This window comes from Pseudomonas sp. 18058 (genome assembly GCF_902706155.1).
GTDB lineage: Bacteria > Pseudomonadota > Gammaproteobacteria > Pseudomonadales > Pseudomonadaceae > Aquipseudomonas > Aquipseudomonas rustica.
This window is the reverse complement of sequence record NZ_CACSJY010000005.1, coordinates 1-113445: the sequence shown is the minus strand read 5'-3', so window position 1 is coordinate 113445 and position 113445 is coordinate 1. Positions and strand designations below refer to the sequence as shown.

104 protein-coding genes, 1 pseudogene and 1 riboswitch (1 of these 106 only partly in view) are annotated in these 113445 nt (G+C 60.1%); of the genes and pseudogenes, 56 read left to right on the top strand and 49 right to left on the bottom strand.

Features of this window, described 5'->3' with window-relative positions; translation table 11 throughout:
- The 6 genes from GVL50_RS04470 to GVL50_RS04445 all read left to right on the top strand — a co-directional run.
- Positions 1-344, top strand: the 3' portion of a protein-coding gene (locus GVL50_RS04470) for a LysR family transcriptional regulator (RefSeq protein WP_008088437.1). 520 nt of this gene lie to the left of the window's left edge; the window shows 344 of its 864 coding nt (coding positions 521-864); its start codon lies off the left edge, out of view; its stop codon occupies positions 342-344.
- 221 nt (positions 345-565) lie between these two features.
- Complete coding sequence (locus GVL50_RS04465) at positions 566-1642, top strand: putative 2-aminoethylphosphonate ABC transporter ATP-binding protein (RefSeq protein ID WP_158833592.1); 1077 nt, start codon at positions 566-568, stop codon at positions 1640-1642.
- Complete coding sequence (locus tag GVL50_RS04460; RefSeq protein WP_159811905.1) at positions 1642-3366, top strand: putative 2-aminoethylphosphonate ABC transporter permease subunit; 1725 nt, start codon at positions 1642-1644, stop codon at positions 3364-3366. Before GVL50_RS04465 ends, GVL50_RS04460 begins: the two co-directional genes overlap by 1 nt.
- Before the next feature lie 35 nt (positions 3367-3401).
- Entirely contained in the window at positions 3402-4427 is a 1026-nt protein-coding gene (locus tag GVL50_RS04455) for a putative 2-aminoethylphosphonate ABC transporter substrate-binding protein (protein ID WP_053124777.1), read from the top strand.
- A 169-nt stretch (positions 4428-4596) separates the two neighbouring features.
- Positions 4597-5730 (top strand): TIGR03364 family FAD-dependent oxidoreductase, encoded by a 1134-nt coding sequence (locus GVL50_RS04450; RefSeq protein WP_159811904.1) that lies wholly within the window; start codon positions 4597-4599, stop codon positions 5728-5730.
- Entirely contained in the window at positions 5730-6290 is a 561-nt protein-coding gene (locus GVL50_RS04445) for a phosphonate degradation HD-domain oxygenase (protein WP_159811903.1), read from the top strand. Before GVL50_RS04450 ends, GVL50_RS04445 begins: the two co-directional genes overlap by 1 nt.
- Before the next feature lie 66 nt (positions 6291-6356).
- On the opposite strand, the gene GVL50_RS04440 is transcribed toward GVL50_RS04445, so the two are convergent.
- The 3 genes and pseudogenes from GVL50_RS04440 to GVL50_RS04430 form a co-directional block, all read right to left on the bottom strand.
- Positions 6357-7502: an integrase core domain-containing protein gene (locus GVL50_RS04440; protein ID WP_159811932.1), complete on the bottom strand. Its 1146-nt coding sequence runs from the start codon at positions 7500-7502 to the stop codon at positions 6357-6359.
- A gap of 232 nt (positions 7503-7734) precedes the next feature.
- A pseudogene (locus tag GVL50_RS04435) lies at positions 7735-9031 on the bottom strand (GTPase/DUF3482 domain-containing protein).
- The gene (locus GVL50_RS04430) at positions 9024-10397 is read right to left on the bottom strand and encodes a DUF2868 domain-containing protein (RefSeq protein ID WP_159811902.1); all 1374 of its coding nucleotides are present in this window, start codon (positions 10395-10397) and stop codon (positions 9024-9026) included. Before GVL50_RS04430 ends, GVL50_RS04435 begins: the two are co-directional and overlap by 8 nt.
- Before the next feature lie 85 nt (positions 10398-10482).
- Here GVL50_RS04430 and GVL50_RS04425 point away from each other — a divergent pair, with 85 nt between their 5' ends.
- On the top strand, positions 10483-10995 hold the full coding sequence (locus tag GVL50_RS04425) for a dihydrofolate reductase (RefSeq protein ID WP_159811901.1): 513 nt from the start codon (positions 10483-10485) through the stop codon (positions 10993-10995).
- A 110-nt stretch (positions 10996-11105) separates the two neighbouring features.
- On the opposite strand, the gene GVL50_RS04420 is transcribed toward GVL50_RS04425, so the two are convergent.
- Positions 11106-12497 (bottom strand): L-cystine transporter, encoded by a 1392-nt coding sequence (locus tag GVL50_RS04420; RefSeq protein ID WP_053124765.1) that lies wholly within the window; start codon positions 12495-12497, stop codon positions 11106-11108.
- Positions 12498-12738: 241 nt separating this feature from the next.
- Between GVL50_RS04420 and GVL50_RS04415 the strand changes: the two genes are divergently transcribed.
- On the top strand, positions 12739-13800 hold the full coding sequence (locus GVL50_RS04415; protein ID WP_159811900.1) for a haloacid dehalogenase-like hydrolase: 1062 nt from the start codon (positions 12739-12741) through the stop codon (positions 13798-13800).
- A gap of 141 nt (positions 13801-13941) precedes the next feature.
- Here the strand turns inward: GVL50_RS04415 and ilvD are convergent, their stop codons facing one another.
- From ilvD to GVL50_RS04385, 6 genes are all read right to left on the bottom strand, one after another.
- Positions 13942-15783 carry a dihydroxy-acid dehydratase gene (gene ilvD, locus GVL50_RS04410; RefSeq protein ID WP_159811899.1) on the bottom strand — a complete coding sequence of 614 codons (1842 nt, stop codon included), beginning with the start codon at positions 15781-15783 and terminating at the stop codon, positions 13942-13944.
- Positions 15784-16038: 255 nt separating this feature from the next.
- Positions 16039-17271 carry an MFS transporter gene (locus GVL50_RS04405; RefSeq protein ID WP_159811898.1) on the bottom strand — a complete coding sequence of 411 codons (1233 nt, stop codon included), beginning with the start codon at positions 17269-17271 and terminating at the stop codon, positions 16039-16041.
- On the bottom strand, positions 17264-18241 hold the full coding sequence (locus tag GVL50_RS04400; RefSeq protein WP_159811897.1) for a diiron oxygenase: 978 nt from the start codon (positions 18239-18241) through the stop codon (positions 17264-17266). The genes GVL50_RS04405 and GVL50_RS04400 overlap by 8 nt, the downstream gene beginning before the upstream one ends.
- Positions 18238-19311, bottom strand: a complete 1074-nt coding sequence (locus GVL50_RS04395; protein ID WP_159811896.1) for a SagB family peptide dehydrogenase — start codon at positions 19309-19311, stop codon at positions 18238-18240. The genes GVL50_RS04400 and GVL50_RS04395 overlap by 4 nt, the downstream gene beginning before the upstream one ends.
- Positions 19312-19756: 445 nt before the next feature.
- Positions 19757-20953, bottom strand: a complete 1197-nt coding sequence (locus tag GVL50_RS04390) for a class I SAM-dependent rRNA methyltransferase (protein ID WP_159811895.1) — start codon at positions 20951-20953, stop codon at positions 19757-19759.
- A 304-nt stretch (positions 20954-21257) separates the two neighbouring features.
- Positions 21258-21797, bottom strand: a complete 540-nt coding sequence (locus tag GVL50_RS04385) for a type 1 glutamine amidotransferase domain-containing protein (protein WP_159811894.1) — start codon at positions 21795-21797, stop codon at positions 21258-21260.
- Positions 21798-22024: 227 nt separating this feature from the next.
- Here GVL50_RS04385 and GVL50_RS04380 point away from each other — a divergent pair, with 227 nt between their 5' ends.
- The 3 genes from GVL50_RS04380 to GVL50_RS04370 are packed head-to-tail and all read left to right on the top strand — an operon-like array spanning position 22025 to position 24042.
- Complete coding sequence (locus GVL50_RS04380) at positions 22025-22837, top strand: HDOD domain-containing protein (RefSeq protein ID WP_172680168.1); 813 nt, start codon at positions 22025-22027, stop codon at positions 22835-22837.
- Positions 22838-22849: 12 nt separating this feature from the next.
- Positions 22850-23662: a bifunctional DNA-formamidopyrimidine glycosylase/DNA-(apurinic or apyrimidinic site) lyase gene (gene mutM / locus GVL50_RS04375; RefSeq protein WP_053124742.1), complete on the top strand. Its 813-nt coding sequence runs from the start codon at positions 22850-22852 to the stop codon at positions 23660-23662.
- A gap of 56 nt (positions 23663-23718) precedes the next feature.
- On the top strand, positions 23719-24042 hold the full coding sequence (locus GVL50_RS04370) for a multidrug transporter (RefSeq protein WP_159811893.1): 324 nt from the start codon (positions 23719-23721) through the stop codon (positions 24040-24042).
- 93 nt (positions 24043-24135) lie between these two features.
- Here GVL50_RS04370 and GVL50_RS04365 read toward each other — a convergent pair whose 3' ends face one another.
- The 5 genes from GVL50_RS04365 to GVL50_RS04345 form a co-directional block, all read right to left on the bottom strand.
- Positions 24136-24387, bottom strand: a complete 252-nt coding sequence (locus GVL50_RS04365) for a YfhL family 4Fe-4S dicluster ferredoxin (RefSeq protein WP_038358877.1) — start codon at positions 24385-24387, stop codon at positions 24136-24138.
- 146 nt (positions 24388-24533) lie between these two features.
- Positions 24534-25013 carry a pantetheine-phosphate adenylyltransferase gene (coaD, locus tag GVL50_RS04360; RefSeq protein ID WP_003176711.1) on the bottom strand — a complete coding sequence of 160 codons (480 nt, stop codon included), beginning with the start codon at positions 25011-25013 and terminating at the stop codon, positions 24534-24536.
- A gap of 115 nt (positions 25014-25128) precedes the next feature.
- Complete coding sequence (locus GVL50_RS04355; RefSeq protein ID WP_053124738.1) at positions 25129-26724, bottom strand: GMC family oxidoreductase N-terminal domain-containing protein; 1596 nt, start codon at positions 26722-26724, stop codon at positions 25129-25131.
- A 119-nt stretch (positions 26725-26843) separates the two neighbouring features.
- Positions 26844-27389, bottom strand: a complete 546-nt coding sequence (locus GVL50_RS04350; protein WP_159811892.1) for a twin-arginine translocation pathway signal protein — start codon at positions 27387-27389, stop codon at positions 26844-26846.
- 29 nt (positions 27390-27418) lie between these two features.
- On the bottom strand, positions 27419-28867 hold the full coding sequence (locus GVL50_RS04345; RefSeq protein WP_305728908.1) for a coniferyl aldehyde dehydrogenase: 1449 nt from the start codon (positions 28865-28867) through the stop codon (positions 27419-27421).
- Between the two features lie 128 nt (positions 28868-28995).
- Here GVL50_RS04345 and GVL50_RS04340 point away from each other — a divergent pair, with 128 nt between their 5' ends.
- Entirely contained in the window at positions 28996-29667 is a 672-nt protein-coding gene (locus tag GVL50_RS04340; protein WP_053124733.1) for a TetR/AcrR family transcriptional regulator, read from the top strand.
- Between the two features lie 31 nt (positions 29668-29698).
- Positions 29699-30553, top strand: a complete 855-nt coding sequence (locus GVL50_RS04335; RefSeq protein ID WP_159811891.1) for a sulfurtransferase — start codon at positions 29699-29701, stop codon at positions 30551-30553.
- A 78-nt stretch (positions 30554-30631) separates the two neighbouring features.
- On the opposite strand, the gene GVL50_RS04330 is transcribed toward GVL50_RS04335, so the two are convergent.
- From GVL50_RS04330 to GVL50_RS04305, 6 genes are all read right to left on the bottom strand, one after another.
- Positions 30632-31462 (bottom strand): AraC family transcriptional regulator, encoded by an 831-nt coding sequence (locus GVL50_RS04330; protein WP_159811931.1) that lies wholly within the window; start codon positions 31460-31462, stop codon positions 30632-30634.
- The gene (locus GVL50_RS04325) at positions 31459-32454 is read right to left on the bottom strand and encodes a hydrolase (RefSeq protein ID WP_159811890.1); all 996 of its coding nucleotides are present in this window, start codon (positions 32452-32454) and stop codon (positions 31459-31461) included. The genes GVL50_RS04330 and GVL50_RS04325 overlap by 4 nt, the downstream gene beginning before the upstream one ends.
- Before the next feature lie 181 nt (positions 32455-32635).
- Positions 32636-33250, bottom strand: coding sequence for a 16S rRNA (guanine(966)-N(2))-methyltransferase RsmD (rsmD, locus tag GVL50_RS04320; protein WP_159811889.1), 615 nt, complete (start codon positions 33248-33250; stop codon positions 32636-32638).
- Positions 33250-34740 carry a pitrilysin family protein gene (locus GVL50_RS04315; protein WP_159811888.1) on the bottom strand — a complete coding sequence of 497 codons (1491 nt, stop codon included), beginning with the start codon at positions 34738-34740 and terminating at the stop codon, positions 33250-33252. The genes rsmD and GVL50_RS04315 overlap by 1 nt, the downstream gene beginning before the upstream one ends.
- The gene (locus GVL50_RS04310) at positions 34733-36088 is read right to left on the bottom strand and encodes a pitrilysin family protein (RefSeq protein ID WP_159811887.1); all 1356 of its coding nucleotides are present in this window, start codon (positions 36086-36088) and stop codon (positions 34733-34735) included. Before GVL50_RS04310 ends, GVL50_RS04315 begins: the two co-directional genes overlap by 8 nt.
- Positions 36089-36240: 152 nt before the next feature.
- Positions 36241-36435 (bottom strand): hypothetical protein, encoded by a 195-nt coding sequence (locus GVL50_RS04305; RefSeq protein ID WP_095121529.1) that lies wholly within the window; start codon positions 36433-36435, stop codon positions 36241-36243.
- Here GVL50_RS04305 and ftsY point away from each other — a divergent pair.
- The 4 genes from ftsY to rpoH all read left to right on the top strand — a co-directional run bounded on the left by ftsY (position 36434) and on the right by rpoH (position 40593).
- Positions 36434-37933: a signal recognition particle-docking protein FtsY gene (gene ftsY / locus GVL50_RS04300; RefSeq protein WP_159811886.1), complete on the top strand. Its 1500-nt coding sequence runs from the start codon at positions 36434-36436 to the stop codon at positions 37931-37933. The genes GVL50_RS04305 and ftsY overlap by 2 nt on opposite strands.
- On the top strand, positions 37930-38601 hold the full coding sequence (ftsE, locus tag GVL50_RS04295; RefSeq protein WP_003229148.1) for a cell division ATP-binding protein FtsE: 672 nt from the start codon (positions 37930-37932) through the stop codon (positions 38599-38601). The genes ftsY and ftsE overlap by 4 nt, the downstream gene beginning before the upstream one ends.
- Entirely contained in the window at positions 38598-39623 is a 1026-nt protein-coding gene (gene ftsX / locus GVL50_RS04290) for a permease-like cell division protein FtsX (RefSeq protein WP_159811885.1), read from the top strand. The genes ftsE and ftsX overlap by 4 nt, the downstream gene beginning before the upstream one ends.
- A gap of 115 nt (positions 39624-39738) precedes the next feature.
- Positions 39739-40593 carry an RNA polymerase sigma factor RpoH gene (rpoH, locus tag GVL50_RS04285; RefSeq protein ID WP_042561557.1) on the top strand — a complete coding sequence of 285 codons (855 nt, stop codon included), beginning with the start codon at positions 39739-39741 and terminating at the stop codon, positions 40591-40593.
- 80 nt (positions 40594-40673) lie between these two features.
- Here rpoH and GVL50_RS04280 read toward each other — a convergent pair whose 3' ends face one another.
- Entirely contained in the window at positions 40674-41297 is a 624-nt protein-coding gene (locus GVL50_RS04280) for a C40 family peptidase (protein ID WP_159811884.1), read from the bottom strand.
- A gap of 250 nt (positions 41298-41547) precedes the next feature.
- On the opposite strand from GVL50_RS04280, the gene GVL50_RS04275 reads away from it, so the two are divergent.
- Positions 41548-41979, top strand: a complete 432-nt coding sequence (locus GVL50_RS04275) for a TM2 domain-containing protein (RefSeq protein WP_053124713.1) — start codon at positions 41548-41550, stop codon at positions 41977-41979.
- A gap of 93 nt (positions 41980-42072) precedes the next feature.
- Here GVL50_RS04275 and GVL50_RS04270 read toward each other — a convergent pair whose 3' ends face one another.
- From GVL50_RS04270 to gshB, 7 genes are all read right to left on the bottom strand, one after another.
- Positions 42073-43344, bottom strand: coding sequence for a dihydroorotase (locus GVL50_RS04270; RefSeq protein ID WP_159811883.1), 1272 nt, complete (start codon positions 43342-43344; stop codon positions 42073-42075).
- Positions 43341-44345 (bottom strand): aspartate carbamoyltransferase catalytic subunit, encoded by a 1005-nt coding sequence (locus GVL50_RS04265; RefSeq protein WP_007913665.1) that lies wholly within the window; start codon positions 44343-44345, stop codon positions 43341-43343. Before GVL50_RS04265 ends, GVL50_RS04270 begins: the two co-directional genes overlap by 4 nt.
- 27 nt (positions 44346-44372) lie before the next feature.
- Positions 44373-44879, bottom strand: a complete 507-nt coding sequence (gene pyrR, locus GVL50_RS04260; RefSeq protein WP_053124709.1) for a bifunctional pyr operon transcriptional regulator/uracil phosphoribosyltransferase PyrR — start codon at positions 44877-44879, stop codon at positions 44373-44375.
- 80 nt (positions 44880-44959) lie between these two features.
- Positions 44960-45397, bottom strand: a complete 438-nt coding sequence (gene ruvX / locus GVL50_RS04255) for a Holliday junction resolvase RuvX (RefSeq protein WP_007913667.1) — start codon at positions 45395-45397, stop codon at positions 44960-44962.
- Complete coding sequence (locus GVL50_RS04250; protein WP_159811882.1) at positions 45397-45969, bottom strand: YqgE/AlgH family protein; 573 nt, start codon at positions 45967-45969, stop codon at positions 45397-45399. Before GVL50_RS04250 ends, ruvX begins: the two co-directional genes overlap by 1 nt.
- A 136-nt stretch (positions 45970-46105) precedes the next feature.
- Positions 46106-47005 carry an energy transducer TonB gene (locus tag GVL50_RS04245; protein WP_053124705.1) on the bottom strand — a complete coding sequence of 300 codons (900 nt, stop codon included), beginning with the start codon at positions 47003-47005 and terminating at the stop codon, positions 46106-46108.
- Between the two features lie 166 nt (positions 47006-47171).
- Positions 47172-48143 carry a glutathione synthase gene (gshB, locus tag GVL50_RS04240; RefSeq protein WP_159811881.1) on the bottom strand — a complete coding sequence of 324 codons (972 nt, stop codon included), beginning with the start codon at positions 48141-48143 and terminating at the stop codon, positions 47172-47174.
- Between the two features lie 225 nt (positions 48144-48368).
- Here gshB and pilG point away from each other — a divergent pair, with 225 nt between their 5' ends.
- The 15 genes from pilG to madM all read left to right on the top strand — a co-directional run bounded on the left by pilG (position 48369) and on the right by madM (position 65833).
- Positions 48369-48773, top strand: coding sequence for a twitching motility response regulator PilG (pilG, locus tag GVL50_RS04235; protein ID WP_007913673.1), 405 nt, complete (start codon positions 48369-48371; stop codon positions 48771-48773).
- Between the two features lie 60 nt (positions 48774-48833).
- Complete coding sequence (pilH, locus tag GVL50_RS04230; RefSeq protein WP_053124759.1) at positions 48834-49199, top strand: twitching motility response regulator PilH; 366 nt, start codon at positions 48834-48836, stop codon at positions 49197-49199.
- A 10-nt stretch (positions 49200-49209) separates the two neighbouring features.
- The gene (locus tag GVL50_RS04225; RefSeq protein ID WP_007913675.1) at positions 49210-49749 is read left to right on the top strand and encodes a chemotaxis protein CheW; all 540 of its coding nucleotides are present in this window, start codon (positions 49210-49212) and stop codon (positions 49747-49749) included.
- A gap of 143 nt (positions 49750-49892) precedes the next feature.
- The gene (locus tag GVL50_RS04220) at positions 49893-51941 is read left to right on the top strand and encodes a methyl-accepting chemotaxis protein (protein WP_053124698.1); all 2049 of its coding nucleotides are present in this window, start codon (positions 49893-49895) and stop codon (positions 51939-51941) included.
- 11 nt (positions 51942-51952) lie between these two features.
- On the top strand, positions 51953-57853 hold the full coding sequence (locus tag GVL50_RS04215) for an Hpt domain-containing protein (protein ID WP_159811880.1): 5901 nt from the start codon (positions 51953-51955) through the stop codon (positions 57851-57853).
- Positions 57846-58313 (top strand): chemotaxis protein CheW, encoded by a 468-nt coding sequence (locus GVL50_RS04210; RefSeq protein ID WP_159811879.1) that lies wholly within the window; start codon positions 57846-57848, stop codon positions 58311-58313. The genes GVL50_RS04215 and GVL50_RS04210 overlap by 8 nt, the downstream gene beginning before the upstream one ends.
- Before the next feature lie 272 nt (positions 58314-58585).
- Positions 58586-60256 (top strand): malonate decarboxylase subunit alpha, encoded by a 1671-nt coding sequence (mdcA, locus tag GVL50_RS04205; RefSeq protein ID WP_093429846.1) that lies wholly within the window; start codon positions 58586-58588, stop codon positions 60254-60256.
- A complete protein-coding gene (locus GVL50_RS04200; protein WP_159811878.1) occupies positions 60256-61128 on the top strand; it encodes a triphosphoribosyl-dephospho-CoA synthase in 873 nt (290 codons plus the stop codon). Before mdcA ends, GVL50_RS04200 begins: the two co-directional genes overlap by 1 nt.
- The gene (locus tag GVL50_RS04195; RefSeq protein WP_007913697.1) at positions 61128-61427 is read left to right on the top strand and encodes a malonate decarboxylase subunit delta; all 300 of its coding nucleotides are present in this window, start codon (positions 61128-61130) and stop codon (positions 61425-61427) included. The genes GVL50_RS04200 and GVL50_RS04195 overlap by 1 nt, the downstream gene beginning before the upstream one ends.
- Positions 61420-62271: a biotin-independent malonate decarboxylase subunit beta gene (locus GVL50_RS04190; RefSeq protein WP_159811877.1), complete on the top strand. Its 852-nt coding sequence runs from the start codon at positions 61420-61422 to the stop codon at positions 62269-62271. Before GVL50_RS04195 ends, GVL50_RS04190 begins: the two co-directional genes overlap by 8 nt.
- Complete coding sequence (gene mdcE, locus GVL50_RS04185; RefSeq protein WP_159811876.1) at positions 62268-63053, top strand: biotin-independent malonate decarboxylase subunit gamma; 786 nt, start codon at positions 62268-62270, stop codon at positions 63051-63053. Before GVL50_RS04190 ends, mdcE begins: the two co-directional genes overlap by 4 nt.
- Positions 63047-63667 (top strand): malonate decarboxylase holo-ACP synthase, encoded by a 621-nt coding sequence (locus tag GVL50_RS04180; protein WP_159811875.1) that lies wholly within the window; start codon positions 63047-63049, stop codon positions 63665-63667. The genes mdcE and GVL50_RS04180 overlap by 7 nt, the downstream gene beginning before the upstream one ends.
- On the top strand, positions 63664-64584 hold the full coding sequence (gene mdcH, locus GVL50_RS04175) for a malonate decarboxylase subunit epsilon (RefSeq protein ID WP_159811874.1): 921 nt from the start codon (positions 63664-63666) through the stop codon (positions 64582-64584). Before GVL50_RS04180 ends, mdcH begins: the two co-directional genes overlap by 4 nt.
- A gap of 66 nt (positions 64585-64650) precedes the next feature.
- Positions 64651-65067, top strand: a complete 417-nt coding sequence (gene madL, locus GVL50_RS04170; RefSeq protein ID WP_053124679.1) for a malonate transporter subunit MadL — start codon at positions 64651-64653, stop codon at positions 65065-65067.
- A gap of 1 nt (position 65068) precedes the next feature.
- Positions 65069-65833 (top strand): malonate transporter subunit MadM, encoded by a 765-nt coding sequence (gene madM, locus GVL50_RS04165; protein WP_053124677.1) that lies wholly within the window; start codon positions 65069-65071, stop codon positions 65831-65833.
- Positions 65834-66023: 190 nt separating this feature from the next.
- On the opposite strand, the gene GVL50_RS04160 is transcribed toward madM, so the two are convergent.
- Positions 66024-66944, bottom strand: coding sequence for a LysR substrate-binding domain-containing protein (locus GVL50_RS04160; protein ID WP_064388098.1), 921 nt, complete (start codon positions 66942-66944; stop codon positions 66024-66026).
- Positions 66945-67152: 208 nt separating this feature from the next.
- Here GVL50_RS04160 and GVL50_RS04155 point away from each other — a divergent pair, with 208 nt between their 5' ends.
- Positions 67153-67770 (top strand): hemolysin III family protein, encoded by a 618-nt coding sequence (locus GVL50_RS04155; RefSeq protein ID WP_159811873.1) that lies wholly within the window; start codon positions 67153-67155, stop codon positions 67768-67770.
- Between the two features lie 102 nt (positions 67771-67872).
- On the opposite strand, the gene GVL50_RS04150 is transcribed toward GVL50_RS04155, so the two are convergent.
- Positions 67873-68784, bottom strand: coding sequence for a LysR family transcriptional regulator (locus tag GVL50_RS04150; protein ID WP_053124671.1), 912 nt, complete (start codon positions 68782-68784; stop codon positions 67873-67875).
- A 108-nt stretch (positions 68785-68892) separates the two neighbouring features.
- Between GVL50_RS04150 and GVL50_RS04145 the strand changes: the two genes are divergently transcribed.
- Together GVL50_RS04145 and GVL50_RS04140 are read left to right on the top strand one after the other, a co-directional pair.
- Positions 68893-70134, top strand: coding sequence for a D-amino acid dehydrogenase (locus GVL50_RS04145; protein ID WP_159811872.1), 1242 nt, complete (start codon positions 68893-68895; stop codon positions 70132-70134).
- A 51-nt stretch (positions 70135-70185) separates the two neighbouring features.
- Positions 70186-71088, top strand: coding sequence for a transporter substrate-binding domain-containing protein (locus tag GVL50_RS04140; RefSeq protein WP_159811871.1), 903 nt, complete (start codon positions 70186-70188; stop codon positions 71086-71088).
- A gap of 81 nt (positions 71089-71169) precedes the next feature.
- On the opposite strand, the gene GVL50_RS04135 is transcribed toward GVL50_RS04140, so the two are convergent.
- Positions 71170-71889: a 16S rRNA (uracil(1498)-N(3))-methyltransferase gene (locus GVL50_RS04135; protein WP_159811870.1), complete on the bottom strand. Its 720-nt coding sequence runs from the start codon at positions 71887-71889 to the stop codon at positions 71170-71172.
- 136 nt (positions 71890-72025) lie between these two features.
- Positions 72026-73432, bottom strand: a complete 1407-nt coding sequence (locus GVL50_RS04130; RefSeq protein ID WP_159811869.1) for an adenosylmethionine--8-amino-7-oxononanoate transaminase — start codon at positions 73430-73432, stop codon at positions 72026-72028.
- Between the two features lie 222 nt (positions 73433-73654).
- On the opposite strand from GVL50_RS04130, the gene GVL50_RS04125 reads away from it, so the two are divergent.
- The 3 genes from GVL50_RS04125 to GVL50_RS04115 all read left to right on the top strand — a co-directional run bounded on the left by GVL50_RS04125 (position 73655) and on the right by GVL50_RS04115 (position 76916).
- A complete protein-coding gene (locus GVL50_RS04125) occupies positions 73655-75418 on the top strand; it encodes a flavin monoamine oxidase family protein (RefSeq protein WP_159811868.1) in 1764 nt (587 codons plus the stop codon).
- 339 nt (positions 75419-75757) lie between these two features.
- Entirely contained in the window at positions 75758-76309 is a 552-nt protein-coding gene (locus GVL50_RS04120; RefSeq protein ID WP_053124660.1) for a cytochrome b, read from the top strand.
- Positions 76310-76340: 31 nt separating this feature from the next.
- Positions 76341-76916 carry a YceI family protein gene (locus tag GVL50_RS04115; protein WP_159811867.1) on the top strand — a complete coding sequence of 192 codons (576 nt, stop codon included), beginning with the start codon at positions 76341-76343 and terminating at the stop codon, positions 76914-76916.
- Positions 76917-77158: 242 nt separating this feature from the next.
- Here the strand turns inward: GVL50_RS04115 and GVL50_RS04110 are convergent, their stop codons facing one another.
- The 4 genes from GVL50_RS04110 to ahcY form a co-directional block, all read right to left on the bottom strand.
- Complete coding sequence (locus tag GVL50_RS04110) at positions 77159-79039, bottom strand: DEAD/DEAH box helicase (protein ID WP_053124657.1); 1881 nt, start codon at positions 79037-79039, stop codon at positions 77159-77161.
- 222 nt (positions 79040-79261) lie between these two features.
- Entirely contained in the window at positions 79262-80074 is an 813-nt protein-coding gene (locus GVL50_RS04105) for an ABC transporter substrate-binding protein (protein WP_159811866.1), read from the bottom strand.
- A gap of 169 nt (positions 80075-80243) precedes the next feature.
- Entirely contained in the window at positions 80244-81089 is an 846-nt protein-coding gene (gene metF, locus GVL50_RS04100) for a methylenetetrahydrofolate reductase [NAD(P)H] (protein WP_053124662.1), read from the bottom strand.
- A 173-nt stretch (positions 81090-81262) separates the two neighbouring features.
- Entirely contained in the window at positions 81263-82672 is a 1410-nt protein-coding gene (ahcY, locus tag GVL50_RS04095) for an adenosylhomocysteinase (RefSeq protein WP_159811865.1), read from the bottom strand.
- Between the two features lie 23 nt (positions 82673-82695).
- Positions 82696-82795, bottom strand: a riboswitch (S-adenosyl-L-homocysteine riboswitch).
- 198 nt (positions 82796-82993) lie between these two features.
- Between ahcY and GVL50_RS04090 the strand changes: the two genes are divergently transcribed.
- Positions 82994-83401, top strand: coding sequence for an acyl-CoA thioesterase (locus GVL50_RS04090; protein WP_007913723.1), 408 nt, complete (start codon positions 82994-82996; stop codon positions 83399-83401).
- Between the two features lie 184 nt (positions 83402-83585).
- Positions 83586-84476, top strand: coding sequence for a formate/nitrite transporter family protein (locus GVL50_RS04085; RefSeq protein ID WP_159811864.1), 891 nt, complete (start codon positions 83586-83588; stop codon positions 84474-84476).
- Here GVL50_RS04085 and GVL50_RS04080 read toward each other — a convergent pair.
- Positions 84443-85339 (bottom strand): LysR substrate-binding domain-containing protein, encoded by an 897-nt coding sequence (locus GVL50_RS04080; RefSeq protein WP_159811863.1) that lies wholly within the window; start codon positions 85337-85339, stop codon positions 84443-84445. The genes GVL50_RS04085 and GVL50_RS04080 overlap by 34 nt on opposite strands.
- A gap of 112 nt (positions 85340-85451) precedes the next feature.
- On the opposite strand from GVL50_RS04080, the gene GVL50_RS04075 reads away from it, so the two are divergent.
- Together GVL50_RS04075 and GVL50_RS04070 are read left to right on the top strand one after the other, a co-directional pair.
- Positions 85452-85868 (top strand): VOC family protein, encoded by a 417-nt coding sequence (locus GVL50_RS04075; protein WP_159811862.1) that lies wholly within the window; start codon positions 85452-85454, stop codon positions 85866-85868.
- A complete protein-coding gene (locus GVL50_RS04070) occupies positions 85855-87153 on the top strand; it encodes an amidase (RefSeq protein ID WP_159811861.1) in 1299 nt (432 codons plus the stop codon). Before GVL50_RS04075 ends, GVL50_RS04070 begins: the two co-directional genes overlap by 14 nt.
- Before the next feature lie 4 nt (positions 87154-87157).
- On the opposite strand, the gene GVL50_RS04065 is transcribed toward GVL50_RS04070, so the two are convergent.
- Both GVL50_RS04065 and GVL50_RS04060 read right to left on the bottom strand, forming a co-directional pair.
- Positions 87158-88420 carry a sodium:proton antiporter gene (locus GVL50_RS04065; RefSeq protein WP_159811860.1) on the bottom strand — a complete coding sequence of 421 codons (1263 nt, stop codon included), beginning with the start codon at positions 88418-88420 and terminating at the stop codon, positions 87158-87160.
- A gap of 239 nt (positions 88421-88659) precedes the next feature.
- Positions 88660-89829, bottom strand: coding sequence for an MFS transporter (locus GVL50_RS04060; RefSeq protein ID WP_159811859.1), 1170 nt, complete (start codon positions 89827-89829; stop codon positions 88660-88662).
- A gap of 313 nt (positions 89830-90142) precedes the next feature.
- Between GVL50_RS04060 and GVL50_RS04055 the strand changes: the two genes are divergently transcribed.
- Together GVL50_RS04055 and GVL50_RS04050 are read left to right on the top strand one after the other, a co-directional pair.
- Complete coding sequence (locus GVL50_RS04055; RefSeq protein WP_159811858.1) at positions 90143-90976, top strand: EamA family transporter; 834 nt, start codon at positions 90143-90145, stop codon at positions 90974-90976.
- A gap of 39 nt (positions 90977-91015) precedes the next feature.
- Entirely contained in the window at positions 91016-91399 is a 384-nt protein-coding gene (locus tag GVL50_RS04050) for an MAPEG family protein (RefSeq protein ID WP_053124636.1), read from the top strand.
- Between the two features lie 121 nt (positions 91400-91520).
- Here GVL50_RS04050 and GVL50_RS04045 read toward each other — a convergent pair whose 3' ends face one another.
- On the bottom strand, positions 91521-92699 hold the full coding sequence (locus tag GVL50_RS04045) for a murein transglycosylase A (RefSeq protein WP_159811857.1): 1179 nt from the start codon (positions 92697-92699) through the stop codon (positions 91521-91523).
- A 127-nt stretch (positions 92700-92826) separates the two neighbouring features.
- On the opposite strand from GVL50_RS04045, the gene GVL50_RS04040 reads away from it, so the two are divergent.
- Complete coding sequence (locus tag GVL50_RS04040) at positions 92827-93276, top strand: cytochrome c (protein WP_159811856.1); 450 nt, start codon at positions 92827-92829, stop codon at positions 93274-93276.
- A gap of 167 nt (positions 93277-93443) precedes the next feature.
- Here the strand turns inward: GVL50_RS04040 and GVL50_RS04035 are convergent, their stop codons facing one another.
- The 4 genes from GVL50_RS04035 to GVL50_RS04020 form a co-directional block, all read right to left on the bottom strand.
- Positions 93444-93839, bottom strand: coding sequence for a DUF1090 domain-containing protein (locus GVL50_RS04035; RefSeq protein ID WP_159811855.1), 396 nt, complete (start codon positions 93837-93839; stop codon positions 93444-93446).
- A 97-nt stretch (positions 93840-93936) separates the two neighbouring features.
- Entirely contained in the window at positions 93937-95613 is a 1677-nt protein-coding gene (gene ligB / locus GVL50_RS04030) for an NAD-dependent DNA ligase LigB (RefSeq protein ID WP_159811854.1), read from the bottom strand.
- Positions 95614-95850: 237 nt separating this feature from the next.
- On the bottom strand, positions 95851-97041 hold the full coding sequence (metK, locus tag GVL50_RS04025; protein ID WP_159811853.1) for a methionine adenosyltransferase: 1191 nt from the start codon (positions 97039-97041) through the stop codon (positions 95851-95853).
- Positions 97042-97059: 18 nt separating this feature from the next.
- A complete protein-coding gene (locus tag GVL50_RS04020; RefSeq protein ID WP_159811852.1) occupies positions 97060-98055 on the bottom strand; it encodes a metalloregulator ArsR/SmtB family transcription factor in 996 nt (331 codons plus the stop codon).
- A gap of 283 nt (positions 98056-98338) precedes the next feature.
- On the opposite strand from GVL50_RS04020, the gene tkt reads away from it, so the two are divergent.
- The 6 genes from tkt to fba all read left to right on the top strand — a co-directional run bounded on the left by tkt (position 98339) and on the right by fba (position 104680).
- Positions 98339-100336, top strand: coding sequence for a transketolase (tkt, locus tag GVL50_RS04015; RefSeq protein WP_053124625.1), 1998 nt, complete (start codon positions 98339-98341; stop codon positions 100334-100336).
- Positions 100337-100495: 159 nt separating this feature from the next.
- The gene (gene epd, locus GVL50_RS04010; RefSeq protein ID WP_159811851.1) at positions 100496-101548 is read left to right on the top strand and encodes an erythrose-4-phosphate dehydrogenase; all 1053 of its coding nucleotides are present in this window, start codon (positions 100496-100498) and stop codon (positions 101546-101548) included.
- Positions 101549-101560: 12 nt separating this feature from the next.
- A complete protein-coding gene (locus GVL50_RS04005) occupies positions 101561-102724 on the top strand; it encodes a phosphoglycerate kinase (protein WP_008081033.1) in 1164 nt (387 codons plus the stop codon).
- A 34-nt stretch (positions 102725-102758) separates the two neighbouring features.
- Positions 102759-102980, top strand: coding sequence for a hypothetical protein (locus tag GVL50_RS04000; protein ID WP_007913756.1), 222 nt, complete (start codon positions 102759-102761; stop codon positions 102978-102980).
- 57 nt (positions 102981-103037) lie between these two features.
- The gene (locus tag GVL50_RS03995) at positions 103038-103370 is read left to right on the top strand and encodes an MliC family protein (protein WP_159811850.1); all 333 of its coding nucleotides are present in this window, start codon (positions 103038-103040) and stop codon (positions 103368-103370) included.
- A gap of 245 nt (positions 103371-103615) precedes the next feature.
- On the top strand, positions 103616-104680 hold the full coding sequence (fba, locus tag GVL50_RS03990) for a class II fructose-bisphosphate aldolase (protein ID WP_007913760.1): 1065 nt from the start codon (positions 103616-103618) through the stop codon (positions 104678-104680).
- Positions 104681-104776: 96 nt separating this feature from the next.
- Here fba and GVL50_RS03985 read toward each other — a convergent pair whose 3' ends face one another.
- Positions 104777-105088: a hypothetical protein gene (locus GVL50_RS03985; RefSeq protein WP_159811849.1), complete on the bottom strand. Its 312-nt coding sequence runs from the start codon at positions 105086-105088 to the stop codon at positions 104777-104779.
- Between the two features lie 345 nt (positions 105089-105433).
- Positions 105434-106102: a polysaccharide lyase family 7 protein gene (locus GVL50_RS03980; protein WP_159811848.1), complete on the bottom strand. Its 669-nt coding sequence runs from the start codon at positions 106100-106102 to the stop codon at positions 105434-105436.
- Positions 106103-106423: 321 nt separating this feature from the next.
- Here GVL50_RS03980 and GVL50_RS03975 point away from each other — a divergent pair, with 321 nt between their 5' ends.
- The 3 genes from GVL50_RS03975 to GVL50_RS03965 are packed head-to-tail and all read left to right on the top strand — an operon-like array spanning position 106424 to position 109429.
- Entirely contained in the window at positions 106424-108547 is a 2124-nt protein-coding gene (locus GVL50_RS03975; protein WP_159811847.1) for a bifunctional diguanylate cyclase/phosphodiesterase, read from the top strand.
- Between the two features lie 46 nt (positions 108548-108593).
- Positions 108594-109082, top strand: a complete 489-nt coding sequence (locus GVL50_RS03970; RefSeq protein WP_159811846.1) for a YgjP-like metallopeptidase domain-containing protein — start codon at positions 108594-108596, stop codon at positions 109080-109082.
- A gap of 50 nt (positions 109083-109132) precedes the next feature.
- Positions 109133-109429: a helix-turn-helix domain-containing protein gene (locus GVL50_RS03965; protein ID WP_016772794.1), complete on the top strand. Its 297-nt coding sequence runs from the start codon at positions 109133-109135 to the stop codon at positions 109427-109429.
- 97 nt (positions 109430-109526) lie between these two features.
- Here the strand turns inward: GVL50_RS03965 and GVL50_RS03960 are convergent, their stop codons facing one another.
- A complete protein-coding gene (locus tag GVL50_RS03960) occupies positions 109527-109979 on the bottom strand; it encodes a GNAT family N-acetyltransferase (RefSeq protein WP_053124612.1) in 453 nt (150 codons plus the stop codon).
- 255 nt (positions 109980-110234) lie between these two features.
- On the opposite strand from GVL50_RS03960, the gene GVL50_RS03955 reads away from it, so the two are divergent.
- Positions 110235-110972 carry an ABC transporter substrate-binding protein gene (locus tag GVL50_RS03955; RefSeq protein WP_053124610.1) on the top strand — a complete coding sequence of 246 codons (738 nt, stop codon included), beginning with the start codon at positions 110235-110237 and terminating at the stop codon, positions 110970-110972.
- A gap of 113 nt (positions 110973-111085) precedes the next feature.
- On the opposite strand, the gene yccS is transcribed toward GVL50_RS03955, so the two are convergent.
- On the bottom strand, positions 111086-113278 hold the full coding sequence (gene yccS / locus GVL50_RS03950; RefSeq protein ID WP_159811845.1) for a YccS family putative transporter: 2193 nt from the start codon (positions 113276-113278) through the stop codon (positions 111086-111088).
- Positions 113279-113445 lie beyond the last annotated feature (167 nt).

Here is a 113445-nt window from a genome sequence, read left to right as displayed (position 1 = left end):
AGGAGCATGTGACGTTGAGTGCGCTGGCCGGGCATACGTTGTTGATGCGTGAGTCGGGGTCGACCACGCGGCGGTTGACCGAAGAATTGCTGGCGAGTGCCGGGGTGAGTTTCGGTCCGTTGCTGGAGATTGGCAGCCGTGAGTCGATTCGGGAGGCGGTGTTGCGCAATATCGGCATCAGCATCATTGCCCGGCAGGAAGTGCCGCATGATCCGCAGTTGCGCGTGCTGACGATCGAGAATGCGCCGCAGATTCCTGAGTATCTGTATTGCCTGAAAGAGCGCAAGGGCGCGCGGTTGCCTGCGGCGTTCCTAGGCCTGGCCCAAGAAATGTCCCCCGCGTAATGATCGTTCCCACGCTCCGCGTGGGAATGCAGCCCGGGACGCTCTGCGTCCCAAGAGCCGAACGCGGAGCGTCCGATGAGGCGTTCCCACGCAGAGCGTGGGAACGATCTCTGGTGAACCAAAATCCCTGAATACCACTATCAGCAGTTTTTGCCTCGTTGCCACATGACGGACGCATTACAACTCTAGGATTGGCCCCATCTGCTTGATGAGGTCTGTCCATGAATCCTGCCATCGCAACTGCCCTGACCAACCCCGGTGCGCCGATGAAAGTGCGCGGCGTGCAGAAACGCTTCGGCGCGTTCACCGCGCTGGATAACGTCTCCCTCGACGTCGCTGCCGGTGAACTGGTGTGCCTGCTCGGCCCGTCGGGCTGTGGCAAAACCACGTTGCTGCGCTGCATCGCCGGTCTGGAGAAACAGGACAGCGGCGAGCTGTACCTCGGCGATCGCGACGTTTCGCACCTCGCCCCGCAGGCTCGCGACTACGGGATTCTGTTCCAGTCCTACGCGCTGTTCCCCAATCTGACCGTCGAAGCGAACATTGCCTACGGCCTCGCCGGCAGCGGTCGCGACGAAGTGCGCCGTCGCGTCGGCCAGATGCTGGAACTGGTCGGCCTCATCGGCAGCGAGAAAAAATACCCCGGCCAATTGTCCGGCGGCCAACAGCAGCGTGTCGCACTGGCCCGTGCTCTGGCACCAGCTCCCTCGCTGCTGTTGCTCGATGAACCGATGTCCGCCCTCGACGCCCGCGTCCGCGAGCATCTGTGCACCGAACTGCGCCAGTTGCAACGCAACCTCGGCATCACCACGCTGATGGTCACGCACAATCAGGACGAAGCCATGCTGATGGCCGACCGTATCGCGGTGATGAACAACGGCCGCGTCGAGCAGTACGCCACCCCGCAGGAAATCTACAACCGCCCGGCCACGCCGTTCGTGGCCGAGTTTGTCGGGCAGGGCAACTGGCTGCCATTCCAGCGCAGCAGCGACAGTCACGCGCAGGTCGGCGGGATGAACCTGCGCCTCAGCGACGGCAGCGTCCAGCGCGCTTCGGGCCGTTTGTTCTGCCGCCCGGAAGCGATCAACGTCAACCCGCCGGTGCACGAAGAGAACCTGTTCCCGGCCAAAGTCCGCGAGATCACCTTCCTCGGCAACCGCTGTCGCATGAGCTTCGAACTCGATCAATTGCCTGGCCACGCCTTGCTCGCCGAACTCGCCCCGGAAGCCATGCCGCGCCTCGGCGCCCAGCAAATCATGGTCGCCTTGCCGCCGCGCAGCCTGCAGGTGTTTGCCTGATGAACAGCAACCTCGCGCTGCCGCTACCGCACAAGCAGGTGCGACAGTCCTCGAAAGCCGAGATCGGCGACCGAATTTTTGTCGTCGGCGGCAAAGTCCTCCTGCTGGTGTTGCTCGGCGTCGCGGTGTTGCTGCCGTTGCTGGCGATCTTCTGGCGTGGCTTCAGCAACGAGGCCGGGCAGGGCGGTGGCTGGATCGCGGCGAAGGAGATGGTCACCAGCGCGAATTTCCACTGGCTGCTCGGCAACAGTCTGAAAGTGTCCCTCAGCGTTGCGGCCATCGTCGTACCGCTGGCTTACCTGTTTGCCTACGCGCTGCAACGCACAATGATTCCGGCGAAGGGCATCTGGCGCGGGATTTCCTTGCTGCCGCTGATGGCGCCGTCAATGCTGCCGGGGATTGCACTGGTTTATCTGTTCGGCAACCAGGGCATGTTGCGCGGACTGCTCTCGGACAACATCTACGGGTTTTGGGGGATTGTGCTGGGCGAGGTGATTTACACCTTCCCGCATGCGCTGATGATTCTGCTCTCGGCATTGTCGCTGGCCGATGCGCGATTGTTCGATGCGGCGTCGAGCATGGGCGCCAGTCCGGCCAAAGCCTTTCGCAGCATCACTTGGCCGGCGACGCGGCAGGCTGTGTTCGCTGCGTTCTGTCTTGTATTCACCCTGACCATCACCGATTTCGGTGTGCCAGTGGTCGTCGGTGGCGACTATCAAGTGCTGGCGCTGGAAGCCTACAAAGCCGTGGTCGGCCAACAACAATTCGGTCGCGGCGCGTTGATTGGCATGGTGCTGTTGCTGCCGGCGCTGTTCAGCTTCGGTGTCGATGCCTGGCTGCGTCGGCGTCACGGTGACTCCATGAGCGGTCGGGCGCAGGTGTTCAAACCGGCGCCGTCGAAGCTGCGTGATGGCTGCTATCTGGCGATTGTTTTGCTGATCAGCGCGGCGTTGATTCTGGTGTTCGGCATGGCGGTGTTTTCGTCGCTGGTGAAGTTTTGGCCGTACAACCTGTCGCTGTCGCTCAATCATTACCAGTTCAACGAAACCGCTGGCGGTGGCTGGCTGGCTTACAGCAACAGTTTGAAAATGGCGCTGGGCACGGCGTTGATCGGCAGCGTGCTGATCTTCACCGGCGCTTATCTGATGGAGAAAACCCGCGATCAGCGCGGCCTCAACCTGGCGTTGCGCATGCTCAGTTTTGTGCCGATGGCGGTGCCGGGGCTGGTGCTCGGTCTGGGTTACGTCTTCTTCTTCAACCTTACGGGTAATCCGCTGCACGTGCTGTACGGGACGATGACGCTGCTGATCGTCTGCACCATTGCGCACTACCTGACCACCGCCCAAATGACCGCGACCACTGCATTGCGCCAACTCGACGCCGAGTTCGAAGCCGCCGCGCTGTCGCTGAAGGCGCCGCTGTATCGGCATTACCTGCGCGTCACCGTGCCGATCTGCCTGCCGGCGCTGCTGGACATTGTGCGCTACCTGTTCGTCTCGGCGATGACCACGGTTTCTGCCGCGATCTTCCTCTACAGCCCCGACACCATCCTCGCGGCGGTCGCAGTGCTGAACATGGATGACGCCGGCAACGTTGGCGGCGCGGCGGCGATGTCGACCCTGATTCTGTTCACCTCGGCGGGCGTGTCCTTGCTGCTGGCGTGGGCTTCGCGCGGCTTGCTGCGCCGTTCTCAAGCCTGGCGGCAAACCGCGCCCGGTCACTGATTCACACCCTCAACTCAAAAGACAGGATACCGATCATGTTCAAGCCTTTGGCCCTGGCCGCTGCTGTGCTCGCTACTTTCAGCCTGAATGCCTTCGCGGCAAAAACCGAGTTGACGGTGTACACCGCCCTCGAAGCCGAGCAACTGAAGTCCTACAAAGAAGCCTTCGAAAAAGCCAACCCGGACGTCGAGATCAAATGGGTGCGCGATTCCACCGGGATCATCACCGCCAAACTGCTCGCCGAAAAGGCTCGCCCGCAGGCTGACGCGGTGTGGGGCCTGGCGGCTTCGAGCCTGGCGATCCTCGACCAGCAAGGCATGCTGCAAAGCTACGCGCCGAAGGATCTCGGCAAGATCGGCGCGAACTACCGCGACGCCGCCAACCCGCCAGCCTGGGTCGGCATGGACGTCTGGGCCGCGACCATCTGCTTCAACACTGTCGAAGCCGAGAAGCAGGGTTTGACCAAGCCAGTGAGCTGGCAGGATCTGACCAAGCCTGAGTACAAGGGCAAGATTGTTATGCCGAACCCGGCGTCGTCCGGCACCGGTTTCCTCGACGTCAGCGCCTGGCTGCAAACCTTCGGCGAGAAGCAGGGCTGGGCGTACATGGATGGCCTGCACCAGAACATTGGTCAGTACGTTCACTCCGGTTCCAAGCCTTGCAAGTTAGCGGCGGCGGGCGAGTTTCCGATCGGGATTTCCTTTGAATACCCGGCGGTACAGCTGAAGCGTCAGGGCGCGCCGCTGGACATTATTCTGCCGAAGGAAGGTCTGGGCTGGGAGATCGAAGCGACTGCCGTGATCAAAGGCACGCCGCACGAAGAAGCGGCGAAGAAACTGGCTGACTTCTCGGCGAGTGCTGAGGCGATGGATTTGTACAAAGAGAACTTCGCTGTTCTTGCACAGCCGGGGATCGCCAAGCCGCAGACCGAATTGCCGGCGGATTATGAGCAGCGTTTGATCAAGAACGACTTTGCCTGGGCCTCGAAGAATCGCGACGAGATCCTGACTGAGTGGCGCAAGCGTTATGACGGCAAGTCCGAGAAAGTGGCTGCCAAGTAAGATCTTTATCGACTGACAGGGCCCCTTCGCAAGCAAGCTCGCTCCCACACTGATCGTTCCCACGCTCCGCGTGGGAATGAATCCCGTGACGCTCCGCGTCACTATGGACGCAGAGCGTCCTTGGCTGCATTCCCACGCGGAGCGTGGGAACGATCATTGAGGTAGCTTCATGACACACCACAAAGACCTGCTCATCGTCGGCGCCGGCATTCTGGGCCTGTCCCACGCCTACGCCGCCGCCAAACGCGGCCTCAAGGTCGCCGTTTTCGAACGCACCGCCACCCCCCTCGGCGCTTCGGTGCGCAACTTCGGCCAGGCCCTGGTCACCGGCCAGCCCCCCGGCCCGATGCTTGAACTGGCCAAGGCCAGCCGCGAGATCTGGGGCGACTGGGCGCAACTCGCCGGGCTGCAAATCAAGCGCAACGGCTCGTATCTATTCGCCAGAACCGAAGTCGAAGAACACCTGCTCGAAACCTTCTGCGCCACTCGCGCGATTGAACACGGCTACAACGTCGACCTGCTGCGCGGTGCCGCCCTGCGCGATCTCTACAACGGCCAGTTCCGCCATCACCGCGCCGCGCTTCATGGCATCGACGATCAACAGCTGTATTCGCGCGAAGCGATCCCGGCGCTGATTGATTACCTGCGTCGCGACCTCGGCGTCGAGTTTCACTTCTCCACGCTGGTGCGCGACGTAGAACCCGGTCACCTGCACAGCACCGCCGGCAGCTTTACCGCCAAGCAGATCATCGTCTGCTCCGGTCATGATTATCAGACGTTGCTGGCCGAGCCAATCGCCGCCCTCGACCCGCAAATCTGCCGTCTGCAAATGCTCCGCGCCAAACCGCAGATCGATCTGAATCTGCAACATGCCTTGCTCACCGGCCTCAGTTGCGTGCACTACGGCGCCTTCGCTGATCTGCCGGAAGCGGCGGCGGTGCAGGCGCAAATCCTCCGCGAACAACCGCATCTGCACGACAACGGCATCCACCTGCTGATCAGCCCGACGCCGTACGGCGAACTGATCATCGGCGACTCGCACCATTACGGCAGCGACGCTTCACCGTTCAATGCCGAGCAAGTGGACAACTGGATGATCGAGCTGGCCGAGCAAACACTGAGCTGCAAGGTGCAAGTGGTCGAGCGCTGGCAGGGCGTCTATGGTTCTCGGGGGCCGGGGCCGTTTTCGTTGCTGCGCCCGGCAGCGGGGCTGAGTGTGGCGCTGATGCACACCGGCGTCGGCATGAGCGTCGGCCCGGCGATGGCCGAACGCAACGTCGCACAGTTGTTGGAGGAAATTTGATGACAGGTCACGAGCAAACCGTCGCCAAGGTATTCGCGCTGTACGAGCGCTTCGGCACCAGCGATTACATCGGCGAGCCGGTGTCGCAGATCGAGCACATGTCCCAGGCCGCTGAACTGGCGATCGCCGAGGGTTTTGATGATGAAGTGGTGCTCGCGGCGTTCTTCCATGACATCGGCCATTTGTGTGGCGAAGGCGCGGAGAACATGGGCGGCTATGGCGTGGTCAGTCATGAACGGCTGGGCGCGGATTATTTGCGTGAGGCCGGTTTCAGCGAGCGTATGGCGCGGCTGGTGGAATATCACGTGCAGGCCAAGCGGTACCTGACATTGCGTGAGCCGGGGTATTTTGATCGGCTGAGTGAGGCGAGTCGGCGGACGCTGGAGTATCAGGGCGGGGTGATGACGGAGGCTGAGGCGGAGGTGTTTGAGCGGGATCCGTTGTGTGCGGTCAGTTTGCGGATGCGGCAGTGGGATGAGTTGGCCAAGGAGATGGCGGTGCCGGTGATTGATTTGGCGGTTCTCAAGCGCAAGGCTGAGGTTTTGTTGTCGGCAGGGTGATTGTCGCCCTCACTGTAGAGACCGGTACATCCTTTACAAATTAGACCGGGGACATCGTTTACACCTTTACAGGCTTGAAACGCGTTTGGCGCCCCTTTCAAGCCTGCCTAAACAGTGGCTGCAAAGGTACAGTTCCCAAGCATCATCAGCCACCTCCTTCAGCGCGATGTCCTCTCCAATCAGAGCCTCTCCTAGAAAAATCAGCTGTCCTTTCCATTTAATTTCCCCATTTGACCGAACCTTGCGCACTTCAACATCGGAACCATATTCAAGCGCAGGCAAGTAACCGGGATAAGCGCGTATCGACGGGCTATAGACAGATGCCGGTGGTTTCATGCCCAGCGCGGTATGCGGTCGGTGGTGGTTGAAGTCTTGGATGAAATCCTGAAAAGCCAGTTGCTGGCGCACCAGGTTTTCCGCCGGTGGCACTGCTGCCTTTAACGTTCGATGCATTCGTTCATGTCGACCATTTTGGTCGGGACGGCCAGGCGTAATCGTTTCGACATGGATTCCAAGCCTGATGAACCAAACCGATAACTTCGAAAGTCGCGCCAGACCTGTCGACGCGAAAGGAGCGCCATTGTCAGTGCGGATCACATCCGGCAGCCCATATTCTCGAAAAGCCCACTCGAAGCCTTCCCGCGTCGGCGCTCCGTGCGTACTGGGCAAAGCGCGACAGACGAATAAAAAGCGGCTCATCTGATCGGTTATGGTCAGCGGATAGCACCAATTACCGTCCTGCATTTTGAACTGCCCTTTGTAATCAGCACACCAAGTCTGGTTGGGCGCGTCGACCGGACGCAAATGTGTCGGAGCACGGGGACGCGGGGGATAGGGCCGTCGCGCCACCACCAAACCAGCTTTCTTCAGCCACTCCCCGGCGGTACTCGCCGCCGGCCATTGGATATGCGAATCGGAAACGCGCAGGCGATCAATGATCTGTTTGGATCCCCGATCGGGATGTTCGTTTTTCTTGGCCAGCAACTTGGCGATGATTTCGTCGGGCGTTTGATGAGGACAGTTCAACGGCTTGCGCGATTGCTCTTTCAAGCCATCTACGCCCAACGCTGCGTATCGTTCCAGCCACTTGTCGATGGTCGGACGGCTGACGCCATAGCGCCGGCTTAATTGGCTCTTGGTGTAACTGCCGCCAAGCCAGTCGCTGACTAACTTCACTCGTTGATCCATTGGGGACTCTTGATTCCAGGGCATGGTCAGCACCTCCTGACCATAATTGATACCTGTAAACCATGTCCCCGGTCTCAAACGTAAAGGATGTACCCGGTCTTTACCCACCCCAGCCCTCTCCCGGAGGGAGAGGGAGCCGATCTTCATGCCTTTCAAAACCTGAGTTCGACTGGATATCTCAGGTCGATCTATGACGGAAGAACAACACGGTCAGCTCCCTCTCCCTCCGGGAGAGGGCTGGGGTGAGGGTCGGCGTTTACAGCTCAAGCACTTTCTCCACCAACGCCTCAATCTGCTCCTGCCTTTCCGCCTGATTCAACTTCGCCTGCGGATTCAACGACGACCACTGCGGATGCGCCCGCGCCTTGTTCAGCGCCTCCGGCAACTTGCCCTCACGCCAGGTCTTATCCTGCGGAGTAGCCACCTGAACCGCATCCATCGCCGCATGCCCACGCTGATCCAGCGCCAACACCAACTGCCGCTGACGCAGCGCCAACAGCCGCAATACCCCGTCATCCACCGTCAGTTCACGCTGCCCTTTGATCTTGCCGAGCAAGCGACTGCCATAACTACGCGCCGTCTGCAGCGCACCCCCGGCAATCGCCCCCGCCAACGCCGCTGCGCCAAGGGTAATCCCGCCAACCAGCAAATCCACCCCAACGCCCATCGAGCAACGGCAAATCACTCGCCGCGGCATCCTGCGGACGAAACGCATACAGCTTGAGCAGCGCCTCAACACACTTCTGCTCGCGCTGACGGACAGCCTTGCGCAGTTCGCTGATGGCTTGCTGTTCCTGCGCAGCTTCGCTGACCACACTGCGCCGGCACGCCGCACAGTCGATCAACAATTCAGCAATCAACCGCGCCGCACTTTGCTGACGCGCCAGGCGCTGAGCCTGTTGATCAGCAATCAACCGTTCCAGTTGCGGACGATCATTTTCCAGCAGCAGCGCAAGGCTTTCATAGAGCCGCCGCTCGCCATCTTCAGGCGGCGCCACGCTGTCGAAACGCACCAACGCATGCAGCCCCAGCCGCGCCAGCGCCTCGCGCCAATCCGGCTCGCGATGGTTGGCGCTGCTGACAAAATTCAGCACCGGCAGCAGCGGTTTACCGCAACTGGCGAGCACTTCCAGTTCATCACGGTACTTGGCCAGCACCGGTTCGCGCGCGTCGATCACATACAAACCGGCGTCGGAGGCGAGCAGTTGCCGCAGCACTTTCGCCTCCTGCTCGAAACGCTGACGTGCCTCGCTGCCGTCGAGAAACCGCGCCAGCCGCGCCGGGCCATCGAGGCGTTCGCCGGGGCGTTCCAGGCGCTCGAGAAAATCCAGCAGGGCGATGGCATCTTCCAGCCCCGGCGTGTCGTAGAGGTCGAGCAATGGCTCGCCATCCACTGACAACCGCGCGCCTTCGACATGCCGTGTGGTGCTTGGGCGATGAGACACTTCGCCGAAGCCGACATCGCGGGTCAACGTGCGCAGCAGCGAGGTTTTACCGACGTTGGTGTGGCCGACCACCGCGAGTTTCAGCGGCGCTTTCCAGGCATCAGTCATGACCCGTCTCCAGCCAGTTCAACGGCGCGCAATCGGCGAACGGCAACTCCAGTTGTTGCAGCGCTATGTGCCAGTCGCCGAGGCGTTCACCATCCAGCGCTTCACCGGGCGGTGCTTGCAGCAGCCAGACGCGAGTCTCGCCCGCACTGCGCGCCAGTTCGGCGATCAAGGCGAGGCTGCCGCGATCCGGCGAGCGCCGTGGGTCGCAGGCAATCGCCAGACGTGCCGGCGGGAAGCGACTGAGTTGTTCGAGAAGTTTATGGCGTGATTCGCGGCTGTCGAGGATGCCAGCATTGCTGACATTTTTCGGCAGCGCGGGCGGCCATGGACGTTGTTCATCGAGTTCGATGGCGACCAGCAATGCGCCTTCGCTGGCGAATTCGCCAACACTGCTTTCGACGCGATGCAGTTGCGCAGGCTCCGGATCGTTGACGCCGAGGCGTTCGCTGGTCGGCATCAGGCGTTCACGCAATTGCGCATAGCCGGGCAGATTCAGGTCCAGACGCAGCGCGGTTTTGCCGCTGTTCCAGCGCCAGAAACACAACAGCGTCAGCAGCAGACGCGGCAGCACGCCGTACACCACCAAAACGCCAACCAGCCAGGTCGCCCAGGCCTGACGGGCGCTTTCGATGTCGAGCGCACCGTCGCCGCTGGCGCGGATCATCTCCACCGTCGGCACGTTGAAGCCGAGCAGCGACGGTAGATACCCCAGCGCGTGAGTGACATGGATAAAGGTGTCGGCGCTGAGAATCGTGGTTTCCCAGACGAAGCCGTAGCGCCGGGTCGCCATCAGCGTCAGCAGCAGAATCAGCGCGTTGAGCATCGCCAGCAACCACAAACCGTTGACCAGCGTACCGAGCGCCCAGCGATTGAGTTTCTTGCGTTGCAGCATCAGCAGCAGGGCGGGCGCCAGTTGCGCGGCTTTGGCGTCGCGGGCCAGTTTTTCGCTGAGCCACAGCCACAATCGTCCGAGCGTGGCGCCGTGTTCGCCGGCAAAGATCAAGCCCAGCAACCAGCTCAGCAGCAGAATCAGGTTCAGCCCGAGCAGACTGCCCAAGGCCCAGAACACATTGACCGGCGTCTGGCCGAGTGCGGCGAAGGCCAGACCGGCGCCGCTCAATACCGCGAAGATCATCAGCAACATCAGCGCCAGACGCGCGCCTTGCAGCCAGTGTTTGAGTGCGGCCGTCAGCCCGTCACGTTCGGCCAGCCATAACGCGCGGCGTTGAATGCGGCTCGGCAGATCGCCGCCGGCCGCGCGCGCCAGTCGATTGGCTTCCAGATCTTCCAGCGGGCCTGCGTGTTCTTCGCGCAGGCGCACGGTTTCGGTGAGCCAGAGGTTTTGCAGTGGAGTCAGTTCAGTCACGCGGCATCCCGTCGCTTAATCCAGCGCTGAGCATAACCGCTGTGGCGCTTATCGGGGTAAGCGCGGCTCTGGTATCCTCGCCGGCATGACTAAATCACTCCCCCTCAGCCTGATCGCAGCCCTCGGTGAAAACCGCGTGATCGGCGTCGACAACAGCATGCCCTGGCACCTGCCGGGGGACTTCAAATACTTCAAGGCCACGACCTTGGGCAAGCCGATCATCATGGGTCGCAAGACCTGGGATTCGCTCGGCCGACCGTTGCCGGGGCGCTTGAACATCGTGGTCAGCCGTCAGGCCGATCTGGTGCTCGAAGGTGCGGAAGTGTATCCGTCGCTGGAAGCCGCAGTGGTTCGCGCCGAGGAATGGGCGAAAGAGCAGGGCGTTGATGAGTTGATGCTGATTGGTGGCGCGCAGTTGTACGCGCAAGGGCTGGCGCAGGCGGATCGTCTGTATCTGACGCGCGTGGCGTTGAGCCCGGAAGGGGATGCGTGGTTTCCGGAGTTTGATTTGAACGACTGGAAACTGGTGTCGAACGTTGAAAACCCGGCGGTTGAAGATAAGCCGGCGTACAACTTCGAAGTCTGGGAAAAAGCCTAAATTGTGGCGAGGGGATTTATCCCCGTTGGGTTGCGCAGCAGCCCCAAAATAATGGGGTCGCTACGCAACCCAACGGGGATAAATCCCCTCGCCACAAGTATGTGTTGCAGTTAAGCCTGAGCAAGCTCCGCATGCTCATCGGCATCCAGCAACTCTTTATCGGTCTGTTGCATCACCTGACTGGTAATCGCACCCGCCGTGATCGAACCACTCACGTTCAACGCCGTGCGCCCCATATCAATCAGCGGTTCAACCGAAATCAGCAATGCCACCAATGACACCGGCAAACCCATCGCCGGCAGCACGATCAGCGCCGCGAACGTCGCGCCGCCACCGACACCGGCCACACCGGCCGAACTCAGCGTCACAATCGCCACCAACGTCGCGATCCACAGCGGATCCAGCGGGTTGATGCCCACGGTCGGCGCAACCATCACCGCCAACATCGCCGGGTACAGCCCCGCGCAACCGTTCTGGCCAATCGTCGCACCGAACGATGCGGCAAAACTCGCCACCGACTGCGGAATCCCCAGACGACGCGTCTGCGCTTCAATGCTCAGTGGAATGCTTGCCGCGCTCGAACGGCTGGTGAACGCGAACGTCAGCACCGGCCAGATCTTGCGGAAGAATCGCAGCGGATTGATCCCGGCCGCTGACACCAGCAAACCGTGTACGACAAACATCAGGCCCAGACCCAGATACGACACCACGACAAAACTGCCGAGTTTGATGATGTCCTGCAGGTTGGAACCGGCGACCACTTTGGTCATCAGCGCCAGCACACCGTACGGGGTCAGCTTCATCACCAGACGCACCAGACGCATCACCCAGGCTTGCAGGGTGTCGATGGCGTTGATCACTTTCTGACCTTTCTCGACGTCATCCTTGAGCAGTTGCAGCGCGGCGACCCCTAGGAATGCGGCGAAAATCACCACGCTGATGATCGACGTCGGCTTGGCCCGCGCCAGGTCGGCGAACGGGTTTTGCGGGATGAACGACAGCAGCAGTTGCGGCACATTCAGGTCGGCGACCTTGCCGGCGTAGTCGGTCTGAATGGTTTGTAGACGAGCCATTTCCTGGGTGCCGGCGACCAGACCTTCGGCGGTGAGGCCGAACAGGTTGGTCAGGCCGATGCCAATCAGCGCGGCAATCGCGGTGGTGAACAGCAACGTGCCGATGGTCAGGAAGCTGATTTTGCCCAACGACGATGCGTTGTGTAGACGCGCCACGGCGCTGAGGATCGAGGCGAACACCAGCGGGATTACGATCATTTGCAGCAACTGCACGTAGCCGTTGCCGACCAGATCGAACCAGCCGATCGAGGTTTTCAGAATCGGGTTGCCGGCACCGTAAACGGTGTGCAGCGCCACGCCGAAAGCCACGCCCAGAGCGAGTGCGAGCAGGACTTTTTTCGCCAGGCTCCACGTGGTGTGGCGGGTTTGCGCCAGACCGAAGAGCAGGGCGAGGAACACCAGCAGGTTGAGAATCAACGGTAGGTTCATGAGAACTCCAGAAAGACTTTGCCAACAGCCTTCCGGGGCTGCTGCGAACCGGCAAGCCTAACAGCTTGATTTGCAATGATTTAATACCGAAATCTTAGGGCGTCCGTCGTTTTTGGAATAAGCGCTTGTCGCTCTCGGCAATGCATCTGGCGCAAATAGCGGCGTGGGCGGTCGCTGACAGACGAGGACTGTCATACACATTTGTTAGCGTCGATGCTTTTACATCAGGGAGAAAGCGTCGATGAAATTCGCACCGAAATTTCTGGCTGTCGCACTGGCTGTGGGCATGGGCCTGGCTTCTCAGGCTTTCGCCACCGACCTGAAACACTGGCCGGCGGATCAGGCGAAAGCGCTGGACGCGATGATCGCGGCCAACGCCAACAAAGGTAACTACGCGGTGTTCGACATGGACAACACCAGTTACCGCTACGACCTCGAAGAGTCGTTGCTGCCGTTCATGGAAAACAAGGGCCTGATCACCCGCGACAAACTCGACCCCTCCCTGAAACTGATGCCGTTCAAGGACACCGCCGACCACAAGGAAAGCCTGTTCAGTTACTACTACCGACTCTGCGAAGTCGACGACATGGTCTGCTACCCGTGGGTGGCGCAGGTGTTTTCCGGTTTTACGCTCAAGGAACTCAAAGGCTACGTCGATGAGCTGATGGCCTCGGGCAAACCGGTGCCGGCGACTTATTACGAAGGCGATGTGGTCAAGAAGCTCGACGTCAATCCGCCGAAAATTTTTACCGGCCAGCAAGAGCTGTACAACAAGCTGATGGAGAACGGCATCGAGGTTTACGTGATGACCGCGGCTTCCGAGGAGCTGGTGCGCATGGTCGCGGCGGATCCGAAGTACGGCTACAACGTCAAACCGCAAAACGTTATCGGCGTGACCACGCTGCTGAAGAACCGCGAGACTAACGAACTGACCACCGCGCGCAAACAGATCACCGCCGGCAAATATGACGAGAAGGCCAATCTGGGGCTGGAGCTGACGCCATACCTGTGGACGCCGGCGACGTGGATGGCCGGCAAACATGCGGCGATCCTCACTTACATCGACGAGTGGAAAAAACCGGTATTGGTCGGTGGCGATACGCCGACCAGCGACGGTTACATGCTGTTCCACGATGTTGATGTGGCCAAGGGCGGGATTCACCTGTGGATCAACCGCAAGGACAAGTACATGACGCAGTTGAACGGCATGATGGCCAAACACGCAGCGGCGCAGGCGAAGGAAGGGTTGCCGGTGACGGCGGACAAGAACTGGGTGATCGTCAAGCCTGAAGAAATCCAGTAACCCCCTGTAGGAGCTGCCGAAGGCTGCGATCTTTTGATCTTGTTTTAAGGGCAAGATCAAAAGATCGCAGCCTTCGGCAGCTCCTACAGGGAACGATCAGCCCCGCACTCAGGCGGGGCATTTTTTTTCGACGTTTAAGGCTTACAGCCCGTCAAGCATCGCTTTGTTACGTACCGCACCTTTGTCGGCGCTGGTCGCCAGCAGGGCGTAGGCCTTGAGGGCGGTGGTCACTTTGCGTGGACGAATCTCGACCGGTTTCCAGCCTTTCTTGTCCTGTTCGGCGCGGCGTGCCGCCAGTTCTTCGTCGCTGACCATCAGATTGATCGAGCGGTTCGGGATGTCGATCAGCACTTTGTCGCCGTCCTGCACCAGACCGATCGCGCCGCCGGCCGCTGCTTCTGGCGAAGCGTGACCGATGGACAGGCCGGACGTACCGCCGGAGAAACGACCGTCGGTGAGCAATGCGCAGGCTTTGCCCAGGCCTTTGGATTTCAGGTACGAAGTCGGGTAGAGCATTTCCTGCATGCCCGGGCCGCCTTTCGGGCCTTCGTAGCGAATGATGACGATGTCGCCAGCCTTCACTTCGTCAGCGAGGATGCCGCGTACGGCGCTGTCCTGGCTTTCGAAGATCTTCGCGTTGCCTTCGAAGACGTGGATCGACTCGTCGACACCAGCGGTTTTCACCACGCAGCCATCGAGAGCAATGTTGCCGTACAGCACGGCCAAACCACCTTCTTGCGAATAGGCGTGTTCGACGCTGCGGATGCAGCCGTTTTCACGGTCGTCATCGAGGGTTTCCCAACGGGTCGACTGGCTGAATGCCGTCTGCGTCGGAATACCGGCAGGGCCGGCCTTGAAGAAGTGGTGCACGGCTTCATCGTCAGTCTGGGTGATGTCCCACTTAGCGATGCCTTCTTCCATGCTGCGGCTGTGCACGGTCGGCAGGTCGGTGTGCAGCAGACCGCCACGGGCCAGCGAACCGAGGATGCTGAAGATGCCGCCAGCACGGTGCACGTCTTCCATGTGGTACTTCTGGATGTTCGGCGCCACTTTGCACAGCTGCGGAACAGTGCGCGAAAGACGGTCGATGTCGCGCAGGTCGAAATCGATCTCGGCTTCCTGGGCGGCAGCGAGCAAGTGCAGGATGGTGTTGGTCGAACCGCCCATGGCGATGTCGAGCGTCATCGCGTTCTCGAACGCCTTGAAGTTGGCAATGTTACGCGGCAGTACCGATTCGTCGTTCTCGCCGTAGTAGCGCTTGCACAGCTCGACGATGGTGCGGCCAGCCTGCAGGAACAACTGTTCGCGGTCGCTGTGGGTGGCGAGAGTCGAACCGTTGCCCGGCAATGCCAGACCCAGTGCTTCAGTCAGGCAGTTCATCGAGTTGGCGGTGAACATGCCGGAGCACGAACCGCACGTCGGGCAGGCGCTGCGCTCGTACTCAGCGACTTTCTCGTCAGAAGCGCTTTCGTCGGCAGCGATCACCATGGCATCGACAAGGTCGAGGCCGTGGGAGGCGAGTTTGGTCTTGCCGGCTTCCATCGGGCCGCCGGAAACGAAGATCACCGGAATGTTCAGGCGCAAGGCAGCCATCAACATGCCCGGGGTGATCTTGTCGCAATTGGAGATGCACACGATGGCGTCGGCGCAGTGGGCGTTGACCATGTACTCGACAGAGTCGGCGATGATCTCGCGGCTCGGCAGCGAATAGAGCATGCCGTCGTGACCCATGGCGATGCCGTCATCCACGGCGATGGTGTTGAATTCTTTCGCTACACCGCCAGCGCGTTCGATTTCGCGGGCGACCAGTTGGCCCAGATCCTTCAGGTGCACGTGGCCCGGTACGAACTGGGTGAACGAGTTGGCAATGGCGATGATCGGCTTTTTGAAGTCGTCATCTTTCATCCCCGTGGCGCGCCACAGTGCGCGGGCGCCGGCCATGTTGCGGCCGTGGGTGGATGTTTTCGAGCGATAATCTGGCATGGAGCACTCCGGGCGGCTAATCAGGTACTAAATGGGAGTGAGCTTCTATTGACCTCTGGAACACTCAGAAATGGCCGTGTGTCCGGAAGTTGCCGATGACGTTGCGGGATCGCCGCTGGTCTCAGCCTGAGCTCATAAACCCGCCGGGGATGAATGGCGATGAATCTGCCGATTCTACACCGCTGGCGTCTGGAGGGAATGGCGCAAAGTGTTGTTCCAGTGCCGACGGCGTGTGTGGCATGACGACCGGCAGCTTTAATCACCGCCCGGCTGCGTCATGGCATGGCTTTCATGGATTCTGGCGCGACGGCTGATCCGACTGTTCAATGCTAATGCCACGCCACTGAGCAGGACAAAGCTGTAACCCAGCGTGGCTTGCAGGTTGGCCGGGCTCAGGCTGATCAATGCGCTGATAAGGCCGCCGCAGATAAAAGTGAGGGTGCTGCCCGCCGCCGCCGAGGTACCGGCAAGCTCGGGGAACAGGCCCATGGCTTTCGACGTGGCGGCCGGGCGCGCGATGGTGGTGCCGGCGGTGCAGATCAGCATCGGAATCAGCACGGTCGCTGACGTCAACGCGAAGTTCGACGACAGGTACAGCATCGCCAGCCCCGACAGCAGGATCAGGCCAAGCCCGACGAGCATTTGTTGGCCGGGTTTGATTCGTCGGCTGAGGACTGTGGCGACGAGCCCTCCGACAATGTAGGCCGCGCCGTAGATCAACAGAATCAGTGAAAAGTCATAAGGCGCCATTTGCAGTTGATCCATGAAGATCAACGGTGAAATCACGATGAAGGAAAAGTGGCAGGCGAAGGCGAACGCGGATATCAGCCAGTAGCTGACGAATTCGAAGTCGCCCAGCACTCGCCGATAAGAGCGAATGAAGCCGGGGCGAGCGCCGCTGTGAGACGGCCGGCTGTTGTCCAGAAACAGCCACGCCTTGATCAGCACCACGGCGGCCAACCCGATAAACACCCAGAAGCTGCCGCGCCAGCCAAGTGTGGCCTGCAGGAAGGTGCCGGCCAGCGGCGATACCGAGATGAAAATCCCAGAGGCGGTGACCATCAGGATTCGCAGGCGATCCCTTTGCTCGCCTTCGAACAGATCCTGCACCAAGGCTTGCGACAACACGAAACAGCCACAGCCCAGGGCCTGCATCACGCGGAATATCAGGAACAGCGTGTAATCGCTGGTGCTTACGCAACCGAGGGCGCCGAGCATCGAAACGCTCATGCCCACAAGCAGCAAACCCTTGCGCCCGATGGCATCCGACAGCGGCCCGATCAGCAGTTGCGCAAAAGCGATGCCCACCGCAAACAGGCTGATCGACAGCGCAATATTGGCCGGAGTGGTGCGAAAGTGCTCGGCCAGTGCCGGAAACGATGGCAGCAGCACATCCAGCGGAAACACTCCCAGCAGCACCATCGCCATCAACAGACTGACCGCGCCGCGGCGTTGCCCGGCGGTCACTGCGGCTTTTCCTCTATTCATCGACCAGGCCTGCTTTGGCGAACAGTTTGCGGTTATTGATGAGGGCAAAAAATCCTGCTTTTGTCATCGCCTCCAGCGTTGCCTTCGCCCCGGCCCTGGTGCGCTGACGACTGGCTCTGGGGCTGATCAATCCGTCGAGGATTTTGCGAATGACGTCGTCGGCAATCCCGACACTGCGCAGGCTCTGTTTCAGCCAGCGCTCGTCGACTTCGAAAAAGATTCGCAGGAACTCCAGGAGCATTCTGGCGCTGAAGGTGCGTTGGCGGCTGTTCAGGGTCAGCCACAGGTAATGGAACACTTCTGAAAAATAGCGGCTGTGACGGGCCTCGTCGGCGAGGTGATCGCGCAGCATGTCGCTGACGCTGGAGACCAGCGTGTCACGGCAAACCTCGAGCAACTCCCGGGCAATGATCGTCTCCGAGACGAAGCCGAGCAGAAACCACGCGAGTGGGCGATCCGTCTCGGGCACTCGGGTAATCGCGGTGTTCAGCTGGGTAATGCGCATGGGCATCACCGGGCGCTCGGTAATGCCGTACTGGCTGGCGATCTGCTCGGCCAGTTGACTGGAGAACAGCGCGTGATAGCCCTCGTCGGTGTACAGCTGCAGCGCCGCATTTTTCATGCGCGAGGGCACGAAAGCGGGCAGCTCGCCGTGGACGATGGTTTCCACGGCGCGGTTGACAATGCGGTGTTCGAGCAGCGTGGTGTAGTCGAGGAAATGCACCAGATGATTGGCCGTCAGTCGTTGCATGACGTCGCTGCCAGCAGCGCGAATGGCCGGGTGTGAGAGGTACGGCAAAAAGGCCGGGGGAAACCAGTGGCGGGTTTTCAGCTGTTCTTGCAGGTCATCCGGCAATTGATAGGTGTGTTGAGAGGTGCGCACCGAAGCGCGGCTGTTCCAGTCATCGAGGGTGAACTTGTGCGCCCATGACACTGACGCTTCCAGTTGGTCGGAGGTGATTGCGTTCATGCTTGCACCTCCAGCAACAGCGCCTGCATTTCCTGACACATCGCTTGACCGTCGCTGGCGCCGCAACCGACGAAGAACAACGGTTGTTCCGCGCTGCCGGTAATTTTCAGCAGGGCTTCAACCTGATCATCAGAAAACGCGCCGGTCAGCCAGGTGCCGAGACCGAGGGCCGTGGCAACCAACTGAAAGGATTGCGACAAGTGCCCAGCCTCCACGAACGCCATGCGATAGGCGCGTGAGTGTTCATATTTCCACCAGAGCTTGTCGAAACGCGCGGTAATGAACAGGCCCAGCGGCAAGTTATTGATGAAGTGTTGTCCACCGAGCAGTTGACCCAGCGCCGAGTCGGGCAGGGGATTTATCAGGCTCAAGGCGTGCTCTACCGGGTGATAGGCGTAGATGCCGGGTTTCAGGCCGCTGACGTTCTGCAACAGCGCAAAACCTTCGCACGCATTCAAACCGCCGCCGGAAGGACTGCTGCGACGGGCATCAAGCCCGAGGGCGATACTGCTGTCACGATCCTGCTGGCGTTCGTGCAGATAACCGAGGGAAAGATAGAGCAGGGTGGAAACGTCATTCAGCGTGACCGCTTCACCGGTAAAGGAACGACTGGTTTTGCGCTGGCGCAGGACGTTTCCCAAGCGGTCGTTGCTTAGCACGGCAGGCGCCGGCAGCGCGATGCGTCGCGCGCCTTCCAGTGTGGGGCGTTCTTTATCGGGCGGTGGTTTGCTCAGTACGTCATTGCAATGATCCAGATATTGTCTGGACCATTCATTAATATTCTTGGGTGTCGCTTCGCAGGGAATGTTCTGCGTACCTATATGAAATATCTTGGATAATTCATCCCAGCCCCAAGGCGGGTTGTCTATTTTTGCAATGGTTAAAATTCCCACGCTTAATAGTTGTATGTCTATTATGTTGCGACTGTCGAATGCGTTCGGGTTGTTGATAAGTTTCGCCAGTCTTGAAGCGTAATCAAGATCAAGTTCATGTTGAGTGTGTTCTTTATAGTTCCAGACGATTTGTCCGGGCGTGCGCGGCAATATGAATAAGTACGGATTGATGTGCATGTTCAATGCTTCACTCTGGAAAGGGCTGATGGACGCTGGGGTGCCGGCACTCCCCAGCGTCCTGACTTACTTAGCGGGCTTTAGGCGCAACCAGAAAAGCGAGGTTTGCGATTTTGTTGGTTTCCAGAGTAATTGCTTTCATAGTATGAACTCCTTGTTCATTAAGATTGAATGCCACCTCGTGGTGACAACTCAATAATAGTTTGTAATCGATTAATGGCAAGTGGAGATTAAGTAGGAAAAATCCAGTAATTTTGTCGGAGCGATCTCGCCCCTTGTCCAAACTTGTCAGTTGTTTTTCGCTAATTAACGGGTGCGCGGAAAATTCCTGCAAGATTGTAGGAAGTTAATTGTAGGAGTCGGCTGAATTTGAAGTGAAATAGACGGCCTTGCACCGCCCAAAAACAAACGGGGAGCCCTTGGGCCCCCCGTTTTTACTGACCAATCAGCTGTTTGGCAGCAGACGGCAGGTGATGCTTTTGATGTAGCGGGTTTCGGCGATGGCTGGGTGCACCGGGTGATCCGGGCCCTGACCGCCGCGCTCGAGCATCTGGATGTTGCGATCCAGGTGACGGGCGCTGGTCAGCAGAATGTTCTGCAGATCGTCTTCCGGCAGGTGCATCGAGCACGACGCGCTGATCAGGATGCCGTCCTTGTTGAGCAGGCGCATGGCTTGCTCGTTCAGACGACGGTAGGCGCCTTCGCCGTTCTTCATGTCTTTCTTGCGTTTGATGAACGCCGGCGGATCGGCAACGATCACGTCGAAACGCTCTTCGCTGGCCTTCAGCTCTTTCAGCGCTTCGAAGACGTCGCCTTCGATGCAGGTCATCTTGTCGGCAAAGCCGTTCAGTGCGGCGTTGCGCTCAACGCCGTCGAGGGCGAAGGCCGAGGCATCGACGCAGAACACTTCGCTGGCGCCGAAGGCAGCAGCTTGCACGCCCCAGCCACCGATGTAGCTATAAAGGTCGAGAACCCGTTTGCCTTTGGCGTAAGGCGCCATGCGTGCGCGGTTCATGCGGTGGTCGTAGAACCAGCCGGTTTTCTGACCCTGAATGACCGGGGCTTCGAATTTCACGCCGTTCTCTTCCAGCGCCACCCACTCCGGCACCAGGCCGAACACGGTTTCGACGTAACGATTGAGGCCTTCAGCGTCACGCGCGGCGGAGTCGTTCTTGAAGAGGATGCCGCTTGGCTTGAGCACTTGGGTCAGTGCTGCGATCACGTCATCTTTGTGCGCTTCCATGGTCACCGAGGCGATCTGGACTACGAGGATGTCGCCGAAACGGTCAACCACCAGACCCGGCAGCAGGTCGGAATCGCCGTAGACCAGGCGGTAGAACGGCTTGTCGAACAGGCGATCGCGCAGCGACAGGGCCACGTTCAGGCGGTGCACCAGCAGCGACTTGTCCAGTTGCACCTTGATGTCGCGGGACACCAGACGGGCGCAGATCAGGTTGTTCGGGCTCATCGCAACGATGCCCAAAGTCTTGCCGCCGGCGGCTTCGAGGATCGCCTGATCGCCGGCCTTGAAGCCGTGCAACGGGGTGGCGGCCACATCGATTTCGTTGCTGTAGACCCACAAGTGGCCGTTGCGCAGGCGACGGTCGGCGTTGGCTTTGAGGCGCAGGCTAGGCAGGGACATGACGTCGCTCCGGAAAAAAGAGCGGGAGTATAGCGCGTCAGGCCGGCTGATTGGCCGGCAAATGGACATGTGGTGCGTTCCCAATGTGGGAGGATTTACCTGTGGTGAGGGGATTTATCCCCGTTGGACGGCGCAGCCGTCCCAAATCCATCTGACACGGTATGTCTGATACACCGCGCTGTCAGGTTTTGCGACTGCTGCGCAGCCGAACGGGGATAAATCCCCTCGCCACAATAGATCAGCGTGAAAGGAGAAATGCATTCACATGTGGGAGCGGGCTTGCTCGCGAAGACTGCCTTGAACGCTAGGCAGACAATGTATCGATCAGCTCTTTGCTGAACGCCGGAATATCATCCGGCTGGCGGCTGCTGATCAGGTTGCCGTCCTTGACCACTTCTTTATCCACCCAATGCGCGCCGGCGTTGACCAGATCATCCTTGACGGTTTTATAGCTGGTCATGGTTTTGCCATTCACCAGCCCCGCCGAAATCAGCAGCCAGCTGCCATGGCAGATCACCGCAATCGGTTTGCCGGCCGAGGCGCCGGTTTTGACCAGATGCTGCGCGTCCTGATCGATGCGAATGGTGTCGGAGTTTTGCACGCCGCCCGGCAATACCACCGCGTCGTACTGCTCAATGCTGGCAGCCTGGAAGGTCTGATCGACCTTGAAGTCATCCGCCGGTTTGTCGTGGTTCCAGCCTTTGACCGTGCCGGCCTCGGCCGAGAGGATGTCGACCTGCGCGCCAGCCTGTTCCAGCGCTTGCTTGGGGCCGGTCAATTCGACCTGTTCGAAACCGTCGGTTACCAAAAAAGCGACGCGCTTGCCGTTGAGGGAAGTGGCCATCGATAAGCTCCTGAGTCAGTGGGAATTTGTTGGCGCAGCGGCCAGAAAATTTTCGCCGCGCCTTACCAAATCCGAAGCCTGAGCTTGAATGAAAGTTCCTCCGATGTGCCCGTCGGTGTGTCGCCCTGCGGTCTCAGCGGTTAGAATCGCCGCCTGTCCCTGAGTGTGTACATATGTCCCAAGAGCTGACCACCGAACAGATTCAACAATCGCTGCAAGGCATCAGTGTGCCGGCGCAACCGCAGATCATGGTGGATCTGCAAATGGAGCAGTACATGCCCGACCCGGATCTGGAGGTGATCGCCAAGCTGATCGCCCAGGATCCCGGCCTGTCCGGTTCGTTGCTGAAAATCGTCAACTCGCCGTATTACGGCTTGAGCAACAAGATCACTTCGATCCAGCGCGCGGTTAATCTGCTGGGCAGCCGTTCGATCATCAATCTGATCAACGCGCAGTCGATCAAGGGTGAGATGAATGACGACACCATCGTCACGCTCAACCGTTTCTGGGACACCGCCCAAGACGTGGCGATGACCTGCCTGACGCTGGCCAAACGCATCGGCACTCAGGCCGGCGATGAAGCCTACGCGCTGGGCCTGTTCCACGATTGCGGCGTGCCGTTGATGCTGCAGCGTTTCCCCAATTACATGTCGGTGCTGGAAGAGGCGTACGCCAACGCCAGCCCGACCTGCCGCGTGGTCGATACCGAAAACCGTACGTTCAACACCAACCATGCGGTGGTCGGCTATTACACAGCGAAGTCGTGGCGTTTGCCGGAGCATGTCAGCGCCGCGATCGCCAATCACCACAACGCCTTGGCGATCTTCAGCGACGAGTCGTCGCGCAACAGCCAGTTGAAGAATCTGTTGGCGCTGCTGAAGATGGCCGAACACATTTGTGCGTCGTATCGCGTGCTGGGCAACCAGACCGAAGACCACGAGTGGAACAGCATCGGCCCGCTGATTCTCGATTACGTCGGTCTGTCGGACTACGATTTCGAAACCCTCAAACAAACGATTCGCGACCTCGGCGCGCATTGATTCGAGGACACCATGCCTGAACTGCCGGAAGTCGAAACCACCCGTCGCGGGATTGCCCCGCATCTGGAAGGCCAGCGTGTCAGCCGGGTGATCGTGCGTGACCGGCGGTTGCGCTGGCCGATCCCCGAAGACCTCGATGTGCGCCTGTCCGGCCAGCGCATCGTGTTGGTCGAACGACGGGCCAAGTATTTGCTGATCAACGCTGAAGTCGGCACGTTGATCAGCCATTTGGGCATGTCGGGCAATTTGCGTCTGGTCGAAGCAGGGCTGCCGGCGCTCAAGCATGAGCACGTCGATATCGAACTGGAGTCGGGGTTGGCGCTGCGCTACACCGACCCGCGCCGGTTCGGAGCGATGCTGTGGAGCACCGATCCGCTCAACCATGAATTGCTGATTCGCCTCGGCCCGGAGCCGTTGACCGATCTGTTCGACGGCGAGCGCTTGTTCCAGCTGTCACGCGGGCGGTCGATGGCGGTCAAGCCGTTCATCATGGACAACGCAATCGTGGTCGGCGTCGGCAATATTTATGCGACGGAAGCGCTGTTCGCCGCCGGCATCGATCCGCGCCGCGAGGCCGGTGGCATTTCCCGTGGACGCTATCTGAAGCTGGCGATCGAGATCAAACGCATCCTCGCCGCCGCCATCGAACGTGGCGGCACGACGTTGCGCGATTTTATTGGTGGCGACGGTCAGCCGGGGTATTTCCAGCAGGAACTGTTTGTCTATGGCCGCGGTGGTGAGCACTGCAAGGTCTGCGGCACCGGGCTGCGCGAAGTGAAGCTCGGCCAGCGCGCCAGTGTGTTTTGCCCACGCTGCCAGAGCTGAAAAAGTCCTGGGGTCTATAGTGAGGTGACTCACTGTTCAGCCCGAAGGATCGTGCCATGAAATCCCTGCAAGTCCTCTTTGTCATGTTGCTGCTGTGTTCCAGCCTGGCGGTTCAGGCCACGGAAAGCGGCAGCGGCGACCCGCGCTACACCATTCAAAACCCGCCCGCCTACGCCATGATCGGCGACTTGCTGATTGCCCGACCGTTGTTGGTGGTGGCAACGGTGATTGGTGCGGGGGCGTTTGTGGTGTCGTTGCCGTTTACCGCGCTGGGTGGCGGGATTGGCGATGCGGGGCAGGCGCTGGTGGTGGATCCGGCGCGGGCGGCGTTTGTAAGGTGTCTGGGGTGTACGGGGGAGGGGTTTGAGCAGCGCGAGTGAAGGGCAAGATCAAAAGATCGCAGCCTTCGGCAGCTCCTACAGGGGATTGCGATCCATGTAGGAGCTGCCGAAGGCTGCGATCTTTTTAGCGATTCAGGCCTTGCCGGTGATGATGCGATATTTCTCCATCAACTGTTCTTCAGTCTCCGGATGCGCTTCGTCCAGCGGGATGCAATCCACCGGGCAGACCTGTTGGCACTGCGGTTCGTCGTAGTGGCCGACGCACTGGGTGCACAGGTTCGGGTCGATCACGTAGATCTCTTCGCCTTGGGAGATGGCGGCGTTCGGGCACTCGGGTTCGCAGACGTCGCAGTTGATGCAATCGTCGGTGATGATCAGGGACATGCTAACTCCAGCCGGGGCGGCAGGCCCGGGCGCTATAAATCAATGCGCGCAATTGTGCCGCATTGGCGAGCGCAGTGCACGTTGCTGCGATCAACTGCTGTGCGTGGCTGCGATCAAGATCAAAAGATCGCAGCCTGCGGCAGCGCCTACTTTTTGAAGCGTAGGGTCAAGGCGTCGGCCACGGCAGGGTGGACGAACTTGGTGATGTCGCCGCCCAGCGCAGCAATTTCCCGCACCAGCGTCGAAGAAATAAACGAATAACGCTCGGACGGTGTGAGAAACAGACTCTCTACATCCGGCGCCAACTGGCGGTTCATGTTGGCCAGCTGGAATTCGTATTCGAAGTCCGACACCGCGCGCAAACCACGCAGGAACACGTTGGCGTTCTGCTCTTTGGCGAAATGCGCGAGCAGCGTCGAGAAACCGACCACTTCCACGTTCGGCAGGTGTTTGGTGACCTCGCGAGCCAGTTCAACCCGTTGTTCCAGCGGGAACAGCGGGTTTTTCTTCGGGCTGGCGGCGACCGCAATGATCACGTGATCGAACAGGCGCGAGGCGCGTTCGACCAGATCGCCATGGCCCTTGGTAATAGGGTCGAAGGTACCTGGGTACAACACTCGGTTCATCGCGTCGTCCTGGCGGGAGTCCGTTGGGGAGTCGGATGGTATCGCAGCCGCCCCGGTCGGGAAAGTCGCCTGTGGGGTAAGAAAGCACTATAGACGACGGGAATAATCGGTTTTTTCATGGGTTTTTCAATCGATCGGCGAGGGCGGTCGCCAGTTGCGCAGTGAGGCCATACACCGACAACTGCGGGTTGGCGCCAATGCTGGTGGGGAACAACGAGCCGTCGTGGATCGACAGATTGCTCAGTTGATGATGGCGGCCAAGGCTGTCAGTGACCGCCGATTTCGCCTCTTCGCCCATCGCGCAACCGCCCATGACGTGGGCGCTGCCCAATCGAGTGCGGTACAGCTCAAGGCTCAGGCCATCGATCAGCGTTCGGGCTTCGGCCAGGGTTTTCACGTAACGCGCGTCGGCATGCATCGGCATCACCGATTTTGCGCCACCGGCAAACTGGATCTCGGCCATGACGTGGAACGCTTTGCGCAAACCCTCCCAGGCGTAGGGCGAAACCTGATAGTCGAGCACCGGCGTGCCGTCACCGCGTAATTCCACAGCGCCGCCGCTGCTGTCCGGGTGAAAACCATCGCGCAGCAGGGCGAGCATGGCGTGGGTGTGCGGCAGGTCGGCCATGTGCTGCGCGTTCTCCTGGCCGAAACCACCGAGCAACGTCGCCGCCAGTGCCGGGTGCAGTGGCGGCACTTCAAGTTTGAACGCCATCGGCCCGGTGGTGCCGTCCTTCCACTGGAAATGGTCGGAGTAGATCGATTGCGGCGCCCCGTAAAACGGATTGACCACCTCGTCGAAACGCGCGGCCGACATGTTCACCGGATGCAGAAATGTACGCTTGCCGACATTCTTGTGCGGATCCGGCGCATCGGAGCGCAGCAGCAACGCCGGGCTGTTAATGCCGCCACCGGCCAGCACGTAATGCCGCGCCTTGACCGTGATGGTGCGCCCGGTCGGCGCGACGCAGCGCTCGTCCATCGCCACGCATTGCAGGCCGGTAACCTTGTCGCCGCTGATCAGCAGTTTTTCCGCGCGGGCCAGATAAAGCAGCTCGCCACCCTTTTCCAGTGTCGCCGGAATGGTGGTGACCATCATCGATTGTTTGGCGTTGGTCGGGCAGCCCATGCCGCAGTAACCGAGGTTCCAGCAGCCGCGCACGTTGCGCGGGATCACGTGCCAGCTGTAACCGAGTTGCTCGCAGCCTTTGCGGATCACGTCGTTGTTGGCGTTGGGCGGCACCAACCACGGGGCGACGCCGAGGCGCTGCTCCATTTTCTCGAACCACGGCGCCATCTCGGCAACGCTGTGGCCTTTGACGTTGTGCTCGGTGGCCCAGTGTTCGAGGGTGGGTTCCGGGGTGCGGAAGCTTGATGTCCAGTTGATCAGCGTCGTGCCGCCGACCGCGCGGCCCTGCAGGATGGTGATCGCACCGTCCTTGCTCATGCGGCCGATGCCTTCCTGATAGAGGCTGCTGTAAGCCTGATCTTCAAGCATTTTGAAGTCGGAACTGGTTTTCAGCGGGCCTTCTTCGATCAGCAGGACTTTGTAGCCGGCGGCGCTGAGGATTTCCGCCGTGGTGCCACCACCGGCGCCGCTGCCGATGATCGCGACGTCGGCTTCGAGGGTCAGGTTATCGGTGAGTTGCGCGCCGTTGTAGGTTTTCCAGCCTCGGGCGAGGCCTTCGCGGAAGGGGTCGGGTACGGGCATCGGTCAGGTTCTCTTGTTTTTGTTGTTTTTGCTGGCCTCATCGCGAGCAGGCTCACTCCTACATTTGGAATGCAATCCCCTGTAGGAGTGAGCCTGCTCGCGATGGGCGCGACACAATTTCAGACGGTAGGCGGCCCGGGATAGCCGCAATGCCCCCACGATTCCGCGCGGGTGTACCAGGCCATCGTGACCATTTGCTGCAACGAGCTATGCCCCATGTTCAACAAACTCAACGAGCTGTTTTCCCAACGGTCGAGGAAGTTGCGCATCGCCTCGGCACTGGCATTTTCCCAACTGCCCCAGATCCCGGTGAGCGGCCCGCGCGTCACGGCCATGCCAAGCACGTCGAACAACTGGCGAGTGAGTTTGAGCATTTCCGGCGACAGGTGATCGAGGCTGTAATCCAGCGTTTTTAGCGTGCCATCCACCGCGCTCGGCATCTTTTCAGTAGCCACGGCGCCATCGAGCATCACTGGAATCAGCGCGCGCAGAAACAGCAGATCACCGTCGCGCAAGCTGATGAAGCCGTTGGCCGCGACGCTGGAGGAGCAGCCACTGAGGCTGGCACCAAGGCCAGCGGTGGCGAGGAAGGCCGTGGCACCGAGGCTGAATTTCAGCAGGCCACGGCGCGACAGGGCAGGTGTTTCGGTCAGGCTTGGGTGCATTGTTTTTATTACCCGGCGGTGACGAATGATTAGCGAATGAATAGCTTCTGGATCAGTTTCTGAATCGATTTGCCGTACGGCGGGTAGATCAGTTTGGCGGCGTTGAAGCGCTGTTTAATCAACACGCCTTTGGCCTTGCTGAAGGTCAGAAAGCCTTCATGCCCGTGGTAATGGCCCATGCCGGAAGGGCCGATGCCGCCAAACGGCATATCGTCCTGGGCGACGTGCAGCAGTGTGTCGTTCAGGCACACGCCGCCCGAATGGGTTTCGTGCAGCACGCGGGTTTGTTCGCGTTTGTCGTAGCCAAAGTAGTAAAGAGCCAGAGGTCGTGGGCGCTGATTGATGTAAGCGAATGCCTGCTCCAGATCGCGGTAGGGCACGATCGGCAGCAACGGGCCGAAGATTTCGTCCTGCATCACGGTCATGTCATCGCTGACATTCAGCAGCACGCTGTGCGGCATGCGTCGGCCCTGACCTTGTTCGAACAGCGGAATCAACAGCGCGCCTTTGCTGGTCGCATCGCTGACGTAACTGTTGAGCCGGGCCAGTTGGCGTTCGTTGATGATCGCCGTGTAATCCGGGTTATCGGCGAGGGTTGGATAGAAGCTTTGCACCGCCTGGCGATAGGCTTCGACGAAGCCGCCGACGCGATCTTCCGGTACTAAAACGTAGTCCGGAGCGACGCAGGTTTGCCCGGCATTGAGGGTTTTGCCGAAGGCGATGCGCTCGGCGGCGTCCTTCAGTGGCACGTCGCGGGAGACGATGGCCGGCGACTTGCCGCCCAGTTCCAGCGTGACCGGCGTCAGGTTTTCCGCGGCTGCGCGCATGACATGTTTGCCGATGCTGGTGGCGCCGGTGAACAGCAAATGATCGAAGCGCAGACGGGAAAATGCCACGCCGATGTCTGCCTCGCCGAGCACCACGCAGACCAGATCTTCGGGGAAGATGCGCGCGAACAATTCCTTCATCAACTGCCCGGTGGCCGGGGTCGATTCGCTGAGTTTGAGCATCACGCGGTTGCCCGCTGCCAGCGCGCCGACCAGCGGGCCGATGGCCAGATACAACGGGTAATTCCACGGCACGATGACGCCGACTACGCCCAACGGCTGGTACACGACTTTCGCCGAAGCCGGTTGGAATGCCACGCCGACTTTGCGCCGCGAATCCTTCATCCAGCCCTTGAGATGGCTGCTTGCGTAATGGATGCCGTGCAGGCTCGGCATCAGTTCGGCGAGCAGGGTTTCATCGGCACTGCGATGACTGAAATCCGCGCTGATCGCCTCGATCAAAGCCTGGCGTTCATTGCTCAGCAAGTCGCGCAACGACTTCAGCCATTGCTGGCGCTGCGCGGCGGGCGGCATCGGGTTGGCGGCGTATGCGGCCCGTTGCGCCTCGAATAACCGGTCGAGCTCTTCCAGGGGCTGTTGCAGCGTTTGCAGGTAGGCAATATCGGCAGTCATCGTAGGCTCCGGATTTATTGTAGTGATGAACTTTTTAGAGTCTATGCTCTATAAAGTCAAATGACTTCCGTGTGCAGCTTTGTTTTATCCATTTCCGGATAGGTCGTAAGATGCCCCTCACCGCACTCTGAATTAAAGCTCAAGCCATGGCCCCACGAATAAAAACCAGCGAGCGCATCGTGCAGAACAGCCTCGAGCTGTTCAATCAGCAGGGCGAGCGCAGCATCAGCACCAACCACATTGCTGCCCATATGGAGATTTCTCCGGGCAACCTGTACTACCACTTCCCCAACAAGCAGGCGATCATCTCGGTGCTGTTCAGCGAGTACGAAGCCTTGGTGGACAGCTTTCTGCGCCCGCCGCAGGGGCGTGCCGCGACGGTCGAAGACAAGCGTTTCTATCTCAAGGAACTGCTCTCGGCGATGTGGGGTTACCGCTTTCTGCACCGCGACCTTGAACATTTGCTCGACAGCGACCCGGAACTGGCCGCGCGTTACCGGCGCTTTTCCCAGCGCTGCGTGATTCAGGGCGCGGCGATTTACGAAGGCTTTGTCGCCGCCGGGATCCTCAAGATGGATCGCGTGCAGATCGAATCGCTGACCCTCAACGCGTGGATCATCCTGACCTCGTGGGTGCGCTTTCTGTGCACCACCCGCGAGAATTCCAACCATCTCAGCGAGCAAGCCGTTAAACGCGGCGTGTATCAGGTCTTGGTGCTGGAAGCCGGGTTTGTCACCGATGAGTCGCGGGATGCGGTCAATGCACTGTTCGACGAGTTTTATGTACCGCTGGCCCAGGCCCTCGAAGACGTAAAGTAAACATTCCGTTGAAACTCCACAGGAGCTCGTTATGCCGATTGCGCAGTTGCTCAGCCCGCAAGCCTTGGATGCCCGCAAGGAACAGCCGGGGCTGGTGATTCTCGATTGTCGTTTTGCCCTCGAAGACCCGGATTACGGGCAGCGCAGCTACGCCGAAGGACACATTGCCAGCGCGCGCTTCGCCGATCTTGAGCGCGATCTCAGCGGTAAAGTGGTGAAAGGCGTGACCGGACGTCATCCGCTGCCCGAGCCGGCGGCGTTGATCGAGCGGCTGCAAGCGTGGGGCATCAACAACGACAGTGACGTGGTTTTGTATGACGACGGCCCGGGTGCTTATGCGGCGCGGGCGTGGTGGTTGCTGGCGTGGCTGGGCAAGCGCGATGGGGTGTTTATTCTTGATGGCGGGCTGAAGGCTTGGCACGCGGCGGGTTTGCCGTTGAGTCTGGATGCGCCGGAGGTCACTCGTGGGGATTTCAGTGGTCAGCCGGACATGGGCTTGTTGATCAGTGCCGAAAAACTGCAAAAGCGTCTCGGCCAACCAGCGTTGACCTTGATCGATGCTCGGGCCTTGCCGCGATTCAAGGGTGAGGTTGAGCCGATTGATCCGGTGGCTGGGCATATTCCCGGGGCGCAGTGTGCGGCGTTCACCGATAACCTGGGCAGCGACGGGCGGTTTTTGCCGGCGGATCAGTTGCAGCAGCGTTTTGCCGCGAAGCTGGGTGATCGTTCGCCGTCGGATCTGGTCGCGTATTGCGGCTCCGGGGTGACGGCGTGTCACAACTTGTTTGCGTTGTGTCTGGCAGGTTATCCGTTGGGTTCGTTGTATGCCGGGTCGTGGAGTGAGTGGATCAACGAGCCAGCGCGCGGCATCGCCACCGGCGAATAAGATCAAAGGATCGCAGCCTTCGGCAGCTCCTACATTGGAATGCATTTCCCTGTAGGAGCTGCCGCAGGCTGCGATCTTTTAGCTTTTCAGTCGGGCACTGCGATACGCCGCGGGCCCGACGCCATAAGCCTGCTTGAACTGTCGGCTCAAGTGGCTCTGATCGGCAAAGCCCAACTGCGTCGCGACTTCCAGCGGCAAGCAACCACTCTGCAGCAGTGCCCGCGCCTGGGCGATGCGTTGTTGCATCAGCCAGGTGTGCGGTGGCATGCCGGTCGCGCGGCGGAATACCCGGGCGAAATGGAAGGGTGACAGATTGACCGCCGCCGCCAGTTCATCCAGCGATGGCGGCGCCGCCAGTTGTGCCTGCATCACGTCCTTGGCCAACAGCACCGCGCGGTGTTCTTTGCCGGGATCGGCAAGCTCGCGCACCGCTGCGTGACGTTGTAACAGCAGCAACATCAGCTCGCGCCACACCGTTTGCTGTTGCAGCGCGGTCGCGGGGCTTTCCAGCAAGCGGTGCAACTGGCAGAAACCGTTGACCAGATCCGGGTCGCGATACAGCGTGGCGCCGAAGGCCGGCAGACTGGTGGTCGGCAACTCCAGCTCATCCAGCAGCGAAACAATCTTGCCGGTATCCGGATAAAACGCCCGGTACAGCCAGCCGTCCTCGGTGCCTTTGTGGCCGGTGTGCAATTCGTCCGGATTGATCAGCACCAACGTGCCGCTGCCCGCCAGGTGTTCAGCGCCGCGATAGCGGTAGCGCTGAGCGCCGGCCATGATCATGCCGATCACAAAACCGTCGTGTACATGCGGGGCGAAGCGTTGCTCGATATAGCGCGCCGACAACAACTCGACCCCGGCCAGTGGCGCGGTTTGCCAGAATCGGATCGACTCGCCCTGATCGCTCATGCGGGCACGCTGGCCAGCCATTGCGGGATACGGCGTTCGAGGTAATAACCGGGCTGGCGCACTGAGCCATCGACGAATCCAACGTGCCCGCCGCGCGCCTGCAATTCAAAAGCGGTCGAGGCCGACAGCTCGCTTTCCGAAGGCAGGCTGTGCGGGAACACAAATGGATCGTCCGCTGCCTGAATGATCAACGTCGGCGTGCGGATCTCGCCGAGGAAATAGCGGCTCGACGCTCGACGGTAATAATCCTCGGCATCGGTAAAACCGTGCAGCGGCGCGGTTACCCGGCCATCGAAATCCCAGAACGTGCGCATGTTCTCCAGCGAACCGAGCGCTGCCAGAGCCGCCAGTCCATCTTCGCGCCCGTCGTGCTGAAACTGCCGTTGCTTGTTCTTTATGTAGGCGACCATCTCGCGCATGAAGTGCGCCTGATACACCTTGGAAAAGCCTTGGCCGATACGGTCGGCGCATTGATCGAGGCGGAACGGCACCGATACAGCCACCGCACCCAGCACGCCACTGGTGCTGCCGGTTTCACCCAGATGTTTGAGCAGCACGTTGCCGCCCAGCGAATAGCCGACGGCGTACAACGGCGCCAACGGGCGTTTCGCGCGCAGGTGTTTGATGGTTTCGGCGAGGTCTTCGCTGGCGCCGGAGTGGTAGCTGCGTGGCAGCAGATTCGGTTCGCCCGAGCAACCGCGCCAGTTCAGCGCAACGCTGGCCCAGCCCTGCTCGGCCAAGGCTTTTTGCACGCCGGCGACATAAGGCGAATTGGAAGAACCGGTCAGGCCATGCAGCACCAGCACCAACGGCGCATCGGCCGTGTGCGGGCCATGCCAGTCGAGGTCAAGAAAGTCGCTATCCTCAAGCCACAAGCGCTCGCGCTCACGCTGGATATGCACGGTTTTGCGCCACAGCGGCCCCCACAAGGTTTGCAGGTGCGGATTGCCGAGGCCGAGGGCGGGGATGAAGCGTTCTGAAGAGGCGGACACGATGGTTCTCGATGCAGCGATGTGATGAGGCCCACAAAGCTGTTAGTCAATTTCCAGAGTACACAGGCTCAGTGTGGCGAGGGAGCTTGCTCCCGACGGGGCGCGCAGCGGCCCTTTTTCGGACTGCTGCGCAGCCCAGCGGGAGCAAGCTCCCTCGCCACAGGTTTTTGCTCGCCTTGGATTAAGCGGCGACTTCGGCCGTACGTTGCCACAGCGCGTAGTAAACCCGGCCGGATTTCTGTTCGCGGTGCAGGCGCCAGTTGCCCGGCAGGCCCAGCGTCGATGGCGCCGTTTCACTTTCAGTGTAGATCCACGAGTCGGCGGCCAGCCACTGACGTTCTTCGAGCAAGGTGCACACGGCAGGCAGCAGGTTCTGGTTGAACGGCGGGTCGAGGAACACCAGGTCGTATGCACTGGCGGTCTGGGTTTCCAGATAACGCAGCGCGTCCGCCGTCTGCACCTGGCCGTTGGTGCAGCGCAGGGTGCCGAGGTGTTCCTTCAGGCTGGACACCGCAATGTTGCTCGCGTCCAGCGCCTGGCCCATGGCCGCGCCACGGGACAGCGCTTCGAGAAACAGCGCGCCGCTGCCGGCGAACGGGTCGAGTACCTTGGCCCCTTCAACGTACGGCGCGAGCCAGTTGAACAGGGTTTCACGCACGCGATCCGGGGTCGGGCGCAGGCCCGGCGCATCGGGGAAGCTCAGCTTGCGGCTGCGCCATTGACCGCCAATGATGCGCAACTGGTTCACACCGTTGTGAACGTTGTGCGCAGGCTTTTTAGGGGAACGAGTTGCCATTAATGCTCCGGAACCCCGAGCGGTTGCTCGGCAGGTTTATCAGATGGGGCCGGTAACGGCTTTTGCGGCACGGTCGGGCCAGCGGTGACGATGACCATTTTGTCCGTGCTCAGATGTTTGTTCAGGGCGTCGCGGACTTGTTCCACGGTCAGGCTTTGCGACTGACGCATGAAATCGTCCAGATAGCTTAACGGCAGATTATAGAAGCCCATCGCGCCGAGTTGGCCGACGATATCGGCATTGCTCGCGGTGGACAGCGGGAAACTGCCGGCCAGTTCGCGTTTGGCGTCGTCGAGTTCTTTCTGCGTCGGCCCGGTTTTCAGGTAGTCGGCGAGCACGTCTTGCACCAGTTTCAGGGTGCCTTCACTCATTTCCGCGCGGGTCTGCAGGTTGATCATGAACGGGCCGCGCGCCTGCATCGGGCTGAAACCCGAATACACGCCGTAAGTCAGGCCACGCTTCTCGCGCACTTCGCTCATCAGACGTGTACCGAAACCGCCGCCGCCGAGGATCTGGTTGCCCATCGACAGCGCCGCGTAATCCGGATCGTCACGGTCGATGCCCAGTTGCGCGAGCAACAGGTTGGTTTGCTTGGACGGGAACTCGATGTGATTAACGCTGGCTTTCGGTTCCTGCGGCTGCGCGATCTTCGCCAGCGCCGGGCCTTTCGGCAGGGCTGAGGAAACCTGATTGGCAATCGCCTCGGCCTCAGCGCGAGACAAATCGCCGACCAATGCAATCACCACGTTGCCAGCCGCGTAGGCCTTGGCGTGGAACTCACGCAATTGCGCGAGGGTGATCTTCGGCACGCTTTGCGGATTGCCGTCGCTCGAATGCGCGTAAGGGTGATCGCCGTACAGACGCTTCATCAGCTCTAGGCTGGCGAGTTTGCCGGGGTTCTGCTTCTGGTATTCGAAACCGGCGAGCATCTGGTTTTTGATGCGGGCAAAGGAGTCAGCCGGGAAGGTCGGTTTGCCGACCACTTCCGAGAACAGCTTCAAGGCCGGTTCGCGCTTGTCGACGGCACTCAAGCTGCGCAGCGAGGCCAGCGCCATGTCTTTGAAAGCACCGTTGCCGAAATCCGCACCGAGGCCTTCAAAACCTTGAGCGATGGCGCCGACGTCTTTGCCAGCCACACCTTCGTTGAGCATCGCGTTGGTCAGCACCGCCAGACCCGAAGCGCTGCCGTCCTGGCTGCTGCCCGCGGCGAAGATCAGGCGCATGTCGAACATCGGCAGCTCATGGGCTTCGACGAACAACACCTTGGCGCCGTCGGCGGTGTTCCAGGTCTGCACGTCGAGTTTGCGGCTGGCCGGGGCCTTGCCGTCGAGTTCGGCCAGCGATTGCAGCTTCTGGCTGGTCTTGGCGTTGTCGAGGGCTTCGCTGGCCTTGCTGTCAGCGCTTGGCGACAGATAGAAAGCAGCAGAGCCGATCACCGCCACGGCGATCAGGCCGAGCAGCATCAAACGTGGGGTTTTGCGCTCACTCATGAGTCGTCTCCAGTGGCAGGACGTGGGCGACGCTGAGACGTTCGCGGGTGAAATACAGCTTGGCGGCGTTCTGGATGTCTTGCGGGGTCACGCTTTCCAGATCGGCGAGTTCGGTGTCCATCAGTTTCCACGACAGGCCGACGGTTTCCAATTGACCAATCGCAGTGGCCTGGCTGGTGATCGAATCACGTTCGAAGACCAGACCGGCGATCACTTGGGCACGCACGCGCTCCAGCTCTTCGGCGGACGGTGCGGTGGTTTTCAGCTGTTCCAGCAGTTTCCACAGACCGGCCTCGGCTTGCGCCATGGTCTTTTTCTTCTGCGTGTTCGGCGTTGCTGACAGGGTGAACAGGCTGTCGCCACGGGTGTAGGCGTCGTAGTTCGACGAACCGCCGGAGACCAGCTCGTCGCCGCGTTCCAGTTGTGTCGGGATGCGACCGCTGTAGCCGCCGTCTAGCAAAGCCGAGATCAGGCGCAAGGCGTTGACCGAGCGTTTGTCTTCAGCGGTGGCGATGCTTGGCACGTTGAAACCGAGCATCAGGCTAGGCAGTTGTGTCTGTACGTGCAGGGTGATCTGGCGTTCACCTGGCTCGGCCAGTTCCAGCGGTTTTTTCGCCGGTGGCACGTCGCGTTTGGCGATCGGGCCGAAGTAGCGTTGGGCGAGGGTTTTCACTTCGTCCGGGGTGACGTCGCCGACTACCACCAACGTGGCGTTGTTCGGCACGTACCAAGATTGGTACCAGTGGCGCAGCTCTTCGACCTTCATGCGGTCGAGGTCGGCCATCCAGCCGATGGTCGGCGTGTGGTAGCCGCTGGCCGGGTAGGCCATGGCCTTGTAGCGCTCGTAGGCTTTGGACATCGGCTTGTCATCAGTGCGCAAGCGGCGCTCTTCCTTGATGACTTCGATTTCCTTGGCGAACTCGTCGGCCGGCAGGCGCAGATTGGCCATGCGGTCGGCTTCCAGCTCAAAGGCTACGCCCAGACGGTCGCGGGCCAGCACTTGGTAATAAGCGGTGAAGTCGTCGCTGGTGAAAGCGTTCTCTTCGGCGCCCAGATCGCGCAGGATCAGCGACGCTTCGCCGGGGCCGACTTTCTCGCTGCCCTTGAACATCATGTGTTCGAGCGCGTGAGACAGACCGGTCTGGCCCGGGGTTTCGTAGCTGGAGCCGACCTTGTACCAGACCTGCGAGACCACCACTGGCGCGCGATGATCTTCGCGCACGACGACCTTGAGGCCGTTGTCGAGGGTGAATTCGTGGGTCGGTTGCGGGTCGGCCGCCAGGGCCGAAAGGGGCAGGCAGACTGTGCTGAGCAGCAGGCCTGCGGCGCGGCGGGCTAGAGCATTCATTCGTTTTTTAACCTGTTGGGCTGCCCGCTTGGTCTTAGCGTCGGCGGGCGAGAGGGTGCTAGGATACTGATCCGTTTTACTGGCGGCCACGCCTATCAAGCCACTGATCGCTAGATAGGTTGTATGGGTTCCCGGCAGAAGCTTTGAGTTTGTCAGCTAAACTCTGCGTTTTCGCCGAAGATGCCGTTCCAGTCCTTCGTATTAATCGACCTTTGAGGTGCCTGTGGCGCCTCGACAAAATGTTGCGCGTGAACAAGCTGGATGAAACACAGTCTGTTCTGCATCGAATATTTATTTGCCGGGGCGCCCTTATGGCGCGTCGCTACCGTGAGATAGCCGTCCTCCATGTTTGGTTCCAACGACGACAAGAAGACCCCAGCTGCGGCTGGCGAGAAGAAAAGCCTGTTCGGATGGCTGCGTAAGAAACCGCAGGAACCCGTCGTCGAACAGCCGCCCGCGATTCCTGAGCCCGCTCCCGCGCCGGCGCCGGTAATAGAAGAAGAGCCGGCACCGATCGTTCTGCCGCTTGCCGAACCGGTGTTGCAACCGGTTGAGCCGGAACCCGAGCCGCAAGTGCCAGTAGCGGCGGAATTGCCGCTGACCCCGGCGGCCGAGCCGTGGCTGACCTTGCCGGTGGCAGAAGAGCCGGTGGCGTTGGTTGAAGAGGCTGCGCCGCACATTACGCCGGTGATTCCTGCACCGGTGGTTGAGCCGATTGTCGAGCCTGTGCCGGTGGTTGCTGAGCCGGTTGCCCCGGTATTCATTGAGCCGGTTGCTCCGGTTATTCAAGAGCCCGAGGCTGCACCTGCACCTGCACCTGCACCTGCACCTGCACCGGTTATCGCTGAGCCAGTTGCGCCAGTTGAAGTGGTCGCTGAAGCCCCCGTCGAAGCCCCGCGTACCGAAGAAACCAAAGCCGGTTTCTTCGCCCGCCTCAAGCAAGGCCTGTCGAAAACCAGCGCCAGCATCGGCGAGGGCATGGCCAGCCTGTTCCTCGGCCGCAAAACCATTGACGACGATCTGCTCGATGACCTCGAAACCCGTCTGCTCACCGCTGACGTGGGCGTCGAAGCCACCACGCAGATCATCCAGCGCCTGACCCAGAAGGTCGCTCGTAAAGAACTTGCCGACGCCGACGCGCTGTACAAATCCCTGCAGGCCGAACTGGCCGCGATGCTCAAACCGGTTGAACAACCGCTGAAAATCGCCTCGCAGAACAAGCCTTTCGTGATTTTGGTGGTCGGCGTCAACGGCGCCGGCAAAACCACCACCATCGGCAAACTGGCGAAGAAGCTGCAACTGGAAGGCAAGAAAGTCATGCTCGCCGCCGGTGACACCTTCCGCGCCGCTGCCGTTGAGCAATTGCAGGTCTGGGGCGAGCGCAACAAGATTCCGGTGATCGCTCAGCACACCGGCGCCGACTCCGCCTCGGTGATCTTCGACGCCGTGCAAGCCGCCAAGGCCCGTGGCATCGACGTGTTGATCGCTGATACCGCCGGTCGTCTGCACACCAAAGACAACCTGATGGAAGAGCTGAAAAAGGTTCGTCGAGTGATCGGCAAGCTCGACGCCGACGCGCCGCACGAAGTGCTGCTGGTGCTCGATGCCGGTACTGGCCAGAACGCCATCAATCAAGCCAAACAATTCAACCAGACCGTCGAACTGACCGGTCTGGCGTTGACCAAGCTCGACGGTACTGCCAAGGGCGGCGTGATTTTCGCCCTGGCCAAGCAGTTCGGCCTGCCGATTCGCTACATCGGCGTCGGTGAAGGCATCGACGACTTGCGTACTTTTGAAGCAGAACCCTTTGTCCAGGCACTTTTTGCCGAGCGGGAGCGTTCATGATTCGTTTCGAACAGGTCGGTAAACGCTACCCGAACGGTCACGTCGGCTTGCATGAGCTGAGCTTTCGAGTCCGTCGTGGCGAGTTCTTGTTTGTCACCGGTCACTCCGGTGCCGGTAAATCCACTCTGTTGCGCCTGCTGTTGGCAATGGAGCGTCCGACCAGCGGCAAATTGCTGCTGGCCGGGCAAGACCTGAGCACCATCAGCAACGCGCAGATTCCGTTCCTGCGCCGGCAGATCGGCGTGGTGTTCCAGAATCACCAGTTGCTGTTCGATCGCACGGTGTTCAACAACGTCGCGTTGCCGCTGCAGATTCTCGGGCTGTCCAAGGCCGAAATCGCCAAGCGTGTCGATTCGGCGCTGGAGCGCGTGGCGCTGTCGGATAAAACCGATCTGTACCCAGGCGATCTGTCGACCGGTCAGCAACAGCGCGTCGGCATCGCCCGCGCCATCGTCCACCGCCCGGCCTTGCTGCTGGCGGACGAACCGACCGGTAACCTCGACCCGCGACTGGCCGCGGAAATCATGGGCGTGTTCGAAGACATCAACCGGCTGGGCACCAGCGTGCTGATCGCCAGTCACGACCTGGCACTGATCGCGCGCATGCGGCACCGCATGTTGACCCTGCAACGTGGCCGATTGATCGGCGACGGGGAGGCCGGAGTATGAGTGCGACGCGCAGCCCCAAAGTTTCCGAGCGCGTGGCGCCGAAAGCCGCCGATCCGCAGCCGCAAAAGAAGAAAAAGCACGACGATGACGATGGCCCGGACTTCGCCACGCTGTTCCGCGCGTGGATCGAAAGCCATCGCGCCAGCCTGCTCGACAGCCTGCGTCGCCTCGGCAAGCAGCCGATTGGCAGCTTCTTCACCTGCATGGTGATGGCCGTGGCCTTGAGCCTGCCAATGGGCTTGTCATTGCTGCTGAACAACGTCGAGCGTCTCGGTGGTTCGTGGCAGCGTGCGGCGCAGATCTCGTTGTATCTGCAACTCGACGCGAGCCCGGAGCAGGGCGAGTCGTTACGCGAGCAGATCAAAGGCATGCCCGGCGTTGCTGATGCTAAATATGTCGGCCGTGACCAGGCGCTGGAAGAGTTCCAGCAGCAGTCTGGATTGGGCGAAGCCCTGCGCGAGTTGCCTGAGAACCCGTTGCCGGGTGTAGTGCTAGTGACGCCGAACGAAGTCGACAAGCCAACCCTGGAAGCATTAAGACAAAAACTTTCCGAGCTGCCCAAGGTACAACAGGCGCAACTTGATCTAGTCTGGGTCGAGCGTCTGGCCGCCATCCTCAAGCTCGGCGACCGATTTGTCTTTGGTCTGACGGTGTTGTTGGTTTCTGCATTACTTTTGGTGATAGGCAATACCATTCGTCTTCATATTGAAAACCGCCGCACCGAGATAGAAGTGATTAAACTCGTCGGCGGCACTGACAGTTATGTGCGACGTCCCTTCCTCTATATGGGCGCGTTGTATGGCTTCGGTGCGGGGCTGTTGTCATGGGGTGTATTGGCGTTCGGCCTGAACTGGCTGAACGATGCGGTGGTTGGGCTGGCCGGGTTGTACGGCAGTGATTTCGCATTGGCCGGCGTGCCAGTTGCCGACGGTCTGTCGCTCTTGCTTGGCGCGGTGCTGTTGGGTTATATCGGTGCATGGATTGCAGTCGCACGTCATCTCAGGGAGCTGGCGCCGAAGTAGAATCTTTTTTGCGCGTGATTGACCTCGCTGTTTTTATGGGAACTCTCGTTTGAATTCCCGGTCAATTTTTCGCAGTGCTGAGAAGCACGAGTATGTAAGTCGGAGGTTTTTTCGTATGACCAATTCTTTGCAACCTGCGTATGCGTTGGTTCCGGGTGCGAACCTGGAAGCTTACGTGCACACCGTCAACAGCATTCCATTGCTGACGCCGGAGCAGGAGCGTGAACTGGCCGAGAGTCTCTACTATGAGCAGGATTTGGGGGCGGCTCGGCAGATGGTGCTCGCCCACCTGCGTTTTGTCGTACACATTGCCCGTAGCTATTCCGGCTACGGTCTGGCTCAGGCTGACCTGATCCAGGAAGGTAACGTCGGCCTGATGAAGGCAGTCAAGCGCTTCAACCCGGAAATGGGTGTGCGTCTGGTGTCGTTCGCCGTGCACTGGATCAAGGCGGAAATTCACGAGTTCATCCTGCGCAACTGGCGCATTGTGAAAGTCGCGACCACCAAGGCCCAGCGCAAGTTGTTCTTCAACCTGCGCAGCCAGAAGAAACGTCTGGCGTGGCTGAACAACGAGGAAGTCCACCGTGTGGCGGAAAGCCTCGGTGTGGAACCGCGTGAAGTGCGCGAGATGGAAAGTCGCCTGACCGGCCATGACATGGCCTTCGATCCGGCTGCTGAAGCCGACGACGACAGCGCTTTCCAGTCGCCGGCCAACTATCTGGAAGACCACCGGTACGACCCGGCGCGTCAACTGGAAGATGCCGACTGGAGCGACAACTCCAACAACAACCTGCACGAAGCACTCGAAGTGCTGGACGAACGCAGCCGTGACATCCTCTATCAGCGCTGGCTGGCAGAAGAGAAAGCCACGCTGCACGACCTGGCGCAGAAGTACAACGTGTCGGCTGAGCGTATCCGTCAGCTCGAGAAGAGCGCGATGAACAAGCTCAAGTTGTCGATCGCTGCGTAACCGGCGAACAGGCAATAAAAAACGCCCCGATCAGCAATGATCGGGGCGTTTTTTTATGTCGCGTTTATAGCTGAATCAGATCAGCGCTGAACAACGCGCAATTGCTTACTGGCCGGTTCGTTAGGCAGTACGCGTTTGGCGACGACGTAATGCTTTTCCCAATACGGCTTGTTCAGCGTATCGATGCTTACCGACTTGCCACGACGCGGCGCATGGATAAAGCGATCATTGCCCAGGTAGATGGCAACGTGGTTGACTCGACGGCTCTTGATGTTGAAAAAGATCAGGTCACCGGGCTTGAGATCGTTGCGCTCGACTTTCACCCCATGACCGCTGGCCATGGCGTTGGAAGTGCGTGGCAGGTCGAATGTGGCGTCGTTAAACGCGTATTTCACCAGACCGCTGCAATCGAAGCCTTTACTTGGGCTGCTGCCGCCCCAACGATAAGGTGTACCGAGGACGTTTACAGCACGGCTGAGCACGTTACTGCTTTCCTTGCTCGCCATCGGTGGCACCAGCTTGCTGTTGTTCTTGCTGCTCAGCGTGGTGGTTTTGCTTTTGCTGCTTTTGCTCGAAGGAGCCGAAGCATGGGATTTAGGGGTAAAGCCGTTAACGTTAGGAAGACGTTGCTCACGATTGGTGGCGTGGGCGGCCAGTGGCATTAATAGGCAGATAGTTAGCCATGTCTTGAAAAATGGTCGCATTAGGCGTGGCTCTTAAGTGGTAGCGCGCAACTTTATAACAGCTTTTTTGTCCCTTCCGAGGCCGTTGGTCGATTCAACCCGGTGGTCAATTTCGCTCAACAAGCGGCAAATTGACTCAATTGTCGGACAGAACCCAAGCCCTACAAGGCTTTGCGCAATGTGTAACAGTGAAGAGCCACTTGTCGGCTCGACACAAAAAAGTCACAAAGATGCAGAAAATATTTATCTATCGAGGCAAATGAGGTCATTCATGAACCGCTATCAGCAGGTTGCTCAACCGCAGGACACGCACAGCAAGGTGATCGGTTATCTGCTGTGGATTCTTGGCTTCACCGGCGCTCACCGCTTCTATTACGGCAAACCGGTGACCGGGACGATCTGGTTTTTCACCTTCGGTTTGCTCGGCATCGGCTGGCTGATCGACCTGTTCCTGATCCCGGCGATGGATCGTGAGGCCGATCTGCGTTTTACCGCAGGGCCCATCGAATACAACGTCGCGTGGATTCTGCTGACGTTCCTTGGGGTCTTCGGGGTGCACCGGATGTATCAGGGGAAATGGATCAGCGGGCTGGTGTATCTGCTCACGGGCGGGTTGTTCTTTATTGGCGTGCTGTATGACTTCTGGACGCTGAATGATCAGGTCTCGGTGCGCAACGCACAGAATCGCGGCGCTTTCCAATAAGCCATCGCGAGCAAGCCCGCTCCCACAGGGGATTTGTGTCGATCACAGATCCAGTGTGGGAGCGGGCTTGCTCGCGAAGAGGGCAACTCGGTATCAAGCCTGGTGGCTAATCCGCCCATCCACAAGCGTATAGCGAACCACACCCGGCAGACTATGCCCCAGGAACGGGCAGTTCTCGCCCTTCGACAGCCAGTTCTCACCGGCCACCGTCGAAGCCTGCGGGTCGAACAGCACGATGTCCGCCGCCCCACCCACCGCCAGCTTGCCCGCCGGCAGACGCAGCGCTTCAGCCGGGCCTGCGCTCAGACGCGCGAGCAAGGTCGGCAGATCGAGCAAACCATCCTCCACCAACGTCATCGCCAATGGCAGCAACAACTCAACACTGCTGATGCCCGGCTCGGTCGCGCCGAACGGTGCCAGTTTGGCGTCACGTTCGTGTGGCTGGTGATGGCTGGAAATCGCCGAGATTACCCCGGATTTCACGGCTTCACGCAGACCGTCGCGGTCGGCGCGGGTACGCAGCGGCGGTTGCACGTGATAGAGGCTGCTGAAGTCGATCAGCGCTTCGTCAGTCAGAATCAACTGATACAACGCGACATCCGCCGTCACCTTCAGACCACGGGCCTGCGCCTGAGCGATCAGGGCGACTCCGCGAGCGCTGGTCAGTTGGCTGAAGTGCGCGCGCACGCCGGATTGCTCGACCAGCAGCAGATCTCGAGCCAATGCCACCGTTTCAGCGGTTTCCGGAATCCCCGGCAGGCCAAGGAAGCTGGCCACCGCGCCCTCGTGAGCCAAACCACCTTCGGCCAGATCATGATCCTGCGAGTTGAAAATCACCGTCAGATCAAACGTCGCCGCATATTCCAGCGCCCGGCACAGCGTGCGGGTATTGCGAAAGCTCTCCAGACCGTTGCCGAACGCCACACAACCGGCGTCGCGCAGCGCCACCAGTTCAGCCAGTTGCTCGCCGTCCAGACCTTTGCTCAACGCGCCAATCGGGAACACCTTGGTGTTGCCGGCTTCGCGGGCGCGGTCGAGGATCAGCTCGGCCACGGCGGAGGTGTCGAGCACCGGTTTGGTTTTCGGCGGGCAGCACAGGCTGGTCACGCCACCGGCAGCGGCGGCGCGGGTTTCGCTGATGATCGAGCCTTTGCGGCTGTAACCCGGCTCGCGCAGGGCCACGTTCAGATCGACCAACCCCGGAGCGGCGACGAGGCCTTGGGCGTCGATGGTTTCTACTGCCGTGAAACCCGCTGGAGCGGCGCCGAGGGCGACGATCTTGCAGGCTTCAACGTGGATGTCGGTGATTTGATCCAGGCCGCTGCTTGGATCGATGACGCGTGCGCCGAGAATGCTGAGCTTCACTGGGCGTTCTCCTGCTCGAATTGACGCTGCGCGGTTTGTCCGCTCATGGCCATGGACAGCACAGCCATACGAATTGCGATGCCGTAGGTGACCTGATTGAGGATCACCGAGTGCGGGCCGTCGGCCACTGCCGACTCGATTTCCACCCCGCGGTTGATCGGCCCCGGGTGCATGACGATGCAATCGGGTTTGGCCCCGGCCAGACGCGCGGTGGTCAGGCCGAACAAACGGTAGAACTCGCCTTCGCTCGGCAATAGGCCACCGGTCATGCGTTCACGCTGCAGGCGCAACATGATCACCACGTCGACGTCTTTCAGACCTTCGGTCATGTCGGTGTAGACCTTCACGCCGTATTGCTCGATGCCGATCGGCAGCAGGGTTTTCGGCGCGATCACGCGGATGTCCGGGCAACCGAGGGTTTTCAGCGCGAGCATGTTCGAGCGCGCGACCCGCGAGTGCAGGATGTCGCCGACGATGGCCACCGAAAGGTTTTCGAAACCGCCCTTGTGCCGACGGATGGTGAGCATGTCGAGCATGCCCTGCGTCGGGTGCGCGTGACGGCCGTCGCCGCCGTTGATGATCGCCACTTGCGGGCATACGTGTTCGGCGATGAAGTGCGCGGCACCGGAATCACCGTGGCGCACGACGAACATGTCGGCGGCCATGGCTTCGAGGTTGCGCAGGGTGTCGAGCAGTGTTTCACCCTTGCTCGCCGACGAGGTCGATACGTTCAGGGTGATCACGTCCGCCGACAGCCGCTGGGCCGCCAGTTCGAAGGTGGTGCGGGTGCGCGTGGAGTTTTCGAAGAACACGTTGCACACGGTCTTGCCGCGCAGCAACGGGACTTTCTTCACCGCCCGGGCACCGACTTCGAGGAACGAGTCGGCAGTGTCGAGGATTTCCGTCAGCAACTCGCGGCGCAGGCCGTCGAGCGAGAGGAAGTGGCGCAGCTGGCCCTGATCATTGAGCTGCAGCGGGCGCTTGGTATCTAGAGGCGTCATCGCGAAGGGGACTCTCAATAGGGCGGATTAAAGGGACATGTCTTGCAGTTCGAGCGTCAGCGGCTCGGGGCCGGACAGCTTCACCCGTTCGTGAGCGGCCAGCGCCAAGGTCGCGCCGACCACGTTGGGGCGGATCGGCAGCTCACCAGCGTCCAGATCCAGCAGGCAGACCAGGGTCACGCTGGCCGGGCGGCCATAGTCGAACAATTCATTGAGGGCGGCGCGGATGGTGCGGCCGCTCATCAGTACGTCGTCGATCAGCACCAGATGCTGGCCTTCGATCTCGAAGGGCAGGGCGGACGGGCGTACCTGCGGGTGCAGACCGTTCTGGCTGAAGTCGTCGCGGTAGAAGGACACGTCCAGCGTGCCCAGTGGCGCGTCGCTGCCCAATTCCTTGAGCAAGGCCTGCGCGACCCAGATGCCGCCAGTGCGGATGCCGATGTAACGCGGTTCAGTGATGTCACGCTGGGCAAGGTGCGCCTTGAGGCGGGTCGCCATCTGGCTGATCAGATCGGCGGGATTTGGCAGGCTCATGGTTGCTCCTTGTTGGGGGCGAGTCGGATCCTTGGACACGACTCGGTTTTTCACTCAAAAGAAAAGCGCCGAAGCGCTTGTCAGGATTCAAACAATGCAGTGTTTTCATCGAGCCAGCCCTGCAACAGCAGAGCGGCAGCGATGGCGTCCACCGGGTTGTCGCGGTAACTGCCTTTTTGGCCGCCGCGCACCAGACGCTCGCCCTTGGCCTCGAAAGTGGTCAGGCGCTCGTCGTGGGTATAGAAGGGCACATTGAAGCGGCCGTTGAGGCGGCGGGCGAATTTCTCCGCGCGCAGGCACATTTCGCTCGGCGTGCCGTCCATGTTCAGCGGCAGGCCGACGACCACGGCGTCGGGTTTCCATTCCTTGAACAGCGCTTCCACCTGATTCCAGTCGGGAATGCCGTTTTGCGCTTTCAGTGTGCACAGCTCGCGGGCCTGGCCGGTAATGACCTGGCCGACCGCGACGCCGATCTGTTTGGTGCCGTAGTCGAAGCCGAGAATCAGACGCAGCGCCATCAGGCGTGACCTGCCTGGCTGGTCAGCAGGCTGAGGTTGATCCCCAAGTGCTTGGCTGCCGCTTCGAGTCGCAGTTCGCTGCTGGTGTTGAAGAGGATGTCGGCGTCGTACGGGCAGGTCAGCCAGGCGTTGTCGGCCATTTCCGCTTCCAGTTGCCCGGCTTCCCAACCCGCATAGCCGAGGGCGATCAGGCTTTTCGCCGGGCCGACGCCGTCCGCGATGGCGAACAGCACATCCTGCGAGGTCGACAGGGCCAGATCGCCATCCAGTTGCGCGGTGGCCTGGAAGGTCTTGCCCGCCGGGTGCAGGACGAAACCGCGATCGGTCTGCACAGGGCCGCCGATGAAGATCGGCACGTGCTGGCACAGTGCTGGCGGGTCGATGTCCGGGCGCAGTTGCTCAAGAATGTCGGCCAGATTCAGCTCTTGCGGTCGATTGACCACAATCCCCATCGCGCCATTGGCCGTGTGCTCGACGATGTAGGTCAAGGTGTGGGCAAAGTTCGGGTCGGCCATGTGAGGCATGGCGATCAGGAAGTGATGCTTGAGGTAGCTGGGGCTGACGTTTTTCATGTGCGCTAGTGTGGCGTTCGGGGGGCAAACTGACAAGCTGAAGCCGCCAAAAGATCGCAGCCTTCGGCAGCTCCTACAGGGGAGCACAGGCCAAACTGTAGGAGCTGCCGAAGGCTGCGATCTTTTGATCTTGCCCCTAATTGCTGGACAAGCGGTCGCCGCGGGCGAATTTCCAGGTGCGGATGATTTCCAGGCGGTCGATGTCCGACAGGTCGCCGGTAAACGGTGCAAACGGCGCAGCCAGGCGGACGATGCGCTGCGCCGCTTGATCCAGCAGCGGCTGGCCAGACGATTCCAGCACCAGCACTTCATACAGCGAGCCATCGCGGTTGATCGAGACCATCAGGCGCAAATTGCCGTAGATCTGCTTGCGCCGCGCTTCGTCGGGATAATTCAGGTTGCCGATGCGCTCGACCTTCTTGCGCCATTCGTCTTTGTACCAGGCGCCTTTGTCGCGCATGGTCGACGCAGCGCTCAAGCGATGAATGCGCGGGCGTTTGGCGTACAGCTGTTGTTCTTTCGCCAGTTCGGCTTCAAGGCTGGCGATGTCGCTGGACAGCTGCGAGCTGTCGAACGTCGGCGCGTCGACCGACGGTTTCACTTCAGTCTTGGTCTCTTCTTTCTTGGTCGGTGCCTTTTTCGGCTTCGGCGCTACCGTGGTCACCGCTGCTTTGGGCGCGGCTTCCTGCACTTCCGGCTTGGCGGCCGGTGGCGGCGTGACTTTTTTGACCTGATTGTCCTGGAACGGCGCGACCTCAGTGGTCTTCGGAATCGCCTTTTTGTCCAGCGTGCCGCTGCCTTCCTGATTTTCCTGAGCGAGAAAATCCGCCTTCTCCGGCTTCTTTTCGCTCTTGAAAGTGGCGAGGGTAATTTCCAGGGTTTTGCTGATTTGCTTGGGCTCGACCATCGTGAAGCCGACGCCAAGCAGCAACGCCAAATGAATCAGCGCCGCAAGGAATAGGGTAAAACCGAGGCGATCGGCCGGGCGCACGCCACGATGGGCGAGTTCAGCGGGCAGATCGGACGGGAGGGTCATGACAGAAAAACCAACATCGCGTTTTTACGGGCTCGGCATGATAACGCAATGTTGGTTTTTAGCTGCAAGCTTCAAGCGGCAAGCGACATAAGGGCAGCTGCAAGTTTCGAGCGGCAAGCTGCAAGTAAAAGCTTGTAGCTCATGGCTTGCGGCTTGTAGCTGGCCGTCAGGCTTGCGGCTTACGGCTTGAGGCTTGCAGCTTGCTTTCAATGGCATCCATGAGCATGCCGCCGATATCAGTGCCAAACGCATTGTCGATTTCACGGATGCAGGTCGGGCTGGTGACGTTGATTTCGGTGAGGCTCTCGCCGATCACGTCGAGACCGACGAACAGCAGGCCCTTCTCACGCAGGGTCGGGCCGACTTGGGCGGCGATCCAGCGATCTTTCTCGGTCAGCGGACGCGCTTCGCCACGGCCACCGGCGGCGAGGTTGCCACGGGTTTCGCCCTGCGCCGGAATCCGCGCCAGGCAGTAATCCACCGGCTCGCCGTCGATCATCAGGATGCGTTTGTCGCCGTCCTTGATCGCTGGCAGGTAGGCCTGGCCCATGATCTGCTGGCCACCGAGGGCGGTCAGGGTTTCCAGAATCACCGACAGGTTCGGGTCGCCCGCGCGGTGACGGAAGATCGAGGTGCCGCCCATGCCGTCCAGCGGCTTGAGGATCACGTCGCCGTGTTTCGCGGCGAATTCACGCAGCACGTCGGCACGGCGGCTGACCACGGTTGGCGGCGTGCACTGCGGGAACAGCGTGGCAAACAGCTTTTCATTGCAGTCGCGCAGGCTCTGCGGCTTGTTCACCACCAGTACGCCGGCGGTTTCAGCCTGTTCAAGCAGGTAGGTGGAGTAGACGAACTCCATGTCGAACGGCGGATCCTTGCGCATCAGGATCACGTCCAGATCGCTCAGCAGGTTGTCCTGCTCGGCGTCCAGTTCGAACCATTTTTCCGGGTTGGCGAAGACTTTCAGCGGCTTCATGCGCGCCCGCGCCTGACCTTCGCCCTGATACAGGTCGCGCTGTTCCATATAGAACAGTTCCCAGCCGCGCTTTTGCGCGGCCAGCAGCATGGCCAGCGAGCTATCCTTTTTATAGGAGATGCTGGCGATAGGGTCCATGACAATCCCGACGCGAACGCTCATTGGGTTTTCCTCGAAAATTGGCTACCGGATCGGTATTGAAAAAGTGCCGCCAGAGTGGCGCCGGGTGGGTTTTCGGTCAAGGGAAAACCCGTCGATAGATTGGATCTGGAGACTGTGCTAAAAAGGCTGGCATATCGTGCTGGCCCTTAAGCATCAAGGGTTTCCGGCCATTACTCATAGCAAAACGGACAATTTGATTCGCAAAGGCGACGGTAGAGCCCTCTTATGGAACAGCAGTCCAGCGCCTTGAAGGTCATGGTGATCGACGACTCGAAAACGATTCGTCGCACCGCCGAAACATTGTTGAAGAATGTCGGTTGCGAAGTGATCACGGCGATCGACGGTTTCGACGCCCTGGCCAAGATCGCCGATAACCACCCCGGGATCATTTTTGTCGACATCATGATGCCGCGTCTGGATGGTTATCAGACCTGCGCTTTAATCAAGAACAACAGCGCGTTCAAGGCGACACCGGTGATCATGTTGTCATCGCGCGACGGGCTGTTCGACAAGGCCAAGGGGCGGATTGTCGGTTCTGATCAATTTTTGACCAAGCCTTTCAGCAAGGAAGAACTGCTCAACGCGATTCAGGCCCATGTTCCGGGCTTTGCCGCCGTTTTGCCGCAGTAAGACACGTACAGAGACGCGCGGTCAGCGGGCCGGGCGTCGACAAGAAAAATGGGGAAAACCATGGCACGTATCCTGATCGTCGATGATTCGCCGACTGAAATGTACAAACTCACCGGCATGCTGGAAAAGCACGGCCATGAAGTGTTGAAGGCCGAAAACGGCGCGGACGGCGTGGCCCTGGCCCGGCAGGAAAAACCTGACGCGGTACTGATGGACATCGTCATGCCCGGCCTCAACGGTTTCCAGGCAACCCGTCAGCTGACCAAGGATGCCGACACCACGCACATCCCGGTGATCATCATCACCACCAAGGATCAGGAAACCGACAAGGTCTGGGGCACTCGTCAGGGCGCCAAGGACTACCTGACCAAACCGGTCGACGAAGACACCCTGATCAAGACCCTGAACAACGTACTCAAAGGCTGATCGCGCAACCATGAGCGAATCGCTGACCGCGTTCGAACTGCTCTGGCAGATCGATCAGCGCTGCCGCTTGCTGGCGGCGGACTTGCCGTCGCAACCGGCGCGCCAGGATCGCTGGAGCGGCATCGGCTTTCGCCTCGGCGAACACTGGTATGTGGCGCCGATGGGCGAAGTCAGCGAAGTGCTGCACGAACCGCGCTTCACCCAGTTGCCCGGGGTCAAACCGTGGGTCAAAGGCGTGGCTAATCTGCGCGGGCGGCTGCTGCCGATCATGGATTTGTGTGGTTTCTTCGGGCATGAACTGTCGCCGCTGCGCAAACAGCGGCGGGTGTTGGTGGTGGAGCATGGGGACGTGTTTGCCGGGCTGATGGTCGATGAGGTTATTGGTCTGCAGCATTTCGAGCAGGACAGCTTCGAACCGATCTCGATCAGCAAGCGCCAGGGCTCCAAGGCCGAGTTCGTCAAAGGCTATTTTCGGCGCGAGCAGAACTGGCGGGTGTTCAGCCTGTTCGCGCTGGCGAAATCCCCGGTGTTCATGAGCGTCGCGATATAACAGATTCAACACCGTCCCTTGTAGGAGCCGAGCTTGCTCGCGAAGAGGGCGTGTCAGGCGCAATCAATGTTGGCTGACCCACCGCTTTCGCGAGCAAGCTCAGCTCCTACAGGGTAAGTGAACCGTTCCCAAGGCGAGGACCGATGATAAAAGCAAAAACAGGCAAGCCGGCGGAAGGATCGCGCAGTCGCTCGCAGATCATCGTGCTGTTCATCGCACTGATCGTGTTCATCATGTTGTTGTTCGCCAACTTCGCTTACCTCAACACCCAGGCGAACTACGACAAACAGTACATCGGCCACGCCGGTGAGCTGCGCGTGCTCTCGCAACGCATCGCCAAAAACGCAACCGAAGCCGCCGCCGGCAAGGCTGCCGCGTTCAAGTTGCTCAGCGATGCGCGCAACGATTTCGCCCTGCGCTGGGGTTACCTGAAGAAGGGCGACCCGGTCACCGGCCTGCCGCCGGCCCCCGCCACCGTGCGCCCGGAAATGCGCGCCGTGCAGCTGGACTGGGAACGTCTGCTGAAAAACACCGACGCGATTCTCTCCAGCGAACAGACCGTGCTGTCGCTGCATCAAGTCGCCGCGACCCTGGCCGAAACCGTGCCGCAGTTGCAGATCGAATACGAAAAAGTCGTCGAAATCCTCCTCCAGCGTGGTGCCCCGGCTGCACAAGTAGCGATGGCCCAACGTCAGTCGTTGCTGGCCGAACGCATTCTTGGCGCGGTCAACACCGTGCTCGCCGGTGACGAAAACTCGCAGCAAGCCGCCGATGCCTTTGGCCGCGACGCCACCCGTTTCGGCCAAGTGCTGAACGGCATGCTGCAAGGCAACCCGACGCTGAAAATCACTCAGGTCGAAGACCGTGACGCCCGCGCGCGTTTGAGCGAAATCTCCGAGCTGTTCCAGTTCGTCTCCGGTTCCGTCGATGAAATCCTCGAAACCTCGCCCGAGCTGTTCAAGGTTCGCGAATCGGCGAGCAATATCTTCAGCCTCTCGCAAACCCTGCTCGACGAAGCCTCGCACTTGGCCACCGGTTTCGAAAACCTCGCCGGCGGGCGCAACACCGACACCATCGGCGGCTACGTCCTCGGTTTGCTGGCACTGGCCTCGATCATCCTGATCGGCATGGTCATGGTGCGCGAAACCAACCGGCAACTGCGCGAAACCGCCGAAAAGAATGAGCGCAACCAGAACGCGATCATGCGCCTGCTCGACGAGATTGAAGACCTTGCCGACGGCGACCTCACCGTGACCGCTTCGGTGACCGAAGACTTCACCGGCACCATCGCCGACTCGATCAACTATTCCGTCGACCAACTGCGCGATCTGGTCGCCACCATCAACCTCACCGCCGGCCAGGTCGCCGCCGCCGTGCAGGAAACCCAAGCCACCGCCATGCACCTGGCGCAGGCTTCGGAGCATCAGGCCCAGCAGATTTCCGAAGCGTCGACGGCGATCAGCGACATGGCCGAATCCATCGATCAGGTCTCGGCCAACGCCGCCGAGTCTTCGGCGGTAGCCGAGCGTTCCGTGGAGATCGCCAACAAAGGCAACGAGGTGGTGCACAACACCATCCACGGCATGGACAACATTCGCGAACAGATTCAGGACACCGCCAAGCGCATCAAGCGTCTCGGCGAGTCGTCGCAGGAAATCGGCGATATCGTCAGCCTGATCGATGATATCGCGGATCAGACCAACATCCTCGCCCTCAACGCCGCGATTCAGGCGTCGATGGCCGGTGATGCCGGGCGCGGTTTTGCTGTGGTTGCCGACGAAGTGCAACGGTTGGCCGAGCGCTCGTCCGCCGCCACTCGGCAGATCGAAACCCTGGTGCGGGCGATTCAGACCGACACCAATGAAGCCGTTATTTCCATGGAGCAAACCACCACCGAAGTGGTGCGCGGCGCGCGACTGGCGCAGGATGCCGGTGTGGCCCTGGAAGAAATCGAAGGCGTGTCGAAAACCCTCGCGGCGCTGATTCAAAGCATCTCCAACGCGGCGCAGCAGCAGACGACGTCGGCCGGGCAGATTTCCCTGACGATGAATGTGATCCAGCAGATCACCTCGCAGACCTCGTCCGGCTCCACCGCCACCGCTGAGAGCATCGGCAACCTGACGAAAATGGCCAGCCAGCTGCGGCGCTCGGTGTCCGGATTCACCTTGCCGGCGGCGAAAGACAAAGCGTGAGTGGAGTGGTTATGGGTGATCGGCACGACTATGTGGCCCTCGAATGGGTCAAAGGCGAAATTGCCGAAACGCTGAAACAGGCGCATCAGGCGATTGAAGCCGTGCTCGATGACCCGCAGGCTTTTCCGGGGCTGGACGAGTGCCTGGATTACATCCATCAGGTGCACGGCAGCCTGCAGATGGTCGAATTCTACGGCGCAGCTTTGCTCGCCGAAGAGATGGAACATCTGGTCGAAGCCCTGCAGCAAGAGCGCGTCAGCCATCGCGACGAAGCGCTGCACCTGCTGCTGCAAGCCCTCGGACAATTGCCGATCTACCTCGACCGCGTGCAAAGCGCCCGGCGTGATTTACCGCTGGTGGTGCTGCCGCTGATCAACGATCTGCGCAGCGCCCGGGGCGAAAGTCTGTTGTCGGAAACCAGCCTGTTCAGCCCGCAACTGCCCGAGCTGCCCCCGCTGAGCGCAGAGGCCTTGGCGCTGCTGGAACCGCCAGAGTTGCCCAACGTGCTGCGCAAACTCCGGCAGACACTGCAAATGGCCCTGGTCGGTTTGCTGCGTGAACAGGACGACCAGACCCACCTCGGTTATCTGGCGAAAGTCTTCACCCGCCTCGAAGCGTTAAGCGGCGAGACACCGCTGAGTCCGTTGTGGCAAGTCGCCTCGGCGCTGGTCGAAGGCATGCGCGAAGGCGTGATCGCCAACAGCCCGGCGCTGCGCAGCCTGTTCAAGGACGCCGACAAAGAGCTCAAGCGTCTGCTCGATCAAGGCATGGCCGGCCTCAACCAGCCGCCACCGCCGGAGCTGCTGAAAAGCCTGTTGTTCTATATTGCCAAAGCCGAACATCCCACCGGGCAGATGCTGACCATGAAAGATCGCTACTCCCTGGACGACGCGTTGCCCGACAGCGCGATGGTCGATGAAGAACGCGCGCGCCTCGCTGGTCCTGACCGCGATGCGATGCGCTCGGTGTTGGCGGCATTGTGCGAAGAGCTGGTGCGAGTCAAGGAGCGCCTCGACCTGTTCGTGCGCAGCGACCGCCAGCACACTTCGGATCTGGAAAGCCTGCTCGCGCCGCTGCGACAAATCGCCGACACCCTCGCCGTGCTCGGATTCGGTCAGCCGCGCAAAGTCATCATCGATCAATTGGCGGTGGTGCTGAGCCTTGCCCAAGGCCAGCGCGAACCGAACGACGCAATCCTGATGGACGTCGCCGGCGCCTTGCTCTACGTCGAGGCGACGCTGGCCGGGATGGTCGGCACCGTCGAGCCGGAAAGCCCGGAAGACGCGCGCCTGCCGACCACCGACCTGACGCAGATTCATCAGATCGTCATCAAGGAAGCGCGCATCTGCCTGCAACAGGCCAAGGACATGATCGTCGACTACATCGACGCCGATTGGGATCGCCAACACCTGCAACCGTTGCCGGCGCTGCTGACTCAAGTGCGCGGTGCACTGGCGATGATTCCGCTGAACCGCGCGGCGAGTCTGGTCGAGGCCTGCAACGGTTTTATCCGCGAACATTTGTTGCTCGATCCGCACGAACCGGGTTGGGAACAACTGGATCATCTGGCCGATGTCATCAGCAGCCTTGAGTATTACCTTGAACGCTTGAGCGACGACCCGCAGGCACCGGGCGAACAACTGCTGGATGTCGCGCAGAAGTCCCTCGCCAGTCTGGGGTTCTTTCCAAATGAGCCGCATGTTCCCGTGCTCGACGACGTGCTCAGCCCCAGCGAAGCGCTGGTGATGCAGGACATGCAGGCGCTCGACGATCCGGACATCGTGCAGTCGCTGGCCGACGTGTTGGCCAGCCCGGTGTCAGCGCTCAACCCGCCGGCACTGATCACTCCCGGCAGCCTGATGCCGCCGCCGGCCGATGAAGAACCGGTCGATGATGAGCTGCGCGAAGTGTTCCTCGAAGAGACCGATGAAGTCCTCGAAGTCCTCCACGAATACCTGCCGCGCTGGGCTGCCAATCCGCAGGATCGCGATGCGCTGACTGAGCTGCGCCGCGCCTTCCACACCTTGAAGGGCAGCGGGCGCATGGTGCGCGCGCTGATCCTCGGTGAGCTGGCCTGGTCGGTGGAAAACCTGCTCAATCGCGTGCTCGAACAAAGCGTCGAACCCGGCTCTGTGGTGCAGCAACTGCTGACCGACACGGTGCTGTTGCTGCCGGAACTGATCAGCGAATTTGCCATCAACCGCCAGCGTCAGCGCAGCGATGTCGATCAACTCGCCGCCCGCGCGCACGCCTTGGCCAAGGGTGACGAGCCGATGGCCGCTGAAGACGTCGACGATGTCGCGGCGCTTGATCCACTGTTGCTGGAGATCTTCCGCAACGAAGCGGAAACCCACCTCGCCAGCCTCAACCGTTTCCTCGATCAAGCCGCCGAGCATGTGCCGTTGCAAGCCAGCGACGAATTGCAGCGCGCCTTGCACACGCTCAAGGGCAGCGCGTCGATGGCTGGCGTGTTGCCGATTGCCGAACTGGCGGCGCCGCTCGATCAACTGGCCCGCGAATTCAAGGCGCACCAGTTGCCGCTGGATCTCGATGAAGTGGAATTGCTCCTTGAAGCCGAGGGCTTGTTTCGCGTCGGTTTGCGTCAGCTCAAACACGATCCGCTGGCGCCGATTGTCGGCGCGCAGTCGCTGATCAAGCGCACCGATGAACTGCTGGCCGAGCGGCTGGCGTCGATCCTCGATGCGCCGAACACCGGCCTGCGGATCAAGCGCGACCCGCAACTGATCAACAACTTTCTCGCCCAAGGCATGGACATCCTCCTCGACGCCGAAAGCCTGTTGCAGCGCTGGCAGCAGCACCCCGGCGAGCGTCAGGAACTCAGCGCACTGCTGGATGAATTGACCACGCTGGGCGAGGGCGCGCACCTCGCCGATCTGCTGCCGGTCGATGTGTTGTGCGAGGCTTTGCTCGATCTTTACGGCGCCGTCGAAGAAAGCAGTCTGGCGGTCAGCGAGCGGTTTTTTCACGAAGCGCAAAATGCCCACGAAGCGCTGATCAACATGCTCGACGAACTGGCTGCCGGCCAGGAAGTCACCCCGCAGCCTGAGCGAATCCGCGCTTTGCATGATCTGCTCGATGAAAGCCTCGACCCGTCGTCGATGGGCCTGATTCGCAGCGACGGCAGCCGCACCCTGAGCATCCGCGAACTGGGCAGCGCCACCGCCGAACTGCAACAAACGGCCAGTGCTTTTGAAGCGGACGACGAGATCGTCGAGATCTTCCTCGAAGAGGCCGTGGACATTCTCGACAGCGCCGGCCAGGCCTTGCAGCGCTGGCTGAGTGATCCGGACAACAGCGCGCCGTTGTCATCCTTGCAGCGCGATTTGCACACGCTCAAGGGCGGCGCGCGCATGGCTGAAGTCGAGGCCATCGGCGATCTCGCTCAGGAGCTGGAAAGCCTCTACGAAGGCCTGGTTGATCGTCGCTACAACTACAGCGAAACCCTGGGCCGCTTGCTGCTCAAGAGTCACGACCGCTTGGCGCTGTTGCTTGATCAGTTGCAAAACCATCAGCCACTGACGCCAGCGCACGATCTGATTGAAGCGATCCGCCAAGTGCGGCAGGGGCCAGGCATCGCCGAAACGCCGCCAGCCACCGCCGATCATGACAGCGCCAGTCACGATCCGGAGTTGCTGGAGATCTTCCTCGAAGAAGGTTTCGACATCATCGAAAACTCCGGCGCCGCGCTGCTGCGCTGGCAGGCCGAGCCGGGTAATCGACAGGAAATCGAAACCCTGCTGCGCGATCTGCACACCCTCAAGGGTGGCGCGCGGATGGTCGAGATCGGCCCGATCGGCGACCTCGCCCATGAGCTGGAATACCTTTACGAAAGTCTGTCGGCCGGTTCGCTGCAAGCCTCGACCGAACTGTTTGCGCTGGTGCAGCGCGGGCATGACCGACTGGCGCAGATGCTCGATGCGGTGCGTGCGGGGCAACCGTGCCCGCCGGCCGATCGGCTGATCAATGCGATCCAGAATTTCAGTCATCCGGCGACCATTGAAACGCCGCCGGTGCTGCTGCCGGTTGCGGCTAAAACCGAGGCCGCACCGCCGGCGGCCGATGTTGGCGCGGACATGGTCAAGGTTTCCGCCGAACTGCTCGATGAGCTGGTCAACCTGGCCGGGGAAACCTCGATCTTCCGGGGCCGTATCGAGCAGCAGGTCAACGACGCACAGATTGCTCTGAACGAGATGGAAACCACCATCGAACGGATGCGCGATCAGTTGCGCCGTCTCGACACCGAAACCCAGGGACGGATTCTCAGTCGCCAGCAAGCAGATGCCGAACGCCTTGGCTACGAAGAATTCGATCCGCTGGAAATGGATCGCCATTCGCAGTTGCAGCAACTGTCGCGGGCGTTGTTTGAATCGGCCTCTGACTTGCTCGATCTGAAAGAAACCCTCGACCGCCGCAACCACGACGCCGAGAACTTGTTGCAGCAACAGGGCCGTATCAACACCGAGTTGCAGGAAGGCCTGATGCGCACGCGCATGGTGCCGTTCGAGCGCATGTTGCCGCGCCTGAAACGCATCGTCCGTCAGGTCGCCGAAGAGCTGAACAAAGACGTCGCGTTTGTCGTCGGCAACGCCGAAGGCGAGATGGATCGCAACGTGCTCGAACGCATGGCCGCGCCGCTGGAACACATGCTGCGCAACGCCGTCGATCATGGTCTGGAGTCCGCCGAAGTGCGGCTGGCGGCGGGTAAACCGGCGCAAGGGCAGATCAGCCTCGACCTGTCTCGCGAGGGCGGCGACATCGTTTTCGACATCCGCGATGACGGCGCCGGTGTGCCACTGGAAGCGGTGCGCAACAAGGCGATCAAGCGTGGTTTGCTCGCCCCGAATGCCGAGATCAGTGACCGCGATGTGTTGCAGTTCATCCTTCAGCCGGGCTTTTCCACAGCGGAAAAAATCACCCAGATTTCCGGGCGTGGCGTCGGCATGGACGTGGTGCACGAAGAGGTGCGGCAACTCGGCGGCACCATGAGCATCGACTCGGTGCCGGGGCAGGGCGTGCATTTCCGCATTCGTCTGCCGTTCACCGTGTCGGTCAACCGTGCGTTGATGGTGCAGTGTGGCGAGGATCAATACGCGATTCCGCTGAACACCATCGAAGGCATTGTTCGCGTGTTGCCGAATGATCTCGAAGGACACTTCCGCCAGGATCCGCCGCGCTATCAATACGGCGGCCAGACCTATGAACTGTGCTACCTCGGCGAACTGCTGAAAACTGCGCCACGGCCGAAACTGCTCGGGCAGAACCTGCCATTGCCGGTGCTGCTGGTGCACTACAACGACCGGCATATTGCCGTGCAAGTGGACGTGATGGCGGGCACTCGCGAGATCGTGGTGAAGAGTCTCGGCGCGCAATTCGCGGCGCTGCAGGGCGTGTCCGGGGCGACGATTCTTGGCGATGGCCGGGTGGTGCTGATTCTCGATCTGCTCGCACCGATTCGGGCGATGCAGGCGCGCATTGCGCAAACGCCGACGCTGCCGGAGATCGACAGCGAACCACAGAAACCGCTGCTGGTGATGGTGGTCGACGACTCGGTCACCGTGCGCAAGGTCACCAGCCGTTTGCTCGAACGCCATGGCATGAACGTGCTGACCGCCAAGGACGGTGTCGATGCCATGCTGCTGCTCGAAGAGCACATGCCCGACCTGATGCTGCTCGACATCGAAATGCCGCGCATGGACGGCTTCGAAGTCGCCACCCAGGTGCGCAACGACGAACGCCTGCAACACCTGCCGATCATCATGATCACCTCGCGCACCGGGCAGAAACACCGTGATCGTGCGATGGCCATCGGCGTCAACGACTACCTCGGCAAGCCGTACCAGGAATCGGTGCTGCTCGAAAGCATTGCCCAATGGAGCAAGAAACATGCATGAGCGCCGGCACAATCAGCGCAGCAGCCAACTGACCGGGCTGCTGCTGCCGTTGGCGGATCGCAATTTGATCCTGCCCAACGTCGCCGTGGCTGAGCTGATCGACTATCAGGCCAGTGCCTTCGATCTGGATACGCCGCCGTGGTATCTGGGGCGGGTGACGTGGCGTGAGCGGCGGATTCCGTTGCTGAGTTTTGAGTCGGCGTGTGGGCAGAAAATTGTGATTGGCGAGCGCGCGCGGATCGTGATTTTGAATGCGCTGGGCGGGTTGCCGGAGTTGAAGTTCATTGCGCTGCTGGTGCAGGGGATTCCGCGGTCGTACAAGCTTGATAGCCAGTTGAGCTATGTCGACGTGCCGTTGTGTGCGCTGGAGCAGGCGGCGGTGCAGGTCGGGGAACAGGTGGCGAAGGTGCCGGATTTGTTGGGGTTGGAGAAGTTGTTGGTGGAGGCTGATCTGGTTTGACGGCCTGACCCTCACCCCAGCTCTCTCCCGCATGGGTTCGGCAAACCGAATGAATTTCTGGATTGGGAATACGTTCCCCTGTAGGAGCTGCGGCACGCTGCGATCTTTTGATGTTGAAGATCAAAAGATCGCAGCCTCGTTTCACTCGACAGCTCCTACAGGGCGTTTCTCAACCATTACTCTGAGCGTAATGATTCGCCACCGTGCTTGATTGATGCCCCCACCCCACACGCCTACCTTAGCTCCACGACAGCGAACCCCGTGGAGTGAGCATGACAACAACAATTTCCCCCGACTCGCGCTGGACGCGGCGGCGCGATGAGAAGCAGCGCCGCCTCGACAAGGTGCGCGGGCTGGCCGACGGTGTGGTGTTGCCCACCGACAAGATCGTCGCCGCGCTCGAAGCGCTGATTCATCCCGGCGACCGTGTGGTACTCGAGGGCAACAACCAGAAGCAAGCGGATTTCCTTTCGCGTTCGCTGGCCAAAGCCGACCCGGAAAAGCTCCACGACCTGCACATGATCATGCCCAGTGTCGGCCGCTCTGAGCACCTCGACCTGTTCGAACGCGGCATCGCCCGCAAGCTCGATTTCTCCTTCGCCGGCACCCAGAGCCTGCGCATCAGCCAGTTGCTCGAAGACGGCCTGCTGGAAATCGGCGCGATCCACACTTACATCGAACTCTACGCCCGGCTGGTGGTGGATCTGATCCCCAACGTCGTGCTCTCCGCCGGGTTCATGGCCGACCGCGCCGGCAACATCTACACCGGCCCGAGCACCGAAGACACCCCGGCACTGATCGAACCGGCGGCGTTCAGCGACGGTATCGTCATCGTCCAGGTCAACCAATTGGTCGACGACGTCAGCGAACTGCCTCGCGTAGATATTCCTGCGTCATGGGTCGATTTCGTCGTGGTGGCCGACAAGCCGTTCTACATCGAACCGCTGTTCACCCGCGACCCACGGCACATCAAGCCTGTGCACGTGTTGATGGCGATGATGGCGATCCGTGGCATTTACGAAAAACACAACGTGCAGTCGCTCAACCACGGCATCGGTTTCAACACCGCCGCCATCGAATTGATCCTGCCGACCTACGGCGAATCCCTCGGCCTCAAAGGCAAGATCTGCCGCAACTGGACGCTCAATCCGCATCCAACATTGATCCCGGCGATTGAAAGCGGTTGGGTCGAAAGCGTGCATTGCTTCGGCACCGAACTGGGCATGGAGAACTACATCGCCGCGCGCCCGGACGTGTTCTTCACTGGTCGCGATGGCTCGCTGCGTTCCAACCGCATGTTCTGCCAACTCGCCGGGCAGTACGCGGTAGATCTGTTTATCGGCGCGACGTTGCAGGTCGATGGCGATGGCCATTCCTCGACCGTCACCCGTGGCCGCCTCGCCGGTTTCGGTGGCGCGCCGAACATGGGCCACGACCCGCGCGGTCGCCGTCACGGCACCCCGGCGTGGCTGGACATGCGCCACGACGACTCGCAGCAACCGATGCTCGAACGCGGCAAGAAACTCGTGGTGCAAATGGTCGAGACGTTCCAGGAGGGCGGCAAACCGACCTTCGTCGAAACCCTCGACGCGGTAGAAGTGGCGAAGAAAAGCGGCATGCCGCTGGCGCCGATCATGATCTACGGCGACGACGTCACCCACCTGCTCACTGAAGAAGGCATCGCCTACCTGTACAAGGCGCGTTCGTTGGAAGAGCGCCAGGCAATGATCGCCGCGGTTGCGGGCGTCACCGCCATCGGCCTGCGCCACAACCCGAAAGACACCGAACGTATGCGCCGCGAAGGCCTGATCGCCTTGCCCGAAGACCTCGGTATCCGCCGCACCGACGCCACCCGCGAATTGCTCGCGGCGAAAAGCGTGGCTGATCTGGTCGAGTGGTCCGGCGGCTTGTACAACCCGCCCGCGAAATTCAGGAGCTGGTAATGCACGCACTTAACCTGCAAGCGAAACCGCTGTCCCTGGCTGATCGATTGGCCGATCTGGCGGTGGACGCGTTGATCGACGAAGCCGATCTGTCGCCGAAACCGGCACTGGTCGACCGTCGCGGCAACGGCGCACACACCGATCTGCACTTGGGTCTGATGCACGCTTCGGCACTGTCGTTGTGGCCGGCGTTCAAGGAAATGGCTGAAGCGGCGGTTGCAATCGGTGAAGTCAATTCAACGTTGCGCGAAGCGATTGGCCGTATCGGCCGTGAAGGCGAACAAGCGATGCTCACCACCACCAACGGTGTGAACACACATCGTGGGGCGATCTGGGCCTTGGGATTATTGGTGACCGCCGCTGCGCTGGAACCACAATCCTCTAGTGCCAACGCAGTCTCACTGCGCGCTGCACGTTTGGCCTTGCTGGACGATCGCCACGCACCCAAACCCTTGAGCCATGGCGCGCAAGTCGCCCTGCGTTACGGCGCACGCGGCGCGCGTGAAGAAGCGCAACTCGGCTTCCCTTCGGTGCTGCAACGCGGCCTGCCACAACTCAAACGCAGCCGTGCCCAAGCAAGCGGCGAACAGAACGCCCGGCTCGACGCCTTGCTCGCAATCATGACCAATCTGGCCGACACCTGCGTGCTCTACCGCGCCGGCGAAGAGGGTTTGCAGGCCATGCAACTCGGCGCGCAAGCGGTGCTCGACGCCGGTGGCAGCGCCAGCCTCAGCGGTCGTCGTCGCTTGCACGAACTGGATCAACAACTCATCGCATTGAATGCCTCGCCCGGTGGCGCCGCCGATTTGCTCGCCGCCACGCTGCTGCTCGACCGTATCGAGCACAACGGCATCCTTCAGGGAGCGTTTTGATGGAAACCCTATCGTTTGAATTCCCCGCCGGGCAGCCACCACGCGGTCGCGCGCTGGTCGGCTGTGTCGGCTCGGGTGATCTGGAAGTGCTGATCGAACCGGGCCTGGCCGGCAAGCTGACGATCAATGTGCAGACCTCGGTCAACGGCGCGCAACTGCGCTGGCAGCATCTGTTTGCGCGGATGTTCGACGGCACCACGCCGCCGGCCATGGCTATTGATATCCACGATTTCGGCGCGACGCCGGGCGTGGTTCGCTTGCGTCTGGAACAAGGTTTCGAGGAGATCGGCCATGACTGACAGCGCAGCGTTGCTCAACAAACACAGCTTCGTCGAGCTCGGCGCGCGGCAACGGGCGAAAGCCTTGCTCGATGCCGGCAGCTTTCGTGAGTTGCTTGATCCGTTTCAACGGGTGATGTCGCCGTGGCTTGAACGTCAGGGCGTGGTGCCGCAGGCCGATGACGGTGTGATCATCGCCAAGGGCAGCCTCGATGGGTTGCCGGTGGTGATTGCCGCGATTGAAGGCGCGTTTCAGGGTGGCAGCCTTGGCGAAGTCGGCGGGGCGAAGATTGCTGGCGCGCTGGAACTGGCGGCTGAAGACAACCGCAAAGGCATTCCGACCCGCGCGGTGTTGCTGCTGGAAACCGGTGGCGTGCGTTTGCAGGAAGCCAATCTCGGGCTGGCGGCGATTGCTGATATTCATGCGGCAATTGTCGATTTGCAGCAGTACCAACCGGTGGTCGGTGTGGTCGCCGGCAGCGTTGGGTGTTTCGGCGGCATGTCGATTGCCGCTGCGCTGTGCAGCTATTTGCTGGTGACTCAGGAAGCGCGCCTCGGTTTGAACGGTCCGCAGGTTATCGAACAGGAAGCCGGGATTGAGGAATACGACTCCCGCGACCGGCCCTTCATCTGGAGCCTGACTGGCGGCGAGCAGCGTTTCGCCAGTGGTCTGGTGGATCGTTACGTCGCCGATGACGTGGCGAAGATTCGTCAGCAGATCGGTGAATTACTGCAGCAGGGTTTGCCAGCGAAACCACGCAGCCAGCGCGCCGAGTGGTTTCTGCAACGCCTGAGCAGTCTGAACACTGACCCGCAAATCGAACCGTCGGTGGTTCGCGATCTGTATCAAGGAGAGCGCTCATGAGCGGCTATTCATTGCGCGGTTTGAACTGGTTCAACGCCTTGAGCGCGGGCGCTAGAAGTGTCGAAGGGCTGCCGCCATCGTTGAGGGTTGCTGACGGTGAATTGGGGCGTTTTATCGCTGTGGTCGCTGACCCGGACAATCGTTTTCCGCGTGCTCGTAATGGCGAAGTCGGCTTGCTCGAAGGCTGGGGTCTGGCCAAGGCTGTGGATGACGCGATCACGGCTGACCGCGATAAAGCGCAGAAGCGCCCGATCATCGCCATCGTCGATGTGCCGAGCCAGGCTTATGGTCGCCGCGAAGAAGCGCTCGGCATTCATCAGGCGTTGGCCGGTGCGGCGGACAGTTATGCCCGTGCGCGTCTGGCCGGGCATCCGGTGATTGCGTTGTTGGTGGGGAAAGCGATGTCCGGGGCGTTTCTTGCTCATGGTTATCAGGCCAACCGCCTGATCGCGCTGCGTGATCCGGGTGTGATGGTGCATGCGATGGGCAAGGCGTCGGCGGCGCGGGTGACGTTGCGCAGTGTTGAAGAACTGGAAGCGCTGGCCGCCAGTGTGCCGCCGATGGCTTATGACATCGACAGTTATGCCAGCCTCGGATTGCTCTGGGAAACCTTGTCGGTGCAGCAGATTGAACAGCCAACCGCAGAGGATCTGGCACGGGTGAACGGATGCCTGAAACAGGCCATCAGCGATATCTCCAGCACTGACTTGAGCAATCGTCTCGGCGCGAAAAATCGTGCTGCCTCCAGCCGTGTGCGCGAACTGTTGAGGGCACAGTGGTGAGCACCCCTCTGGCCCATGATCTGCTCTGGGGCATGACCCCGGCGCAGCTGCCGGCGGATGCGCCGTTGTGGGCCGTCGAGTCGCTGGCCGCCGGGCAACCGGTGGTCGTGCGGCGGGCGCTGAGCGATGAGGGTTTTATCGCGGTCGGTGTGCGCGGAGTGTTGCGCGAGCAGCGCTTGGCGGCGTTTATGGCGGTCGATTCGATTGCCTGTCGGGTCAGCCCGGAAGCGCTGTGTCAGGTCGATAGCGAGCGCGATCTGCCAGTCATGCAGGCGCTCAAACAACTGCGGCCGATGCTCGACGATTGCGGTTGGGTCTGGGGTGTCAGCGGCAGTGTCGGGTTTGAATTGGCCAGTGGTTTTACCGCGATGCACGCGGCCAGCGATCTCGATTTGATTTTGCGGACACCGCAGATGATCACGCGTAATCAGGCAAGCAAGTTCGTTGAGCTTTTCGATCAAGCCGCGTGCCGGATCGACATGCAATTGCAGACACCGTTCGGTGCTGTGGCGTTGCGTGAGTGGGCCGGCGGTTCGGCGCGCGTGCTGCTGAAAAACGCTCATCAGGCCTGTCTGATGATTGATCCGTGGAACCCGCAGGAGCAGGCAGCGTGAGCAGCTTGTTGGTATTCCCCGGCCAGGGCGCGCAGCAGGCGGGCATGCTTCAGCGCTTGCCTCGGGAAACGCTGGTCGAGGCCAGTGATGTGCTTGGTGAAAATGTTTTGCTGCTCGATTCTGCTCAGGCACTGCGCACGACAAGAGCAGTTCAACTCTGCCTGCTGATCGCTGGTGTCGCGGCTTCACGGCAGTTGTTGCAGGACGGACTCACGGCGGATTACGTCGCCGGTCTGTCCATCGGCGCTTATCCCGCAGCAGTGGTTGCGGGGGCCTTGAGCTTCAGCGATGCGTTGCATCTGGTCAGCCTGCGCGGTGAGTTGATGCAACAGGCTTATCCACAGGGCTACGGCATGACCGCGATCATCGGCCTGCAATTATCCACAGTCGAAACGCTGCTGGCGCAGGTGCACAGCGAGGATTCGCCGGTGTATCTGGCCAACATCAACGCCGACAACCAAGTGGTGATTGCTGGCAGTGACGAGGCGATGCAAGCGGTCGCGGATCTGGCGCGCAGTCGCGGCGCCGGTCTGGCAAAACGTCTGGCGGTGAGCGTGCCGTCGCACTGTCCGCTGCTGGAGAAACCGGCGCAAACCCTCGCCGAGACCTTCGCCAAAGTCGAGTTGAAGACACCGCAGATCGCTTACCTGAGCGGTAGTCGCGCACGCCCTGTGAGCAAAGTCGAAGCGTTGCGCGACGACCTCGCCTTCAACATGTGCCGCGTGGTGGATTGGCGCGGCACCGTGCAAAGCGCCTACGAGCGCGGCGTGCGGCTACAGATCGAATTACCGCCCGGTGCAGTCCTGACCGGACTCGCCCGCCGCGTATTCGAACAAGGCACCGTGACGGCCTTCGACAGCGCTCGCCTCGACACCCTGCAAGCGCTGCTGCGTGAGGAGGGTAGCCGCCAACCCTAAACCGCCGCGACTCAAGCTTCGAACAACAAAAACAACATTCGACGATGCACTTTGAGGACTACAACAATGATTATTTACGGTGTGGCGCTGCTCGCGATCTGTACGCTGGCAGGGGTGATCATGGGTGACATGCTCGGCGCGTTGTTGGGCGTCAAATCCAACGTCGGCGGGGTCGGCATCGCCATGATCCTGCTGATTTGCGCGCGGTTGTGGATGCAGAAACGCGGCGGCATGACCAAGGATTGCGAGATGGGCGTCGGCTTCTGGGGCGCCATGTACATTCCGGTGGTGGTGGCGATGGCCGCGCAACAGAACGTCGTCACTGCGCTGCATGGCGGCACGGTGGCGGTGCTGGCCGCGATTGGTTCGGTGGTGGTCTGCGGCTGCACGATTGCCTTGATCAGCCGCACCCACAAAGGTGAACCGTTGCCTGACGAACCGCTGGAAATCTCCCCGGTCGGCACGCCAGTAGGGGGTCGCTGATATGTGGGATCTCATCGAAAAAGGTCTGGAACACAACGGTCTGGTCACTGCATTCGCTTTTGTTGGCGTGATCATGTGGGTGTCGGTGGTGCTCTCCAAACGCCTGACGTTCGGACGCATTCACGGCTCGGCGATTGCCATCGTTATCGGCCTGGTATTGGCGTGGGTCGGCGGCACCATGACTGGCGGCCAGAAAGGCCTGGCGGACCTGACGTTGTTCTCCGGCATCGGCCTGATGGGCGGGGCAATGCTGCGTGACTTTGCGATTGTGGCCACGGCGTTTGAAGTACAGGCGACCGAGGCGAAAAAGGCCGGGTTGATCGGTGTGGTCGCGCTGTTGCTGGGCACGATTCTGCCGTTCATTGTTGGCGCGTGTATGGCTTGGGTATTTGGATATCGTGATGCGGTGAGCATGACCACCATTGGTGCGGGCGCGGTGACTTATATTGTCGGGCCGGTGACGGGCGCGGCGATTGGTGCGACGTCAGATGTGATGGCGTTGTCGATTGCGACCGGGTTGATCAAGGCGATTCTGGTGATGGTCGGTACGCCGGTGGCGGCGCGCTGGATGGGGTTGGATAACCCGCGTTCGGCGATGGTGTTTGGTGGCTTGGCCGGGACTGTCAGCGGCGTTACAGCTGGGCTGGCGGCGACGGATCGGCGGTTGGTGCCTTATGGCGCGTTAACGGCGACGTTCCATACCGGGCTGGGGTGCTTGCTGGGGCCATCGCTGTTGTTCTTCATTGTTCGCGGGATTGTGGGCTGAAGATCAAAAGCCCCTCACCCTAACCCTCTCCCGGAGGGAGAGGGGACTGACCGAGGTGTTTTGGCGGTATACATCGACCTGAAAGTTCTGAGTCGAACTCAAGTTCTGAAAAGCCCCCGATCTGCTCCCTTTCCCCCTCGCCCCCTTGGGGGAGAGGGCTGGGGTGAGGGGGTAAGCTCTTGATCTGCTGTTAATCCGCCAACTGCCGATTCGCATACATCCGACACTCCGCCAACAACGCCAGCAAATTCGGATCGCGCTCCTTGGCCTTCAAAAACACCACCCCGATGTGCTGCTGCAACCGATACTTCGCCTGCAACGGAATCAGCTTCACCCGGTTCTCATACACCGCCGCAATCCGCCCCGGCAGCAACGCATAACCCACCCCCGAACTGACCATGCTCAGCAGCGTGAAAATGTCATTCACCTGCATTGCCACTTTCGGCTCGAACCCCGCCTGCTTGAACACCCGGTTGCCGTCCTGATGCGTGGCAAAGCCCTGGGTCAGGGTGATGAACGTTTCATCACGCACTTCCGCCAGATCGACTTCACTGCGCTGAGCAAACTTTGAATCCGCTGGCGTGGCGAGGAAGATGTCGTCGGAGAACAGCGCAATCTGCTCGCAGTCCGGGTCGTTGATGCTGTCGTCCAGCGACACCAGAATCGCGTCGACTTCCATGTTTTTCAGCTTGTAGAGCAGGTCGATGTTCGAGCCGAGGATCAGGTCGATGTTGAGTTCGCTGCGACGGATTTTCAGGCCCATGATCAGCTGCGGTACGGTTTTTACCGTCAGCGAATACAGGGAGCCGAGTTTGAAACGTTCGGCGGAGAATCCGGCAGCTTCGCGGGTCAGGCGCACGCTTTCGACGACGTCGTTGATCAGTTTCTGTGCGCGTTCTTCGAGGACGTAAGCGCTTTCCAGCGGCGTCAGGTTGCGGCCTTCGTGTTTGAACAACGGGCAGCGCAAGGCACTTTCCAGCGAATGAATGGCGCGGTGCACGCTGACGTTGCTGGTCTGCAACTCGGCCGCAGCACGAGCGAGGTTGCCGGTGCGCATGAAGGCGAGGAACACCTCGAGTTTTTTCAGGGTCAATTCTTCGTCGATCAGCATGGCGCGGACTCTTTTTGGTATCGGCCGATTGTGCACGGAAGATCAAAAGATCGCAGCCTTCGGCAGCTCCTACATTGGAATGCGATCACCTGTAGGAGCTGCCGAAGGCTGCGATCTTTTGATCTTGGCTTTGAACAGAAACATTGCGCTTTTACGCTCAAGGCCCGAGCCTTACGCGCTGCGGTAATGAATGTGAGGTGAGCAATACATGTATCACGGAGAACGATTGAACGCCTGGACCCATCTGGTCGGGGCGGTGGCAGCATTTATTGGTGGCGTGTGGATGTTGGTGATCGCCTGCCTCGACGGCAGCCCGTGGAAGATTGTCAGTGTGGCGATTTACGCGTTCACCTTGCTGGTGCTCTACAGCGCCTCGACCGTGTACCACAGCGTGCGCGGGCGCAAGAAAGCGATCATGAAGAAGGTCGATCACTTTTCGATCTACCTGTTGATCGCCGGCAGTTACACGCCATTCTGCCTGGTAACCCTGCGCGGGCCGTGGGGCTGGACGTTGTTCGGGATTGTCTGGGGGCTGGCGCTGATCGGTATTCTGCAAGAGATCAAACCGCGTTCGGAAGCGCGGATTCTGTCGATCGTGATTTACGCGGTGATGGGCTGGATTGTGTTGGTAGCGGTGAAGCCTTTGATCGCGGCGCTGGGCACGACCGGGTTTGCCTGGCTGGCGTCGGGCGGGGTTTTGTATACGGTGGGGATTATCTTTTTTGCCCTTGATCATCGCTTGCGGCATGCGCACGGGATCTGGCATTTGTTCGTGATCGCCGGGAGTCTGCTGCACTTTGTGGCGATTATGTTTTATGTCCTTTAGGCACGCCACCATCCCCCTGTAGGAGTGAGCCTGCTCGCGATAGCGTCAGGTCAGGCGACAGAGTTTTTGGCTGATCCACCGCCATCGCGAGCAGGCTCACTCCTACAGGGGAACGAGTTCATCCAGTTGCTTTTGCGCACGATCGCTGAAGATTTTCAGCAGATCGTTGAGGGTATGCGGCGGTGGTTCGCTGGCGCGGGTTACGGCGTACAGCGTGATCGGCAACGGCGGGGCCAATGGGCGAATTGTGGTGGTCGCCGATGACGCGCCCAGCGCAGTAAACGGATCAATCACCGCCACCCCCGCGCCCGATTCCACCATCGCCCGCGCCAGTGAATACGTCTGCACGGCAATCCGCACCAACGGCGGCGGTTCGACCGCTTCCAGGTAACTGTCGAGCCGCGCCGCCAACGGATCGGCACTCGACAAACCAATCAACGACGCCCCCGCCAGCGCCATCAACGGCAACGGTTTTCCTGCCTCTTCAACCGGCCAGAAATCCTTCGGCGCCAACGCCACCAACACCCCTGAAGCCAGCGCTTGCGCCTTCAGACCCGGGTGATCGGGCAACTGCAAGGTCAGCGCGACATCCACTTCACGCATCAACAAATTCTGCATCAGCTCGCGGCTGTGCGCGCTGGACAGTTCGCAGGCGATGTCCGGGTAGCGCGTTGTCCACTGATGAATCGCCGGCGGCAGCAGCGACAAGGCCAGCGCCGGCGTCGCGCCGATGCGCAAACTGTGTCCCGGCTCGCGACGCAGACTTTGCGCCAGACGCCGCACGCCTTGCAGGCTTTCCGTGACCTTGTCGACTTCGCGCTCCAGTTCCAGCGCTTCCGGGGTCGCCTGCAACTTGCCACGCACGCGCAGAAACAACGGAAACCCCAGTTGCTGCTCGGCGTGCTGCAACACTTTGCTCACCGCCGGTTGCGAGACGTGCAGCAACTGCGCGGCGCCGCTGACCGAGCCGGTCTGGCGAATGGCCTGGAAAATCTCGATGTGACGTAGACGCATGGCGAGTCCATAACCTTTGTTTATGGTTCAGGCATCTTTATTCATTGTCCGGCGGCTGTCACCTGGCTCTAACCTCGGATCCGTCTTTAGCAGGATTCAGAGGCAGCAATGGCTCAGCGTGTGTGCATCATCGGCGGCGGCGTGATCGGCCTGGCAACGGCGTATGCGCTGGTGCGCGACGGTTTTGAGGTGACGGTGATCGAGGCGCGGGATTCCCTCGGCAGCGAGACCAGTTTTGCCAACGGCGGCCAGTTGTCCTATCGCTACGTCGCGCCGCTGGCCGATGCCGGGGTGCCGGTGCAGGCGATTGGCTGGATGCTGCGCGGCGACTCACCGCTCAAGCTGCGTCCGCGTCTGGATCCAGCGCAATGGCGCTGGATGGCGGCGTTTCTCGCCGCCTGTCGCACTTCGGTCAACCGTGAAAATGCCGCGCATCTGCTGCGTTTGGCGTTGTTCAGTCAGAGCACGCTGAAGCGCTGGCGCGAGGACGATGGGCTGGACGGATTCAACTGGCGACGCAACGGCAAACTGGTGACGTTCCGCAATGCCGGCAGCTTTGAGCATGCACGCAAAGCCCTGGCCGATCCGCAGCAACAGCAGGTGTTGTCCGCCAGCGAATGCGCGCAACTGGAACCGGCGCTGGCCGATGCGCCGTTCGTGGGTGCGATCTATACGCCGGACGAAGAGGTCGGCGATTGCCACGGTTTCTGTCAGCAACTGGCGGCGCGATTGAAGGCGTCCGGGCGTTGCGAGTTTCGCCTCGGCCAACCAGTGACCGCGATTCGGCACCGTAACGGCGCGGTCACCGCTATCGAGTTGGGCGATGAAACGCTGCCCGTCGAGCAACTGGTGATCGCCGCCGGCCATCGCAGTTCATTGCTGGCACTGCCCGGTTTACGTTTACCGCTGTACCCGCTGAAGGGCTACAGCCTGACCGTGCCGATCGGTAGCGAGCACCGTGCGCCGGACGTGAGCATCACCGACTACGACCGCAAGATCGTCTACGCGCGCATCGGCGGACAGCTGCGCGTGGCGGCGATGGTGGATATTGTCGGCTTCGATCCGGCAGTTGATCCGCAGCGATTGGCGCTGATCAAACGTCAGGCCCGCGACACTTTTCCCGAGGCCGGAAACTACGACACCGCTGTCGAGTGGGCCGGTATGCGTCCGGCAACGCCAACCGGTGTGCCTCTTTTGGGCGCCACGGCCTATCGCAATCTGTGGCTGAATCTCGGTCACGGTGCGCTCGGTTTTACCCTCGCGTGCGGCAGCGGCCAGTTGCTCCGCGAGCTGATTGGCCAACAACACACGTCAATTGATCTGCACGGTTTCAATCCCCGTGCGGCGTAACTGATACACGCTTTACCGCTCAAACAACCACACCGACAACGGAGAATAACAATGCAAAAAATCACGTTGCTTGCCTGTACGTTGGGACTGCTGATCGGCAGTCAGGCCCGCGCCAATGAGGCGCCGCTGACCGGCACGCTCGGCAAGATCGCCAGCGCCAACAGCATCACCCTGGGCTATCGCGACGCCTCGGTGCCGTTCTCTTACGTGGGCGACAACACTGGCAAACCGATGGGTTATTCGGTGGATCTGGCGGGCAAGATTGTCGAGCGCATACAGCAGCAACTGGCGCGGCCGGATTTGAAAGTGAAGTACAACCTTGTCACTTCGCAGACACGGATTCCGCTGGTGCAGAACGGCACGGTCGACCTTGAGTGCGGCTCCACCGGCGTCACCGCCGAGCGGCAGAAACAGGTGTCGTTTTCCTATGGGTTCATCTACGTCAAAGGCCAGTTGCTGACGGCCAAGGACAGCGGCATCAAAAGCTTCGACGACCTGCGCGGCAAGAACGTGGTGACCACGGCGGGCACGACCAACGAGCGCTACCTGAAGAGCTACAACCACGATCACAAACTCGATATGTCAGTGATCAGCGCCAAGGATCATGGCGAGGCGTTCCAGATGCTCGAGTCGGGACGTGCAGCGGCGTTCTATATGGACGACGCGCTGCTTTACGGCGAGCGGGCCAAGGCGCGCGATCCGCATAACTGGGTGGTGGTGGGGGAGGAGCAGTCGCGGGAAATCTACAGCTGCATGGTGCGCAAGGATGATCCGCAGTTTCTGGCGCTGGTGAATGGCGCGTTGGCGGATCTGTATCGTTCGGGGGAGATCAACGGGATTTATCAGCGCTGGTTTGAACAGCCGATTCCGCCGAAGGGGTTGAACCTGGAGTTTCCGATGACCAGCGAGTTGAAGGCGATTATTGCCAAACCTGTAAGTGATCCGGTTCAGTAAAATCAAAAGATCGCAGCCTGCGGCAGCTCCTACAGGGGAATACTGTGTAGGAGCTGCCGAAGGCTGCGATCTTTTAAGGCCCTAAAAATCACCCCATAACTGCTGAGCCACCGCCAATGCAACCACCGGCGCCGTCTCGGTGCGCAACACGCGGGGGCCCAGCCGGGCCGCATGGAAACCTTTGCCCTTGGCCTGCTCAACCTCAGCATCCGTCAACCCGCCCTCAGGCCCGATCAGAAACGCCAGCGTCGCCGGTTTGGCATGACTCACCAACGGCTCCGCCACCGGGTGCAGCACCAGTTTCAACTCGGCTTCGGTCTGCTTGATCCAGTCCGCCAACAACACCGGCGGGTGAATCACCGGCACTCGCGAACGACCACATTGTTCACACGCACTGATCGCTACCTGACGCCAGTGCAGCAGGCGTTTATCGGCGCGTTCGTCCTTGAGGCGGACTTCGCAGCGGTCGCTGAAGATCGGCGTGATTTCATTCACGCCGAGTTCGGTGGCTTTCTGAATCGCCCAATCCATGCGCTCGCCACGGGACAGACCCTGACCGAGGTGGATGTGCAGCGGCGATTCGACCTGACCGGCGAATTGCTCGTTGATCTGCACGGTCACGCGTTTCTTGCCGACGTCCAGCAGGACGCCGCGAAACTCATGACCGGAACCGTCGAACATCTGCACCGCATCGCCCTCGGCCATGCGCAGCACGCGGCTGATGTAATGCGCCTGGGCCTCCGGCAATTCGTGTTCGCCGGTGCTCAGGGGGGCGTCGATAAAGAAGCGGGACAGTCTCATTTCGGGTCTCTCAGATTAGATCGTTCCCACGCTCTGCGTGGGAATGCCTCAATGGACGCTCTGCGTCCGCTTTGGGACGCGGAGCGTCCCGGGCTGCATTCCCACGCGGAGCGTGGGAACGAGCGAGTAAACCGGATCAGCCCGGATCGCGGAAGCCGGGGTGGAAGTCTTTTGGCACGGCCACGCTGACGCTGTCACGCGTAGCAATGTCGATGCCTTCGCTGGCGACTTCGGCGAGGAAGTCGATCTGCTCCGGGGTGATCACGTACGGCGGCAGGAAATACACCACGCTGCCCAGCGGTCGCAGCAACGCGCCGCGCTCCAGCGCATGCTGGAACACTTTCAAACCACGACGCTCCTGCCAAGGGTAGGCCTCTTTGGTGGCTTTATCCTTGACCATCTCGATGGCCAGCACCATGCCGGTCTGGCGCACTTCGGAGACGTTCGGGTGATCGACCAGATGCGCCGTGGCCGAGGCCATACGCTGCGCGAGGGCCTTGTTGTTCTCGATGACGTTGTCGTGCTCGAAGATATCCAGCGTCGCCAGTGCCGCCGCGCACGCCAGCGGGTTGCCGGTGTAGCTGTGCGAATGGAGGAAGGCGCGCAAGGTTGGATAGTCGTCGTAAAACGCGCTGTAGACCTCATCGGTGGTCAAGCACGCCGCCAGCGGCAGATAGCCTCCGGTCAGGGCTTTCGACAGGCAGAGGAAGTCCGGACGAATGCCGGCCTGTTCACAGGCAAACATTGTCCCGGTGCGACCGAAACCAACGGCGATTTCGTCGAGGATCAAATGCACGCCGTAGCGATCGCAGGACTCACGCAGCAGCTTGAGATACACCGGGTGATACATGCGCATGCCGCCAGCGCCCTGAATCAACGGCTCGACGATCACTGCCGCGACGCTGTCATGATTTTCTGCCAGGGTCTGTTCCATGGCCGCAAACATGTTGCGCGAATGTTTTTCCCAGCTCATGCCGTCGGGGCGCCCGTAGCAATCCGGGCTCGGCACTTTGATGGTGTCCATTAGCAGCGCTTTGTAGGTTTCGGTGAACAGCGGCACGTCGCCGACCGCCATCGCCGCCATGGTTTCGCCGTGGTAGCTGTTGGTCAGGGTGACGAAGCGCTTTTTGTTCGGTTGGCCGCGATTGAGCCAGTAGTGAAAGCTCATTTTCAGCGCGACTTCGATGCAGGACGAACCGTTATCGGCGTAGAACACCCGATTCAGGCCTTCCGGCGTCATCTTCACCAGTCGCTCGGACAGCTCGATCACCGGTTGATGGCTGAAACCGGCCAGAATCACATGCTCCAGCTGATCGACCTGATCCTTGATGCGCTGGTTGATCCGCGGGTTGGCGTGGCCGAATACGTTGACCCACCACGAGCTGACCGCATCGAGGTAGCGCTTGCCTTCGAAGTCTTCGAGCCAGACGCCTTCACCGCGCTTGATCGGGATCAGCGGCAGCTGTTCGTGGTCTTTCATCTGGGTGCAGGGATGCCACAACACCGCGAGGTCGCGTTGCATCCACTGGTTATTCAGGCCCATTTACAGTCTCCTCGAGGCGGCTCGCGTCAGGCGCGGGCAAACAATCGCGCAAGCCTATGCAATGCGTCGCGCGGGGACAACCCATTGTGTCGATTGAGCTACTTTGTATGAGCCGATAGACGTCGCTGGCGGCGTTTTGATGGCTAACGTATTCTTCGCGGTTCTTTGGGTCGTCTGACCCGCACAACTGCTTTTTTCTGTGGTATTTCCGGAGTTCGCTGAATGTCTGTCGGTTGGCTGCGCGCCTGTGCGCTGGTGATGTTGGGGCTGTTCAGCGTTACGGCGCTGGCCAAGGATAAAACTGCAATCGTGATCGGCGGCGGCCTGTCGGGTCTGACCGCCGCTTACGAACTGCAAAACAAGGGCTGGCAGGTCACGCTGCTGGAAGCCAAACCGAGCATGGGCGGGCGCTCGGGCATGGCCACCAGCGAGTGGATCGGCAACGACAAGACGCAGCCGGTGCTGAACAAGTACGTGTCGACGTTCAAGCTGGGCACCACGCCCGCGCCGGAATTCGTGCGTACGCCGAGTTATCTGATCGACGGCGAGTATTTCTCCGCTGCTGATATGGCAACCAAGCAACCGGCCACCGCCGAAGCGATCAAGCGTTACGAAAAAACCGTCGATGACCTGGCGCGTTCGATCGATGATCCGCAGAACCCGGCCGCGACCAACACCCTGCACGCGCTGGACCAGATCACCGTGGCAAGCTGGCTCGACCGGCAGAACCTGCCGGCCACTGCGCGGCAGTTGATCAACCAGGACATCCGCACTCACTACGACGAACCTTCGCGTCTGTCGCTGCTGTACTTCGCGCAGCAGAACCGCGTTTATCGCGGCGTTTCCGACCGTGACCTGCGTGCTTCGCGTCTGGTCGGCGGCAGCCAGGTGCTGGCGCAGGCGTTCGTCAAACAGATCAAAACCATCAAGACCAACTCGCCGGTATCGGCGATCGTTCAGGACAAGGACGGCGTGACCGTCAAAGTCGGCAGCGTTGGTTATCAGGCGGACTACGTCGTGTTGGCCGTGCCGCTGCGTGCGCTGAACAAGATTGCCCTGACGCCGGCGCTGGACGCCCAGCACATGGCCGCGATCAAAGGCACCAACTACGGCTGGCGCGACCAGATCATGTTGAAGTTCAAGACGCCAGTGTGGGAACCGAAGGCGCGCATGTCCGGCGAGATCTACAGCAACACCGGTCTCGGCATGCTCTGGATCGAGCCTGCGCTGAAGGGCGGCGCCAACGTGGTGATCAACCTGTCCGGCGACAATGCCCGCGTGATGCAGGCGTTCGGCGACAAGCAGATGGTCGATCAGGTGCTGATCCGTCTGCACGCGTTTTATCCACAGGCCCGTGGCTCGTTCACCGGTTATGAAATCCGCCGCTACAGCACCGACCCGTCGATGGGCGGCGCTTACCTGGCTTACGGCCCGGGCCAGATCAGCAAGTTCTGGCGCCTGTGGGAACGTCCGCTGCAACGCGTAGCGTTCGCTGGCGAACACACCGACACCTTGTACCCGGGCACGCTGGAAGGCGCACTGCGCACCGGTCAGCGTGCGGCCAGTCAGGTTGAAGATCTGGCGGCGGGCAAATCCTTTGAGCCAGTGAAAGTGGTGCCGGCTGCAGCAGCGGCGGCGGGTGCCGTGGCGGCGAAGAAGGGCAACTTCTTCAGCAACCTGTTCGGCGGTTCGGATGACGAGAAGAAGCCTGAGCCTGTGAAGGCGCCAGAGCCGGCTCCTGCTCCGGTAGCACCAGCACCTGCGCCGACTCCTGCAGTTGCGCCAGCTCCGGTGGAAGCACCGAAGCCTGCGGCACCGGTGAAGGCTGAGCCAGCGAAGAAAGCGGCGGCCAAGCCTGCGGCGAAGAAACCGGCGGCTAAAACCGAAGCGAAAAAGCCTGCGGCGAAACCGGCGGCAAAGAAGGCTGAACCGGCGAAGAAGCCAGCGGCCAAGCCTGCTGCAACGACCGAGACCAAGGCGCAGTAAGCCTTGCGGTGAATGAAGAAGCGCGGCGTTTATGCCGCGCTTTTTTTTGCCTGTAAGACCGCTTTCGCGAGCAAGCCCGCTCCCACATTTTGACCGAGTACTTCCGGTAAGAATGCGATCACCTGTGGGAGCGGGCTTGCTCGCGAAGGGGCCGGCGCAGGCAACCCGATTCCATTGCTTAGAAACAACATCCCGCCACACTTTCCCCGTTAATCTTTCCTTAACACGCCACTTACAGACTCTTGATCGTATTTCTCGATATTTCAAAGCGAAATTTTCCGCTTTAATTCGATAGATAACTCGCTAGTCTTGGTTCGCAGTTCTCACAGGATTTGGGCAATGCAGCTACGTAACTCTTCTTCGCGCTACGGTTGGGTCAGCATCTTCATGCACTGGGGCGTGGCGCTGGTGGTCTTCGGATTGTTTGCGCTGGGTCTGTGGATGGTCGGGCTGGATTACTACAGCAGCTGGCGCAAAGAGGCGCCGGATCTGCACAAGAGCATCGGCCTGGTGTTGCTGGCCGTGATGGTGTTACGGGTGCTGTGGCGCTTTATCAGCCCACCGCCGCCGACGCTGCAAAGCTACAGCCGCATGACCCGTCTCGGCGCCAAGTTCGGCCACGGGTTTCTGTATCTCGCGCTGTTCGCTGTGATGATTGCCGGTTACCTGATTTCCACCGCAGACGGTGTCGGGATCCCGGTGTTTGGCCTGTTTGAAGTTCCTGCACTGCTTTCCGGGCTACCGGATCAGGCAGATACCGCTGGGGTGATTCACCTGTGGCTGGCGTGGATACTGGTAATTTTTTCCGGTCTCCATGCGTTGGCAGCTTTGAAGCACCACTTTATCGATCGTGATGTGACCCTGACGCGAATGCTCGGTCGCAAAGCCTGAAATTCAACCTCGACTCAAAGGAAAAGAAAGCATGTTGAAAAAGACTCTGGCCGCTCTGGCAATCGGTTCTGCACTGCTCTCGGCTCAGGCCATGGCAGCGGACTACAAAATCGACAAGGAAGGCCAGCACGCCTTCGTTGATTGGAAAATCAGCCACCTGGGTTACAGCTTCATCCACGGTACCTTCAAAGATTTCGACGGTACCTTCTCGTGGGATTCGGCCAAGCCTGAAGCCAGCAAGATCTCCGTTGATGTGAAAACCGCCAGCCTGTGGTCGAATCACGCTGAGCGTGACAAGCATATCGCCAGCAAAGACTTCCTCGATGTTGGCAAGTTTGCTGACGCCAAGTTCGTTTCTACCGCCGTTAAATCGACCGGCGAAAAGACTGCTGACGTGACCGGCGACCTGACTCTGCACGGCGTGACCAAGCCTGTGACCTTCAAGGCCACGTTCAACGGCGAAGGCAAGGATCCATGGGGCGGCGAGCGTGCTGGCTTCAACGCCACCACCACCCTGAACCTGAACGATTTCGGGATCAAGGGCCCAGGTCCTACCTCGCAAACTGCGGATCTGGACATCTCGCTGGAAGGCGTGAAAGTTAAGTAACTTTCCCCCTGCCACACAAAAACGCCCCCGGTTGAAAGGCCGGGGGCGTTTTTTATTGCCCGCCACAACACAATTCCCCCTGTAGGAGCTGCCGAAGGCTGCGATCTTTTGATCCTGGCTTTTTGCAGATCAAGATCAAAAGATCGCAGCCTTCGGCAGCTCCTACAGGCAGCGGGTTTGGGTCGTCCATAAAAAATGCCCCGGCTCTTTCGAGGCGGGGCATTTTTCAGTGCAGCGTTAACTCAGCGATTGCGGGTCAGCAAGGCTGGTTTTTCGCCACGTGGGCGGCTTGGCAGTTGATCGAGCTGCTCAGGCGTCGGGAAGCGGTCGGCTTTCGACTCCTTGTGCATGATCTTCGGGCCAGTGCTGCGCGGGTTTTGCACGGCTGGCTCGCTGCGTGGCTGATCGTCACGGGCTGGACGGCGGTTGCGCGACGACGAAGCGTCATCGCGACGCGCCGGCTGACCATCACGCGGTGCGCCGTTGCGCGGGCCGCTGCGTTTGGCCGGTGGGGTGCCGGTGCTCGAACCGTTGCTGTTGCGCGGGCCGTTCTGGCGACCTTGTGGCTGACCGCCACGAGGTGCGCCCGAACCTGCGCCTGCACCTTGAGCCGGTGCGCCTGGACGACGGCCGCGACCGCCAGCCGGAGCCGGCTTGGGCACGTAGTCAACGCGGTTACCGAAGTTATCCACATCGTCATCGAGGAACTCGTCCGGCGCACGATCAGCTGCCGCACGTGGCGGCTGGCTTGGACGCTGTTCGCGGGCCGGGGTGCCTTCGCGCGGTTTCTGCTGACGCGCAGGACGCTCGCCACGTTCACCGGCCGGCTTCTCTTTGCCCTTGTCTTTGCCTTTGTCTTTACGACCGCCGCCACCGCCGCCGCCATTCGGCCCGTCGCCGCGTGGGCCACGTGGATTGCGCGGGTTACGCACGTCCGGACGCTCACGCACTTCCGGCTTCTCGGCTTCAATGGTGCTCGAATCGAAGCCCATCAGGTCGCCGTCGGCGATTTTCTGCTTGGTCATGCGTTCGATGCTTTTCAGCAGTTTTTCTTCGTCCGGCGCGACCAGCGAAATCGCCTCGCCCGAACGACCGGCACGGCCAGTACGGCCGATACGGTGTACGTAATCTTCATCGACGTTCGGCAGTTCGAAGTTGACCACGTGTGGCAACTGATCGATGTCCAGACCGCGTGCGGCGATGTCGGTCGCAACCAGAATGCGTACCTGGTTGGCCTTGAAGTCGGCCAGCGCTTTGGTGCGCGCGTTCTGGCTCTTGTTACCGTGGATCGCCACAGCCGGCAGGCCGTGTTTGTCCAGGTATTCGGCCAGACGGTTGGCGCCGTGCTTGGTGCGGGTGAAGACCAGCACCTGTTCCCACGCGCCGGCGGTGATCAGGTGCGCCAGCAGCGCACGCTTGTGGCTGGCCGGCAGACGGAAGACGCGTTGTTCGATGCGCTCGACCGTGGTGTTCGGCGGCGTCACTTCGATGCGTTCCGGGTTGTGCAGCAGCTTGCCGGCGAGGTCGGTGATGTCCTTGGAGAACGTCGCCGAGAACAGCAGGTTCTGACGCTTGGACGGCAGACGCGCGAGGACTTTCTTCACGTCGTGGACGAAGCCCATGTCGAGCATGCGGTCGGCTTCGTCGAGGACGAGGATTTCCACGTGGGACAGGTCAACACTGCCTTGGCCGCAGAGGTCGAGCAAACGACCCGGGCAAGCAACGAGCACGTCAACGCCACGGGACATGGCCTGAACCTGTGGGTTCATGCCGACGCCGCCGAAGATGCAGGCGCTGACGAATTTCAGGTCACGGGCGTAGATCTTGAAGCTCTCGTGTACCTGGGCCGCGAGTTCGCGGGTCGGGGTCAGGACCAGTACGCGCGGTTGGCGCGGGCCATGACGCTGGGATTTGTCCGGGTGACCGTTGGGGAACAACCGCTCCAGGATCGGAAGGGCGAAACCGCCGGTTTTACCGGTACCTGTCTGAGCCGCCACCATCAGGTCGCGACCTTGCAACACGGCGGGAATGGCCCGCTGTTGCACCGGAGTAGGCTCGGTATAGCCCGCATCTTCGATGGCGCGGACTAAAGCCTCGGAGAGACCGAGGGAAGCAAAGGACATGAGTAATCCTGTTTTAGTTAGGGCTTGGCCCAATGGGAGTCTTGCCTGGCGCGAATCACGTTTAAGAGGACGCAATCCCGTCCGGTCCTGCTGCGGTTCCGAAGGCACGTCTGGAGTGCTCGCGCGGGCTGGGAAGCTGCGCTGTAGCGGGTCGAGAGGCCTTTTACGGTTCCGGGCGTCCGGGCGTGAGCCTGGCGGGAACGCCGGAGTATAACAGAGCAATCACTGCGCGCTGCTTTCCTGCTGCTCAACGGTTTTGCGGCTGGCCGAGGCATTGCCCAGCGGCGCGACATCGGACGGGGCCGCGCCGTAGCGCGCGCTTAGCTCGGCGTAGGCCGGTTCGCGCTTGAAACGCTTGAGCTCGGCACCGAAACGCTGCACCAGTAAATCCATGCCAGCATTGCGCCGAACGGCCAAAAACTGGCTCTGGCGGCTAATCACGGTCGGGTTTTCAGTGATCTGATTGCGGATATCCAGCTCATCGAGCAAATGCTGGCCGACGCGGCGATCGGTGATCAGCAAGTCGATACGACCACGCACCAGTTTGCCGAAATTGGCTTCGTGGGTCGGTGCCGGTTCGCGAGTAAACAGAGTCGAACTGCTGAAATCGGGGCTATATAGATAGCCCGGCGAGGTGCCAATGGTCAGGCCTTTGAGTTCTTCGAGTGTGCTGAACGGGTGCGGTCGATCGTTGGCGTAGAACATCACGAACTCGACGTCCGACAACGGTTCGCTCGGGTAGAGCAGGGTGGCGTCGCGCTCATCGCTGTGAAAGATATCCAGCGCACCGTCGGCCTGACCGGTTTCGAGCATCGACAGGCAACGCTTCCATGGCAGGAACTGCCATTCGACTTCGATGCCCAGTCGTTTGAAGACAATGGCGGTAGTTTCGTAGTCGAGCCCGAGGTTTTTGCCGTTCTCTTCGTAGACGTAAGGCGCCCACGGCTCGGTGACAATACGCAACTTCTCGCCTCGAGCAGCGAAGCTCAGGCAAGCAAAAACCAGCACGGCGAATAACTGTGTGATCAAGGGCATGGCTTGAGATTACGACGAGAAACGCGAAAGAGCCAGAAGGTGGCAGCAGATGCTCTGTTTCGGGCGTTTAAAAGCAAAAGATCGCAGCCCACGGCAGCTCCTACATTGGTATTAATCACCCTGTGTAGGAGCTGCCGAAGGCTGCGATCTTTTGATCTTTCTTTGAAACTTAGCGCGGCAACTTCAGGTTATTCCAGATCGCCAGACTCGGTTCAGCCTGGTTCATGGAATAGAAGTGCAGCCCCGGTGCGCCGCCCTGCAACAGGCGTTCGCACATCTCGCTGACGACTTGCTCGCCAAAGCGCTGAATGCTTTGCGTGTCATCGCCGTAGGCTTCCAGTTGCTTGCGGATCCAGCGCGGAATTTCCGCACCGCAGGCGTCGGAGAAGCGTGCGAGTTTGCTGTAGTTGGTGATCGGCATGATCCCCGGGACGATCGGCAGATCGACACCCTGTGCCTGCAAACGGTCGACAAAATAGAAGTAGCTGTCGGCGTTGAAGAAGTACTGGGTGATCGCGCTGTCGGCGCCAGCCTTGGCTTTGCGCACGAAGTTGGCCAGATCGTCTTCGTAGTTGCGTGCTTGCGGATGCATCTCCGGGTACGCAGCGACTTCGATGTGGAAATGATCGCCGGTTTCTTCACGAATGAATTCAACCAGTTCATTGGCGTGACGCAGCTCACCGCTGGTCATGCCCATGCCGGACGGCAGGTCACCACGCAGGGCGACGATGCGCTTGATGCCGGCAGCCTTGTACTCGTTCAGCAGGCCGCGCAGGTCGTCCTTGCTGTCGCCGACGCACGACAGGTGCGGTGCGGCCGGTACTTTGACTTCGCTTTCCAGTTGCAGAACGGTGTTGAGGGTGCGATCACGGGTCGAACCACCAGCGCCATAGGTGCAGGAAAAGAAATCAGGGTTGTAAGTGGCCAACTGACGGGCAGTGGCGAGCAGTTTTTCATGCCCAGCATCGGTCTTGGTCGGGAAGAACTCGAAGCTGTAGCGACGGTCTTGGGACATGGTCATACCCTTGGAAACACGTAAGCCGGACGCTGCACCCTGTAGGAGCTGCCGCAGGCTGCGATCTTTGCAGATCAACAGATCGCAGCCTGCGGCAGCTCCTACACAGAGCGGTCAGCAGCGCCAGTCAGGCAGCGCGGTGCGCCAGGCACACCGCGTCGACGCTCAGCCAATCAGTAGCGGTAAGCGTGCGGCTTGAACGGGCCTTCGACGGTCACGCCGATGTAGTCAGCCTGTTGCTTGGTCAGTTGAGTGACCACGCCGCCGAAGCCGCGAACCATTTCCAGGGCCACTTCTTCGTCGAGTTTCTTCGGCAGTACTTCAACGGTCAGACGCTCGGCTTTCTGGGCTGGCGACAGGTCGGCGTACTTCTGGTCGAACAGGAAGATCTGCGCCAGAACCTGGTTGGCGAACGAACCGTCCATGATGCGGCTTGGGTGGCCAGTGGCGTTACCCAGGTTCACCAGACGGCCTTCGGCCAGCAGGATCAGGTAGTCGTCGTTCTGCGCGTCGAAAGCGCCCGGGCCGGTACGGTGAATCTTGTGTACCTGTGGCTTCACTTCTTCCCATGCCCAGTTCTTGCGCATGAAAGCGGTGTCGATTTCGTTGTCGAAGTGACCGATGTTGCAGACAACGGCGCGCTTCTTCAGAGCTTTGAGCATGTTCGAGTCGCAGACATTGACGTTACCGGTGGTGGTCACGATCAGGTCGATCTTGCCCAGCAGTGCTTTGTCGATGCTCGCTTCGGAACCGTCGTTGATACCGTCGATGAACGGCGACACCAGTTCGAAACCGTCCATGCACGCTTGCATGGCGCAGATCGGGTCAACTTCGGAAACCTTGACGATCATGCCTTCCTGACGCAGGGACTGAGCCGAACCCTTGCCCACGTCACCGTAACCGATGACCAGCGCTTGCTTGCCGGACAGCAGGTGATCGGTACCGCGCTTGATCGCATCGTTCAGGCTGTGACGGCAGCCGTACTTGTTGTCGTTCTTGGACTTGGTTACCGAGTCGTTGACGTTGATGGCCGGGATGCGCAGTTCGCCCTTGGCCAGCATGTCCAGCAGACGGTGTACGCCGGTGGTGGTTTCTTCGGTCACGCCGTGTACGCGATCCAGTACTTGTGGGTACTTGTCGTGCAGCAGCTGAGTCAGGTCGCCGCCGTCGTCGAGGATCATGTTGGCGTCCCATGGCGCGCCATCCTTCAGGATGGTTTGTTCCAGGCACCACTCGTACTCTTCTTCAGTTTCGCCTTTCCAGGCGAAAACCGGGATGCCGGCAGCAGCGATAGCGGCAGCAGCCTGATCCTGAGTCGAGAAAATGTTGCACGACGACCAGCGTACTTCGGCACCCAGGGCAACCAGGGTTTCGATCAGCACGGCAGTCTGAATGGTCATGTGGATGCAGCCGAGGATCTTGGCGCCTTTCAACGGCTGTTCGCCGGAGTACTTGCGACGCAGACCCATCAGAGCCGGCATTTCCGATTCGGCGATGATGGTTTCGCGACGGCCCCAGGCAGCCAGGGACATGTCGGCAACTTTGTAATCGTTAAAATCTGCAGGCGTGATAACAGCGCTCATGAAGAGCCTCCATTCGTAATGTATGCGAATGGGCGCCGTTGTGCGTTTAGTGTCCAGCCTCAGGCCGGTCAACGCCCCATCCGAGCCTGACAGGTTAAACCTGCTGCAGCGCCCCTCGGACAGGTGGCGGGAAAACGGTATCAATTGAAGATGACCGTTTTGAAACGGTGGCGATTATAGCCGTCTAGACTTATCTTCCAAAGGGTTTCTGTCGGCCAAATGAAGATCGCTAATGGCGACCATAGTCGAAGCCGCATGGAGCATGACCGCTCAGTCTGACAAGATACCGCCCATCGTTCGGCAAGACACTCAGGAGTGAAGATGAATTTCCACACCCGCAAATGGGTAAAACCCGAAGACCTCAACCCTAACGGCACCCTGTTCGGCGGCAGCCTGCTGCGCTGGATCGACGAAGAAGCGGCGATTTACGCCATCGTGCAGTTGGGCAATCAGCGCGTGGTGACCAAGTACATTTCCGAAATCAACTTCGTCAGCGCCTCGCGTCAGGGCGACATCATCGAACTGGGCATCACCGCCACCGAGTTCGGTCGCACTTCGATCACCCTGACCTGCGAAGTGCGCAACAAGATCACCCGCAAGAGCATTCTCACCGTTGAGAAGATGGTTTTCGTGAACCTCGGCGAAGACGGCTTGCCGGCACCGCACGGCCGCACCGAAATCAAATACGTCAAAGACCAGTTCCAGGAAGATGAGTTAGTCAGCGAGTAATGCGAGCCCCGTAGGAGCTGCCGCAGGCTGCGATCTTTTGATCTTGTTTCTAAAAAATCAAAATCAAAAGATCGCAGCCTTCGGCAGCTCCTACATGTCCGACGCAGGATTTGCGTGGCACCTACAGAACGTATTCCAAGCCGCGAGGGTCGTAGCTAAACACCACCCCCACGGTTCCCACGCCATGACCACCCCTACCGACGGCAAGACCCCCGATCTCTCGGCCAAAGAACAGCACGAAGTCGAGAAAAACCAGCCGCCCCGCGCGGCCGTTCTGCATGAAATCATTCGCTCGCAAGGCGATCAGGAGCTGGAGCGCAGCATCGCCGCACTCTGGTGGTCGGCGCTGGCGGCCGGGTTGACCATGGGCCTTTCGCTGATGGGCATGGGCCTGCTCAACTCGCGCCTGCCCGACGGTGACGAATTCAAAGTGATCGCCAGTTTCGGCTACTGCGCCGGTTTCCTCGCGGTGATCCTCGCCCGCCAGCAACTGTTCACCGAAAATACCCTGACCGCCGTGCTGCCGGTCATGACCAAACCGACCCTTCAAAACTTCGGCCGGCTGATTCGTCTGTGGACGGTGGTGCTGGTCGGCAACCTCTGCGGCACGATTCTGGTGGCGTACGTGATGCTTGAGCTGCCGATCTTCGACACCAAGACCGATCACGCTTTCCTCGAAATCGGCCGCAAGGTCATGGAAAACCACGCCAGCCAGATGTTCGCCAAAGGCATCGTGTCCGGCTGGATGATTGCCACCATGGTCTGGATGATCCCGTCTATGGAGAGCGCGAAGATGTGGATCATCATCCTCATCACCTACCTGATGGCGCTTGGCGATTTCACCCACATCGTCGTCGGTTCGGCGGAAGTCTCATACCTGGTGTTTGCCGGCGAATTGCCGTGGAGTGATTTCTGGATGGTCTTCGCCGGGCCGACGCTGGCGGGGAATATCATCGGTGGCAGTTTCATTTTCGCGTTGATCAGCCACGCGCAGATTCGCAGTGAGAGCGGGACGCCGAAATCCAGCGGCCCTGATGAGGATCAAGGCGACTCGAAAGAGGATTCCGAGCGATGAGGCGTGTTCGTTGAAAGTGCCGCGCACAAAGCGCTGATCATGTTTGGCCGATCGGTTTGGGCCGAGCTGATCAGCGCGATCTCGCGGTCATAGCGATCATTGCCAATCTGGCTCACTGCGCATTGATGGCCCCATTGCTCAAAACCGGACCAATAGGGCACGAGGCTCACACCCATGCCGCCCGTCACCAGCATGGCAATGGTCTCCAGCGCATCCAGATCGACCATCGGTGTCGGCTTCAATCCTTGATCCGCCAGATATTGCTCGGCATAGCGGCCGCCCCAGGCGTCGGGGTCGTAGCGGATGTAAGGCTGGCTCATGAGTTGCGCAGGGACGCTATTCGAGGACTTTTCTTTCGACAGAAACACCAGCGGTTCCTTGCGCAAGGACACCGCTTGCAGGGCTTTGGGCAATTCGAACGGCGGAGCGACGAGGATCGCCGCGTCCACCTCGCCTGAAAGAAGTGCCTGATACAGCGATCGCGATGTTCCCGGCACGATCACCGGCGTCAAACCCGGCGCCGACACGGTCAGCGCGCGCAATGCTTCCGGCATCAGCCCGGTCAGAACCGTGGAAATCGCGCCGATTCGCAACTGTCCGGTCAGCCCTGCGCCGTCAGCGTCTCCCGCCAATAAGGCAACTTCGCGAACGATTCGTCTGGCTCTGGGCAACAAACCGAGACAGGCCTGACTCGGCTTGGCGGCATGCCCGACGCGGGATAACAGCTCAAAACCGAGCTGCCGTTCGAGCGCGAGAATGCGCTGACTGATTGCGGCGGCCGTCAGTCCTTCAATTCGCGCAGCATGGGCGATCGAGCCGCATTCGACGACGGTGATCAGGCTCTTTAAATATCGCGTGTCCATAAGAAATGCTTTCGATGGCGGTAAGAATTACAGGCTATCTCTTTTGATCTAAACCGCACAGTCTTCAAGCATTCCGCTGTTTCCATCGTCCGGTGATCGTCAGGAGTTCTATATGCAGTCGATTTTTCATCTCGCTATGCACGTCCGCGATTTGCAGGTTTCCCGCGATTTTTATGGAGGTTTGCTGGGGTGTAAAGAAGGTCGCAGTACCGAGACGTGGGTCGATTTCGATTTTTTCGGCCATCAATTGTCGTTGCACTTGGGCGAACCCTTTGCGGTCAGCAACACCGGGAAAGTCGGCGAGCATGACGTGCCGATGCCCCATCTCGGCGTGATCCTTGAGATGTCGGACTGGGTTGCGTTGAAGGAACGCTTGATCGAAGGCCAGGTGCAATTTGTGCTTCATCCGCACATTCGTTTTCCCGGAGAGCCCGGTGAGCAAGCCACGATGTTTTTTCTGGATCCTGCCGGAAATCCGATTGAGATAAAGGGCTTCACTGACTTGCAGGGTGTTTATGCGCAATTTTGATCAGGCTGATGCCACCGCCATTGCCGAAAGCGTGCGCTCCGCTGTTGTGAATGCGGAGACCGTTGCCGAGCATTTTCTTGAATGCGTCGATACGCGCGAGCCCATCATAAAAGCGTTTGTTTCGTTCGACCCGGAAGGGGTACGGCGCCAGGCTCGCCAACTGCAGAACGGTCACGCGAAAGGCCTGCTGGCGGGTGTGCCGGTGGGGGTCAAGGACATCTATGACACCGTGGATCATCCAACCCGTTTCTACTCGCCGATCTATGAGCACAATCGTCCTTCGCGTGATGCCCATGTCGTCGCACTGCTGCGCCAGGCCGGGGCGGTGATCATGGGCAAGACCCACACCACCGAATTCGCTTATATGCACACCGGGCCAACTCGCAATCCGCATGATCTCGACAGAACACCCGGAAGCTCCAGTGCAGGCTCGGCAGCGGGGATGGCGGCCGGATTTTTTCCGCTCGCGTTGGGCACGCAGACCGCCGGGTCGTTGATCAAGCCAGCATCCTACTGCGGTCTGTATGCGTTCAAACCTTCGTACGGGCTGGTTTCGCTGGAAGGGGTCAAGCCATTGGCGCCGAGTTTCGACACGGTGGGTTGGTATGGCCGCTCGGTGCGCGATCTCGAGCTGATGGCGCAAGTCTTGATCCCCGGTCTCCCGACGCTTGCTCATCAACAGAGCGTTTGCACGTTCGGCTTCTGTCGTACGGCGCGTTGGGATCAGGTTGATGAAGAGGTAGCCACAGCACTGGAAGCCGCGGTTGAGGATTTGCGACTGGCGGGCCATCAAGTCATTGAGGTGGTGCTGCCTGAGGCGTTTGCATCGGTATTCGATGATCATCTGTTGATCAACGATTGCGAGGGCGCCCGATCACTGGCCAAAGAGCTGCAAGCGCACCCTGACCAACTCAGCGAGGAATTACTGGCGATGATCGAGCGCGCCCGTCTGACGACGTGGGCGCAAGAGTCAGCGGCGAAGAAGCGCCTGGCAACGTTAGCCGCGGTGTTGGAGCTGATATTCCAACCGTTCGACGCGGTGCTGGGTGCGAGCTGCGGTATCGTCGCGCCGTTGGGACTTGGCGCGACGGGGCCTTCCGATTTCAGCAAGTTCTGGATGGCGTTTGGCTTACCGCAAATCAACCTTCCTCTCGTCCGCAAGACCGGGGCGTTGCCCATTGGCCTGCAAATGATTGGCGCGTTCAGAGCCGACAGTCATCTGTTATACGCTGCCGGGCAGGTTGAGGCAGTGCTGAGCACTGCCCGCGAGACGGCGCCACAGTGATGCGTCAGTGCGCAGATTCAGTCGCCGCTTTCGGCTCATTGCGCGTCGCATGCTTGACCAGTTTGCCGATGGTCAGGCCCTGCAGCAGGATCGACGACAGCACCACAATGTAGGTGATGCTCAGCAGCAAATCGCGCTCCGGCCCCAGCGGCAGGGCCAGCGCCAGTGCCACCGAAACACCGCCGCGCAAACCACCCCAGGTCAGAATGCGGATGGTGCCGGCGGGCACTGTGCGCCAGCGCCGTAGCAGCAGAATCGCCGGCGCGACGGTGAGCAGACGCGACAACAGAATCGCCACCGCCAACACACCGGCTGCGGCCATGTGCAACCAGTTGAACGGCAGCAGCAACAGCTCCATGCCGATCAGCGCGAACAGCAGCGCGTTGAGCATGTCATCGAGCAATTCCCAGAAACCGTCGAGATAACGACGAGTCATTTCGTTCATCGCCAAATTGCGCCCGACGTTGCCGATGATCAGACCGGCGACCACCATCGCGATCGGCGCTGACACATGAATCTCGGTGGCCATCGCCGAACCGCCGATGACCAGCGCCAGCGTCAGCATCACAGTGATCTGGTGCTGCTCGATGCTTTTGATCATCCGATAGACCAGGTAACCGATCAGCCCGCCGAACAGCACACCGCCAATCGCTTCGTGAACGAACAGCATGGCCGTGGCGCTGACGGTCGGGGTTTCGCCGAGTTGGGCGATGCCGAGCAACACGGTGAACACCACAACCGCCGTGCCGTCGTTGAACAGCGACTCGCCGACGATGGTGGTTTTCAGTGGTTTCGAGGCGTTGGCGGTACGCAACACGCCGAGCACCGCGATCGGGTCGGTGGGCGAAATCAGCGCGCCGAACAGCAGGCAGTAAAGGAAACTCACGTGCCAGCCGAACAGGGCAAAGATGTAAAAGGCGAGGCTGCCGATCACCGTGGTGGCGATCAACACACCGAAGGTCGCCAGCAGGCCAATCGGCCAGCGGTAGCTGCGCAAGTCGTTGAGGTTGACGTGCAAGGCGCCGGCGAACAGCAGGAACGAGAGCATCCAGTTCATCAGCAGATCGCCGAAGTCGATCTGGCCGATCAGTTGCTGCACGCGTTCTTCAAGACCGGGATAGCCGAGTACGCTCAGGCCTTGCAGGATCAGCGAGAACAGCAGCGCGGTGACCATCACGCCGATGGTCGGCGGCAGTCCGATGAAGCGGAAGTTGACGAAGGTGAGGAGGGTGGTGAGGCAGATGAAAGCGGCGACAAGTTCAAGCATCCGGGGTCCTTTGGATGGAGGGGTTTTTGAGGTGCGGCCATACTTGGGCGCAAGGGTTTGATGGGGTGACAGTGGCTGAGGGCACAAGCTTCCCTCACCCCAGCCCTCTCCCGGAGGGAGAAGGAGCCGATCTTGGTCGAATTCAAATCCTGAGTTCGACTCGAAGTTTCAGGTCGGCGTAACTCGCACATTCACCTCGGTCAGTCCCCTCTCCCTCCGGGAGAGGGTTAGGGTGAGGGCTAGCCGGACACATTGACCGCAACCGCACCCCGACGTTGCAGATAAATAAACAAAAGCGCCGTCAGCACTGTCAACCCGCCGACCAGCGCCCCCGTCCACGGCAGATCCGCCAGATCCGCACCGCTGGCCACCACCAGCCCGCCAATCCATGCACCCGCCGCGTTACCCAGATTGAATGCGCTCTGGTTCAGCGTCGAACCCAGATTCGGTGCTTCATGCGCCTGATCAATAATCAGCAACTGCAAAATCGGGCACAGCGCGAAAGCGAATATCCCCCACAGCACCAGCGTGATCGCCGCCGGTACCACCGAACGGCTGGTCTGACTGAACGCCGCCAGAATCACCACAACCGCCAGCGCCACACCGACCAGCGAAGGCAGCAAACGGCTATCGGCCAGACGTCCACCGAGCATGCTGCCGCCGGTCAAGCCCACGCCAAACAACAGCAACATCACGGTCACGCCATGCGGGCTGACGCCGGTAATGTCCTGCAGGATCGGCGCGATGTAGGTGAACACGCTGAACAGACTGGTCGAGGCCAGCACACTCATGCCCAGTGCCAGCAGCACATTGACCTTACCCAGCACTTTGAACTCGCTGGCGAGGTTGGCCTTGTCCATCGGGATGTGTTTCGGCAGCCAGAACCACTGCGCGAGGGCGGCGATGACGCCGATCACCGACACCGCCCAGAACGTCGATCGCCACCCGGCGTACTGGCCGAGCGCTGTGCCCAATGGCACGCCGAGGACGTTGGCCAAAGTCAGGCCGGTGAACATCATCGCAATTGCTTGCGCACGTTTGTTCGGCGCAACGAGCCCGGCGGCGACCACCGAGCCAATGCCGAAAAACGCACCGTGGCACAGCGCCGTGACCACGCGTGCAGCCATCAGCGTCGCGTAGTTCGGGGCAAGGGCGCAGAGGATGTTGCCGAGGATGAACATCAGCGTCATGCCCAGCAGCGTCGCTTTGCGCGGCATGTTGGCGGTGCCGATCGCCAGGATCGGCGCGCCGAAAACCACGCCCAGCGCGTACCCGGTGATCAACAAACCAGCGTGGGGAATGCTCACGGCGAGGTCGCGGGCGACGTCGGGCAGCAGGCCCATGATGACGAATTCAGTGGTGCCGATGCCGAATGCGGCAACAGCGAGGGCAAGCAAAGCGAGTGGCATGCGCAAGGTCTCTGTCGGTAGTCTTGACGCTGTGATCAGGCGTACGCAGGCCATCGACCGTTCTCGGAGAGAGGCGGTGCAGGCGGGAATTATTGGAATTTTTCTGTGCGCAACTGAGTGCGGCGTGGTCGCTTGCAGTATAAACAGCTGCTGACACATCGCGAATCAATAATCTGACTATTCGAATTATCGATTTTCACTGTAGGAGCTGCCGAAGGCTGCGATCTTTTGATCTTGCTCTGAAAAATCAGGATCAAAAGATCGCAGCCTGCGGCAGCTCCTACACGGGAATTATAAAAATAAGGAGTAAGACGTGCTGGCGACAGCTTTGGTATTGATGGCGGCGCTGTTGCATGCGACGTGGAATACGTTGATCAAATTCAGCGCCGAGCGGCTGCTGGTGGTGGCGTGCATGGACACCGTGGCGCTGCTGGTCGTCGCCATCGCGTTTCCGTTTGTGAGCCTGCCGCCCATGGAAATCTGGCCATGGATTCTGGCGTCGGCGGCGTTTGAACTGCTCTATCGCTATTTGTTGATTCAAGCGTATCGGGTGGGCGATCTGGGGCTGGTCTATCCCCTGATGCGCGGACTGTCGCCGCTGGTGGTACTGGCGCTGACCCTTATCTTCGCCGGTGAGGTGCTCACCACCCAGCAGATCTTCGGGATCATGCTGATTCCGGTGGGCATGGCCTGCCTGCTTTGGCAGGGCGGTGGTGGCAAGCACTTGCCGTGGTCGATGCTGCCCGTGGTGGCGCTGATTGGCCTGTGCATCGGTTGTTACACCTACATCGATGGCCAGGCGCTGCGGCGCTGGTCGCATCCGCTGGATTATCTGGTCTGGGTCACGCTGCTCAGCGCCTGGCCGTTTCCGTTGCTGGCGTGGGTCGCCAAGCGTCCGGCGTTCATGCTGTTCTGGCGCGAGCAATGGAAGCTCGGTCTGGCGGTGGGCTTCTGCGTATTGGCCAGCTACGCTCTGGTGCTGTGGGCGATGCAATTGGGCTCGATTGCCGAAGCGGCGGCGTTGCGTGAGATCAGCGTGATCCTGGTGGTGCTGTTCGGTATGCGCTACCTCAAAGAACCTTTTGGCCGACCGCGGCTCTTAGCCTGTGGGCTGGTGCTGATTGGCATGCTGATCATGAAGTTCTGACAGCCCGCGAATTCTATAACTCGAAAAAAGGACGGCGTTATGACGGTGGCTCTGTGGTGTGTGTTGATCGCGATATTTTTGCCGTATGTCTGCACCGGTGTGGCCAAGGCTGTTGGCGGCTATCGGCTGAGTGACAATCATGATCCGCGCGACTTTCTCGAAAGCCTGAATGGTGTGGCTCGGCGGGCGCATGCGGCGCAATTGAACAGCTTTGAAGTGATGCCGGCGTTTGCCGCGGCGGTGCTCGTCGCGCATCTGGTGGGGACGGCGCAGTTGGTGACGGTGAATGTGCTGGCGGTGATGTTTATCACCAGTCGCCTGCTGTACATCATTTGCTATCTGGCCGACTGGGCGATCTTGCGCTCGCTGGTGTGGTTTGTGGGGATGGGGTTGATTGCTTCGTTCTTCTTTGTATCGGTCTGATTATCGGGTGTGGCTGATGGCCTCTTCGCGAGCAAGCCCGCTCCCACAGTTGGAATACCTATCCATGTGGGAGCGGGCTTGCTCGCGAAGGCTATCTAACAGCCATCGATAATCTCAGGGCTTACTTCTTCTCTGTATCAGCCACCTGCGGGACTTGCGGCAGCGGCGCGCCTTTTGGCCAGAGCATCCAGATTTGCCCCTGCTGTTTCATGTCCCCGGCCAGTTGCCCGGCTGCATCACCCGTGCCCCAGAACAAATCCGCACGCACCTCGCCAGCAATCGCGCCGCCGGTATCCTGCGCGGCGACCGGGCGAACCAATGCGGTGCCATCCGGGCGCGTGGTCGACAGCCACAACAGACTGCCCAATGGAATCACCTTGCGATCCACCGCCGCGCTATAGCCAGCCGTTAGCGGTACGTTCAGCGAACCGCGCGGGCCTTCGTTGCTGTCCGGGTTGCGGGTGAAGAACACGTAGCTCGGGTTGCTGCCCAGCAATTCCGGGATGCGCGACGGGTTGGCCTTGGCCCAATTGCTGATCGCGCTCATGGTCACGTCTTCTTTCTTCAGCTCGCCTTGCTCGACCAGCCAACGACCAATCGGTCGGTACGGATGACCGTTCTGGTCGGCATAGGCGATGCGCAGCTGTTTGCCGTCCTGAGTCTGGATGCGCCCGGAACCCTGAATTTGCAGGAATTGCAGGTTCATTGGATCGGTGAGGTAGGCCACCACGGGGGCTTTCACACCTTTGGCTTCGATGGTCGCGGCGTCGTCGTAAGGTTTGAGCACGCGACCTTCGAGACGACCGCGCAGGCGTTTGCCCTTCAATTCCGGATAGATGCTGTCGAGCGAGACGATGATCATGTCTTCGGGCACGCCGTACACCGGGACATTCGCTACGTCGGTTGGAGTCAGGCTGCCGGGGTAGACCGGTTCGTAGTAACCGGTGATCAAGCCGTTGGGGTTGTCGTTTTCAGCGCGCAGGCCGAAGACATCGAGGTTCTGTTTGAGAAACGCGCGAATCTCGTCGGCGCTCTGCGGCACAGTGGCCGCTGCTGCGCAGGTCGGGCCCCAGACCGTATCAGCCTTGAGCCGGGTGCAGGCGCTGCGCCACGAACCGAAACCTGCCAGCAGATCGCTGTCGGACACAACCGGCAGTGCTTCCCACGTGGCGCTGGAGTAAGTGGCCAGTGCGTGGGTTTTCGGCTTGGCAGTCTCACCACCGGTGCAGCCGGCGAGGATCGCCAGCAGCGGAAGGGTTGCGATCAGTGGGTGACGCCAGGCCTTGAAGCGGCTGTTCATGGAGTAATTCCTGTGCCGGTCGCCCGAATGCTCCATGCGTTCAGACAACCCTTAATTTTAATAGGGCTATTGGTGTTTGTCGGTGACGCGGGGATACTGGCCGCCGATTCCGTGACCTGAAGCCACCATGACTCTTAAAAGACTTTCTGTTGTATTGCTGGCCTGTCTGACCTTGTCCGCCTGTGGCGGTGTCGATCCGAACTCTCCACTGGGTCAACGCAAGGCAATCTTCAAACAAATGCTCAAAACCGGCGAAGACCTCGGTGGCATGTTGCGCGGACGCATTCCGTTCGACGGGCCGAAATTTGCCGAAGGCGCGGTCAAACTCGATGCGCTGTCCCATGAGCCGTGGAAGCATTTCCCGCAGGTGCGCGAAGAAGATCACACCAGCGCCAAGGACGATGTCTGGCAAAAACAGGCGCAGTTTCAGGGAATGGCCCGCAAGCTGGAAGCGGCCACCGGTGAATTGGTGATCGCCAGCCAGGTTCAGCCGTATAAGGCCAGCAACCTCGGGCCTGCGGTGCAGAAGGTTGAAGACGCCTGCAGCGCTTGCCATAAACAGTTTCGGGATCATTGATCTTCAAAACTGCTGAGTAACCCTGTGGCGAGGGGATTTATCCCCGATCGGCGGCGTAGCCGTCGCAAATTCATTCAACCAAGTATGTCTGTTACAGCGGAGTTGAATGGACTTGGGGCCGCTTCGCAGCCCATCGGGGATGAATCCCCTCGCCACAAGGCCATCAATTACTTATCGATTTCATCCAAGGCGTCTTGCAGTTCTTTGCGCGACTCGGCGAGTTTGTCTTTGCGCTTGTTGATCTTTTCCGGATCGCCTTTCTTCATCGCCTTGTCGAGATCAGCCTGGCGCTGGCTCACTTCGTGTTTGGCTTCGAGCACTTTGTTTTCGCGTTCTTTCTTCAGGCCAGCGTCGGTGCAGTTCTTGGTCACTTCATTCAGTGCAGTTTCCAGACCGGCCTGCTGATCGGCATTGCCACGGGATTTGGCTTGTTCGATCTGGTTCATGATGCCCTGCTTTTTAGCAGCGCAACCGGTCAGGCCCGGGGCATCTTCATCGGCCATCACGGGGGCGGCCATTACGCCGCAAAGGGTCAGCAGGGCGAGCGGTGCGAGAAATTTCATAAAAGCTCCATGTGCAAAGGCAATCGGGACGGTAGGGCACTGCGCTGTTGGAGCGCTTTGCCGGCCGTTGGGTTCCCGGCTTGCGGGGGTTGCGTGTTCAGAAACCGTCGATTGCGGCGGCCTGTAAGGTTTCACTCAGAGCCAGCACTTGCGGGTCGCGAAAGAATGCGCTCAATTGCGCCGCGCGTCCCGGGCCGATACCGGCTTCTGCCTGCCATTGTTCGGTGTCACGTTGTGCCAGCGCCTGCCACGAGTCAGGCAGTTGTGCCTGACCGGTTGGCGGCATGCCCAAAGCTTTCAGCCATTGAGCGAACGGCCGTTGGCGCGCGCTGTTAAAACTGTTGAGCAAACGCGCGCTGCTGCGCTCGCCGAAGCCGGTAATGTTAGCAAGCTCTGGCGCGTCGAGGGTTAACCAATCCAGCAGGTTGTTCACGCGGCGTGTTTCGAGAAGTTTCTCCCAAGTGCCGCGCCCGACATTCTGCATCGCCAATCCTTGCTTGCCACTGAGCCAGGTCAAGCGCGCGAGAAACTGGCTCTCGCAACCGGGGGTGGGTTGCCAGCAGCTCAGCGCGTGGAAGTCATCGGCGACGGGAATGTTCAGATCTGCGCGTTCGGTGGCGCGCAGCACAACGCTATCGAGCCGTGGAACGGTCAGGCCGGCGAGGCTGATTGCCACTTGATCACCGGGGCGAATGTCCAGGTCTTGCCAGCGTTTGAACGAGCTGGCGCTGACCCGTTTGATTTCGCGGTCATCGAGCATGACGGGTTTGAGTTCGAGCACCGGCGTGATGCGCCCGGTGCGCCCGATCTTGAAATTGACCTTGCGTACTTCGGCCAGTGCTTGAGCAAAAGGATACTTCCAGGCAATTGCCCAATAGGGAGCGCGAGCCTGCCAGCGCTCGGCGGGTGGTCGTTGGCTCTGGCGCAATACCACGCCGTCAGTGGCAAAGGGCAGGGGCGAGCGATACCAGTGATCGCGCCATTTCTGAGCTGCAGCAAAATCGGTGACGGGGTGGCTGTACGGTTCAATTGTGGCGAAACCCAGCGTCGCCAACGTGGCGATTCGCTCGGGCAATTGCGCTGGGCCTTGGGGCCAGTCCCAAACGAACAATCCAACCCCGGAAGCTTGCTCGGCATCCAAAGATTTTCGCCCCATCAGGCCGGCGACGGTGGCGCGCGCGTTAACGCTGCCGGATCGAACTTGCACGTGTTCGTTCAGACGCCAGTAGAGTTCGCCCTGCACCAGCAAATCCAAGGGTTGTGACAGGCGTTGCGGGATGGCGCCGATTTTCTTCGCTGAGGCTGTCCAGTCCTGCCCGCTAACCCCGTCGCCACGGCTGATGGCTTGTTGCAAAACGCCCGCGCGATAAATCAGCGTCACGGCGACACCGTCGACTTTGGGTTGAATCCAGACATCCTTGCGATCATGTAGCCATGCACCCACGGCCTCATCTTTGTGGATTTTATCCAGACCGGTATGGGCGATAGGGTACGCGACCGAGCCTGCGGCTGTGCGCAAGGGATCGGGCGGCGAGGGCAGGTTGAAACACGCCCGCCATTCGTTCAATTGCGCAATGGATTGGTCGTAGAGTTCGTCGGCAATCAGTGAACGGCCTTCGCGGTGGTAGGCGTCGTCCCATTGGTTGATCTGTTTTTGCAGGGTGGTGATTTCGCGTTGGGCTTGGGGCCCGGGCCAGTTCGGGCAGGTGGCGTGGGCGCTGAATGTTGCGGGCATCAGCAGGACAATAAATAACAGGCGCAGCGTGGCAAGCATCGTGAGCGTCCTTGCTCGAGGGGAATGATTGAAGGTTAGAAGACGATGGTGAGTTCGGTAGGTGGGGTGTTTTGCGAGGTGTGTCTGGGCGGGATTTGATGTGGATCTTGCCGGCCTCTTCGCGGGCAAGCCCGGCTCCCACAGGGTTTTGGGTTGAATTCGACAACGTATTTCAGTCATAAAAAAGCCCCGCACGGTGCGAACCGTGCGGGGCTTTTTGTAACGCCGGGGAAAGTCTTACAGACCAGCAGCAGCGCGCAGGGCGTCGGCGCGGTCGGTTTTTTCCCAGGTGAACGTGGTGAAGGTGTCTTCGCCAACGGTCTTGGTCTCTGGCGTGCGACCGAAGTGGCCGTACGCTGCAGTTTCCTGGTACATCGGGTGCAGCAGATCGAGCATGGTGGTGATTGCGTATGGACGCAGGTCGAACACTTCACGCACCAGTTTGACGATCTTGTCGTCGCTGATCTTGCCGGTGCCGAAGGTGTTCAGCGAGATCGAAGTAGGCTGAGCCACGCCGATCGCGTAGGAAACCTGAATCTCGCAACGCTCGGCCAGGCCGGCAGCGACGATGTTCTTGGCAACGTACCGGCCAGCGTACGCAGCCGAACGGTCAACCTTCGATGGATCTTTACCGGAGAACGCGCCGCCGCCGTGACGGGCCATGCCGCCGTAGCTGTCGACGATGATCTTGCGACCGGTCAGACCGCAGTCACCTACCGGGCCGCCAATGATGAACTGGCCGGTCGGGTTGATGTGGAACTGGGTGTCTTTGCTCAGCAGTTCGGAAGGCAGCACGTGCTTGACGATCAGCTCCATCACGCCTTCGCGCAGGTCTTTGTACGACACTTCCGGGTTGTGCTGGGTCGACAGAACAACCGCGTCGATGCCGACAACCTTGCCGCCTTCGTAACGGCAAGTCACTTGCGACTTGGCGTCCGGGCGCAGCCAAGGCAGCAGACCCGATTTACGGGCTTCAGCCTGGCGCTGCACCAACTGGTGCGAGAAGGTGATCGGTGCAGGCATCAAAACGTCGGTTTCGTTACTGGCGTAGCCGAACATCAGGCCCTGGTCGCCGGCGCCCTGATCTTCAGGCTTGGCACGGTCAACACCCTGGTTGATGTCTGGGGACTGCTTGCCGATGATGTTCATCACGCCGCAGGTCGCGCCGTCGAAGCCGACGTCGGAGCTGTCATAGCCGATGTCGAGAATCACGTTACGCACGATCTCTTCCAGATCGACCCAGGCGCTGGTGGTCACTTCACCGGCAACGATGGCCACGCCAGTCTTGACCAGAGTTTCCACGGCAACGCGTGCGTGTTTGTCCTGGGTAATGATGGCGTCCAGCACCGCATCGGAAATCTGGTCGGCGATTTTGTCCGGATGTCCTTCAGACACGGACTCGGAGGTGAAGAGGGAGTATTCGCTCATCTCGATGTTTTCCTGAATTTACCGATGGTGAGTGTCGCCAGCCGGTCGCTGAAAGTGGCGAACCTGGATCTGGAAACCATTACGTAAGCCTACATAGAGGCTTTCCCCGGGAACGAGTCCCGCAGCGGTGGCCCAACGGGCCAAATCGTCCTGTTCAAACCCCAACCATAGATCACCGCAGGCCTCCCTGGCCCAACTCTGGTTGTGGCTACATAACTCTGTCACGAGCAGACTACCGCCCGGTTGCAGCAGGTCGGCCATGTGCTTGAGCGCATCGGCCGGCGCGGCGAAATGGTGCAAGACCATATTCAGTACAACGCAATCGGCTTGAAGGCTTGTGCCGTTCAATGCATCGGCCAATTGCAGGCTGACGTTAGCCAGCTGTTCACGTTCGCATACCTGGCGCGCCAGTTCGAGCATCGCCGGGCTGTTGTCCAGCGCGGTGACGGCGTGGAAGCGACGCGCCAGTTCCGGCAGAAAAGCACCATCGCCGGGGCCGACTTCAATGGCCGTGGCCGCACCATTGAAGTTCAGTTTGTCGAGCAGGGCCAGCACGCTGTCGCGGTACTGCGGCAGGCCGGCGATCAAGTCTTGCTGGGCGCGAAATTTCTCCGCGACCCGAGCGAAAAAGTCCTGACTGGCCGCGGCACGTTGGCCATGCACCTGTTCGATCCGCGCTTGCACGTCGTCAGGCAGGTCGAGGTTGTCGACTTCTTCTAACAATGCAGCGTGCAATTTGCCGCCAAGCAATTCGGTGTGGGGCAGGGCGCGGCGATAAAAAATCGCGTTGCCTTCGCGGCGCGTTGCCACCAGATCGGCCTGCGCCAACACTTTAAGGTGATGGCTCATGCCGGACTGACCGATGCCGAAAATCTGCGCCAGCTCCAGTACACCAAACGAATCGTTGGCCAGCGCGCGCAATACATTCAGCCGCAACGGATCGCCGCCGGCCTTGCACAGGGCCGCCAGCTCGTCGCAATCGTCATGGCGAATGGAAGGCACGCGTAAATTCATAGGGCCGCAGTCTAGTGACGGTGAGAATTCCTCGCAAGGGCAATATCAAAAAGTTTTGATATTGCTCGATCAATGGCGCTTTTTATTGCACTTCTAACCAAGCGGTTCACTCTACAAACGAACAGCGGAAAGGTTTCACCAGCCGAAACCGCCGTTAAGCATGGGAAAAACGCCTGCCGATGACTATCTATCATTGCCCCGAGGCGTCCCGGTGAGGGAAAATGCTCGCCTTTTTTCCGTTCCGATTATTCACCCTTAGTTTCAGAACCCCAGGAGATCAGCGATGCCTAGCCGTCGTGAGCGTGCCAACGCCATTCGTGCCCTCAGCATGGATGCCGTGCAAAAAGCCAACAGCGGCCATCCCGGTGCACCTATGGGTATGGCAGATATCGCCGAAGTGCTTTGGCGCGACTACCTCAAGCACAACCCGAGCAATCCATCGTTCGCCGATCGTGACCGCTTCGTGCTGTCCAACGGCCACGGCTCGATGTTGATCTACTCGCTGCTGCACCTGACCGGTTACGACCTGTCGATCGACGACCTCAAGCAGTTCCGTCAACTGCACAGCCGCACCCCGGGCCACCCGGAATTCGGTTACACCCCGGGCGTTGAAACCACCACTGGCCCGTTGGGTCAGGGTCTGGCCAACGCCGTCGGTTTCGCCCTGGCTGAAAAAGTCCTGGGCGCGCAGTTCAATCGTCCAGGCCACGACATCGTCGACCACCACACCTATGTGTTCCTGGGTGATGGCTGCATGATGGAAGGCATTTCCCACGAAGTCGCTTCCCTGGCCGGTACGTTGGGTCTGGGCAAGCTGATCGCTTTCTACGATGACAACGGCATCTCCATCGACGGCGAAGTCGAAGGCTGGTTCACCGATGACACCCCGAAGCGTTTCGAAGCCTACAACTGGCAAGTGATCCGCAACGTTGACGGTCACGACCCGGAAGAGATCAAGACTGCCATCGAAACCGCTCGCAAGAGCGCGCAGCCGACCCTTATCTGCTGCAAGACCACCATCGGTTTCGGCTCGCCGAACAAGCAGGGCAAAGAAGACTGCCACGGCGCCCCATTGGGTGACGCGGAAATCGCTCTGACCCGCAAGGCGCTGAACTGGAACTACGGCCCGTTCGAAATCCCGGCCGACATCTATGCCGAGTGGGATGCCAAGGAAAAAGGTCGCGCGGCCGAAGCCGAGTGGGATCAGCGTTTCGCTGCTTACTCCGCCGCGTTCCCGACCGAAGCCAACGAACTGATCCGTCGCTTGAGCGGTGAGCTGCCGGCTGACTTCTCCGAAAAAGCTTCGGCCTACATCGCTGAAGTCGCGGCCAAAGGCGAAACCATCGCCAGCCGTAAAGCCAGCCAGAACACCCTGAACGCCTTCGGCCCGCTGCTGCCGGAACTGCTTGGCGGCTCCGCTGACCTCGCCGGTTCCAACCTGACCCTGTGGAAAGGTTGCAAAGGCGTCAGCGCTGAAGATGCCAGCGGCAACTACATGTACTACGGCGTGCGCGAATTCGGCATGACCGCAATCATGAACGGCGTGACCCTGCACGGTGGTCTGGTGCCTTACGGCGCGACCTTCCTGATGTTCATGGAATACGCCCGCAACGCCGTGCGCATGTCCGCGCTGATGAAGAAGCAAGTCATCCACGTCTACACCCACGACTCCATCGGTCTGGGCGAAGACGGCCCGACGCACCAGCCGATCGAGCAGCTGACCAGCCTGCGTACCACACCGAACCTCGACACCTGGCGTCCAGCCGATGCCGTTGAATCGGCGGTGGCCTGGAAAAACGCTCTGGAGCGTAAGGACGGCCCTTCGGCGCTGATCTTCTCGCGTCAGAACCTGCAACACCAGGAACGCGATGCTGGCCAGATTGCCGCCATCAGCCGTGGCGGTTATGTACTGAAGGACTGCGCAGGCGAGCCTGAGCTGATCCTGATTTCGACCGGTTCGGAAGTGGGTCTGGCGGTTCAGGCTTACGACAAGCTGACCGAACAGGGCCGCAAAGTGCGCGTGGTTTCCATGCCGTGCACCAGCGTGTTCGACGCTCAGGACGCGGGCTACAAGCAGGACGTGCTGCCGTTGCAGGTTGGCGCGCGTATCGCGATCGAAGCGGCGCACGCCGATTTCTGGTTCAAGTACGTGGGTCTGGAAGGTCGCGTGATCGGCATGACCACTTACGGCGAATCGGCTCCGGCTTCGGCACTGTTCGAAGAGTTCGGCTTCACCCTGGAAAACATCCTGGGTCAGGCTGAAGAACTGCTGGAAGACTAAGCAGTACGAATGCGGTGGCCCCAGCCACCGCATTCCCCTGTAGGAGCTGCCGGAGGCTGCGATCTTTTGATCTTGATCTAAAAAAAACAGGATCAAAAGATCGCAGCCTTCGGCAGCTCCTACATGGGTTGTGTTGTAGCGAATACTATCGAGAACCCCATGCCTCAACCGCGTCCTTACAAAGTTGCACTCAACGGCTACGGCCGGATTGGTCGTTGCGTCTTGCGTGCGTTGTTTGAGCGAGGCGAGAAAGCCGGGTTTGAAATTGTCGCGATCAACGATCTGGCGGACATGGCCAGCATCGAATACCTGACACGCTTCGACTCCACCCACGGCCGTTTTCCCGGCGAAGTGCGAGTAGAAGGCGATTGTCTCTATATTAATGGCGACTGCGTGAAGGTTCTGCGCAGTGCCACCCCCGAAGGTATTGATTGGGCGTCGCTTGGCGTCGATCTGGTGCTTGAGTGTTCCGGTGCATACAGCACCCGCGAAGACGGCCAGCGCTTTCTCGACGCCGGCGCGCCACGCGTGTTGTTCTCGCAGCCGATGGCCAGCGAGGCGGATGTCGACGCCACCATCGTCTACGGCGTCAATCAGGATTGCCTGACCGGCGACGAACTGCTGGTGTCCAACGCCTCCTGCACCACCAACTGCGGCGTGCCGCTGTTGCGTCTGCTCGACAAGGCCATCGGCCTCGATTACGTGTCGATCACCACCATTCACTCGGCGATGAACGATCAGCCAGTGATCGACGCCTATCACCACGAAGACCTGCGTCGCACGCGCTCGGCGTTCCAGTCGGTGATCCCGGTGTCCACTGGTCTGGCGCGCGGGATCGAGCGTCTGCTGCCGGAACTTGCCGGGCGAATTCAAGCCAAAGCCGTACGCGTGCCGACGGTCAACGTGTCCTGCCTCGACATCACGATGCAGACCGCCACCGCGACCGACGCCAATGAGGTCAACCGGATCCTGCGCGAGGCCGCCACCAGTGGCCCGCTCAAAGGCCTGCTGGCGTATACCGAGTTGCCGCACGCCAGCTGTGATTTCAACCATGACCCACATTCGGCCATCGTCGATGCCAGTCAGACCCGTGTTTCCGGCCCCAAGCTGGTGAACATCCTGGCCTGGTTCGACAACGAATGGGGTTTTGCCAACCGAATGCTGGACGTTGCAGAACACTATCTGCAAACAGCCATTTCAAAAAAACCGTAGGAAGTGCGACCCATGACCGTGTTGAAGATGTCCGACCTCGATCTGCAAGGTAAGCGCGTATTGATCCGCGAAGACCTCAACGTCCCAGTCAAGGACGGTGTTGTCACCAGCGATGCGCGTATCCTGGCTTCGCTGCCGACCATCAAGCTGGCCCTGGAAAAAGGCGCGGCCGTGATGGTCTGTTCGCACCTTGGCCGTCCGACCGAAGGCGAGTTCTCCGCCGAGAACAGCCTCAAGCCTGTCGCTGACTACCTGAGCAAAGCGCTGGGCCGCGAAGTGCCGCTGGTGGCTGATTACCTCGGTGGCGTTGACGTCAAGGCTGGCGACATCGTGCTGTTCGAAAACGTGCGCTTCAACAAAGGCGAGAAAAAGAACGCTGACGAACTGGCCCAGCAATACGCCGCCCTGTGCGACGTGTTCGTGATGGACGCGTTCGGCACCGCTCACCGCGCCGAAGGTTCGACCCACGGCGTGGCCAAGTTCGCCAAAGTCGCCGCTGCTGGCCCACTGTTGGCCGCTGAACTGGATGCACTGGGCAAAGCCCTTGGCGCACCGGCTCAGCCGATGGCAGCCATCGTTGCCGGCTCCAAGGTGTCGACCAAACTCGACGTGCTGAACAGCCTGAGCCAGATCTGCAACCAGTTGATCGTCGGCGGCGGCATCGCCAACACCTTCCTCGCGGCGGCCGGTCACCCGGTGGGCAAGTCGCTGTACGAACCGGATCTGCTCGACACCGCGCGCGCCATCGCTGCCAAAGTCAGCGTGCCATTGCCGGTTGACGTGGTGGTTGCCAAAGAATTCGCCGAAACCGCAGAAGCCACCGTCAAGCTGATCGCTGACGTCGCTGCTGACGACATGATTCTGGACATCGGCCCGCAAACCGCAGCCAACTTCGCCGAACTGCTGAAATCGTCGAAAACCATTCTGTGGAACGGCCCGGTCGGCGTGTTTGAATTCGACCAGTTTGGCAACGGCACCAAAGTGCTGGCCCAAGCCATCGCGGAAAGTTCGGCGTTCTCCATTGCTGGCGGTGGCGACACCCTGGCCGCCATCGATAAATATGGCGTGGCTGAGCAAATCTCCTACATTTCCACCGGTGGTGGCGCGTTCCTCGAATTCGTCGAGGGCAAAGTGCTGCCAGCCGTTGAAGTCCTGGAAAGCCGGGCCAAGGCCTGAGGCCGCCCGTTTGGCCAGGCAAAGGAGTGTTTACATGGTCAAGTCGTTAGCGCTGTTGTTGCTGACCGGTACGCTGGCGGCCTGCGGGAGTAACCCGAAGGCCGAAGCTACGCCGGCGCCGAGCGAGTCGCAGAAGGGCTGTTATCAGGCCGACTGGCAGGCCGAAACCAACCCGGTGCTGAACAAGCGCTCGGGGCCGGACGGTCTGGACAAATACGAGACGCAAACCCCGGCCAAGGAACATGGTTGTCCTTGACGGGTCTGACTCTTTAACTCAGGGCTGGCGGCGTGCGCCGTCAGTCGAGGAACACGGATGAAAGGCTTGATCGCCATTGCGGCGTTGGCATTGTTGGGCGGTTGCGCGCAGTTGAACCTGTTTCAGTCGTCTGCCCCGGCGGATAACTGGACGACCTGGACCTGCGACAGCCAGGCCAAAGTGCTGTGGCGCTACGCCGATGCCGACAAGAAGGAAGTCGACGTTCGACTGGGCGGCGGTGATCAGGTCTATCGCCTGAAAGAAGAGCCGGGCGCTTCGGGCACGCTGTACAGCGACGGCATGCTGGCGTTTCACGTCAAGGGAGAGGAAGGCCTGGTGTACTGGGTCGCCACCAATGACCTGATCGGCCGCGGCTGCAAAGCCGAGTAATTGCAACACCTGTAGGAGCAGAGCTTGCTCGCGAAAGCGCTGGTTCAGCTTGCATCAACAGTGAATGTGCCAGCGCATTCGCGAGCAAGCTTTGCTCCTACAAGGGTTCTGCGCAGTTCTGAAGAATTGGCTTTATCGAATCACCAGACCGGGCCTCAACCCCCGATCTGCAATCACTTGAATAGCCGCCGCCGCTCCGGCAGGCTGGCACGATTAACGACCCTCAACCGGGAGAGACACACACAATGGCACTTATCAGCATGCGCCAGATGTTGGACCACGCAGCCGAATTCGGCTACGGCGTTCCAGCTTTCAACGTCAACAACCTTGAGCAGATGCGCGCCATCATGGAAGCCGCTGACAAGACTGACTCCCCGGTGATCGTTCAGGCTTCGGCCGGCGCTCGCAAATACGCCGGCGCACCATTCCTGCGTCACCTGATCCTGGCCGCGATCGAAGAGTTCCCGCACATCCCGGTGTGCATGCACCAGGATCACGGCACCAGCCCTGACGTCTGCCAGCGTTCGATCCAACTGGGCTTCAGCTCGGTAATGATGGACGGCTCGCTGGGCGAAGACGGCAAGACCCCGACCGACTACGATTACAACGTCCGCGTTACCCAACAAACCGTGGCCATGGCTCACGCCTGCGGCGTTTCGGTAGAAGGCGAGCTGGGCTGCCTGGGTTCGCTGGAAACCGGCATGGCCGGTGAAGAAGACGGTATCGGCGCCGAAGGCGTTCTGGATCACAGCCAAATGCTGACCGACCCGGAAGAAGCCGCTGACTTCGTCAAACGCACCCAGGTCGATGCCCTGGCCATCGCCATCGGCACCAGCCACGGCGCCTACAAGTTCACCAAGCCACCTACTGGCGACGTGCTGGCGATCGACCGTATCAAGGAAATCCACAAACGCATCCCGAACACCCACTTGGTAATGCACGGTTCCTCGTCGGTGCCACAAGAGTGGCTGGCGATCATCAACCAGTACGGCGGCGACATCAAAGAAACCTACGGCGTACCGGTTGAAGAAATCGTCGAAGGCATCAAATACGGCGTACGCAAAGTCAACATCGACACCGACCTGCGTCTGGCATCCACCGGTGCAATGCGTCGCCTGATGGCCACCAACCCGAGCGAATTCGACCCACGTAAATTCTTCGGCGCGACCGTGACCGCAATGCGTGATGTGTGTATCGCTCGTTATGAAGCGTTCGGTACTGCGGGCAATGCTTCGAAGATCAAACCGATCTCGCTGGAAGCGATGTATCAGCGTTATCTGAAAGGTGAGTTGAACGCTAAGGTTAACTAAGCGTTTGGTTTGACCTGTTGAAGAGAAACCCGCCGAGAGGCGGGTTTTTTGTTGGTTTTGAACGCGGCAACTTTACTACTTGAGTTTTGATGCGTATTAAGTTCGGCCGAGGCCAAAACCTTGATAAGTCCAAACACCATTGGGGCCTGCATAATTGCGGCCCCCACTTAAGGTATTAAAGTCCGACGTGTTAAATGTCCAGCTTTCGGCGTTTTCTCCGACAGTCCCGGTCAGCATCACAGTCGTGGTGGTTGCACCGATGGTTTGATGTCCCGTCAGTGTGCCTGTGGGGCCGCTGATGCTGGCAGTTGCTGTCACTGCTCCGCCGATGTCGTCACTGTAAGTTACGTAAAGGTAAATATTGGCTCCGCCGAAAGCGCCATAGTAGTTTCCAACTAGCTTGCCCATGATAAAAATCCTTTTTGTATAAGGTTTCTAGGTGAACCAGAATTGATGTTTGATTTTTAATTGCAGAGAGGAACTTAAACTATGCCTTTTTCTGTGTCGCCTGTCAGAGTTGACAGTTTTTAATAACTTTTCGCGATACTTGTGCAGTAATCAGGTGATCACCTGTGGGAGCGGGCTTGCTCGCGAAAGCGGTGGGTCATTCAGTATTAATGTTGGCTGACCTTCCGCCTTCGCGAGCAAGCCCGCTCCCACATTTGGATCGCATACAGTCTGCAAAGACTGGTTGGCTTTCAGGCCGTCATCGTTGGCAAGCCAACTCCCACCGGGGGGTGGGGCCTCGGTGGGTTATTTATCGTGATCAATATCCAGTTTGGTGAACGTCACCTGGCCGCCTTCGCTGGTGTAGCCGGTGTTGTCTTGCACGTAAACCCCGGCCTTGAAGTACAGCGGCTTATTCCGCCACGTTGCGCTGATCTGGGAATCCCATTGATAACCGGCCGCGCTCACGCCTAGCGCGCCGCCCGGGCTCAGGTGAATGAGGTAGTTGAACTCGTTATCCAGTTTGATCCCGGTGGCCAAGGTAATAACGCGGCTTTCTTTGTCATCCGGGTGCATGCGCACTTTGATCACGAGATTGCCGGTTTCAGTCTTGGTCTTGTACTGATATTCAAGTTTCACCATTGGCCGCTGGCTTTCATACGCATGAATCTGGCCTATGACGATTTTGCCGGAGCTCGGCACTTTGTTGACCGTGACGGTCGCGCGCAGCAAGTTGTCGGCGTCGGGGTAGTACCAGTTGCGCAGGGTGCCGTTGCTGTAGGTCTCGCGCAGTTCAGTGCGCGGATAAATGGCGTTTTCGGTTTTTGACCCGGTAACCGGTGACCAGAAGAACAAGGTGCCGGTGTCGGAATGGAAGTACTGATCCTTGAAGCCTTTTACCAGCTTCGAGGTTTCAACGGTGTATGGCGGGCTGCCGACGGGAACGCTGAGGTTCCAGGTTGCGAGATCGATCATGTCGGTTGTTCCACTCAGTTCATCCTGAACGCGGGTGCCAGAAGCTCTAGTCCGCGCCTTTTGGGGGCGGTCTTTATAAGCGTAGTGATGTTTTTTGTTAACGCCCGTTTGGCAGATGATTGACGTCAACATCCTGTCGAAATGCCATCTTTGCCGAATTCCGGGGGCTGTAGCGGTGACCGTTAGTCGGTAAATCGCAGCTTTGGCGAAATGATGGCCTGATGACAGCTACTGCTTTTACAGATCCCGGACTAGAGTGAACGCTCAGTATGTGTACGGTTTTTACCGGAACCGACCTGTAGTCCCGAGAAGAGAAGCAGCATGGAATGCGCGCAACCCCCGCCAGGTGAAGGCAACTCTGTCCTATTGATCGTTGATGATTACCCTGAAAACCTGATCAGCATGCGCGCGTTGCTGCAGCGTCAGGACTGGCAGGTCATCACCGCCGCCTCCGGTTTCGAGGCGCTCAGTCTGTTGCTGGAACACGACGTCGATCTGGTACTGCTCGATGTGCAGATGCCGGGTATGGACGGTTTCGAGGTCGCGCGGCTGATGCGCGGCAGTCAGCGTACGCGACTTACGCCAATTATTTTCCTCACCGCCAACGAGCAATCTCAGGATGCCGTGATCAAGGGTTACGCCAGCGGTGCAGTGGATTACCTGTTCAAACCGTTCGATCCACAGATTCTCAAGCCCAAGGTGCAGGCGTTGCTGGAACACCAGCGTAATCGCCGCGCCTTGCAGCGTTTGAGTCATGATCTGGAAGCGGCGCGAGCCTTTAATGCTTCGGTATTGGATAACGCTGCCGAAGGGATTTTGGTGGTGGGCGAGGACGGCGTGATCCGTTTTGCCAACCCGGCGATTTCCCGGCTGCTCAACGCGCCAGTAACGGAGCTGGAGGGTAAGGAGTTTCTCGACTACCTGCAGAAACCGCACATTCCCGTGTGGGCCGATTCCGAGTTTTATGCCGGCTACAAACGTGGGGAAACGCTAAGACTGCACGACGCTTTATTACGCACCGCGCCGGGCCAGCAGGTGCCGGTGGCGCTTTCATGTGCTGCGCTGCCGTCTGAGCAGCACGCGATGGTGGTGACCGTGCTGGACATGTCGGTCGTACGTCACCTTCATCAGCAACTGGAATTCCAAGCGGTTACCGATCCTTTGACCGGTTTGCTCAATCGCCGAGGTTTCTACCAGACCGTTGAAAACCTGCTGCTGCGTGGGGAGCGCAGCGACAGCAGTTGGGTGCTGCTGTATCTGGATCTCGATGGCTTCAAACGGGTCAACGACTCGCTGGGTCACGATGCCGGCGACCGCGTGTTGCGCTGGGTCTCTGAACAGTTGAAGGCTTGCTTGCGACCGTTCGATATCCTCGCGCGCATGGGCGGCGATGAATTCACCGCACTGCTGGATCTGGAATTCCCTGAGCAAGCGGCAAAGATCGCCGAGAAACTCATCGAGCGCGTTTCCATCTGCCAGCAAATCGAAGGACTGGATATCGCCCTCGGCGCCAGTATCGGCATCGCGACGTTCCCGGACTGCGGCTCAAACCTCGACGGACTGCTGCGCGCCTCGGACATTGCCATGTACGAAGCCAAACGCGCCGGTCGTCAGCAATATCGCTTCTATGATCACGAAATGAATGGCCGCGCCCGTTCGCGCTTGATGCTTGAAGAGAGCGTGCGCACCGCCATCGAGAACCGTGATTTCAATCTGGTTTATCAGCCGCAAGTGGCCATCGATACTGGCCAGATCCGTGGGTTTGAAGCACTGCTGCGCTGGCAGCACCCGAGCGTTGGCGATGTCCCGCCGGGGCTGTTTTTGCCGTTGCTGGAAGAGGCGCGGTTGATCAGTCGGCTCGGCAGCTGGATTTATCATCGCGGCGCTGGTCAACGCAAAGCCTGGGAAGCCTTGTTCGCTGAAGATCTGGTGCTTGGTGTGAGTTTGAGCAACACCCAGTTCAGCATGCCGAACCTGGTCACTGAATTGCGTCAGGTCATGGAGCGCCATGCGCTGCAGCCTCGGCAACTGGAGGTTGAAGTCACCGAAGAAGCCTTGATGCAAAACCCTGACGAAACCCGCAAGCAACTGCGCTTGTTGCGCAATCTCGGTGTGCGGGTGGCACTGGATGATTTCGGTTCTGGCCCGTGTTCGCTGGCGCATCTGCGTGATCTGGAGCTGGACACACTCAAACTTGATCGCCATCTCATCGCTCGATTGCCGGACTCTGCACGCGACGCTTCGCTGGTGAGCACCGTGATCAACCTGTGCAAACAGTACGGTTTGCTGGTGATCGCCGAAGGGGTCGAAACCATCGAGCAATACCAATGGCTGCAGGCGCATGGCTGCGAGTACGTGCAAGGTTTCCTTGTCGCACGGCCATTGATCGCCGAAGACGCCGCCAGCTTCGCCGAGCCGTTCGACTGGAGCGCGCTGCCCGGTTGAATTCGCTACACTGGCGCACCTTTTTTTCGAACCGTGCCGCCCGTCCATGACCGTGTTGAAGTACCTCCAGGCCTATCCCGCGCAATTGCAGGATCAGGTGCGCCAACTGATCGCCGAAGGGCGTTTGGGCGATTACCTGAGCCAGCGTTATCCGGGGCGGCACGATGTGCAGAGCGACAAGGCGTTGTACAGCTACGCGCTGGATCTGAAGCAGGAATACCTGCGCAACGCCCCGGCTATCGACAAGGTGCTGTTCGACAACCGCCTCGACCTGACCCATCGCGCGCTCGGTCTACACACCACGGTGTCGCGGGTGCAGGGCGGCAAGCTCAAATCGAAGAAAGAAATTCGTATCGCCTCGTTGTTCAAGGACGCCGCGCCGGACTTTCTGAAAATGATCGTCGTGCACGAACTGGCGCACTTCAAAGAGTCGGATCACAACAAGGCGTTTTATAAATTGTGCGAGCACATGCTGCCGGGGTATCACCAGATCGAGTTTGATCTGCGCGTGTACCTGACGTGGCGGGATCTGTAGGAGCTGCCGCAGGCTGCGATCTTTTGATTTTCCAATTAATGGGCCCATGCATGGACGTCAGCAAGACCAAAAGCAGTTTCTATCGCCGCCTATACGTGGCGTACCTGATCGACAGCGGCCTGGCGCCGAGTGTGCCGACGCTGACCGAAGTGACCGGCATGCCCCGGCGCACGGCGCAGGACACGATCGCGGCGCTGGCGGATCTGGACATCATTTGTGAATTCGAGCAGGAAGAGGGCGCACGCAACCATGCCGGGCGTTATCGGATTCGCGAGTGGGGGGCGATTGATCGGGGGTGGATTGAGCGAAATTTGCGGCAGATAAAAGCGGTGCTGGAATATCCCTGAAAGTTGCTGTGCCTGAGCTGACGCCTTCGCGAGCAAGCCCGCTCCCACAGGGGAATGCATCCCAGGTGTGGGAGCGGGCTTGCTCGCGAAAGGGCCCTTAAGAGCGACGCATCCCGATATGCGGAATGTCATCCTCCAGATATTCCTCACCCGCCACCACAAACCCGTACTTGCCGTAATACCCCTGCAAATGCGCCTGCGCCGACAGATAGATCGGTATCGCTGGCCAGTTCTTCTCAGCCTGTTTCAACGCCTCTTCCAGCATCTCGTGGCCCAGGCCTTTACCGCGTCCCTCCGTTGAGGTCAGCACGCGGCCAATCACCACGTCACCGCCCTGGGATTCCGGATCCAGCAGGCGCAGGTAGGCGACCAGTTGATCATCGGCCCAACCCATCAAATGGCAGGTGTCGCCGGCCAGATCCTGACCATCCGGATCCAGGTAGGCACATTTCTGTTCGACCACGAACACTTCCGAGCGCAGCTTCAAAATGGCGTACAGCTGCTCCTTGCCCAGATCGCTGTGATGTTTGCAGATCCACTCGATATTCATTTGCCGACTCCTTGAACGTGTGTCCGGATACTAAGCGCCCACGCCTTTGATGTCTGCATGGCGTAAGAGTCTGTGACAAAGATCAAAATGCCATCATTCCTTTCTCGCGGTCGTCACGTCTTTGTGTAATCTGCTGGAGAGCGCTGTGCACTGGCTCCGTTGAGCTACTGTTAGTGCCTGGGTTTTGCCGGTAAGGGGCCTTGGGGTTTTGACTGAAAACAGGCCGGGCAGCCCGCCCGCTAAGGATTTTCAAGCATGCCGCGTGTGTATCGAGCCTTTGCGTTGATCGGACTGCTCCTGCTGGCTCAAACCGCTGCAGCGGACAAGCTGCGGCTGGTGTTTGATATCTGGCCGCCCTTTACCGACGACACGCTGGTCAATGGCGGTCTGGCCACCGACATCGTCAGCACCGCGCTGGCCCGCGCCGGATATGCCAGTGGCTACGAGCAAGTGCCGTGGGCGCGGGCGCTGATGGGGGTGGGCGAAGGGCGTTATGACGTGTTGGTCAACGCTTGGTACAACGAAGACCGCACCAGACTCGGGCAGTTTTCCGGCGAATATCTGCTCAACCGCATCCGCTTTCTCAAGCGCAAAGACACACCGCTCGACTACTCCAATCTGCAACAACTGCACACCTATCCGATTGCGGTGGTGCGCGGTTATGCCTATTCAGCGCCGTTCGATGCCGACACGGCGTTGCAAAAAGTCCCTGTGCATAACTTCGCCATGGCCGTGCGCATGCTCGCGGCGGATCGGGTCAAGTTGACGCTGGAAGATGAGTACGTGGCGAAGTATTACCTGGCGCGGGAATCAGCCAAGGTGCGCAACTCGGTGGAGTTTTTGCCCAAGCCGTTGAGTGAGAACAGCCTGCATATTTTGGTCAGCCTGAAGAATCCGCAGCATGCGCAGATTGTCGCGGGGTTTGATAAGGCGATTGCGGCGATGAAGGCGGATGGGAGTTATGAGCGGATGCTGCGCCAGCATGGGATGTGAGTTTTTGATCCCGGAGTAGTGTTGTTGCTGATGGCCTCTTCGCGAGCAAGCCCGCTCCCACATTTAAACCGCATTCCAACTGTGGGAGCGGGCTTGCTCGCGAAGGCGTCTGGTCAGCCAGCACTAACCTCACTGGTATCCTTGATCAGATGCGCCGCCAAAGTGCGCAACGGCCCCAACTGCCGGCAAATCAGCGCCAATTGCGTCTGCACCAACCGCTGCCCTTCATCAATCTCATCGGCCATCTGCTCCAGCTCATTGGCCAGCGCTTCTTCTTCATCACTCTGAATCGCAATCGGCTGCTTGCTCGCCAGCCCTTGAGCAATTTCATCAATGCTCGCCGCCAGCTTCACTCCGGCGCCATCGATCAACTGCTCGCGCACCTCAGCCGGCAGCTGTGTCTCGCGATGCGCGCCCAGGCCTGACAGATAACTCAGCAACGTGTGCGACAGCACCAGAAAGCGGAAACCGACATCCGCTTCCTTTCTGAAATGCCCCGGCTCCATGAGCATGTTCGCCAGCGTCGTCGACAACGCGGCATCGGCGTTGTGCGCATTGCGCCGGGCCAGACGATAAGCGAGGTCGTCGCTTTTGCCGGCGGCGTATTGCTGCATGATCTGCCGCAGATAGATGCTGTTGCAGGTCAGGGTGTTGGCCAGCACTTTGTTCAGGCGTCGACCCTGCCAGTCCGGCAGGAACAGGAACACCGCGAGCCCCGCAATCAAGCTGCCGAGCAAGGTATCGAACAGCCGTGGCAGGAACAGCCCGTAACCGTCGCCGACCTGATTGAAGCAGAACAGCACCATGATGGTGATCGCGGCGGTCGCCAAGGTGTAGCGGGTGGTGCGGTTGGTGAAGAACACCACGCCGGCAGCGATGGCGAAACACGATTGCACCAACGGGTTCGGGAACAGATCGAACAGCGCCCACGCCACGGTCAGGCCGATGGCGGTGCCGAAAATCCGCTGACCGAGTTTGCGCCGCGTCGCGCCGTAGTTCGGCTGGCAGACGAACAGCGTGGTGAGAATGATCCAATAGCCTTGCGACGGGTGAATCAAATGCACCATGCCGTAGCCGATACTCAGTGCCAATGGCAGGCGCAGGGCATGACGGAACAGCAGCGACGTCGGCGTCAGTTGTGTGCGCAGGCGAATCCAGACGTCTTTGAAATTGCGTGGTGAACGGTCGAGCAGGCTGCTATCAGTCGCGTCAGCCAAGGCATCGGGATTGCTCGCGTCGCTGAGCAAGCGGTCGAGGGTGCCGAGGTTGGCCGCCAGTGCGCGCAGCGAGCGCAGTAGCCCGCGCCAGGCCGGATTGCTCTGGATGCGCAGGTGTTCGAGGGACGCGTCGAGGTCGCTGAGGGCTTCGGCGAAACTGGCGTCGTAGATGAACGGCTGACGCAACTGGATCGACTCGGCCAGCGCTCGGCAGGCTTTGCCTTGCTGGCGCAACAGGCGTTGGCAGCGGAACAGCACGTCGCTGTGGAAAAACGCATCAGCGAGGGCGTTGTACGGATAGTGCGAAGAGCTGGCGCGTTCGTGAATGTCCTGCGCGAGGAAGTACAGCTTCAAGTAGCGGCTGACTTTCGAGCCGGGGCGACCGTTGCCGACCCGGTGCAGGATGATTTCTTTGGCACTGTTCAGCGCCGCCACCACGCGACCGTTTTGCTGGGCCAGTTCCAAGCGTCGCGCTTCGACGTCCATCTGCCTAATCGGCTCGAACAGCGAGGATTTCAGCTTCAGGTAAAAGCCCAGTTCGCGGAACAGTCGCGCCAGACTTTGCTGCACCGGCTGATTGGAAAACAGCGCCTGCCACAACACCGAGAGCAAGCCGTACCACGCAGCACCGGCGACCAGCAGCATCGGTTCGTGCCAGAAATCGGTGACCGCGCCACCGCGCTGATCCACGCCGATCATCGTGTACACGGACAGAATCAGCGTCGCCGAAGCAATCGCCCCATAACGCTCGCCGAGCGCACCGAGCATGGTCAGGCCGAAACTCGCCAGCGCCAGGGCAATGGCAAACACGATGGGGTAGGGGAAGAGCAATTCCACCGACAGCGCGGCGATGCTGAAACACACCAGCGTCACGGCGAGGGCGTTGAGGCGGCCCTGCCAACTGTCGTCGGTTTCGGCCAGGGCGCTGGCGATGATGCCGAGGAACAACGGGATCAACAGGCCCATTTCATCCTGATACCAACACAGCGCCATGCTGCCGGTCAGGGCGATGAACACCCGCACGCTGTAGCTGAATTTATCCAGCGCCCACAGGCGCCGCAAAGACTGACGAAACGAGGTCGAGGACATGAAGTGCGAAGGCCTTCCGAGGCGATGCCGCTAAATTGAGCCAGTAATGACGCCGACGCAATGGCGGCGATCACATCTGACAGCAAAAAGTGTTCCTTACTGCATCACACAGAACAAATGTGGGAGCGGGCTTGCTCGCGAATGCGGTGTGTCATTCAACATCATCG

Excerpts from the sequence above, each read along its gene's own strand:
- GVL50_RS04465 (WP_158833592.1), top strand. The coding sequence starts at position 566 with ATGAATCCTGCCATCGCAACTGCCCTGACCAACCCCGGTGCGCCGATG.
- GVL50_RS04460 (WP_159811905.1), top strand. The coding sequence starts at position 1,642 with ATGAACAGCAACCTCGCGCTGCCGCTACCGCACAAGCAGGTGCGACAG.
- GVL50_RS04455 (WP_053124777.1), top strand. The coding sequence starts at position 3,402 with ATGTTCAAGCCTTTGGCCCTGGCCGCTGCTGTGCTCGCTACTTTCAGC.
- GVL50_RS04450 (WP_159811904.1), top strand. The coding sequence starts at position 4,597 with ATGACACACCACAAAGACCTGCTCATCGTCGGCGCCGGCATTCTGGGC.
- GVL50_RS04445 (WP_159811903.1), top strand. The coding sequence starts at position 5,730 with ATGACAGGTCACGAGCAAACCGTCGCCAAGGTATTCGCGCTGTACGAG.
- GVL50_RS04440 (WP_159811932.1), bottom strand. The coding sequence starts at position 7,502 with ATGCCCTGGAATCAAGAGTCCCCAATGGATCAACGAGTGAAGTTAGTC.
- GVL50_RS04425 (WP_159811901.1), top strand. The coding sequence starts at position 10,483 with ATGACTAAATCACTCCCCCTCAGCCTGATCGCAGCCCTCGGTGAAAAC.
- GVL50_RS04420 (WP_053124765.1), bottom strand. The coding sequence starts at position 12,497 with ATGAACCTACCGTTGATTCTCAACCTGCTGGTGTTCCTCGCCCTGCTC.
- GVL50_RS04415 (WP_159811900.1), top strand. The coding sequence starts at position 12,739 with ATGAAATTCGCACCGAAATTTCTGGCTGTCGCACTGGCTGTGGGCATG.
- ilvD (WP_159811899.1), bottom strand. The coding sequence starts at position 15,783 with ATGCCAGATTATCGCTCGAAAACATCCACCCACGGCCGCAACATGGCC.
- GVL50_RS04405 (WP_159811898.1), bottom strand. The coding sequence starts at position 17,271 with ATGAATAGAGGAAAAGCCGCAGTGACCGCCGGGCAACGCCGCGGCGCG.
- GVL50_RS04400 (WP_159811897.1), bottom strand. The coding sequence starts at position 18,241 with ATGAACGCAATCACCTCCGACCAACTGGAAGCGTCAGTGTCATGGGCG.
- GVL50_RS04395 (WP_159811896.1), bottom strand. The coding sequence starts at position 19,311 with ATGCACATCAATCCGTACTTATTCATATTGCCGCGCACGCCCGGACAA.
- GVL50_RS04390 (WP_159811895.1), bottom strand. The coding sequence starts at position 20,953 with ATGTCCCTGCCTAGCCTGCGCCTCAAAGCCAACGCCGACCGTCGCCTG.
- GVL50_RS04385 (WP_159811894.1), bottom strand. The coding sequence starts at position 21,797 with ATGGCCACTTCCCTCAACGGCAAGCGCGTCGCTTTTTTGGTAACCGAC.
- mutM (WP_053124742.1), top strand. The coding sequence starts at position 22,850 with ATGCCTGAACTGCCGGAAGTCGAAACCACCCGTCGCGGGATTGCCCCG.
- GVL50_RS04370 (WP_159811893.1), top strand. The coding sequence starts at position 23,719 with ATGAAATCCCTGCAAGTCCTCTTTGTCATGTTGCTGCTGTGTTCCAGC.
- GVL50_RS04365 (WP_038358877.1), bottom strand. The coding sequence starts at position 24,387 with ATGTCCCTGATCATCACCGACGATTGCATCAACTGCGACGTCTGCGAA.
- coaD (WP_003176711.1), bottom strand. The coding sequence starts at position 25,013 with ATGAACCGAGTGTTGTACCCAGGTACCTTCGACCCTATTACCAAGGGC.
- GVL50_RS04355 (WP_053124738.1), bottom strand. The coding sequence starts at position 26,724 with ATGCCCGTACCCGACCCCTTCCGCGAAGGCCTCGCCCGAGGCTGGAAA.
- GVL50_RS04350 (WP_159811892.1), bottom strand. The coding sequence starts at position 27,389 with ATGCACCCAAGCCTGACCGAAACACCTGCCCTGTCGCGCCGTGGCCTG.
- GVL50_RS04340 (WP_053124733.1), top strand. The coding sequence starts at position 28,996 with ATGGCCCCACGAATAAAAACCAGCGAGCGCATCGTGCAGAACAGCCTC.
- GVL50_RS04335 (WP_159811891.1), top strand. The coding sequence starts at position 29,699 with ATGCCGATTGCGCAGTTGCTCAGCCCGCAAGCCTTGGATGCCCGCAAG.
- GVL50_RS04330 (WP_159811931.1), bottom strand. The coding sequence starts at position 31,462 with ATGAGCGATCAGGGCGAGTCGATCCGATTCTGGCAAACCGCGCCACTG.
- rsmD (WP_159811889.1), bottom strand. The coding sequence starts at position 33,250 with ATGGCAACTCGTTCCCCTAAAAAGCCTGCGCACAACGTTCACAACGGT.
- GVL50_RS04315 (WP_159811888.1), bottom strand. The coding sequence starts at position 34,740 with ATGAGTGAGCGCAAAACCCCACGTTTGATGCTGCTCGGCCTGATCGCC.
- GVL50_RS04310 (WP_159811887.1), bottom strand. The coding sequence starts at position 36,088 with ATGAATGCTCTAGCCCGCCGCGCCGCAGGCCTGCTGCTCAGCACAGTC.
- ftsY (WP_159811886.1), top strand. The coding sequence starts at position 36,434 with ATGTTTGGTTCCAACGACGACAAGAAGACCCCAGCTGCGGCTGGCGAG.
- GVL50_RS04305 (WP_095121529.1), bottom strand. The coding sequence starts at position 36,435 with ATGGAGGACGGCTATCTCACGGTAGCGACGCGCCATAAGGGCGCCCCG.
- ftsE (WP_003229148.1), top strand. The coding sequence starts at position 37,930 with ATGATTCGTTTCGAACAGGTCGGTAAACGCTACCCGAACGGTCACGTC.
- ftsX (WP_159811885.1), top strand. The coding sequence starts at position 38,598 with ATGAGTGCGACGCGCAGCCCCAAAGTTTCCGAGCGCGTGGCGCCGAAA.
- rpoH (WP_042561557.1), top strand. The coding sequence starts at position 39,739 with ATGACCAATTCTTTGCAACCTGCGTATGCGTTGGTTCCGGGTGCGAAC.
- GVL50_RS04280 (WP_159811884.1), bottom strand. The coding sequence starts at position 41,297 with ATGCGACCATTTTTCAAGACATGGCTAACTATCTGCCTATTAATGCCA.
- GVL50_RS04275 (WP_053124713.1), top strand. The coding sequence starts at position 41,548 with ATGAACCGCTATCAGCAGGTTGCTCAACCGCAGGACACGCACAGCAAG.
- GVL50_RS04265 (WP_007913665.1), bottom strand. The coding sequence starts at position 44,345 with ATGACGCCTCTAGATACCAAGCGCCCGCTGCAGCTCAATGATCAGGGC.
- pyrR (WP_053124709.1), bottom strand. The coding sequence starts at position 44,879 with ATGAGCCTGCCAAATCCCGCCGATCTGATCAGCCAGATGGCGACCCGC.
- ruvX (WP_007913667.1), bottom strand. The coding sequence starts at position 45,397 with ATGGCGCTGCGTCTGATTCTCGGCTTCGACTACGGCACCAAACAGATC.
- GVL50_RS04250 (WP_159811882.1), bottom strand. The coding sequence starts at position 45,969 with ATGAAAAACGTCAGCCCCAGCTACCTCAAGCATCACTTCCTGATCGCC.
- GVL50_RS04245 (WP_053124705.1), bottom strand. The coding sequence starts at position 47,005 with ATGACCCTCCCGTCCGATCTGCCCGCTGAACTCGCCCATCGTGGCGTG.
- gshB (WP_159811881.1), bottom strand. The coding sequence starts at position 48,143 with ATGAGCGTTCGCGTCGGGATTGTCATGGACCCTATCGCCAGCATCTCC.
- pilG (WP_007913673.1), top strand. The coding sequence starts at position 48,369 with ATGGAACAGCAGTCCAGCGCCTTGAAGGTCATGGTGATCGACGACTCG.
- pilH (WP_053124759.1), top strand. The coding sequence starts at position 48,834 with ATGGCACGTATCCTGATCGTCGATGATTCGCCGACTGAAATGTACAAA.
- GVL50_RS04225 (WP_007913675.1), top strand. The coding sequence starts at position 49,210 with ATGAGCGAATCGCTGACCGCGTTCGAACTGCTCTGGCAGATCGATCAG.
- GVL50_RS04220 (WP_053124698.1), top strand. The coding sequence starts at position 49,893 with ATGATAAAAGCAAAAACAGGCAAGCCGGCGGAAGGATCGCGCAGTCGC.
- GVL50_RS04215 (WP_159811880.1), top strand. The coding sequence starts at position 51,953 with ATGGGTGATCGGCACGACTATGTGGCCCTCGAATGGGTCAAAGGCGAA.
- GVL50_RS04210 (WP_159811879.1), top strand. The coding sequence starts at position 57,846 with ATGCATGAGCGCCGGCACAATCAGCGCAGCAGCCAACTGACCGGGCTG.
- mdcA (WP_093429846.1), top strand. The coding sequence starts at position 58,586 with ATGACAACAACAATTTCCCCCGACTCGCGCTGGACGCGGCGGCGCGAT.
- GVL50_RS04200 (WP_159811878.1), top strand. The coding sequence starts at position 60,256 with ATGCACGCACTTAACCTGCAAGCGAAACCGCTGTCCCTGGCTGATCGA.
- GVL50_RS04195 (WP_007913697.1), top strand. The coding sequence starts at position 61,128 with ATGGAAACCCTATCGTTTGAATTCCCCGCCGGGCAGCCACCACGCGGT.
- GVL50_RS04190 (WP_159811877.1), top strand. The coding sequence starts at position 61,420 with ATGACTGACAGCGCAGCGTTGCTCAACAAACACAGCTTCGTCGAGCTC.
- mdcE (WP_159811876.1), top strand. The coding sequence starts at position 62,268 with ATGAGCGGCTATTCATTGCGCGGTTTGAACTGGTTCAACGCCTTGAGC.
- madL (WP_053124679.1), top strand. The coding sequence starts at position 64,651 with ATGATTATTTACGGTGTGGCGCTGCTCGCGATCTGTACGCTGGCAGGG.
- madM (WP_053124677.1), top strand. The coding sequence starts at position 65,069 with ATGTGGGATCTCATCGAAAAAGGTCTGGAACACAACGGTCTGGTCACT.
- GVL50_RS04160 (WP_064388098.1), bottom strand. The coding sequence starts at position 66,944 with ATGCTGATCGACGAAGAATTGACCCTGAAAAAACTCGAGGTGTTCCTC.
- GVL50_RS04155 (WP_159811873.1), top strand. The coding sequence starts at position 67,153 with ATGTATCACGGAGAACGATTGAACGCCTGGACCCATCTGGTCGGGGCG.
- GVL50_RS04150 (WP_053124671.1), bottom strand. The coding sequence starts at position 68,784 with ATGCGTCTACGTCACATCGAGATTTTCCAGGCCATTCGCCAGACCGGC.
- GVL50_RS04145 (WP_159811872.1), top strand. The coding sequence starts at position 68,893 with ATGGCTCAGCGTGTGTGCATCATCGGCGGCGGCGTGATCGGCCTGGCA.
- GVL50_RS04140 (WP_159811871.1), top strand. The coding sequence starts at position 70,186 with ATGCAAAAAATCACGTTGCTTGCCTGTACGTTGGGACTGCTGATCGGC.
- GVL50_RS04135 (WP_159811870.1), bottom strand. The coding sequence starts at position 71,889 with ATGAGACTGTCCCGCTTCTTTATCGACGCCCCCCTGAGCACCGGCGAA.
- GVL50_RS04130 (WP_159811869.1), bottom strand. The coding sequence starts at position 73,432 with ATGGGCCTGAATAACCAGTGGATGCAACGCGACCTCGCGGTGTTGTGG.
- GVL50_RS04125 (WP_159811868.1), top strand. The coding sequence starts at position 73,655 with ATGTCTGTCGGTTGGCTGCGCGCCTGTGCGCTGGTGATGTTGGGGCTG.
- GVL50_RS04120 (WP_053124660.1), top strand. The coding sequence starts at position 75,758 with ATGCAGCTACGTAACTCTTCTTCGCGCTACGGTTGGGTCAGCATCTTC.
- GVL50_RS04115 (WP_159811867.1), top strand. The coding sequence starts at position 76,341 with ATGTTGAAAAAGACTCTGGCCGCTCTGGCAATCGGTTCTGCACTGCTC.
- GVL50_RS04110 (WP_053124657.1), bottom strand. The coding sequence starts at position 79,039 with ATGTCCTTTGCTTCCCTCGGTCTCTCCGAGGCTTTAGTCCGCGCCATC.
- GVL50_RS04105 (WP_159811866.1), bottom strand. The coding sequence starts at position 80,074 with ATGCCCTTGATCACACAGTTATTCGCCGTGCTGGTTTTTGCTTGCCTG.
- metF (WP_053124662.1), bottom strand. The coding sequence starts at position 81,089 with ATGTCCCAAGACCGTCGCTACAGCTTCGAGTTCTTCCCGACCAAGACC.
- ahcY (WP_159811865.1), bottom strand. The coding sequence starts at position 82,672 with ATGAGCGCTGTTATCACGCCTGCAGATTTTAACGATTACAAAGTTGCC.
- GVL50_RS04090 (WP_007913723.1), top strand. The coding sequence starts at position 82,994 with ATGAATTTCCACACCCGCAAATGGGTAAAACCCGAAGACCTCAACCCT.
- GVL50_RS04085 (WP_159811864.1), top strand. The coding sequence starts at position 83,586 with ATGACCACCCCTACCGACGGCAAGACCCCCGATCTCTCGGCCAAAGAA.
- GVL50_RS04080 (WP_159811863.1), bottom strand. The coding sequence starts at position 85,339 with ATGGACACGCGATATTTAAAGAGCCTGATCACCGTCGTCGAATGCGGC.
- GVL50_RS04075 (WP_159811862.1), top strand. The coding sequence starts at position 85,452 with ATGCAGTCGATTTTTCATCTCGCTATGCACGTCCGCGATTTGCAGGTT.
- GVL50_RS04070 (WP_159811861.1), top strand. The coding sequence starts at position 85,855 with ATGCGCAATTTTGATCAGGCTGATGCCACCGCCATTGCCGAAAGCGTG.
- GVL50_RS04065 (WP_159811860.1), bottom strand. The coding sequence starts at position 88,420 with ATGCTTGAACTTGTCGCCGCTTTCATCTGCCTCACCACCCTCCTCACC.
- GVL50_RS04060 (WP_159811859.1), bottom strand. The coding sequence starts at position 89,829 with ATGCCACTCGCTTTGCTTGCCCTCGCTGTTGCCGCATTCGGCATCGGC.
- GVL50_RS04050 (WP_053124636.1), top strand. The coding sequence starts at position 91,016 with ATGACGGTGGCTCTGTGGTGTGTGTTGATCGCGATATTTTTGCCGTAT.
- GVL50_RS04045 (WP_159811857.1), bottom strand. The coding sequence starts at position 92,699 with ATGAACAGCCGCTTCAAGGCCTGGCGTCACCCACTGATCGCAACCCTT.
- GVL50_RS04040 (WP_159811856.1), top strand. The coding sequence starts at position 92,827 with ATGACTCTTAAAAGACTTTCTGTTGTATTGCTGGCCTGTCTGACCTTG.
- GVL50_RS04035 (WP_159811855.1), bottom strand. The coding sequence starts at position 93,839 with ATGAAATTTCTCGCACCGCTCGCCCTGCTGACCCTTTGCGGCGTAATG.
- ligB (WP_159811854.1), bottom strand. The coding sequence starts at position 95,613 with ATGCTTGCCACGCTGCGCCTGTTATTTATTGTCCTGCTGATGCCCGCA.
- metK (WP_159811853.1), bottom strand. The coding sequence starts at position 97,041 with ATGAGCGAATACTCCCTCTTCACCTCCGAGTCCGTGTCTGAAGGACAT.
- GVL50_RS04020 (WP_159811852.1), bottom strand. The coding sequence starts at position 98,055 with ATGAATTTACGCGTGCCTTCCATTCGCCATGACGATTGCGACGAGCTG.
- tkt (WP_053124625.1), top strand. The coding sequence starts at position 98,339 with ATGCCTAGCCGTCGTGAGCGTGCCAACGCCATTCGTGCCCTCAGCATG.
- epd (WP_159811851.1), top strand. The coding sequence starts at position 100,496 with ATGCCTCAACCGCGTCCTTACAAAGTTGCACTCAACGGCTACGGCCGG.
- GVL50_RS04005 (WP_008081033.1), top strand. The coding sequence starts at position 101,561 with ATGACCGTGTTGAAGATGTCCGACCTCGATCTGCAAGGTAAGCGCGTA.
- GVL50_RS04000 (WP_007913756.1), top strand. The coding sequence starts at position 102,759 with ATGGTCAAGTCGTTAGCGCTGTTGTTGCTGACCGGTACGCTGGCGGCC.
- GVL50_RS03995 (WP_159811850.1), top strand. The coding sequence starts at position 103,038 with ATGAAAGGCTTGATCGCCATTGCGGCGTTGGCATTGTTGGGCGGTTGC.
- fba (WP_007913760.1), top strand. The coding sequence starts at position 103,616 with ATGGCACTTATCAGCATGCGCCAGATGTTGGACCACGCAGCCGAATTC.
- GVL50_RS03985 (WP_159811849.1), bottom strand. The coding sequence starts at position 105,088 with ATGGGCAAGCTAGTTGGAAACTACTATGGCGCTTTCGGCGGAGCCAAT.
- GVL50_RS03980 (WP_159811848.1), bottom strand. The coding sequence starts at position 106,102 with ATGATCGATCTCGCAACCTGGAACCTCAGCGTTCCCGTCGGCAGCCCG.
- GVL50_RS03975 (WP_159811847.1), top strand. The coding sequence starts at position 106,424 with ATGGAATGCGCGCAACCCCCGCCAGGTGAAGGCAACTCTGTCCTATTG.
- GVL50_RS03970 (WP_159811846.1), top strand. The coding sequence starts at position 108,594 with ATGACCGTGTTGAAGTACCTCCAGGCCTATCCCGCGCAATTGCAGGAT.
- GVL50_RS03965 (WP_016772794.1), top strand. The coding sequence starts at position 109,133 with ATGGACGTCAGCAAGACCAAAAGCAGTTTCTATCGCCGCCTATACGTG.
- GVL50_RS03960 (WP_053124612.1), bottom strand. The coding sequence starts at position 109,979 with ATGAATATCGAGTGGATCTGCAAACATCACAGCGATCTGGGCAAGGAG.
- GVL50_RS03955 (WP_053124610.1), top strand. The coding sequence starts at position 110,235 with ATGCCGCGTGTGTATCGAGCCTTTGCGTTGATCGGACTGCTCCTGCTG.
- yccS (WP_159811845.1), bottom strand. The coding sequence starts at position 113,278 with ATGTCCTCGACCTCGTTTCGTCAGTCTTTGCGGCGCCTGTGGGCGCTG.